We start from the raw sequence: 115,343 nt of genomic DNA, 5'->3' as shown, positions 1-115,343 counted from the left end.
CGAGAAGAACGTGGTGCTCGGCGGCCTGGCGATGGGCATGTCCCGCGACCAGGTACGCGAGCGTTACCAGGGCATCGTGGACTTCTCGGGCATCAACGAGAAGGGTGACTTCATCTCGCTGCCGATGCGGACGTACTCGTCCGGCATGGCGGCCAGGCTGCGGTTCTCCATCGCGGCGGCCAAGGACCACGACGTCCTGATGATCGACGAGGCGCTGGCCACCGGTGACCGCAAGTTCCAGAAGCGCTCCGAGGCCCGCATCCGGGAACTGCGCAAGGAAGCCGGCACGGTCTTCCTGGTCAGCCACAACAACAAGTCGATCAGGGACACCTGCGACCGGGTGCTGTGGCTGGAGAAGGGCGAACTCCTCATGGACGGCCCGACCGACGAAGTGATCAAGGCGTACGAGAAGGAGTCGGGCAAGTAGCCCGCAGCGTCGTCGAGGCCCCCGCGAGTACGGCTCGCGGGGGCCTGCTTCGTGAAGGATTGGTCAACTCGGCCGCGGCGGGGAACAGTTGGCGCCGATTCGATGTTGACTTGATCGTTGTCCGGGTGTTCGACACCCGGTCGGACGCCGGTGAGATCTACGGCGTAAGCTGTACGGGTACTGAACGGCACAAGTGGTATAAGTCGGGCAATGCTCACTTTTCGGGCGGTTCACGGCCCGGTCGGGCGCGTCGCGACCTGCGGCGTGTCCGAAATGGGATGTTTTAGCTTGGCGGTGTAGAACGGGAGACGTGACGGCAATGGCTACTGGATCGCTCCGGCTCCGAAGCGCGCCGGGCAGCCTTCGGTGAGCCGAGGAACGGCTGAGGCCCCCGGCCGGCCGACGGACGCACAGTCACGCACCGTCCTCGACCAGGCAGCCCACGAAAACTTCCCCGTGGCGCCGTTCTTCCTGCCCCGCGCCTGGCGCGGCGACCTGATGGCCGTCTACGGCTTCGCCCGGCTCGTCGACGACATCGGGGACGGCGACCTCGCACCCGGCGGCGGCGACGCGGTCCTGCTCGGCCTGGAACGCACACAGAGCGACGACCGCCTGGCGATGCTCGATGCCCTGGAAGCCGACCTGCACCGTGTCTTCAGCGACCGTGCCCCCGGCCCCCGGCACCCGCTCATGCGCCGCCTCGGCCCCACCGTCCGCCACTGTGCGCTCACGCCGGAACCCTTCGTCGGCCTGATCGAGGCCAACCGCCAGGACCAGCGGGTCTCCCGCTACGCCGGATACGCCGACCTCGCCGCGTACTGCGAACTGTCGGCCAACCCCGTCGGCCGGCTGGTCCTCGGCATCACCGGCACCACCAGCCCCGAGCGCATCCGGCGCTCGGACGAGATCTGCACCGCCCTGCAGATCGTCGAGCACCTTCAGGACGTGGCCGAGGACCTCGCCCGCGACCGCATCTACCTGCCCGCGGAGGACATGGCACAGTTCGGTGTCACCGAGGCGGATCTGGCCGCCCCGAGCGGCAGCGCGGCGGTGCGCGCGCTGATCGCTCACGAGGCGGCGCGCGCCGGTGACCTGCTCGACGCCGGTGCCCCGCTGGTGGGCAGCGTGCACGGCAGGCTCAGGCTGCTGCTCGCCGGCTTCGTCGGCGGCGGGCGCGCCGCACTGCGGGCCGTCGCCGCCGCCGATCACGACGTACTCCCCGGACCGCCCAAGCCGACCAAGCTCAGCCTGCTGCGCGAGGTGGGGGCGACATTGCGAAGAGAGGGGTGAGTCGGACCGTGGAGGCAACCGCACACACATCCGCGCCGGTGCTCGCTGCATACCGCTACTGCGAGGCCGTCACCGGGCACCAGGCCCGGAACTTCGCGTACGGCATCCGGCTGCTGCCCGCAGGCAAGCGGCAGGCCATGTCGGCGCTCTACGCCTTTTCCCGCCGGGTCGACGACATCGGGGACGGCGCCCTGGAGCCGGCCGACAAGCGGCGCCGCCTGGAGGAGACCCGGGCGGTGCTGGCCCGGGTGAAGGGTGGCGAGGTCGAGGAGGACGACACCGACCCGGTGGCCGTCGCGCTGAGCGATGCCGCCCGTCGCTTCCCGCTGCCCCTCGGCGGACTCGACGAGCTGATCGACGGCGTCCTCATGGACGTGGCGGGCGAGACGTACGAGACCTGGGACGAGCTGAAGGTCTACTGCCGCTGCGTCGCCGGGGCGATCGGCCGGCTCTCGCTGGGCGTGTTCGGCACCGTCCCCGGTGCGCGCGATGTCGCACGCGCCCCCGAGTACGCCGACACCCTCGGCCTCGCCCTCCAGCTGACCAACATCCTGCGCGACGTCCGCGAGGACGCCGGGAACGGCCGCGTCTACCTGCCGGCCGATGACCTCGCGAAGTTCGGCTGCTCGGCCGGATTCGACGGTCCCGTCCCGCCGCCGGGCGCCGACTTCGCAGGACTGGTCCACTTCGAGGTGGCCCGCGCCCGCGCGCTGTTCGCCGAGGGGTTCAGGCTGCTGCCGATGCTCGACCGGCGCAGCGGTGCCTGTGTGGCGGCGATGGCCGGTATCTACCACCGTCTGCTGGCGCGCATCGAGGCCGACCCGGAGGCCGTCCTGCGCGGCAGGGTGTCGCTGCCCGGCCGGGAGAAGGCGTTCGTCGCGGTGCGCGGGCTCTCCGGTCTCGACGCCCGCGCGATCGGCCGCCGCCGGCCGGCCGGGGGGCGTGGATGAGCCATCGGCCCGCTCCCGGAATTCACTCTTCCGTGTCGGCCCCACGGGCAACCCTCCCCGGGACGCCCGCGTCCTTGAGTGTCGTACGGGGGGAGAACTCATGACAGCGGGAGCGCAGCGGAACGGCCGCGGGCACTCTGCGGCGGCCGGCCGTCCCGAAGGGGCGAGCGCGGTCGTCGTCGGCGGCGGTCTGGCAGGTACCACCGCGGCGCTGGCGCTCGCCGACGCCGGGCTCCGGGTCACCCTCGTCGAGGGCAGGCCGCGGCTCGGCGGGCTGGTCTTCTCCTTCCGCCGCGGCTTCGGCGGCGGCGACCTGAGCGTCGACAACGGCCAGCACGTCTTCCTGCGCTGCTGCACCGCCTACAGCGGCTTCCTGGAGCGGCTCGGGGCCACCCACCTGGTGCCCCTTCAGGACCGCATGGACGTACCGGTCCTGGACGCCGACCGGATGCGGCTCGGGCGGCTGCGGCGCACCGCGCTGCCCGTGCCGCTGCACCTCGCCAAGAGCCTCGCCCTGTACCCGCACCTCTCGCCCGCCGAGCGGGCCGGCGTGGTGCGCGCCACCCTGGCGCTCAAGGGCCTTGACCCGGACGACCCCGCGCTGGACGCGGTGGACTTCGGCAGCTGGCTGCGCCGGTACGGCCAGTCGGCCCGTGCCGTCGAGGCGCTGTGGGACCTCGTCGGCGTCGCCACCCTCAACGCCACCGCGGGCGACGCCTCGCTGGGCCTGGCGGCCAAGGTCTTCAAGACCGGGCTCCTCTCCGACCCCGGCGCGGCCGACATCGGCTGGTCCCGGGTACCGCTCGGCGACGTCCACGACACCCTCGCCCGCACCGCCCTGGAGAAGGCCGGTGTGCGCCTCGCCCTGCGCACCCGGGCGAGCCGCGTCGCCCGTACGGACGACGGCTGGCAGGTCTCGGTCAGCAGCGGGCCGCACGACCGCGAGCAGCTGACCGCCGGCACCGTCGTGCTGGCCCTGCCGCAGCGCGAGACGCACGCCCTGCTCCCGGACGGCGCGCTGGACGACAAGGACCGGCTGCTCGGCATCGGCACCGCGCCGATCCTCAACGTCCACGTCGTCTACGACCGCAAGGTGCTGCACCGCCCCTTCTTCGCCGCGGTCGGCTCCCCGGTCCAGTGGGTCTTCGACCGCACCGACGCCTCCGGTATCGCCCGGCTTCCCGAGGGCGCGGGCTGCCAGTACCTCGCCCTCTCGCAGTCCGCCGCGCAGGAGGAGATCGAGCAGCCGGTCGCCAAGCTGCGCGCCCGCTACCTTCCGGAGCTGGAGCGGCTGCTGCCCGCCGCGCGCGGCGCCCGGATCCGCGACTTCTTCGTCACCCGCGAGCGCACCGCGACGTTCGCACCCGAACCGGGCGTCGGCAGGCTCCGCCCCGCCGCCCGTACCCGAACCGCCGGCCTGTACATGGCCGGTGCGTGGACCGCCACCGGGTGGCCCGCGACCATGGAAGGCGCCGTGCGCAGCGGAACCGTAGCCGCGCGCGAGGCGCTCACCGAACTCGGCTTCCCCCAGGGCCAGTTGCCCCAGGAGGCAGCATGACAACGAGCACCAGCGCTCGCACGAGCACGAGCATCGGAAACAGAGGAGAAACCGTGAACCCGGCTTCCCCAGCTATCGACACCGAGAGCGTCACCGCGCTGCTGGAGCGTGGAAGGACACTCGCCACTCCCGTGCTGCGTGCCGCCGTGGACCGGCTCGCTCCTCCCATGGACACCGTCGCCGCCTATCACTTCGGGTGGATCGACGCCGAGGGACGGCCCTCCGCGGCCGACGGCGGCAAGGCGATTCGGCCCGCCCTGGCCCTGCTGTCCGCCGAGGCGGCGGGAGCGGCGCCGGAGAAGGGCATTCCCGGCGCGGTGGCCGTCGAGCTGGTGCACAACTTCTCGCTGCTGCACGACGACCTCATGGACGGCGATGAGCAGCGCAGACACCGCGACACGGTGTGGAAGGTGCACGGCCCCGCCCAGGCCATCCTGGTCGGTGACGCGCTCTTCGCCCTCGCCAACGAGATCCTGCTGGAGCTGGGCACGGTCGAGGCCGGCCGCGCGACGCGCCGGCTCACCGTGGCCACCCGCAAGCTGATCGACGGCCAGGCCCAGGACATCTCCTACGAGCACCGCGAGCGGGTCACCGTCGCGGAGTGCCTGGAGATGGAGGGCAACAAGACCGGCGCCCTGCTCGCCTGCGCCGTCTCCATCGGTGCGGTGCTCGGCGGTGCCGACGACCGCACCGCAGACATCCTCGAAAAGTACGGCTACCACCTCGGCCTCGCCTTCCAGGCGGTCGACGACCTGCTCGGCATCTGGGGCGACCCGGAGGCCACCGGCAAGCAGACCTGGAGCGACCTGCGCCAGCGCAAGAAGTCGCTGCCGGTCGTCGCGGCTCTGGATGCCGGCGGTTCCGCTTCCGAGCGCCTCGCCGGCATTCTCGCGGCCGACGCGAAGAAGAGCGAGACCGAGATCGCCGACTTCACCGAGGAGGAGTTCGCCTCCCGCGCGGCCCTGATCGAGGAGGCCGGCGGTCGCGAGTGGACCTCCCAGGAGGCCCGCCGCCAGCACGCCACGGCCATCGCCGCGCTGGACGAGGTGGACATGCCGGAAAGGATCCGCGCGCAGCTCGTCGCGCTCGCGGACTTCGTCGTCGTACGAGAGAGATGATCACCATCGACACGAACTGATCGCAGTCGCCGGCCGGTGCCAGCCGGGCGCCGGTCGACGGAATCCCTGAGCACGCTTCACAGTTCACTGCAGAAGGGGAAGCCATGACAGCGACGACCGACGGAAGCACCGGGGCGCTGCCGCCCCGGGCCCCTTCGGCCAGCGATGCTACCGCTGAGACAACCGAAAACACCGCAGCACCAGCAGATGCGCGGCCCACCGCCCCGTCCGGTACGGCGGACGCCGCCCGGCGCGCGACGACCCGCGCCACCGCCCACCTCCTCGCCGCCCAGGACTCCGCGGGATGGTGGAAGGGCGACCTCGACACCAATGTGACGATGGACGCCGAGGACCTTTTACTCCGTCAGTTCCTGGGCATCCAGGACCCGGAACTCACCGAAGCCGCCGCCCGATTCATCCGCGGCGAGCAGCGCGATGACGGCACCTGGGCCACCTTCTACGGCGGCCCAGGCGAGATCTCCACCACCATCGAGGCGTACGTAGCGCTCCGGCTCGCCGGTGACGCCCCGGACGCGCCGCACATGGCCAGGGCCTCGGCCTGGGTGCGCGAGCGCGGCGGCGTCGCCGCGTCCCGTGTCTTCACCCGCATCTGGCTGGCCCTCTTCGGCTGGTGGAGGTGGGACGACCTCCCCGAACTCCCGCCGGAACTCATCTACTTCCCGAAGTGGTTCCCGCTCAACATCTACGACTTCGGCTGCTGGGCCCGGCAGACCATCGTGCCGCTGACCATCGTCTCGGCCAAGCGCCCGGTACGCCCCGCGCCGTTCGCCCTGGACGAGCTGCACGCCGATCCGCGCCGCCCCAATCCCCCGCAGCCGCTCGCGCCCGCGACCAGCTGGGACGGCATCTTCCAGCGGCTCGACAAAGGGCTGCACCTCTACCACAAGGTCGCGGTGCGCAAGCTGCGCGGCGCGGCGATGCGTTCGGCGGCCCGCTGGATCATCGAGCGCCAGGAGAACGACGGTTGCTGGGGCGGTATCCAGCCACCCGCCGTCTACTCCGTCATCGCCCTGCACCTCCTCGGGTACGACCTCGACCACCCGGTACTCCGCACCGGCCTCGCGTCGCTCGACCGGTTCGCGGTGTGGCGCGAGGACGGCGCCCGGATGATCGAGGCGTGTCAGTCCCCGGTCTGGGACACCTGCCTGGCCGCCATCGCACTTGCCGACGCCGGGCTTCCCGCCGATCACCCGCAGCTGGTCAAGGCCGCCGACTGGATGCTCGCCGAACAGATCGAGAGACCCGGCGACTGGATGGTCCGCAGGCCCCAACTCCCCTCCGGGGGCTGGGCGTTCGAGTTCGAGAACGACAACTACCCGGACATCGACGACACCGCCGAAGTGGTGCTCGCACTGCGCCGGATCAAGCACCCGGACCCGCAGCGGGTGGCCGCCGCCGTCGAGCGCGGGGTGCGCTGGAGCGCCGGGATGCAGTCGAAGAACGGAGCCTGGGGCGCCTTCGACGCCGACAACACCAGCCCGTTCCCCGACCGCCTGCCGTTCTGCGACTTCGGTGAGGTCATCGACCCGCCGTCCGCCGACGTCACCGCCCACGTGGTCGAGATGCTCGCCGACGTCGGCCGCACCGACGACCCGCGCACCCGCCGCGGCATCGACTGGCTGCTGGCCGAACAGGAGCCCGGCGGCGCCTGGTTCGGGCGCTGGGGCACCAACTACGTCTACGGCACCGGGTCGGTGCTGCCCGCGCTGGCCGCGGCCGGTGTCCCCGCCTCGCACCCCGCCGTCCGCCGCGCCGTCGGCTGGCTGGAGCGGGTGCAGAACGAGGACGGCGGCTGGGGCGAGGACCAGCGGTCCTACCAGGACAAGAGCTGGGCGGGACGCGGCGCTTCCACCGCCTCGCAGACCGGCTGGGCGCTGATGGCGCTGCTCGCGGCCGGCGAGCGGGAGAGCGAAGCCGTACGGCGCGGGGTGCGCTGGCTGGCCGACACCCAGCTCGACGACGGGTCCTGGGACGAGCCGTACTTCACCGGCACCGGCTTCCCGTGGGACTTCTCCATCAACTACCACCTCTACCGGCAGGTGTTCCCGCTGACGGCGCTGGGCCGTTACGTCAACGGCGGGCCGGCCGGCGCGGCGCTGGGGGACTGATGCCGAGACGGCCCCCGCCGGAGGGCGGACCCCCGCTGCTGGTCGCCTGCGCGCTCGGCATCGAGCGGTTCGCACTGCGCGGCGGCCGTGGCGGGGACCGCACCCCGGTGGTCACCTTGCGTACCGGCATGGGCCCCCAATCGGCCGAACGGGCGATGGCGAAGGCCCTGCGGCAGGGGGCCGTCACCGAGCACTCCCCGGTGATCGCCAGCGGATTCTGTGCCGGGCTCGCCCCCGGCATGCGGCCAGGGGACCTCGTCGTGGCCGACCGGACGCGCGATCACCGGCCGGGCGCACCCGAGGTGACCTGCCACGACAACGACATGCTGCGCCGGGCTCTGCGCGCCCGCGGGCTGACCGTGCACACCGGGCTGCTGTGCGGCAGCGACCACGTCGTGCGCGGCGCCGAGCGGGCCGAGCTGCATGCCGCGGGCGCCGTCGCCGTGGACATGGAGTCCGCGGCGACGCTCCGGGCGGCGGCCGGCTCGGGTGACGGCCCTGTCCGTCCGGTTGCGGCCGTCCGGGTGGTCGTGGACGCTCCAGAACATGAACTCGTACGCATTGCGACCGTGCGCGGAGGAATATCGGCCTTCCGCGTCCTGCGGTCCGTCCTTCCTGTTTTCTTCGAATGGCACCGTTCTTTGCTGCTCCCCAGGAGGTGAGCCAGATGGTTATGCCGCTCCGCCAGTCCATCAGGGTCGGGACCTATCTCTTTGAACAGAAGCTCAGGAAACGTGAGAAGTTTCCGCTGATCGTGGAACTGGAACCGCTCTTCGCCTGCAACCTCAAGTGCGAGGGCTGCGGGAAGATCCAGCATCCTGCGGGTGTGCTCAAGCAGCGCATGCCGGTCGCGCAGGCCGTCGGCGCGGTGCTGGAGTCCGGCGCCCCGATGGTCTCCATCGCGGGCGGCGAACCCCTGATGCACCCGCAGATCGACGAAATCGTGCGGCAGTTGGTGGCCAAGAAGAAATATGTCTTCCTGTGCACCAACGCGATGCTGATGCGCAAGAAGATGGAAAAGTTCACGCCCTCGCCGTACTTCGCTTTCGCGGTGCACATCGACGGCATGCGCGAACGGCACGACGAATCCGTCGCGAAGGAGGGGGTGTTCGACGAGGCGGTGGCCGCCATGAAGGAGGCCAAGCGGCGCGGATTCCGCGTCACGACGAACTCCACCTTCTTCAATACGGACACCCCGCAGACCATCATCGAGGTGCTCAATTACCTCAACGACGACCTGAAGGTCGACGAGATGATGCTGTCGCCCGCCTACGCCTACGAAAAGGCCCCCGACCAGGAGCACTTCCTGGGTGTCGAGCAGACCAGGGAGCTTTTCAAGAAGGCGTTCGCCGGGGGCAACCGCAGGCGCTGGCGGCTCAATCACAGCCCGCTCTTCCTCGACTTCCTGGAGGGCAAGGCGGACTTCCCGTGCACCGCCTGGGCGATCCCCAACTACTCGCTTTTCGGCTGGCAGCGGCCCTGCTACCTGATGAGCGACGGCTACGTCCCCACGTACCGGGAGCTGATCGAGGAGACCGACTGGGACAAGTACGGGCGCGGCAAGGACCCGCGGTGTGCCAACTGCATGGCGCACTGCGGATACGAGCCGACCGCCGTCCTGGCCACCATGGGTTCGCTGAAGGAATCCCTGCGCGCGGCGAAGGAGACCATCGCGGGGAACCGCGGCTGACGTAAGGGGCCGTGGAGGCCGTTTCCCACCCTCGCGGAAGGGTGGGAGACGGCCTTCTGGCGTCGCCACCAGCCGAACGAGCAAGTGGAGGGGACCGAGCATGACGATGCTGGAAAGCATCAGGGAACCGCGCGACCTCAAGGCGCTCGGCGCGGAACGCCTGGACGAACTCGCCGCGGAAGTACGGCAGTTCCTGGTTCCGGCCGTGGCCCGCACCGGCGGGCATCTGGGGCCGAACCTGGGCGTGGTCGAGCTGACCATCGCCCTGCACCGCGTCTTCGACTCACCTGCCGACCGGATCCTGTGGGACACCGGTCACCAGTCCTACGTCCATAAACTCCTCACCGGACGCCAGGACTTCTCCAAACTGCGCATCAAGGGCGGCCTGTCCGGCTACCCCTCGCGGGCCGAGTCCGCGCACGACGTCATCGAGAACAGCCACGCGTCGACGGTGCTGGGCTGGGCCGACGGCCTCGCCAAGGCGAACCAGGTGCGTGGCAAGGACGACCACGTCGTCGCGGTGATCGGCGACGGCGCGCTGACCGGCGGCATGGCCTGGGAGGCGCTGAACAACATCGCCGCCGCCAAGGACCGTCCGCTGATCATCGTCGTCAACGACAACGAGCGCTCCTACGCGCCGACGATAGGCGGCCTCGCCGACCACCTCGCCACTCTGCGCACCACCGACGGCTACGAGGCGTTCCTCTCCTGGGGCAAGGACATGATCCAGCGCACCCCGGTCGTCGGACGGCAGCTGTACGAGTCGCTGCACGGCGCGAAGAAGGGCTTCAAGGACGCCTTCGCGCCGCAGGGCATGTTCGAGGACCTCGGGCTGAAGTACGTCGGTCCGGTCGACGGGCACGACATCGCCGCCGTCGAGTCCGCGCTGCGCCGCGCGGCCGGATTCCACGGCCCGGTGCTGGTGCACTGCCTGACCGAGAAGGGCCGCGGCTACCGGCCCGCCCTGGAGCACGAGGCGGACCGCTTCCACACCATCGGCGCGATGGCCCTTCCCCCGGCCACCGCTGGGATGTGCCCCCCGGCCTTCGAGCCGGCCGCCCCGCCGGGACCGCCGTCCTGGACGTCCGTCTTCGGCGACGAGATGGTCAGGATCGGCGCCGAGCGGCCCGACGTCGTCGCGCTCACGGCGGCCATGCGCGATCCGGTCGGGCTCTCCCGGTTCGCCGAGGCGTACCCGGAGCGGATCTGGGACGTCGGCATCGCCGAGCAGCACGCCGCGGTCTGCGCCGCGGGGCTTGCCACCGGCGGTCTTCACCCGGTCTTCGCGGTCTACGCGACGTTCCTCAACCGGGCCTTCGACCAGGTCCTGATGGACGTGGCCCTGCACAGGTGCGGGGTCACCTTCGTGCTCGACCGGGCGGGAGTCACCGGCACCGACGGGGCCTCGCACAACGGCATGTGGGACATGTCGGTGCTCGGCGTGGTGCCGGGGCTGCGGATCGCCGCGCCGCGCGACGCCGAGCAACTGCGGGCCCAGCTGCGGGAGGCGCTGGACGTCGATGACGCGCCGACCGTCGTCCGCTATCCCAAGGAGACGGTGGGCGAGCCGATCGCCGCGGTGCGGCGGACCGGCGGCGTCGACGTCCTGTATGAGCAGGCCGGGCCCGATGTCCTGCTCGTCGCCGTCGGCGTGATGGCGCCCGTCTGTATCCGGGCCGCCGAACTCCTGGCGGACCGCGGCATCGGCGCCACCGTCGTCGACCCGCGCTGGGTCCGCCCGGTCGACGACGCGCTCGTCCAACTGGCCGCCGGACACGGCATGGTGGCCGTCGTCGAGGACAACGTCCGCAGCGGAGGAGTGGGTTCGGCCGTCGGGCAGGCGCTGCGGGACGCCGATGTGGACGTGCCGCTGCGGACCTTCGGCATCCCCGATGAGTTCCTGCCGCACGCCAAGCGCGGGGAGCTGCTGGCCGGCCTCGGCCTCACCCCCGCCGAGATCGCCGGCCGCATCGGCGCCGGCCTCGCCCGTAAGGAGAACCGTTCGTGACCGGATTCGACCTGGCCCGGCTGCTCGCCGAACGCGGCGGCGAGCGCTACGACCTGCACACCCGCCACCTCAACCACCAGCTCCCGCGGATGCTGCACACCATCGGCTTCGACAAGGTCTACGAGCGGGCCGAGGGCGCCTACTTCTGGGACGCGGACGGGCAGGACTATCTCGACATGCTCGCCGGCTTCGGCGTGATGGGCCTGGGGCGGCACCACCCGGTCGTACGGCAGGCGCTGCACGACGTGCTGGACGCCCAACTGCCCGACCTCACCCGCTTCGACTGCGCGCCGCTGCCCGGCCTGCTCGCCGAGCGGCTGCTGACCCACGCCCCCCACCTGGACCGGGTCTTCTTCGGCAACAGCGGCACCGAAGCCGTCGAGACCGCCCTGAAGTTCGCCCGCTACGCCACCGGCAGACCCCGCGTCCTGTACTGCACGCACGCCTTCCACGGCCTGACCACGGGCTCGCTCTCCGTCAACGGCGAGGACGGCTTCCGCGACGGCTTCGCGCCGCTGCTGCCGGACACCGCCATCGAGATGGGGGACATCGGGGCGCTGGAGCGGGAACTGCGGCGCGGCGATGTGGCGGCGCTGGTCGTCGAGCCGATCCAGGGCAAGGGGGTGCTGGCCGCGCCGCCCGGATTCCTGGGCGCCGCACAGGAGTTGCTGCACCGGCACAAGGCCCTGCTGATCGCCGACGAGGTGCAGACCGGCCTCGGCCGCACCGGCGACTTCTTCGCCTACCAGCACGAGCGCGGCGTCGAGCCGGACCTGGTCTGCGTCGCCAAGGCCCTCTCCGGCGGCTATGTGCCGGTCGGCGCCACCCTCGGCAAGGACTGGATCTTCAAGAAGGTCTACTCGTCCATGGACCGGGTGCTGGTGCACTCCGCCAGCTTCGGTGCCAACGCCCAGGCGATGGCGGCGGGGCTCGCCGTGCTGTCGGTCATGGAGGACGAGCAACTCGTCGCCAGCGCCCGGCACACCGGCGACCTGCTGCGGACCCGGCTCGCCGCTCTCACCGAGAAGTACGAGCTGCTGCACGACGTCCGCGGTCGCGGCCTGATGATCGGCATCGAGTTCGGGCGGCCCAAGTCGCTGGGCCTGCGCAGCCGTTGGACGATGTTGCAGGCGGCGCGCAAGGGCCTTTTCGCGCAGATGGTCGTGGTGCCGCTGCTCCAGCGCCACCGCATCCTGACCCAGGTGTCAGGTGACCATCTCGAAGTCATCAAACTGATCCCGCCGTTGACCATCGGCGAGCCCGAAGTGGACCGCTTCGTCGAGGCGTTCACGGCCGTCATGGACGACGCGCACGGCGGCGGCGGGCTGATGTGGGACTTCGGGCGGACGCTGGTGAAGCAGGCGGTCGCCCTTCGGTGACAGGGGGGCGGGTGATTCGGGGACGACGGTGGTGTCCCCTTATAGGCATATCCACTTGGGTGTGTCCTCCCGGCTACCGTGATCTTAGGGTGGCCGGATGCCCGGCGCTGCCCGCGTACCGGTTGGCATGTCGTGCGTCCGGACCGGTGGGCGCCGGGGCTGCCCGTTTCACGAACCCCCGTCATGAACGGAGAATTCCCATGCCCAACGAACTGCTCGACGCCTTCGACCTCGACGTGCGCGAGGTGGTCGCCGAGGCCGCGGAGCCCGCGAACAACCTCGTCACCGTCCACCCCTCCGGCTACTGGGGATCCGACTGCTGCACCGCCTGTATGGCTCCCGGCGCCCGGGGCTGCTGACACCGCGAAGGTGACACCGGCCGGCCCCGGGGCTTGTGACGGAGCGGTTGCGTCGCAGGCCCGGGGCCGGTCGGGGCGATGACGACGATGAGGAGTGGGCAGGCATGTCCGAGGCTTCAGGCGGAGCCCTGTTCCGGGATGCGGGCATCGCCATGGTGCGCGCACCGGTCCACCCGGTGGGCGCAGCCGCCGGCGTCCGCCCGGACACCGGACCGGGCGATGACGAGGCCGCCCGGCTGACCAGGACGCTCCGGGAGCTGGCGGACGAACCGCTGGTGCGGGAGGCGGTGGCGCTCTCCAGCCCGTCGCTGGCCGCGGTCCTGCACCGCGTTCTTTCAGGCTCGCAGCCCGTACCGCTACCCCAACTCAGGCGCTCCGTAAGGGCGTTGGCGTCCTACCGGCTGCGGATGAGCACCCGGGCCACGCCGTTCGGACTGATGGCAGGGGTGGCCCCGGCGCGCTTCGGCGGACAGGGCGAGGCGGCCAAGGTGCGGTGGGGCGGCGCTCACACCCGCGCGGTACGCCCGGACCGGGAATGGCTCACCGGACTCATCGCCTCCTGGGAGCGACGCCCCGGCGTGCTGCGGCACCTGCGGGTGACCGGCAACGCACTGTGCTCCGTACGCGGCGACCGGCTCGTGCTGCCGTACGTCCCGCAGTCCGTCCGGGAGGACCCGCCGGAAGCCGGTTCCGGCGACGCGGCACTGCGCTTGGTGCACGAGGTCAGCGTGCGGCACACCGTGGTCGTACAGGCGGTGCGGGAGCTGGCCCGCCGGCCGGTGCGCGGCGCGGAGCTGGCCGGGGCGCTGCTCGGACGGTTCCCGGGGGCCACCGACGAGGCGGTGGACCGGGTGCTGAGCGAACTGACCGGCAAGGAAATCCTGCTCACCGACGCCCGCCCGCCGCTGGAAGCCGCCGACCCGCTGCGGCACATCCAGCGGACCTGCGCCGACGTGCCCCGCGCCGACCTGCCCGAACTCGACGAACTCGACGCGATCGGCACGGCCCTGGAGACGTACGCCGCCGCCTCGGCCGAAGACGGCCCTGCCGCGCTGGCCGACGTCACCGCGCGCATGCGCAGGCTGTACGACCTGCCGAGGCCGCTCCAGGTCGATCTCGCACTGGATGCCGAGGCGCAGCTCCCTGCCGCCGTCGCCGACGAGGCCGCCCGCGCGGCCGGGCTGCTCTGGCGGATGGGGCCCCAGGACACGGAACCCGACCACCTGCGCGAGTACCGCGAAGCCTTCGTGGAGCGTTACGGCACCGACCGTCTCGTCCCGCTCACCGAACTGCTCGACCCGGACACCGGCCTCGCGGCGCCGGCCGGCTATCTCCGGCCGCCCAGCCCCCGGCGCGCCACGCCCGCCGATGCCGACAGGGAACGCGACCTGGCGCTGGCCGAGTTGGCGCAGCAGGCCCTCATGGACGGGTCGCGGGAAGTGGTGCTCGACGACACCCACCCGGTGGTGCGCCGCCTGTCCCGCACCGAAGGCCGCCCGCCGAAGTCCCTGGAGCTGAACGCGAGCCTGCTCGCCGACTCCTGCGCGGCGTTGGACGCGGGGGACTTCCGGCTGGTGACCGTCGGCGGATCCCAGCAGGCCGGGGCGCTGCTCGGCCGCTTCGGCTACCTCCTCGACGACGCGGCAGCCGCCGATCTGGCCGCCGTGGCGCGGGAGGCCGCCACCGGGGACGGCGGGGCGGTGCCCGCGCAGGTGGCCTTCCGCACCGGCAGGTCCCGGGACGGCAACGTGGCGCAGGTGCCGCCCTGGCTGCCGCACCTCCTCCCGGTGGGCTGCTTCGCCGACCCGGACGACCCCGGGGTGCTGGACCCGCGCCACCTCGCCGTCGGCGCCGACCACCACCGGATGTTCCTGGTGGACACCGTTTCGGGACGCCGTGTCGAGCCCACGGTCTTCCACGTGCTCAACCTGCGGGCGAACCTGCCGAACGCCGCCCGCTTCGTCTGCGACATCGCAGGAAGCGGCGTGCGCGCCTGGCGGACGTGGCACTGGGGACAGGCCGCGAGCGCGCTGCCGTACCTGCCACGGGTCCGTTACGGGCGCACCGTACTGGCCACGGCGCGCTGGCGACCCGCCGCCGAACTCCGGGACGGGAAGCTGCCGTTCGCCGACTGGCTGCTCGCCCTGCACCGCTGGCGGGAACGGTGGCGGGTGCCGAGCCGGGTCCGGGTGGCCGCCCACGACCGCGCCGTCCAGCTCGATCTGGACCTGCCGGGCCATCCCGAGATCCTCCGCCACGAACTGCTGCGCAACGAGGACACCGAGCTGCGGGAGGTGCCGGCCGAAGCCGCCGGACGCCCGGACGGCTGGCTCGGCGGAGCCGACGGGGCACACCACACCGAGGTGGTGATCCCGCTGCGGTCGGCCCGCCCGGCGGACCGGCCTGGCCCGTTGCCTTCCGTGGCCGTGCCCCGCGCCCCGGAGCGCACCGGGACCGACGTCCACCTCCCGGGCGGTGAGTGGCTGTACGCCGCGCTGTACGCCCCGGCCGAACGGCACGAGGAACTGCTGGCCGTCCACCTGCCTGCGCTGCTGAACGACCTGCCGACAGAGGTGGACCGCTGGTTCTTCCTGCGCTACCGGGACGCTCACGGGGCGCACCTGCGCCTCAGGTTCCACGCCCCGCCCGATGTGCTGTCCGGGCGGCTGCTGCCACAACTGCACACGGCCACCGGCGCGTTGCGCGGCGCCGGTCTGGTGGGCCGGGTGGTGTGGGACACCTATGAGCCGGAGCTGGCACGCTATGGCGGGCCGGAGGCCATCGCCGCGGCGGAGCGCGTCTTCCATGCCGACAGCGTCGCCGTCCTGGAACACCTCAGGCGCAGGTACCGGCGGCAGGACGACACCGCGCCGCCGCTGTCGGCCGCGGCCGGCTACGCGGATCTGGCCCGCGCCTTCCACCGCGGCCTGGACGGCACCGGGACGGCAGGCGGCGAAGGAGCGGCCTGGCTGCTGCGCGCGGTGCCCAAGGACGAGGAGCGGCAGCGGGCGTTCCGTGTGCGGCGGCGCGAAGCTCTCGCGCTGGTCGACCCGTACCGCGAAGGACCAGGACCCGCCGCCGACGAGGTGCTGCGCACCGTCTGGGCCCGTCGTGCGCAGGCGGTGGGCGCCTACGGACAGCTGGTGCGCGACCTCGGAGCCAGGTCCTGGTCGGAACCCGACCAGGTACTCCACTCGGTGCTGCACATGCACCACAACCGGCTCGTGGGCATCGACCGGGAGGCCGAGAACCTCGCGCTCGCGGTCGCCCGCGGGGCGGCGCAGGCCCACACCGACCGCAGGAGGCACGGCCGATGACCACCGATGTACGCGACGACGTGGTGCCGGCCGACCCGGCGGTGTTGCGGGAGCGCGCCGCCCAGGTGGTGGCCGGCGTGGCGGAGCGGCTGGCCGATCCGCGGCGGGTGGCGGCCACGGCGGACTTCTGGAACGTGCTGGGCCTCTCGGAGGGGTACCCCGGGGCGGCCCTGCTGTTCGCCGAACTCGCCCACCACGACCCGGCGCACCGCGCCACCGTCCACGCGCACCTGGCAGCCGCGGCCGGCGGTCTGCCCGGCTCCGACGGCGACGGGCTGTACGCCGGGGCGCCCTCGCTGGCGTTCGCCGCGCACACCGCCCGGCGGGCGCCTGACGACTACGCCGGCCTGCTGCGCAGCCTGGACGCCGGACTCGACCGGATCGTCCGCACCCGGCTGGCCGCGGAGCGGACACGACGGGCCGCACCGCAGGACGGGACGGCCTTCCACCACGACGTCGACCTGATCCGCGGCACCACCGGACTCACCAGGCTGCTGCTGGCGCGGCGGGCCGAACACCCCGAGCTGCTGCACGAGGCACTGGCGTCGCTGATCCGGCTCCTGGAGCCGTTGCCGCTGCAGGGCGGGCAGGTACCGGGCTGGTGGTCGCCCACCGGGCCGCAGATCGACAGCGAAGCGGACTTTCCCGGTGGCCGCGGCCATCTCAACTTCGGCGTCGCGCACGGCATCCCCGGCACCCTCGCCGTCCTGACGGCCGCGTACCAGGAGGGCGTACGGGTTCCCGGCCAGCACCGGGCGATGACGGAGATCGGCGACCTGCTGCTCACCTGGCGCACCGCCGACGGCGGCTGGCCGGGGTCGATGACCGTCCAGCGGTACGAGGACGGAGCGGCCCCGCTGCGCAGCCGCACCGCCTGGTGCTACGGCACTCCCGGGGTGGCCTGCGTACTCCACCGGGCCGGGGAGGCGCTGGACCGGGCCGACTGGCGGGAGGCCGCCGTGGCGGGCCTGGTCAGCGAGCTGGCGGCGCCGGTCAGGGTGCACGACAACAGCCTCTGCCACGGCTGGGGCGGCCTGCTGCACCTGACAGGTCTGCTCGGCCGGGCGTCCGGGGATCCCCGCCTGGCCGCCCACCGTGACCGGCTCGCCGCCCGGGTCCTGGCCGGCTACGACCCGGCGCTGCCGTTCGGCTTCCTCGCCGGCCGGAGCGAGGAGCCGAAGGAGTCGCCGGGCCACTTCGCCGGGTTCCTCATGGGCGCCGCAGGCGTCGCGCTGGCGCTGCACAGCTATGCGTCGGACGCCCCGTCGGCCAGTGGATGGGAGATGGCGCTGGCGCTGCGCTGACGGCGGGACCGGCGGCCGGGTCGGTACGGATCCGGGCGCCGGTCGTCCTTCCGGGTCAGTCGTCCAGCAGTTGGGCGCGCAGCCGCTCGCGGACCTCGGGGGTGAGGCGGAGGCCCTCGGTCAGGTACGTCTCCGTGGAGCCCCAGGTCTGGGTGATGGCGTCGAAGGCGGCCGTGAGGTAGTCGGTGTGCGCGCCGAAGAGCGGCGACAGCAGCTCCATGACCTCGGGGGACATGCCGACGGCCGAGTTGTCCGAGCGGCGGATCTTGTAACGCCTGCTGGGGTCGTTGGACTTGAGGTAGTCCTGCTCGATCGCGTCCCGTTCCACGCCGATGGCCAGCAGCGTCACGGCGATGGACAGGCCCGCGCGGTCCTTGCCCGCCGCGCAGTGCATCAGCGCGGGGACACTGTCGTCGGCGAGTGCGCGCAGCAGGCGGCTGTGGTCATCGGTGCGGGTGGTGATGATGTGGCGGTAGGACTTGGCCATGCGGGCCGCGGCCTTGCCGTCGCCCAGCACGCGCCGCAGCTCGTCCAGTTCGCCGTCCCGCACCATGGTCCAGAATTCCGCGCCGTCGGCGGGGTCGGTGAGCGGGATGTTCACGTTCCGTACGCCGGGGAGCGTGACGTCGGGGCCTTCCAGCTTGATGTCCGAGGCATTGCGGAAGTCGAAGACGGTGTGCAGGCCGAGCCCGGCGAGGAATGCGGTGTCGGTTTCGGTCGCGTGCGCGAGGTGGCCGCTGCGGAACAGGCGCCCCTGCCGTACCCGACGCCCGTCCACGGTCGGCAGCCCGCCCACGTCGCGGAAGTTGCGCACCTCCGTGAGCGGGAAATCGGCCGGTGGGACCTGCGGCGTCTGCGTCACGGGCGCTCCTCGGGATCGGCGGCCGACGCTGTTCGCCGGCGGGCGGGGCCACCTTCGACCCTACGACACCGGTGCCCTGGGCAATCAAGCCGTAGCGTGCGGTAATTCGATGATGATCCGGAGTCGATTGACGACTTTCGGTGACCGATCCGTATTCCGACTTGAAGAGAATTTGACCAGGTGGCATTAATCACCACCCGTCAACCCCTGGTTACGGTGGCGTAAGTCACTTCTCAAGGTGAAGTATGTCCTGACGTGGCAGACGATTCGAAAAACATCAGCAGCGGCGCCCTGCGCGCCATCGGGTCGTACGCAGCCGTCGGGGACAGCTTCACCGAGGGAGTCGGGGATCCCGGCCGTGACGGGGCGTACATCGGTTGGGCGGACCGGCTCGCGGTCCTCCTCTCGGACCAGCGTGCCGAGGGCGACTTTCGCTATGCGAATCTCGCCGTCCGCGGCCGGCTCCTGGACCAGATCATCGAGGAGCAGGTGCCCAGGGCCAAGGAGTTGGCCCCCGAGCTGGTGACGTTCTGTGCCGGCGGGAACGACATTCTGCGGCCGGGTTCCGACCCCGACGCGGTGGCCGAGCGGTACGAGGCGGCCGTGGCGGACCTGCGCGAGTCGGTCGGCGCGGTGCTGCTGTGCACCGGCTTCGACACCCGCGGCATCCCCGTCCTGAAGCACCTGCGCGGCAAGATCGCGACTTACACCGCGCACGTACGCGCCATCGCCGACCGGCACGACTGCCCGGTTCTCGACCTGTGGTCGCTGAAGTCGGTGCAGGACCGGCGGGCCTGGAGCGACGACCGGCTGCACCTGTCCGCCGACGGGCACACCCGGGTCGCGCTGCGCGCCGGGCAGGTGCTCGGGCTCCAGGTGCCGGCCGAGCCGGACCAGCCGTGGCCCCCGGAGGCGGAGCGGTCTGCCGCCGAGGCGCGGCGGGACAACATCCACTGGGCGCGCGAACACCTCGTGCCGTGGATCGGCCGCCGGCTGCGCGGCGAGTCCTCCGGTGATCACGTCGAGCCGAAGCGGCCAGACCTGCTTCCGCTGTGACCGGTGGGGGCCGCACTCCGTAGCCGCCCGCCCCTGCCGCGGCACCCGGGGCGGCCATCCGCCCGTGCCGCCGCGTGCACCGTCCGAGGTCCCGACTCCCGTCACCGGGGGCCGGGGCCTCAGTCGTCGGTGGCCGCGTAGGGCAGATCCGCCCACACCACGCGACCGCCGCCGGGATCGGGCCTGGTGCCCCAGTTTTCGGACAAGGCGCCGACGAGGAACAGCCCTCGGCCGCACTCCTTGTCCACGCTGCCCGGTTGTACCTGTGGGGCTGATATGCCCCCGCCGCCCTCGTCCGTGACGGCTATCCGGACGTGCGCGCCGAAGAGCGTCAGCTCGCAGCCGACCTTCTCGCTTGCGGTGTGCCGCAGTGCGTTGGTGAACAGCTCGGACATCACCAACTCCACGTCGTCACGCACGTGTTGGTCCGCGCCCCATTCCTGAAGCAGCGCGGTGACGCGTCTGCGCGCCTCGGGCACGGACGTGCGTCGCGCCGGCAAATGGAACGCGTCCTGGGGGTGCTCGGCGACGAAGCCGCCACAGCGCCCTAACGAAGGAGCGTTGTTGGAGGAAGCCACGTCGTAACTATGTGCGATGTTGGTCACCGATGGCAAGGATCATTCTGCAAATTACAGAATCGTAAGTGCAGCCTGTTCGACGTACTGACGGCATGACACACTGCTGACCAGTGAAGCTGGTTGGAGGGATCAGACGTGGCGGAAGCACGGTCGGCCGGGGCGCCGACCGTCCTGCGGGTGGTGCTGGGAAAGCGACTGCAGGACCTGCGCGAGAAGGCCGGACTGTCCTACGAACAGGCAGCCAAGGCCCTCGATGTCACCCACGCGACGATACGGCGCATGGAGAAGGCCGAGGTCGGCCTCAAGATCCCGTACGTGGAGAAGCTGCTGGCGACCTACGGCGTCCGTGACGACGACGAGATCGCCGGGTTCCTCTCCCTCGCGCGGGAGGCCAACCGCCCCGGCTGGTGGCACAACTTCCGCGACGTGCTGCCCGACTGGTTCAGCGCCTACGTCAGCCTCGAAAGCGAGGCGAACCTCATCCGGGCCTACCAGCCCGCCTACGTACCCGGCCTGTTGCAGACCGAGGACTACGCGCGGGCGGTGCTCAGGGCCGGCATGCCGCACGCGCCCGGTGCGGACATCGACCGGGCGGTGGCGCTGCGCAGGGAGCGGCAGTCGCTGCTCACCCGCGAGAACGCGCCGATGCTGTGGGTGGTCATGGACGAAACCGTGCTGCGCCGCCCCATCGGCGGCCCGAAGGTGATGCACGGCCAGATCAGCCGGCTGATGGAAGCCACCGCGCTGCCCAACGTCCGCCTTCAGATCATTCCGTTCGCCGCGGGCCCGCACCCCGCGATGTACGGACCGTTCCACATCTTCCGGTTCCCGATCCCCGAACTCCCCGACATCGCCTACACGGAGAGCCTCGTCGGGGCCGGGTATTTCGATCAGCGCAACGACGTCTCGCAGTTCCTGGAGGCCCTGGACCGGATGTGCGCGCAGGCCGCGCCGGCCCACACCACCGAGGCCATTCTGGGTGGCTTTCGCAAGGAGATCTGAACCATGGATCGCATAGGCATCTACAACGGCATGCCCGCCAAGGAACTGGGCAGCGACGGCTGGCACAAGCCCTGGAGCGGCGGCAACGGCGGCGAATGCGTCGAGGCCATGCGATTGGGGGACGGACGGGTCGCGCTGCGCCAGTCGACCGACCCGGACGGCCCCGCGCTGATCTACACCCACCGGGAGATCGTCAGCTTCATCGAGGGCGCGAAGGCCGGGGACGCCGACTTCCTGCTCTCCGCGGCGCCCGGCCGGCACAGCGAACAGAGGACGGTATGAGCGAACAGGACATCGCCGCCGGGCCGTTGAGCCCGCTGCTGCCCGAGGGCGCGGACCACGCGGGCTTCACGGCCGACGAGATCGACACCAGCAGGCCGCACCCGGCCCGGATGTACGACTACTACCTCGGCGGCCGGGACAACTACGAGGTCGACCGGCTCGCCGCTGACCGCGTCATCGAGGTCCACCCACAGGTCCGGCTCAGCGCCCGCGCCAACCGCGACTTCCTGCGGCGCGCGGTACGCGGCCTGGCAGCCGACGGCATCCGCCAGATCATCGACATCGGCACCGGCATCCCCACCTCGCCCAGCACCCACGAAGTGGCCCGCGGGACGGCCCCTGGCACCCGCGTCGTCTACGTCGACAACGACCCGATCGTCGCCACCCACGCCGAGGCCCGGCTGACCGGCACCCCGCACACCGGCTTCGTCCTGGGCGACGTCCGCGACCCCCGGGCGATCCTGGAGCACCCGACTGTCCGCGAGCTGATCGACTTCGACCGGCCCGTCGCGCTGCTGCTGCTCGCCGTGCTGCACTTCGTCCGGGACGACGAGGACCCGGCCGGCATCGTCGCCACCCTCGCCGACGCGCTCCCCGCCGGCAGCCATCTTGTCCTGTCGCACGCCACCGGCGAGCCCTACGAGGCGTTCCCCGGCGGACGCACGGACGTCCGGGCGCGCGACGGCGTCGTCAACGTCTACAAGACCGCCACCGCCACCCTCAACCTCCGCACCAAGGCCGAAGTCGAGCCGCTCTTCGGGCCTTTCACCCTCCTGGAGCCCGGTGTGGTGCGGGTGCCGCTGTGGCGTCCCGACGGCGCGCTCCCCAGCGCGGGGGAGCTGAACAACACCATCTTCTACGGCGCGGTGGGCCGGAAGGACTGACCGTCCGGGGCGGCTTCCGGGTGCGGCTCGCCGCCGTCCAGCGTCGCCCGCAAGGTGCCGGGGTCGGCCAGCGCCGCGTGGGTGCCGTGCGCGGTGCAGGCGTACGCGCCCGCCGCCGCGCCACGGCGCGCGCACTCGTCGAGGCTCAGCCCGGCCAGCCGGCCGTAGAGGAAGCCGCTGGCGAAGGCGTCGCCCGCGCCGTTGCTGTCGACGACGGGTCCTGGCGGCACGGCGGCCGGGACGTGCCGGGGCGAGCGGTCGTCGCGGGCGAGGAGATACGCGCCGCCGGCCCCGGCCGTGGCGACCACCGCCTCGGCGCGCCCGTCGTGCAGGATCTCCCGCATCACAGGACCGATCCGCTCGCCCGCCCCCGCCGTACTGAGGAACACCAGGTCGGAGCGGAGTGCGAACTCCCGGTGGTGGGTGGTCAGTCCGTCCCAGTCGTGCAGGTCGGTGGAGACGGGCAGCCCCAGCGCGGCGATGTCGTCGTAGAGGAAGCGGGCGAAGTGTGTGATGGACAGGTGGACGTGCCGGGCGCGCCGTAGCGCGGGCAGATAGTGCTCGGGCGGCATCCGGAGGTCGTCCGGGTCGCGGCTGTCGTAGAAGGAGGTGCGGCGTCCGTCCGGCGCCACCAGGTTGACCGCGCGGCGGGTGCCGTGCGGAGAGATCAGTGGCCGGAAGTCGACGCCGGCGCCGGCCAGTCGTTCGCGGACCAGCGCGCCCGGAGCGTCGTCGCCGATGAAGTCCACGAACCCGGTGCGCAGTCCGAGCGCGGCGCAGCCCAGGGCCACGCCGGTGCCGGTGTGGCCCGCCCATTCCCGGACCGGCGGCACCGCGTAGGAATCGGCGGCCGGCACCGGCAGCGCGCCGACCCGCACCAGGGTGTCCACCCCCGATCCGCCGATGACCAGGACGTCGTAGGGTTCGGTTCCCGTCTGAAGTGTCACCTGGTTCCTCCGAGGTTGCCCCGGCCTTCAGGCCGAGGAGGAATCGGCCCCCTGCGAAGCAGGTCAGAGGGAGAGGGGGCATCGCAGAGGTGGTTCGTCGTCAGGTCGCCCCGATGGTGAGGCAACCCGGAATGATCGAGAAATCTCAACTGTCATACCTCCTGGGTAGGTTGAGGTTCATGGATACGCAAGCGCAGAGGGGTGAGGGTGCCGGGCACGCCCGGTACACCTATCGCTTGCGTGTGTCGTCGTCGGCCCGTGCGGCGCTGGAGGCTGAGTGGGACCGGTGCCGGTGGGTGTGGAACGAGTGCGTGGCACGGTCGAAGAAGGCCCACGCCGAGGGGGAGGAGTGTGGTCCGGCGCGGTTGGATCGGATGCTGACGGAGGCTCGCGCCCGTACGGTGTGGCTGCGTGGAGGCAGTTCGGTTCCGCAGCAGCAGCTCATACGCGACTTCGGCAGGTCTCGTGCCAAGGCCCTGGGGGACATCAAGGCGAGGTTGCCGATGCGGCAGCGGGCCGGGATGCCCAGGTACAAGAAGAAGCGCGCAGCGTTGCCGACGCTGAATTACACGCGGCGTGGGTTTCGGCTGAAGGGTGGTCGTCTGCATCTGGCGGGCGGTGTCGCCGTAACCGTGGTGTGGTCGCGGGAGCTTCCGGGGCCCCCTTCGTCGGTACGCGTGTACCGGGACGGTATCGGCCACTGGTACGTGTCCTTCGTGGTAGCGGCGGCGGTCGAGGAGATGCCTGTCACGGGCCGGGATATCGGCATCGACTGGGGTGTGAGGGAGACCGCGACCACCACATCCGACGACCATGACCTGCCCCACGCGCAGCACGGGAAGAGCGCTGCGCAGAAGCTTGTCCGCTATCAGCGGATGATGGCCCGCCGGAAGCCCCGGTGCGGTCAAGCGGCCTCGAAGGGGTACCGGGAGGCGAAGCGGCAGGCCGCGAAGCTGCACAAGAAGGTGGCCCGGCAGCGGGAGGACGCGGGGCGTAAGTGGGCCAAGGCCGTTGTCCGTGACCATGACCGGCTCGCGGTTGAGGACTTCCGCCCGAAGTTCCTCGCCAAGACCAGCATGGCCCGCAAGGCAGCCGACGCGGCAATCGGCGCGACCAAGCAAGCGTTGATCCACATGGCGCGCAAGCACGGCCGTGAGCTGCACCTCATACATCCCGCGCACACCACGATGGACTGTGCACGGTGCGGAGCGAGAACCAAGCACGCACTACCTCTTTCGGAGCGATCGTACGCCTGTACCGCGTGCGGGGCTGTCTCGCCCAGGGACGAGAACTCCGCTCGCGTGATGCTGGTCCGGGCTGGTCTCCACCCGGCTGGTGCTGATCGTGCAAGACCTGCCGGGCCGCCGGTCCGCAGGCAGCGTGAGCCAGGAATCCCCCTCCTTCAGGAGGGGGAGGATTCAAAGGCGTCCTTGCGTCCCTTGCTGGTGAGGCGATGGGCGGACGGCAGGCATCCGCAGGCCGGAGTCTAGACGCAGGGCGTCCCCGAAAAGGGACGTCGGAGGTGCGCGGGACGACAGGGGAGCGACAGATGTCCGAGAAGACATGTTTCAACGGTCCGCCGGACGGCCCCGGTGCGCGCCGAAGTAACGGAGTTGGCGCAAACCATCGTTGACACGGCCGCGCGCGGCGCAGCATCGCCCCCGTCTACACCCCGCCCGGCCTGCGGGGACGCGGCTACGCAGGGGCGGTGACCGCGGCCCTGTCGCAGCGTGCGCGGGACGCCGGGGTGGACACCCTGCTGCTCTTCGCGGACCTCGCCAACCCCACCAGTAACGCCCTGTACCGGCGTCTCGGCTACCGGCCGGTCGATGACCACCTGGTGCTGGAGTTCGACGGGGCGGGGCCGGGGGCCGGCTGACCTCCGGGGTGCCGGATCCGGCCGTTCCGGAATGCCCGCGCGGCTCGCGCCGTTGAGGGCCCAGGGAGAGGGTGTGGATGTCCGGGCGTCTCGTCACCGGGAGACGGGGCCGCGGAATCCGGTGTACCGGAACCCGCCGCCCGCGCGGTCCGTTCACTTCGCGACCGCCCTGACACTGGAGGTGCCGTGACCGCTTTCCGACCCCGCCGCACACCACGGAGTGCGCTGCGCCCCGCGAGCTTCGGCGCCGAGCCCACCGGCGAGCGGCTGGCCAGGATGCGCAGGTCACCGCAGTTCGTGGACGGGGAGTTCCGCAACCCGACGCCGCCCCGCCGCAATCCGCCGGGGTCGGCGCTGCCGATGGCCCGTACGCAGTTCAGCCGCGATGGCCGGCTGCGCAGAGCCCCGGTCGGCCGGATTCCGGTGCACGGCCCGGCCGTCGGCAGCCGGGGCGGACCGCCGGACTCCGGTCTGCGGGTCACCTGGATGGGCCATTCCAGCGTGCTCGCCGAGATCGACGGTGCCCGGGTGCTCTTCGACCCCGTCTGGGGCGAGCGCTGCTCGCCGTTCACCTGGGTGGGGCCCAAGCGGATGCATCCCGTGCCGATCGGCCTCGCGGAGCTGGATCCGGTCGACGTCGTGGTGATCTCGCACGATCACTACGACCACCTCGACATGCCGACGGTCCGGGCCCTGACCGCCACCGGCGCGCACTTCGTCGTCCCGCTCGGCATCGGCGCCGACCTGGAGTTCTGGGGCGTGCCCGCCGAGCGGATCACCGAACTGGACTGGCACGAGGCCACCCGCGTCGGCGGTCTGACCCTTACCGCCACCCCCGCCCAGCACTTCTGCGGCCGGGGGCTGCGCGGCCCGCAGCACACCCTCTGGGCCTCCTGGGTCGTCAGCGGCCCCGTGCACCGCGTCTTCCACAGCGGGGACACCGGCTACTTCCCCGGGTTCGCGGAGATCGGCGAACGGCACGGCCCCTTCGACGTGACCATGATCCAGATCGGCGCCTACAGCGAGTTCTGGCCCAAGGACCGCCCCACGGGCAAGCCGCTTCCGGGCCTGTGGCCTGACATCCACATGCCGCCCGACCAGGGCGTGCGGGCGCACCTGGACCTCCAGGGTGGGCAGCCGGGCGGCCTGATGCTGCCGATCCACTGGGGCACCTTCCCACTCGCCCCGCACCCTTGGGCGGAGCCCGCCGAGTGGACCATGTACGCCGCCCACGCGGTCGGCGTGGCCACCGCGGCACCGCGTCCCGGCGAGCCGTTCGAGCCCGCTCAGGAGCAGGTCGTGGATCCGTGGTGGCGTGCGGTGGCGGTGCCGCCCGTGCACGGGTGGCCGAGCTGGCCGCCGGCGGCGACGACCCGGCACGGATACCCCACGCCGGTCGTCACCGAGCGCCCCGCCCTGACCGAGGACGGCCTCGTGGCCGAGGCGTGAGGCCGTCCCTGGCGGTTCATGCCGTCGGGCGGGTGCCGTCGACGGCGATGCGCCGGCCGTAGCGCGAGTGCGGGTAGTAGTCCCAGACCGCGTGGTGCTGGACGCACCGGTTGTCCCAGAACACCAGGGTGCCTGGCTGCCAGCGGACCCGGCAGTGCAGCAGGTGCGTGCGCGCGATGTGCGCGTACAGCATCTCCAGCACCGCGTCGCTCTCGCCGCGGGACAGCTGCACGATGTGCGAGGTGTAGGGGCCGTTGACGAAGAGGAGTTTGCGGCCGGTCTCGGGGTGGCGGACCACGACCGGGTGTTCGTTCCGCGGGATCTCGTAGCCGGCCGGCGGGGTCTGTCCCTTCCAGGGCAGCGCACCGTCGTGGACGGCGGTCAGGCCCTCAAGGAACGTCTTCATCGCCGGGGAGAGCATGTCGTAGGCGAGGTGCATGTTGGCGAACAGGGTGTCGCCGCCGCTGCCCGCCTCGGGGATGCGGGTGAGGTGGAGCATGGACCCGAGCGAGGGCTCGGCGTCCGCGGTGCCGTCGGCGTGCCACCCGTTGCCGGCGACGGCCCGCGAGTCCTTGTCGGCGCTGATCTCCAGGATGTACGGGTCGGAGCCGTCTACGGGGGCGGCGACGGGGTGCAGCGGGCCGAAGAGCGCGGCGAAACGCTTGTGGTCCTCGTCGGTCAGCTGCTGGTCGCGGAAGACCAGTACGTGATGTGCCAGGAAGGCCCGCTTGATGTCGGCGGTCTGTTCCGGGGTCAGTTCCTTGGTGAGGTCGAGGCCGGACACCTCCGCGCCCAGGACGGGGGTCAGCGGGTCGACGGTGAAGGACGTGCCGTCCTCCCTCGGGCGTGTGGTGAGGCGCTCGATGGCGTCGAGTGCGAACTGTTCCACGGTGGTTGTCTCCTTCGTGCGGGACGCGTGCGGTGGGGTGGTGGTCACAGGCCGTGGCCGTGGCCGGACGTGGTCAACTCCCGTCCGTGCGGGGCGTGTCCGCGTTGACGGCCTCGCTGACGTGCTTCACCTGGGGCTCCCGCACGATGTCGTAGTGGCCGGTCTCCAGGTGGTGCAGGCCCGACGGCCGGGGCAGCAGCGCCTCCCAGGCCGTGGCCTGAGCGTCGGGCGATCCCGGCGACGGCAGCCCAGGCGTGGGCAGTACGGCCAGCCACACCGTGCTCGCCGTGCGGCGCAGCCGCGGCAGCCGGTGGTCCGCCATGCTGTGCAGATTCGCGCGGCAGCACCGGGTGAGCCGGTCCGCGTACTGCCGTGCCTCGGCGCCGGGCGGGCCGCCGGTGTCCTGCCGGGCCAGTTCGTGGGCGAAGACCGTGCGGATCTGCTGCTCGTCGTAGCCGCCGAGTAGCGGGCCCGCGCCGGGCGGCGGCGGGTCGAGCAGGTAGACGTGGTCCACGGGCCGCGCGTCCGCCTCGGCGGTGGCCGCCATGGACAGGGCCACCCAGGCGCCGAACGACCAGCCGGCCAGGCGCCGTCGCCAGGTGCCGTGCGGGAAGCGGGCCTCCAGCGCCGCCTGGTAGCGCGCGGCGCGTTCGGCGAGGGTCCAGGAGGGCAGCCCGGGGTCGTGCAGCGCGGGGTCCGCGATCAGGCACACCGTCAGCCGGGGATCGAGGGCCGTGACCAGGGGCCGGTACGCCTGGATGTCGCCGCCCACGGGGTGCACCAGGCACAGCACGTCGCGGCCGGTGCCTTCCTGCCAGATCTCCAGCCGTACCGGATCGTCGTCCGGAGCCCCGGCGCGGGCCGCGGCACCGAGGTGTCCGCGTATCTCGTCGACGCTGACCCGGTGGCTGAACCGGGACAGTTCCAGCTCGATCCCGTACCGGTCGTGGATGTCCGTGATCAGTTCGAGGAACGCCAGGGAGTCGGCGCCCAGGTCGTACAGCGAGGCCGACGGGTCGAGGGAGTCCGTCCCCAGCAACCGGCACAGCAGGCCGGACAGTTCGTCGGCGGTCGGGACGGAGTGGTGAGCCGGGCTGTCGTGGGCCGGGCCCGAAGCCTCCGTGTCCGGAGCCGGGGCGGGTTCGGCCCGCTCGTAGAACGACCGGGCGTGGCCGAGGTCCGTGGTCGAGACCATCAGGTGCGGGAGTTGGCGCCGCAGCGCGTCCGCGAACACCCGCCGGCCCTCGTCGGTGGTCAGACCGACCGCCAGGTGGGCGCGGTGCCTGGTGTCGTGCGGCAGGGCGTTCCCGGCCATGCCCACGTCGCGCCAGATGTCCCAGTCGATGGCGATGCGGACGGTGTCGTCGGGCGGCCCTGGACGGTACTGGGCGAAACCGTCCAGGAGCCCGTTGGCGGCGGCGTAGTCGAACTGTCCGGTGCCGCCGTACCAGGCCGACATCGACGAGCAGTAGACGGCGTGGGCGGGGCGGTGCGTGGCGATGAGCTCTTCCATCAGCAGGGCACCGCGCAGCTTGGCGGCCGTCCCGTGCCGCATGGCGTCGGCGTCGCGCCGCACCAGCAGGGCACCGGAGGCGAGGCCGGCCGCGTGGACGATGCCGTCGATGGGCGGGCCGTTCCCGTCGATGCGGGCGCGTATCCGCTCGGGCGGCTCGGCGGCCAGGTCGGCCTCGATCAGCTCGACGCGGTCCGCCCAACGTGCCAGCGCTTGCGGCAGGTTGGCGCGCCTGGCCAGCAGGGCGACGCGGCAGTCCGTCGTCTCCAGCAGGTGCGCGGCGATGCTGCTGCCGATACCGCCGGTGCCGCCCAGCACGAGCCAGCAGCCCGCTTCGCCGCCGGACGGGCGGGGCCGCGGCGCGGGAGCCGTGACGGGCTGCGGTGTCGCGTGCCACCAGTATCCGGAGCGCAGCGCCAGCCGCCGGGGCAGCGCATCAGGGTCGTCTCCGGGCTCGCCGGCCGGCACGGACGCCAGTGCCGCGGCCCAGTCCGCGGGCCGTGAGGTCGGCAGGTCGAGCCAGTGCGCGGCCAGGCCGGTCTCCTGACGCGGTACGTCAACGGCCCCCGCGAGCAGGCCGAGTTCGGGACGCCCGACCGGGCCTTCGACCGGCTGGGCGCGGTGCGAAAGCCACCGGACGCGCGTCGCGGGTGCGGCTTCGGGGTTCTCGGCGAGTGCCCGCACCAGCGCGGCCGGGGTGTCGAGACACGCCCAGCGGGCCCGCGCGAGAGACGTGTCGCCGACCTCGCCCGTCACCGAGAGCGGCAGCGCGTGCAGCCAGTCGATACCGTCGGGCGCCGCCTCCCGCAGGGCGCGCAGCAGCAGGCCGAGCGAGGCGGCGTCGGCGGGATCGACGGTGTAGACGTCGTCGGCGCACCGGGCGAAGCCGTCGGCGGCGGTGACCTGGACCACCCGTCCGTACGCCGGTGCCAGGGCGTGCCAGTCGGTGGCATCGTCCTGGGTGGCGGTCATGACGGCCAGCGTCCGTGAACTCGCCTGATCCGTGACGGTGTTGGCCCGGCACAGCCGGGTCCAGGCGGGCTGGTGCAGCCAGCGGTCGCCGGGGAGCCTGTGTGCCTCGCCGGGCCCGTCCGGTGCGTGGGGCGCGGGCCGGGGGAAGTCGTGCTCGGACAGGTCGAAGGCGGGCGGCGGGAAGTCCCAGGGGGCCTGGGCGGGGCCGGCCGGCCACCGGACGGGGTGCCCTGCCGTCCAGGCGGCGGCCCGTTGTTCCGGGGTGAGGCCGGGACCGGTCGGCAGGCCGGGGCCTGGCGGCGCCTCGTCGTCGGGGGGTGCGGGGGTGCCGGTGGCGGTCCGCAGCCACGCGACGGCCGACGCGGCGTCGGGGCAGACGGCGGCGGCGCGCCACCGGTGCGCGGGACGGCCCGCCTGGAGGTGGCGCAGCACCTGTGCGTAACGCTCCGGGCGGATGCTCAAGTAGTCCGCGATGTGCGCCGCTTCGGCCCGCAGTCCCGCCTCGCTGCGGCTGGACAGGACGAGGCAGGGCACGGTGTCGAGGTCAGGCGCGGGGCGGTCCGGCGCGCCCTGTTCGAGGATCAGGTGGGCGTTGGTGCCGCCGATGCCGAAGCTGCTGACGGCCGCCACCCGCGGCCTGCCGGGCGGCCACGGAGCGGACCTGCCCGGTATGTGGAACGGCGCCGCGTCGTCGCCGATGTGCGGATTGAGGCGCCGGAAGCCGACGTTGGGTGGTATCCGGCCGTGGTGCACCGCGAGGACGGCCCGCACCAGCCCGACGACACCGGAGGCGGCGCCGAGGTGCCCGATCTGGCTCTTGACGGACGACAGCGCGCAGCGCCCGGACTCCGCAGGCCCGAACGCCTGGCGCAGGGCGCCCACTTCCACCGGGTCGCCCAGCCGGGTGCCCGTACCGTGCGCCTCCACATAGCCGATGTCGGCGCCGCTGCGTCCGCTGCGCTCCAGCGCGGTACGGATGACCTCGCGCTGCCCCGCGAGGGAGGGGGCGCTGTAACTCATCTTGTCGGCGCCGTCGTTGTTCAGGGCGGAGCCGGTGACGACGGCGTAGACGGTGTCCCCGTCGCGCCGGGCCTGCGAGAGCCGTTTCAGGACGACCACGCCGACGCCGCTGGCGCCGATGGTGCCGCCCGCGTCGTCGCTGAAGGGCCGGCAGTGGCCGTCGGGGGAGAAGACGTGCTGCGGCCGGTAGGTGTAGCCGTCGCGGAGCCGGGTGTCGACCAGGACTCCGCCGGCGAGCATGACGTCGGCGTCGCCCTGCCGCAGCAGCCCGGCGGCGATGTGGACGCCGGCCAGTGAACTGGTGCAGGCGGCCTGCACGGTGAGCGCCGGGCCGGTGAGTCCCAGATGGAACGCGGCCTTGGTGGCGAGGAAGTCCTTGTCGTGGTGGAGGGCGAGCTGGAAGGAGTCGGGCAGCGCCGCCGGGTCGCCCTCGCGCAGCATCGTCTGGAAGTACGTGTTCTCGCCGCACCCGGCGACGAGTCCGACGCGCCGTGGCGCCGGATCGGCGATACCGGCGTGCGCGAGCGCCTCGACGCAGCTCATCAGCAGGTGCCGTTGCTGGGGGTCCATCAGCCTGGCCTCCTGGCGGCTGATGCCGAAGTGGCCGGGGTCGAAGTCCAGCAGGCCGTCCATCTGGCTGCGGGCGCCCACCGTCCCGTCCGGGGCGTCGAAGTGCTCGATGCCCTCCGCGCCGGAGTCGATCAGGTCCCAGAAGGCGCCCAGGTCCCGGGCGCCGGGCAGCCGGACGGCCATGCCGATGACGGCGATCGGCTCGTTACCGGGGGCGGCGGGCGCGGGGACGGCCGCCGCCGCGTCGCCCGCGCGGGACCGGTCGTCGAGGAAGCGGCCCAGCGCCCGGATCGTCACGTGTGCGAACAGGTCGGGGATGGTGAAGTCCAGGCCGGGTTCGCCGACGCAGCGCAGGTGGAAGCGCATCAGGTCGAGGCTGGTGGCACCGGCGTCGAAGAAGCGCTGCTCGGGGGAGACGCGCCGGCCGGTGGCCGCGGTGAACAGCTCGGACAGGCGCGCCTCGTGCGCCGGGACGCCGGACACCCGCTCGGCGCCGACGGCGGTGCCCGGCTCCTCCGTGCTCGCCTCCAGCGCCGCCCTGCGGTCCAGCTTGCCGCTGGGGGTACGGGGCAGCGTGTGCAGGCGGCGGAAGCGGTGGACGCGCAGGTGGGCAGGGAGCAGCGCCGCGAGGTGGGCGCCGAGGTCAGGTGGCAGGGCCGCCCCGTCACGCCACTGGAGGCAGGCCACCAGCTGCCCGCCGTCGAGAACGACGACGGCCTGGACGACCCGGGGGTGGCGCAGCAACGCGGCCTCGATCTGGCCGGGTTCGACGCGCTGCCCGCTGATCTTGACCTGCTCGTCCTCGCGCCCCGCGTAGTGCAGCAGGCCCTGCCGGTCGAAGCGGGCGAGGTCACCGCTGCGGTAGTAGGTGCCGGCGTCCCCGGCGGCCGTGAACCGGTCCCGGTTGAGCGCGGCGTCACCGACGTAGCAGGGCGCGGCCATGGGGCCGCCGATGAGCAGGTGGCCCGTGCGGCCGGGCGGCAGGGGCTGTCCGGCGTCGTCGACCACCCGGAGGTGCGCGTGCGCCACCGGGCGGCCGATGGCGGGGCGGTCCGGCCAGCGTGCGGGGTCGCCGTCCAGGCACAGTCCGCTCACCACGTGCGTCTCGGTCGGCCCGTAGTGATTGCACAGCCGCGCGCCGGGCAGCCCGGCGAACCAGCGGCGGATCGCGTCGGTGCACACCAACTGCTCGCCCGCGGTGACCACTTCCCGCAGCCGCGACGGGTAGCGGCCCAGCCGCAGGCCGTGCTCGGCGAGCAGGTTCAGGGCCACGTACGGCAGGAAGACGCGTTCGACGGCGGCGGTCTCCAGCTGTTCCAGGAGGGCGGGCACGTCCTGGCGCAGGCCCGGCCGGATCAGATGCAGCAGACCGCCGCCGCACAGGGTGGTGAAGATTTCCTGGAAGGACACGTCGAAGGACAGCATCGCGAACTGCTGGGTGACGGCGGGCCCCTTGAGGCCGCCCTCTTCGGCCTGCCACGACAGCAGGTTGCACAGGGTCCGGTCGGGCACCTGGACACCCTTGGGCGTGCCCGTGGAGCCGGAGGTGAACAGGATGTACAGCGGTCGCAGGCCCTGGTGGGGCTCATGAGCCTGCGGGGCGGGCGGATCCTGCGGCAGGGCGACCGGGTGGCGCGGCAGATCCGCACCTGCGACGGCGTCGATGGCGGAATCCGCGCCAGGCGACAGCAGCACGCAGAGCGGTTCGACGCGCCCGAGCACCTGCCGCAGCAGCGCCGGCGGATAGGACGGGTCGAGCGGCACCGCGGTCACGTTGAGGCGGGCCAGCGCGAGCAGCGCCACCACGTGCTCGACGGACGGCGGCAGGTGCAGCGCCACACAGGCGGGCGCTTCAGCGGCCGGCAGCGGGTACCGGGTGCGCAGCTCGGCGGCCAACACCGCTGCCTGCGCGTCCAGTTCGCGGTAGCTGAGCGTGCGGTCGCCGCAGGTCACCGCGGGGGCGTGTGGGGTGCGCCGCACCTGGCGGGCGAAGCCGTCGGCCACGGTGGTGAAGGCGGGTGTGCCCGGCGTACCGCGGCCGGGGTCGGCGAGCGCACCCCGGTAGGGGGCCACGACGTCGGCGAGGGTGCCGCCACCGCCCGCGGCCAGCCGGTCGAGCCCCTGGACGAACAGGTCCGCGAGGGACTCGATGTCCGCGGGGCCGAAGTGGTCGTCGGCGTACTCCCACAGGCAGTCGATGCCGTCCTCGTGCTCGACCACGGACAGCGTCAGCGGGCACTTGGCCTCGGCCGGCTGCAGGAACTCCGGACGGCTCTCGCAGCCCGCCAGCGCCAGCGCCCCGAAGTCGGTGTTCTCCAGGACGAACAGGAAGTCGAAGGGCGCCCCTCCGGTGCGGGTGCCCCGGCCTTCCAGGACGTCGGCGAGCCCCACGTCCTGCCGGTCAAGCACCGTCTGCACACCGGCCGACAACTCCCGTACCTGAACGCCGAGTTCGGCTCCCGGGTCGAGGGTGACCGGCAGCAGCACGGTGTTGGCGAACATGCCGACGCTGGACTCGAAGTCGGGCAGCGGCCGTCCGGCGACCGGGGCGGCGATGACGGGACGGGTCTGCCCGGTGACGCCGTACAGGCTCCATGCGTACGCGCTGAGCAGCACGTGGAAGCGGGTCAGGCCCAGTTCGGCGGTCAGCCGGTCCAGGGCCGTGCGCCGCGCCGGGCCGAGCGAGGTGCGCACCAGGCGGGCCACAGGGTGCCCCGCGGTGTGCAGCGGCTCCAGGGCGGGGGAGGCGGGCGACAGTCCTTCGTAGTACGCCCGCAGCTCCTCGCGCTGGGTGCGGTAGGCGTCGTGCGTGTGCCAGCCGGCCTGCCAGAGTGCCAGGTCGAGCGGTGTGGGGGCGCCGCCGTCCGCCGCCGGTCCTGCTTCCGGCTCCGCACCGTCGCACAGGGCCGCGGTGTAGCCGGTGGACAGGTCGCGGAACAGGACGTTGAGCGACCAGCCGTCGACGGCGATGTGATGCAGGTACAGCAGCAGCGTCCCGCCGCCGTCCCGCGGCAGCAGGCCCGCTCTGAGCATCCGGGGATCGGCCAGGTCGAAGGGCGCGCCCGCCAGTTGACGGGCCGCCGCCTCCTCGTCCGCTCCGTCGGCGGACCCGAGCGGCTGCCACGGGTCGTACGGCTCGGCCACCCGCTGCACGAGCCCGCCGGCCGTGGCGGCGAACCCGGTGCGCAGCGCGGGATGGCGTGCGACCAGCTGCCGGAGTGCCCGGCGCAGCGCGGGGACGTCGAGGTCGCCGCTGACCCGGAAGGCGAGGGGCACGTCGTAGGCGCGGGAGTGCGGGGCGCGCTGCTGGAGCAGCCACAGGCGCTGCTGTTCGGCGGTGGCAGGTGCGCTGTCGCGACCGGCTTCGGGGGCGGGCAGCGGCGGGTGGACGCGGTCGCCCGCGGCGCGGCCCGCCGCGACGGCGGCGGCCAGCGCGGCGAGATCGGAGCCGAGCACCACCGACTGCGGCACGTCGCAGCCGTAGCGCCTGCGCACCTCGAAGCGGAGCCGCAGCGCCTTGATGGAGTCGCCGCCCAGCGGGATCCACCGGTCGTCGGGCCGCAGGTCCGTGGTGCCGAGCACGGCACCTGCGAGGTCGAACAGCTCGCGCTGCCAGGGCGTGGTGCCGGTGTCCGCGCCACCGGCGGGCCGCCACGGAGCGCCGCCCCCGGACAGCAGCGCGTCCCGGTCGACCTTGCCGTTGGCGGTGAGGGGGAGCGCGTCCACGACGAACAGGTGGTGCGGGCGCATGTAGGCGGGCAGCCCGGCGGCCAGATGACGGTCGCACTGCTCGAAGGACAGCTCGCCGTCCGGGACGAGATGGGCCAGGAGTTCCTGGGCGCCCGCGGTGTCGCGGCGGGCGCAGACGTACGCCTGCCGGATCGCCGGGTGGGACTCCAGGCACCGCTCGATCTCACCCGGCTCGATGCGGAAGCCGCGCACCTTGACCTGCCGGTCGACGCGGCCCACGTACGTGAGCAGGCCCGCACCGTCCCGGCGCACGAGGTCGCCGGTGCGGTACCAGCGGGTGCGTCCCGCGTCGTGCCACGGCAGCGTCACGAAGCGGCGGGCCGTCTCGTCGGGCAGGTTGCGGTACCCGGCTGCCAGCCCGTCCCCCGACAGGTAGAGTTCCGCGATTTCCCCGGTCCGCGCCTGCCGGGTGCCGTCCGCGACGAGGAGCGCGCCGGTGCCCGGCAGCGCCTCGCCCAGCGGGACGACGTCGGCGTCGAAGTCACGCGGGACGGGATGGCACAGCGCGAACGTGGTGGACTCGGTCGGCCCGTAGACGTTGAACAGCCGGGTCGCGGACCTGGCCGCGTTGTGCCGGTACCAGCGGCCGACCGCACGGGCGTTGAGCTGCTCGCCGCCGATCAGGACCTGCCCCACCGAGGAGAAGCAGTCGGGCACCTCGTGGGTCACCGCGTTGAACAGCGCGGACGTCACGAACAGGGTGTCGACGGCCTCCCGGCGCACCGCCGCGGCCAGCGCGTCAGGCGTCTGCACGTCCGCGTCGGACAGGATCACGCAGCAGCCGCCGGTCAGCAGCGGCACCCATATCTCGAAGGTCAGGGCGTCGAAGGCGGGGTTGGACAGGCAGGCGTAGCGGGCGCCGTCGGGCAGGTCGAGGTAGCCCTCGCGGGCCAGCCGCAGGACACCGGCGTCCGGCACCTCAACTCCCTTGGGGCGCCCGGTACTTCCCGAGGTGTAGAGGAGGAGGGCGGTCGGGGTGCGCGCGGACGGTTCCGCCGGCACAGCGTCCGGTTCGGGCGGGAGGCCGCTGGGCTCGTCGGCGGAGGCCAGCAGCGCCGAGGCCGCGATTCCGGTGACGGCAGGGGGCAGCGCCTCCTGTGGTGCCGTGTCCTCGTGCACCAGCACCGTGGCGCCCGCATCCCGCAGCATGTGCGCCCGCCGCTCGGGCGGGCTCTGCGCGTCCAGGGGCACCACCACGGCGCCGGCCCGCAGCACGCCGAGCAGCACGCAGACCAACTGCAGGGAACGCGGCAGGCACACCGCGACGGACTGGCCGGGGCTGACCCCGTGGCGGCGCAGGGCAGCGGCGACCGCCGCGCTCAGCCGGTCGAGCCCGGCACGGTCGGTCACCCGCCCGCCGTCCACGATCGCGGGGGTGTGCGGCGCGCGCCGCAGCCCGGCGACCACCGCGTCCGCCAGTCTTGCCGCGGCCGGGGGAGGGGGCGTCTCGGGGGAGTGGCCGGTCATCGTGCCTCCCGGACAAGGGCGGTGGCGTCCTGCGGCGCGGGACGGGGCCCGGGTGGTGGCGGCGCGCACCGCGCCAGTTCCCGCTCGATCACGGCGGCGATCAGCGGCGTCCCGGCGCTCTCCAGCATTTCCCAGTGGTCGCAGTCCACCGGCTCCACGTCGTAACCGCCGTCGGCCCGCTCGCGCCAGAACGTCCGCACGGCGTCGGTGAACGTCTCGTCCGCGCCGCCGCCGACCGCCTGCAACAGCACCAGCCGCGCCGCCGAACGGGCGGGGACGTGCACGCGCGCCGTCATGCGGTTGTGGTTGTAGACGCGGAAGTACTGCTCGATCTGCGCGTCGTCGATGCCGGGGTACATGCCGTTGAAACGGACCAGCTTGTCGCGGAACTCGGCCATGTCCACCGGCGTGACGGCGGCGCGCTCGGCCGGGTCGTCGGTGGCCTGTGTGTCGAGCAGGACCACGCTGACGCCGGTCCTGCCCGCGGCGGCCAGCCGGCGCCCCATCTCGTGCGCGACGAGACCGCCGTAGGAGAGGCCGGTCAGCACCAACGGGCCGTCGCCCAGCGGCTCGATGAGCCGCAGATACGCCTCCGCCATGGCCTCGACGCTCGGCAGGAACGATTCGCCGGGGTTGATGCCCGGTGACTGTATGCCGTACAGACCGACGCTGTCCGGCAGCGCCTTGGCCAGGGACAGGTAGCAGAAGGCGGTCCCGCCGGCCGGATGCACGCACACCACGCGACGGCCGTCCGAACCGGCCCGGAACGCGATGAGGTTGCTCGAAGGCCGCCCGGCCGCGCCCCGCCTGATGAGCCCGCCGAGATCCTCGATGGTCGGGTGGAGCATGATGTCGCGGACCGCGACCGCCTCGCCGAGACGCTCCCGCACCCCGTGCGCCATCTTGATCGCGGACAGCGACGTGCCGCCCAGATCGAAGAAGCTGTCGCGGATGCCGATGTCGTCGGTCAGCAGGATCTCCTGCCACATCTGATAGAGGCCCAGCTCTATGTGGTCGCGCGGACTCGCCGTGTTGACCTGGGTGCTCGCCGTGGCGCGCGCCCGCTCCAGCAGGGCCGCCCGGTCGAGCTTGCCGCTGCGGTTGAGCGGCAGGGACGCCACCTCCACGAAGCGGGCGGGGATCATGTAGTCGGGCAGCCGCTCCGCCAGAAGGGCGCGCCATTCGTGCGGCGGGCGCGGGGCCGCGTCGCCCCTGCCGACACCGGCCACCAGGCGCAGCCGGCCGTCCGCCGCGCGGTCCGCGAGCACCGCCGCCTCCCGGACCCCGTCGAGCGCCAGGATCGCCGCCTCGACCTCGCCAGGCTCGATGCGGAAGCCGCGCAGCTTCACCTGGTCGTCCGTGCGGCCCAGGTACTCGGCGTTGCCGTCGGGCAGCCGCCGGGCCAGGTCACCGGTGCGGTACAGCCGCCCGCCGGGGACGAACGGGTCGGCGACGAACCGTTCTCCCGTCAGATCGGGCCGGTGCAGATAGCCCTGCGCCAGGCTCGCGCCGCCGAGGTACACCTCACCCGCGACCCCGGCGGGCACCGGCAGGAGACGGTCGTCCAGCAGATACATCCGCGTGCCGGGCAGCGGCCTGCCGATCGGGCACTGCCGCTCCAGCGGCTGCGGGTCGTAGTAGGCGGTGCTGTAGAGCGTGGCCTCGGTGGGGCCGTAGCCGTAACAGACGCGCAGCCCCGGCAGCTGCTGCGTCATGCGGTACAGCGCCATCTCGGGCAGCGACTCCACGCCGGTCAGCAGCCGCCGCAGACTCAGCCCCGCCAGGCGCCGCGCGGGATCCTCGTCGATCCACTTGATGTACGCGGGCGGCAGGAACGCCTGCCCGATCCGGTGCTCCCGCATCCACCCCAGCAGCGCCTCGGGGTCGCCCCGCAGCTCGTCGGGGACCAGGTGCAGGACGCCGCCCGTGGTGAGCGGCAGCAGCAGCTCGTGCACGGACGCGTCGAAGCCGATGCCGGACCACGCCGACGACGCCTCACCCGGCTCTGCCCCCATCCGGGCCGACCAGGTGTCGAAGAGGTTCAGGACGCTCGCCTGCGTCACCGCGACGCCCTTGGGGCGGCCGGTCGACCCCGACGTGTAGATCACGTAGGCCGGCTGTGAGGCCGGTATGCGCACGCCGGGTGCGTCCTCGCGGGTGGCCTCCGCCTCGACCGCGCGCAGGGAACGCCACGGACCCGGCCGCGCGTCCGGGTCACCGAGGTCGCTGAGGACGAGCGCGGGCGCCGCGTCTTCGACCATCGCGTCCAGCCGGGCTGCGGGCTGCGCCGGATCGAGCGGGAGCCAGGCGGCACCCGCCTTCAGGACCCCGAGAATCCCCACCACCAGCTCCGCGGTACGCCCCGCGTGCACGCCGACCACCTGTCCTGGCCCGGCGCCGCGGGCCGCCAGCGCGTGCGCGACGCGGTTGGCCCGCCGGTCCAGCTCCGCGTAACTGTGCCGGACGCCGCCGCAGACCAGCGCCGGTGCGTCGGGCCGCAGCCGTACCCCGTCCTCGAAACGCCGCACCAGACCGTCCGGGGCACAGGGCGCGTCCGGTACGGCGTCCGGGCGTCCGGCGTCCCAGTCCGCCACCAGCCGCCTGGTCTCCTCGTCGGCCATCAGCGGGAGGTCCGCGACGCAGGTGCCTGGCCGCTCGGCCATGGCCGCCAGCAGGTGGTGCAGGTACCGGGCGTACCGCTCGACCGTCGCCCGGTCGAACAGGGCGGATGCGTAGTCGAGATGGCCGACGACTCGCCCGTCGGTCTCCGTCAGCGACAGCGCCAGGTCGAACTTGGCGGCTGCGCCGGGGATGTCGAGCGGCTCCACCTCGATGTCCGGCAGGGCGAGCATCCCCTGCTGGTCGGAGACCCAGGCGCACATGGTCTGGAACAGCGGGGTGTGCGCGGGGCTGCGCGGCGGGTTGACCAGTTCCACGATGCGTTCGAAGGGCAGGTCCTGATGGTCGAGCGCGCCGCGGACGACCCCGCGCACCCGCTTCAGCGCGTCCGCCGCCGTCGGCGTGCCGGACAGGTCGACGCGCAGCGGGAGGGAGTTGACGAAGAAGCCGATCAGCCCCTTCACGTCACCGTGGCCGCGGTTGGCCGTCGGGGTGCCCACCACGATGTCGTGCTGCCCGGTCAGCCGGGACAGCAGCACCGACCAGCCGGTGAGCGCGGCGACGAACAGCGTGCCGCCCGACCTGCGCGCCACCGACTTGAGCGCCGCGGTGAGTTCCTTGTCCAGGCTGAAGCCGACGCGACCGCCGCGGTGGTCCTGCTCGGGCGGGCGTGGACGGTCGGTGGGCAGCGCGAGGAGGGCGGGCGCGCCGGCGAGGTGCTGCTGCCAGTACGTGGCCTGCGCGGCGGACTCGTCGCCCGTGGCCTCGGCCCGCTGCGCGCGGGCGTAATCGGCGTACTGGTGCTCCGGCGCCGGCAGCGGATCGGGGGCACAGCTCACCGACGCCGCGTAGCAGAGCCCCAGTTCGCGGTAGAACACCTCCATCGACCAGCCGTCGAAGACGGAGTGGTGCATCGTCAGCAGCAGGACGTGCTGCCGCTCGCCCATGACCAGGAGACGGGCCCGGCCGAGCGGCCCCCGGTGCAGGTCGAAGGGGGTGGTCAGCTCCTCGCGCTGCCGGGCGGCCAGCCGCTCTCCGGCGTCGGCACGGCCCGTGAGGTCCTCCACCACCAGCGCGAAGCCGGTCCCGGGCGGATCGATGTGCTGGAGCACCTCGCCCCCGACCTCGGCGAGCCGGGTCCGCAGCGTCTCGTGCCTGCGGACCAGCGCGTCGAGCGTCTGCCCGAGCACCTGCCGGTCGAGCGGCCCGCGCAGCCGGAAGGCCATCGCCTCGTTGTACGCCGCTCCGGCGCCCGGCAGTTGGGACAGGAACCACATGCGCTGCTGCGGGAAGGACGAGGGCGCCACCGCCGCAGGTGGGGCGGGGTCGGCCGGGAGAAGGGCGGACGGGCGGGAGGGAACGGGGTGGGGGGTGTGCGGAGACGGCAAGGCGTGTTCTTCCCCTCTGCGGAGAATGGGACGTTCGCGCAGACATCCGGCTGTCGGGGCGCGCGAAGTCGGGAAGGGGGTGGGGTGTCGGGTGTGCGGGGATGAGGGAGGAGCGGCCCGCCCGGACGGCTCCGGGAACGCTGGTCGGCGGACCGTTCAGGTCACCTGACGCCGACGCCGGAGGGGGAGGTGCGCACGGTCATCTGCGGGCGCGCTCACGGCAGGAGCCGACAACGTTGCCAACGCAGGTCGTGGACGCCGGGGCGGAGTTGCACAGGGGTACCAGCTTCCTCGTGAGCCGCACGGCGGACGGACGGACTTCGCGCCGGACGGCAGGAGCGAAACGCTGGGGACGCCGGGCGCACGGCGATAATTGATCACGCGCCAATAGCCTGTCAATGGTCATCAGGGGAGGGGAGAACTGGTCTTCAGGGCGGCACTTTTGGCCCTTGACGCGGCGCCCGGGTGCGTGGGTACGCTATCGCCCCGCTTTCAACTACCTGCCTTCGAAGCCGAACATTCGCGGTGACCTGGCGGGTGGAGCGGCGCGGAACTCGGCCATGGGGGAGACGGGCCGGCGCGGCGGGTGCCCTGCCTGTTCCGTGGCGGAAACGCCTGCCGGACGCAGCTCCGGCGAGGGTGCGGCCGACGCCTCACGCGTGTCATGTGCCGTCGGCGGAGCCGAGGTTCCGACCGGATATCCCCTTGACTCCCCGAGGACGCCCTGCGCACCTCTCGCGGGACCGCGGCGGCGCGCGGGCGGCGGCCCCGGCTCCCGCGCATCTCCGTGCGAGTCGGCGGACGCCGGCGGGCGTCCTCGAACGTGGCTGAACTCCCTCCATCGGAACGCCAGTTCTCCTGGATTCGTACGGCTGTGCCCTCGGCGCCCTCCTAGGGAGGTGGCGTGGGGTAGCGAAACGCCCAAGGGGGTCTGAACCCCACCCCTGCAACAACTAGCGTGCGTGCTCCGTGAACTGCCAACGGCCGATCCGGAGGGCGCCGATGCCTACCGCAATCCCCCAGGGGCCCGAGACGTCCCAGGAGACTCAGAGGTCCACCGGGCCCCAGAGCTCCCCGGGGGCTGCTCCTGTACCGATGACCGCGCGGCGGCGGGAGCGTGAGGGCGGGCGGCACGGCCGGGCCTCATTCCCGGAATCGGCCGCCGACTCGGCGATACGGTCCAGGCTGGTACGGCTCACCCTCATCCCGTGCCTGCTCGTCACCGCCGTCTGCGTCACCGTCACCGCCTGCGTCGCCCGCGCGGGTGTCGCCCTCACCGGCAGTGAAGGGGCGGTGCTCGGCGGCGGCCTCGCGGTGACCGTCGTCATCGTGCTCACCGCCGTCGCCGTCGCCGGCTCCGAGGCCCGCGCCACCGCCGCCCGCTACGCCCGGCTGCGCCAGGTGTGCGCCCGCAGCCAGTCCGACCTCTACAACCTGCTCGACCGGGTACGGCAGGGCGAATGGCTCCAGCACCGCGACGTGGTTCCGGCCCCGCCGCCCGCGGGCGACACCCTCGACCTGCTCGCCCACGAGGTGGCGGCGGCCGGACGGGCCGCCGAGTCCGCCGTCGTCGACGCGGTCGCCATCGCCCGCAGCAACGCCAGCGGCAGCGAGCAGAAGGTCGAGGTCTTCGTGAACCTCGCCCGGCGCCTCCAGTCGCTGGTGCACCGCGAGATCGAGCTGCTGGACGATCTGGAGAACAAGGTCGAGGACCCGGACCTGCTCAAGGGCCTCTTCCAGGTCGACCACCTCGCCACCCGCACCCGCCGGCACGCGGAGAACCTCGCGGTGCTCGGCGGCGCCATCTCCCGCCGCCAGTGGAGCCGTCCGGTCACCATGACCGAGGTGCTGCGCTCGGCCATCGCCGAGGTCGAGCAGTACCCCAGGGTCAAGCTCGTCCCGCCGATCGAGGGCACCCTGCGCGGCCACGCCGTCGCCGACGTCATCCACCTCGTCGCCGAACTCGTCGAGAACGCCTCCGTCTACTCCGCCCCGCAGACCCACGTCCTGCTCCGCGCCCAGCTGGTCACCGCCGGCCTCGCCGTGGAGGTCGAGGACCGCGGTCTCGGCATGGAGCCGGACGAACAGGCGCGGATGAACGCCCTGCTCGCCGACCCCGAACACATCGACGTGGCCGAGCTGTTGAGCGACGGCAGGATCGGCCTGTTCGTGGTCTCCTCGCTCGCCAGGCGGCACGGCATCGTGGTCCGGCTCCAGGGCAACATCTACGGCGGCGTCCAGGCCGTCCTGGTCCTGCCGAAGTCGCTGCTCGGCCCGGAATCGCACACCGGCGGCGCGGTCGACCGGACCGCCGCCCGGCTCGACGAAGCGGCGGGGGAGCGCGGAGCACCGGCGGAGCGGACCGCCCGGCCGGTGCTGCCGCACCCCGCCCCCGCGGCGGACGGCCCGCTCGCCGCGCCCCGGCAGCCCCGGGAGGAGAGCCCGGACACCCACACTCCACACCCGGGACCTGGCGGACTGCCTCCGCTGCCGGTCCGCACCCCCGCCGCCGGGCACCGGGCCCCGGCGACCGACCCCACGGACGAGAGCGGCGACGGCGAAGGGAACCCGCACGCGGGCGCCGCCTATCCGGCCGACGGCACCGCCTACCCGCCCGCGGCGGAGCGGTCCGCAGACCCAGGCCCCGTCGCCCTGCCGACCGCATCGCACGACGACGACAGCAAGCCCCTCCTGCCGCACCGCCGCAAGCAGGAGCACCTCGTGCCCGAACTGCGCGGTGACCCGGTCCTGCCGGGCCCCACGGACCGCGCGGGCCCCGAACCTGAGCACGACCCCGGCCTGATGGCCGCATTCCGGCGCGGCATCAGCCTCGCCGACGACGCCTACGAAGCCGGCCACTCCGCCGGCGGCAACGACTTCAGTCCCACCCAGAGCGGCGTTTTCGGCGGCCTGGGCGGCAACGACCTGTTCTACGAACCCGACCACGAGGCCCCGTCGGCCCGCGCTCTAGGAGACGACCACAACCATGGTGAGTGATCTGCACACGCAGGCACATACGCAGCTGACGGGAGGTCAGCAGACCGATCTGTCCTGGCTGTTGACCGGTCTCGTACAGCGCGTGCCGCACGCCACCAGCGCGCTCCTGCTGTCCTCCGACGGGCTCGTCAAGGCGGCCCACGGCTTCGACCCGGACAGCGCCGACCACATGGCGGCCCTGGCCTCCGGCCTCTACTCGCTGGCCCGCAGCGCGGGGGTGCGCTTCGGGGACGGCGGTGACGTCCTCCAGGTCGTGGTCGAGCTGGAGTCCACCTTCCTGTTCGTCTCCACCGCGGGCTCCGGCGCCTGTCTGGCCGTACTGGCCGACCGGGACGCCGATGTGGCGGTCCTCGGCTACGAGATGGGGATGCTGGTCAAGAGCGTCCGGCCGTATCTGTCCACCCCGGCTCGCCAACAGGCGTCAGCGGGTGGTCGCTGACCATGGCGGTACGCCGCCGAAGACGGCAGGAGGGCCAGGAACCCGCATGGTACGACGACGAAGCAGGACGGCTGGTCCGCCCGTACACCGTCAGCAACGGGCGGACGCGGCCCACGGCGCACCTCGACCTGCTGACGATGGTGATGGCCACCGGACAGCGGTCGGCGGCCTGCGGGCCCGACCACGCCCAGGTGCTCGGGCTGTGCGGCGGTCCCGTGTCGGTGGCGGAGATCGCCGCCCACATAGGCCTTCCGGCCGCGGTCACCAAGGTGCTGCTCGCCGACCTCGTCGACTGCGGCGCGCTCACCGCGCGGGCCCCCGCGTCCGTGTCGGCAGGGCCCGCGTCCCGTACCGACCGCGACCTTCTTGAGGCGGTGCTGCATGGCCTTCGCAAACGACTGTGACCCCCTGACCACGGGCGATGCCCCGGCCGACTTTCCGATCGCGCTCAAGATCCTGGTGGCGGGCGGCTTCGGGGTGGGCAAGACCACCTTCGTCGGAGCGGTCAGCGAGATCGAACCGCTCAGCACGGAGGAGCTGCTCACCCAGATCAGCATCGGGCACGACGATCTGGCGGGTATCGAGGACAAGAGCACCACCACGGTCGCCATGGACTTCGGCCGGATCACCCTCAGCCCCGCGCACGTCCTCTACCTCTTCGGGACGCCGGGCCAGGAACGCTTCTGGTTCCTGTGGGACGAGCTGTCCAACGGCGCGCTCGGGGCGGTGGTCATCGCCGACACCCGCCGCCTCGACCAGTGCTTCGCCGCCGTGGACTTCTTCGAACGCCGCGGCATCCACTTCATCGTCGCCGTCAACGAGTTCGACGGTTCCCACCGCTACGGGCCGGACGAGGTGCGCGCCGCCATGGACCTCTCCCCTGACATTCCCGTGGTGCTCTGCGACGCCCGCCAGTTCAGCTCGGCGACGAATGTCCTGGTCGCCCTCGTTCAGCATCTGCTCACCCCCGTCCTCGCCGCCACCCCGGAGCTGCCATGAGCCATCTCGCCTCGCGCACCCCGTACGCCACTTACGACCCGACGCGTCATCTGCTGCTCACGCCGGAGGACGAGGAGGCGCCGGCGCGGGTAGCCCGGCTGCGGGCCCTGGGCATCGGGCAGTCGCCGCTGCCCGCCTTCGACGACTTCGCCCGCAAGCTGGCCAGGACCACCCGGGCCCCGTACTCCATGGTCAACTTCATCGACGAGCGGCAGCAGTACTTCGCCGGGCTCTACACCCCGTCGGACGACCAGGCCCCCATCGAGCTGGGTCCTGCCCCGGCGAGCGCGCAGCCGGGCCGGGTGATGGCCCGCGATCACGGCTACTGCCCGCATGTCGTCGTCCGCCGCAAGGCACTCGTCCTGGAGGACGTCTGCGACTACCCGCGCTTCGCGGGCAACCCCGTCGTCGACGAGATCGGCATCCGCTCCTACCTCGGTGCGCCGCTGATCGACCGTACCGGCATGGCGCTGGGCACGGTCTGCGTGGTGGATCTCGAACCGCGTCCCTGGGGGCGGGCGGGGCTGGAGACGATCAAGGCGATGGCCGCCGAACTCGTCGAGCAGATCCACCGGATGGAACAGCAGCAGAGCGGCTTGCTCTGAAGAGCTTGGTCTGACGTATACGGATGCCGGCGCCCGGCATGCGCATGGCCCGGCCCGCGGCGGGCCGGGCCACCGTGCTCAGCTCAGCGGCACGCAGGGGGACCGTTCGGCTTCCGGCGCGGCGCGCGGGGACGGGACGACGGGCGCCGCGCCGTCGTCCGGGCGCCCGTCGCCGCCGCGTTCCGCGGACTCCAGGCGCAGCAGGGGGGACAGCCGCTTCGACCACTCGCCCTTCCCCTGCCCCAGGGCCAGTTCGCCCAGCCGCAGCAGCTGGATGTCGGAGGTGCCGGCCGGTGCGAAGATGTGGTGCGCGTCGCGCAGGAAGCGTTCCACCGGCCGGTCGGTGAACAGCCCGCACGCGGCGTGGATCTCCATCGCGTCGCGCGCCGACTCCAGGCAGGACTCCACGTTCACCAGCTTGGCGTTCATCAGCTCCGCGTCGCACGGCTCGCCCTGGTCCAGCAGGTCCACCGCGTGGTAGGCGCAGAGCCTGGCGATCAGCAGCCGGGACTGGATGCGGCCCAGCTTGAGCTTGATGTTGTTCAGTTCGGCCAACGGCTGTCCGTAGCGCCGCCGTTCGGCGCAGAACCGCGTGGTCTCCTCCAGTACCGCCTGGTGGATGCCGAGCGATACGGCGGTCAGGTTGGGCCGTCCGTACAGCACGCTCGACGAGTACGCGACGGACAGCCCGTCGCCCTCGGCGCCCAGCATGTTCGCGGCCGGGACACGGCAGTTGTCGAAGAACAGCTCCCCGAAGCTGAAGCCGTGCAGCCCCATGGCGGGTTGCTGCCCGCCGACCCGGAAGCCCGGCCTGCCGGACTCCACGAGGAACGCCGACAGGCCCTTGGGGCCCTCGCCGGTGCGGACGATCACGCCGTGCAGATCGCCGACGTGGCTGTTGCCGACGTAGATCTTGCGGCCGTTGAGCACATAGTCGTCGCCGTCGCGTACGGCGCGGCTCGCCATGCCGAGGACGTGGCCGCCGGAGTCGGGTTCGGTGACGGCGATGGTCGGCAGGCAGGCGCCGGCGGCCACGGCGGGCAGCCAGGTGCGCTTCTGCTCCTCGCTGCCGAAGTGCACGATTTTGGCCACGCCGAGCTGGGATGCCTGGACCATGGCGCCCATCGCGCCGCTCACCCGGGACAGTTCCTCGATGATCACGGTTTTGGCCAGGTGTCCGGCGCCCATGCCGCCATAAGCCCGCTGAACGGTCACTCCTATCCAGCCCTGCCGGGCGATCAGCCGCGAAAGGTCACGGCAAACGGTGCGGCTCGCCTCCATCTCCGCAATGCGGGGGCGTACTTCGCGTTCTGCGAAGTCCCGCACCTGTTGCCGGAGTGATTCATGTCGCTGGTCGGTGAAATAGCGAGGCAAGACGAGCCCTCCTCCACGTACATTCCCGCGCTTTCTGCGTCCGCCTGGCGGCGGCACGGGTGGTGTCGTGCGCACCGTTTTTTCGCAACATAGTCCAGTGTTCACCGGGCGCAACACCCGTTGGCATACCTGCTTCATGACGCATAAAACATCAACTCCTTGCATTTATGCGCCGAGTTGAAGCATGAAACATAAGGCCGAATGACCGTTACGCGACAGGAAGGCTTGATTCCGGCACTGTCCGTGATCCTTCCGGGCCCCGGCGCGCCGTCCGCCGGGGCCCGTTGCCGGGTCAGCGGGCCGTGTCGCAGCAGGTCTCCCGCCGCTGTGAGTGGCCTACTTTCAGCCAGTTGACAGACGTGTCACCGGTACGCAGCGTTGCCATGCCCTGTGCGCCGGCGAATTCCGCCGGTGCGGGAAAAGATGCCACCAATTTTCGCTGCTCGAACAGTCGTCCACCGCGCAGAACCGCCGTGGTCCGCACCAGCGAAGCGAAATCGGTGAACGGATCACCGTCCACACATGTCATGTCACCGAGTTTGCCGACCTCCAGGGTGCCCAGGTCCCGTTCGGCGCCGAACACCTTGGCGGGCAGCGCCGTCGCGGTACGCAGCGCCGCCGCCGCACTCAGACCGCCGCGGTGCAGCGCCCGCAGGCACAGATGGAGGCCGAGACCCACCGGCGTCAGCGGCTGGTCCGTCCCCAGCGCCACCGCGCCGCCGCCGTCCAGCACCCGCCGGTAGACCTCCACTTCGACCGCGATGGCGGCGAGTTCGGCTGGTGTCGGCCGGTGCCCCGCGCCCTCCTGGACCACGGCGGTGTCCCACGGCGGCATCAGCCGCGTCACCCGTGCGTCCCCGGCGAGCGCCGGATCCTCGCCCAGCAGCGGCGTGGCGGAGAACGGAGTCGCGATCAGGTGGAAATCCGTGCCGGTGTAGATCTCCGCCACGTCCTGATAGGCGTGCCCGGAGGCACTGATGGCATGCCCGAACTCCAGCCGCTGCGTGGCTTGCAGATGGGTCGTCAGATCCTGGCCCATCTGAAGTCCCGGGGTGAGCAGATGACTTCCGGCGCGGGCGCCAAGCCGCCGGTGCGCGAAGCGCGCGGCCTCCTCCATCACCCAGCCGGGCGCCCGCACATACGTCTTGACGAAGTCCCAGTCCAGCGCCGCACCCCGCTCCAGCGAGCGGCGCAGCCCCGCCCGGGTCCGGTGCGCCCGCCCCATGCTGTACGCGACCCGGTCACCGTCCAGCAGCTCCCCGCAGGTCAGCAGGCGAGGACCGGCCAGCACCCCGGCGGCGATGGCCTCCCGCAGCCGGGCCTGCTCGTACGAGAAGCCGCCGCAGGACACCGTCGTCGTGATGCCGTACGCGAGTTGCAGCGCGGACTGCCGGCCGCCGTAGGTCGTCTGCCACGGGTGGGTGTGCGCGTCCCACAGGCCAGGCAGCACGGTCTGCTCCGACGCGTCCACCCGGCGGGCCGCGCCCCGGCCCGAGCGGTGGGCGCGGTGCGGGGTGAGGGCGGCGATCCGGCCCTCGCGCACCACCACGTCGACGTCCTCACGGACCTCTTCGCCGGTACCGTCCCAGAACCTGCCCGCGTGGACGACGGTGTCCCTGGCCCGTGCGGGACGGTGGTCGAGCGCCAGCGGAACGCTGCGCGCCGGGCCGCCGGACACACCGGTCAGCCGCAGCCTGCCGGCCGACAGGTACAGCAGCCTGCGGCTGTCGCCCGACCAGGAGGGGTGGTCGGCGCTCTCGTCGGTGAGTCGGCGCGGCGCGCCGTCCGGGCTGCCGTCGGCCGCCACCGGCAGCACCCACAGCGCGGACTCGGCGATCAGCGCCATCCAGCGGCCGTCGGGCGACCACACGGGTCCTGAGTCGTAGCGGTCGGAGAGCGAGACGTGGTCGGCGAGCGCGTGCAGCCGGTCCTTGCCGGTCCTGGTGTCGACGACCCGGATGAGGTTGTAGCCCTCACGGAAACGCTGGTTGAGCCGGTTGCGGTCGCAGTACGCCAGATATCTGCCGTCCGGTGACCAACTGGGTCTGCCGGGCAGCCCGCCGCCGCCCATCGGCTCCGCCGCCACCGTCTCCGTGCCGTCCGCCAGGGTCCGTACGACGAGATTGCCCGCCATGTCGAGCGCGGCCAGCCGCCGGCCGTCGGGCGACAGCGCCGGATGCACCCGCCCGCCGGCCGCCAGCACCGTCTCGTCGCCGGACGCCACCTCATGGCGGCGCACCGCGAACAGCCCGTCCCGGTCGTCCGCGTAGAGCAGCGCACGGCCGTCCCTGGACCAGCTCGGCGCGAGGACGTACCGCGTCGGGGACGCCCGCACGATGCGACGCGGCCGACCGCCGCCCGAAACCGGCGCCAGCCACAGCGAGTTGAGCGCCGCGAAGGCGATCTGACGGCCGTCGGGGGAGAGCGCGGGCAGATGCACGCCGCGCACCGGCCGCACCGCCGTCCGTTCGAAGCCGTAGTCCTTGACGCGGTAGCGCGGCCGGTCGAGCGGCAGCCGCGCGGTGAACGCCACGGTTTCGGCCCGCTCGGGAGCGTCGGCCCGCAGGATGCGGAACTGCCCGCCGACGGTCACCAGCAGCTCGTCCCCCGACACCCAGCGCGGCGGCACCGGCTCCACATCGCCGTCGACCGGAACCGCGGCGCCGTCCACCACCAGCGTGCAGGTGGCGCCGGGACCACTGGTGGTGCGCAGATACGCCAGCCGCCGGGACGGGGCGAGCGCAGGCGTCATGACCTGCGCAGCGGCCGTCTCGGTGTGCTCGGTGCGCACCGCGCCGCCGCCGTCGGCCGGGGCCGAGGCGACGGTGCGCGAGACCAGCGTGCCGTCGACCGGCCGCCCGCGGACGAAGACGATCCGGGAGCCGTCCGGCGTCCAGCAGGGGTCGAAGTCCTCCCAGGCGCCGTCCTGATGCGGCCCGTCCTGCCCGTCGAGCCCGGTCACCCGCGTCAGCCGCCCGGTCCGCAGGTCGAGCACCCAGATCCGGTACCCGCCGCCGGCCACCGGGTCGCCGCCCCGCTCCGATGCGAACGCGAGCCGGTGGCCGTCAGGTGACCAGGCGGGGCCGCGGTCGTCCCAGGGCCCTTCGGTGACCTGCCGCAGCTGCGAGCCGTCCGGGCGCAGCGTCCAGAGGTGGAAGGTGCCGCCGCGGTAGGCGCAGACGGCGATCCGGCGGCCGTCGGGCGAGTACACCGGGCGGGTGGGCTCCAGGTCGGCCGGGGTCAGGGCCTGCGCGGCGCCGCCCGCCCGCGGGATCGACCACAGGACGTTCTGGATCTCGGCGATCAGGTGGCCGCCGTCGGGCGAGAGGGATCCCGCGCCGTTCGTGGCGGCGGTGAAGCCGAGCGCCGCGCCCTCGGCGCCGGCCGGCTGCGCCGCCACCGGCCCGGCCGCGCCGGCCAGCCCGGCGGCGGCTGCCACCGTGGCGGTGCCCTGGAGGAACCTGCGGCGGCTGAGCGGCACCGGGCCCGGCGTGCCCGCGGGGCAGGCAGGGCCTGTAGCGACTGGGGTCTCGGATCGGTCTGTGGTGTCCAACGTTCCTCCTGTGGCAGGGGGTTGGGACGTGACGCCGACAAGAACCGGCCGATCCTGTCACGTCGTGTCAGCGACCGGTCAACCACCGCGACGGGGTGTCGTCCGGATTCCCGCCGCTCGCCGGAATCCGGATGACGGCCCGGCCTCTTGGCGCGCCGTGGTCCGGGAGGGAAGAGTGGGCGCCCAGCGGGTGCCGGCCAGGCCCGCCCGGCGCGCCGGCAGCCCGGGTCCTGGCGGCGACGGGCACTCCGCGCACGCGACCGAGGTCACGGCGGCCACCGCCCCGCAGTCAGGAGATGACGTCATGCAGGCCATGCAGCAGGACTTCCACCGGGCCCCCGACGGCGCCCGCATCGCCACCTACACCTGGCTCCCGGAGTCCGGCCATCCGCGGGCCCTGGTCCAGATCGCCCACGGCGCGGCCGAACACGCCCGCCGCTACGACCGGTTCGCCCGATTCCTGACCGCCCACGGCTATGGCGTCCTCGCCTCCGACCACCGCGGCCACGGTGCCACCGCCCCGTCCACCGGAGGCCGCGGCGTGGTCGGCGACGACGCCTGGCGGGCCATCGTCGGCGACCTCAAGCGCATCGGCGACCACACAGCCGCCGCCCATCCCGGCATCCCGCTGGTCCTGCTCGGCCACAGCCTGGGGTCGATGCTGGCCCGCGACTACGCCCAGGAGTACGGCGCCGACCTCGCGGGACTCATCCTGTCCGGCACCTTCCGCACCCTGCCAGGACTCGAAATCGACAGCGCGCTCGCGGAGCTGGACGCGGAGATCGCCGAGCACGGCCGCGCCGCGCTCTCCGACTTCATCCCGCGGGCCTTCAGCTCCTTCAACGACGCCTTCACCCACCGCACCGGCTACGAATGGCTCTCCCGCGACCGCAACGAGGTGGACCGGTACGCCGCCGACGAGGACTGCGGCTTCCCGTTCTGCACGGGCCTGGTGATCGACTGGGTACGCGCCGTCCGCAAGATCAACGACCCGGCCGACCTCGCCCGCATCCCGCGCGGCCTCCCGGTCCACATCGCGGTCGGCGCCGACGACCCCTGCAACCAGGGCCTGACCCTGGTGGGCGAGCTGCTGGAGGACTTCCGCTACCTCGGCACCCGCGACCTCACCTGGCGCGCCTACCCGGGCGCCCGGCACGAGATCCTCAACGAGACCAACCGCGACGAGGTCCACGCCGACCTGCTGGCCTGGCTCGACAAGCGCATCTGAACCACCGCGCCACCCGGCTGCGGGTCCGGCCCCGTGGGCCCACGCCGTACGCCCGACCCGCAGCCGGGGCCCGGACCTGCCGGATCGGGCCTGCCCCGCCGGTACGGGTACTCGCCCCGGCCCCGGTCCGGCCCTCGTCCGCCCGTCCCGTCCGGGATATGGCAACGCGCACCCTCTGACATGCGGTATTGTTCTCGTGCGCGGTCAGCCGGGGAAAAACCGGCGGACGGGCATCGGGACGTGGCGCAGCTTGGTAGCGCACTTGACTGGGGGTCAAGGGGTCGCAGGTTCAAATCCTGTCGTCCCGACAGATACTGTCGGAAGCCCGTCGGCTCGGGGAAACCTGAGGCGGCGGGCTTTTCCGTGCCCCCGCAACGACTGTGGACGGTGGCCGCCCGCCGTCGCAGCGGCGCCACCCCGCCCCTCCAGCCCTGACGGCTGCGGCTCCCCGCTCCTCAACTCTCTTTTCCGGACTGAGGAATTGATCACGAAGTGGCCCCCTTCAGCACCCGGGGAAGGGGGACGTGGGAGGTGCTCGACTTCGACGTCGTGCCGCCTCACTGCCGACGACGGGTCCACCGTCGCCGTCCGGCTGGGAGACCCGCCGTCTCCGCCTCCGGAGCCCTTCGCTGACCTCATGCGGGCGTACGTCCAGTCCTGCCAGCACTTGCCCTGCGTCAGCGGCAGAAGTTCACAGTGGCTCTTCCCCGGCCGCCGGCCCGGACAGGCGATGAATCCGGGCAGTCTCCCAGTCCACCTGCGGGAGATCGGCGTCCCGCCACAGCGCGGCAGGGCCCCCGCGATCCGCCAACTCGTCATCCAAGCCCCGGCCCCGTCATCGCGAAGACGCTCGGTTACCACGACAAGACAGCTACCCGCCTGGTCACTGAAGCCGATGGAACCTGGAGCCGATACGCCTCCGGCGGCCACACACGGTGACACCAGGCACGGCCTCAACGAGGAATACGCGACACCTCAACAGGCGAGCCCACCAGTCCCGAGGCCGGATCACTTGCGAAGTCGAGAACGGTACTCGCCAGGGGCCGTGCCTCGGGCACGTCTGAAGGCACGGCTGAAAGCGTGCGGAGAGCCGTATCCGACCGCGCCGGAGATCGACTCGACCGGCTCATCGGTATCGCGGAGCCGGACGGACGCCAGGTCGATGCGCCACTGCGTCACGTACGCGCCCGGCGTCTGTCCGAGGGCGGACCGGAAACGTCTGGACAGCGTCGCCCGGGAGACGCTCGTCGCAGCGGCCAGGGTCTCCGTGGTCCAGGGGTGTTCCGGTTGGGCGTGGACACACGCCATAGCGTCGCGCACGACCGGATCACGCATCGCTCCCAGCCATGAGCCGGACTGCTCCTGCGGGTGGCGGGCCAGCCAGGCGCGTACGAACTGGACGAGCAGAAGGTCGATGATGCTGTTGATGGCGGCGGTGGTGCCGATCTGCGGCTGTGCGAGCTCCGCAGCGAGAAGTCCGACGGCCCTTCTGAGCTGCGCGTTCTCCCGGGCTGTGACGTGCATCGGCCGAGCGAGGGAGGTAAGCACCGGTGTGCGCACCTCCGGGTCCTGCTCGTAGCGCAGCACGATCACTTCCGTCTGCACCGGCGCCGAGCCCAGCCGCAGGGCCCGGCCATCGCCAAAAGACCGGGCCGCCGCCTCACGGTCGCAGGAACCCATCGTCACGCCGGCGCCGCCGGCTATCCCGTGTGCGGTGCCCGGCGACACCAGGACGGCGTCTCCGGCCTGCACCTGAAGAGGTTTCTCGCCCGGGACGTGGAGCCACATGGTGCCGCGGGACACCACGTGCAGTGCCGCTCCTGGAGAGGAGTCCAGCCGCAGGCCCCAGGTTCCTCCGGCCTTCAGCATGACCCCGAGCGCCCCACGCGCACCCGAAACACGCAAGACCTCCGCCAGCACATCCATGGGTCCATTCTCGTCCACCACGGCGAACCGCCCACCGGCGGGCGAGGCGCATGTGTCCTCGTCCACAGCGTCAGGCCACGTCAAGAACGGCCTTTCCATGCACCTTCCGCGCGAACAGCGCCTGGACGGCGTCGTCCACGTCCTGCCAGTCGCCTCGCAGTCCGACCGGTGCCGAGAGCCTCCCGGCGGCCATGAGGCCCAGCAGGTCCGTCAGCTCCCCGCTGGTCGGCGTCATGTCGCCGTAGGTGGCGATACTGCGGGGTTCGCCGAAGCCGAACAAGGTCCCTGACGGGAACGTGGTTTCCTGCCCCGAGGAGTAACCGACCAGGTGGATGGTGCCGCCTTCGGCGAGGGAACTCCAGGCCTGGGCCACCAGTGGTCCGCCGACCGTGTCCAGGACGAGGTCGAACCGGTCCCCGGTCTCGGCCAAGGCGGTCAGGACCTTGTCGGCGCCGAGTTCACGGAGTCCGGCGGCCCGCTCCGGCGAACCGACGAGTGCCGTCACCCGGGCGCCCGCCAGCGCCGCCAGCTGGACGGCGAAGTGCCCCACGCCCCCGCTGGCGCCGGTGATCAGAACGTTGCGCGCCAGCAGGGAACGCTTGCGCAGCACCCGGAATGGGGTGACTCCGGCGATCCCCAGCGCGGCGGCGTCGGCCAGGTCCACGCCCTCGGGGACGGTGCCGAGCGAGGCGGGGCTGACCGCCACCCGCTCCGCCCACGCGTGGGGAGCCATTCCCACTGCGACGCGCGTACCTTCGGGCGGCCCCGAGCCGTCGGACGCGGCGCGCACCACGACGCCGGCCGCGTCGTGACCGTGCACAGCGCCGGCCGGCCACTGGTCCACGTAATTCAGCTCTCCGAAGTTGAGACCGATGTGCCGTATCTCCACCAACGTCTCACCGGCGGACGGTACGGGCTCATCGACATCGGCGAACCGGACGGGTCCGGCCTCACTGTGATCGACCACAAGGGCGCGCATAAGGGGTGTGTTTCCTTCTCTCGTGGGTGCGCCTGAACACTCGGCGCTGCAGCAGATCGAGTGCGCAATTGCCGCACTGCCGTCTCCTTGAAACCCTACGCAGGACCGGGACAGCGACCAGACCCGTGAGAATCAATCAGTTGACGATCTGTGTCAGTGAGTGGTGTGCATCGTGAAGTCGCAGTTCACGGGTCTGGTGTGCGCGCCGGGGATGCAGGAGCGGCAGTGGATTTCCGCTCGCCGGAGCGAGCTGGACGCCCTCGCGGAGCAGCTGGCCGAGCAGCTTCATGAAGTCCAGGTCGAGCGGCACGAACTGGCGGTCCCGGAGCGGGTGTTGAACCATCTGGCCGAGCAGGTCCAGGCCGGTGCCGAGGCTGTCGCTCCGGTAGCGGCGCGGGTGGCCGGGCGGGCGGTCCTGCTCATCCCGCACCGCCCCGACGCGGCCTCCACGGCCCCGAAACGATCACCCCGGAATCAAGGCGGTGGATCCGGGCTGAAACAAGATCACCGACTCTGCGGAACTCGGGGCGGCTCACCCGCCAGATGGAGGCACAGGACCTCTTGCCGCTCGCTGGAATTGATAACCGCGAGTTGCCAAGAGGTCCTGTTTTCACGCGCGTACAGATTTATGTGCGTTACTTACCTGCCAGGGCTTTGAAGAAGTTTCCTGTCGGTGAGCCCAGACCGGTGACCGTGTCATAGCCGGTGCCTGATACCAGACCCGAGTCGGCCGACTGTCCGAGAGTAAACAGCTGAGTGTACTTTTCTTGCGTTCGAGGGTTCACCATCTCCGCAGCGAGGGATTCCTTCTCGTGCGCCCCACTGGGGTGGTCGGTGACGTCACGGTAGGCCCCCGTCCCCTGCAGAGCGTAGAGAGCCGGATTCGCAAAACCCAGAGATTTTCCGCCTGCCGCTTGGACGGCCAGGGCCTCCATGCCGGCGATGAGGGGGGATGACAGACTTGTGCCTCCGTCGGATTGTTCGCGGTACTGGGGCTTTTGGCCGGTAGTGGACGGGTGTGACACGCCGACGCGGATGCCGGTATGGAAGTCGCCCACAGCAGCTATGTCGGGCATTGTCCGCATCGGCTTTTTGCCGTCCGGTGAGCTCAGCGCGGCAGGTACGACATTGCGCTGATAGGCAGGCTGGGGGAAGACGGTACTCACACCGCCGCCTGCACCAGCCGAGAAGGTTCCGGGCAAAGGCTGAGCCCAGGACTTACCGTCGTCGGCCAGTGTCGAAGCGTCACTCTCCCAACCGGTCTCCCACTCATACTCGTTCTTGGCCCCGATGGCCAGACTCGTCCCGCCGACAGCGGTGGTCCAGGGGCTGGAACTGGGATATTCCAGTTGCGGAGCCCCATGGGGGGAAGCGTTGCCGTCGTTGAAACCGCCGCCGTCGCCCGATGAGAAGTTCGTACTGATGCCTTCAACGGCGGCCTGCTGGAGGGACTGCTCGGTCGCCTTCACAATCGCCGGATCCACCGGGTCCTCACCCTGCCCACCGGGCAGCACGCCCTCCACGTAGGAGCTCGTCAGCACATCGGCGAGCCGGTGGTCGACGACGTCGGTCAGCGCGTCCAGCACCGCGTTACCGGTCACGTCGCCTGTCCCGACATCGAAGGTGACCGCGGCGTCCGGAGCGACGGCATGCACCGCTTCGAGATCCATCGCCCCTTCGTCGTCACCCACGATCTGAGGCGCGCCCGGCGGCAGGCGCAGTGTCAGCTGTCCCGGGGCGAAGGGCTGCTCACCGTGATGAGCGGCGTAGGTGTTGGCGTCCGCCAGAAGGGTGGGAGAGACCAGGGCGGCGAGGATCGCGACCTTGGTGCCCTTGCCGGTGAGCCCGGTCCCCTTGATGCCGTAGGCGCTGCGTATCTGCGCCGGCGTGTAGCCGCACGGCTCCCATGAGACGGTCCGCCCGTAAGCCTGCGGGAGGTTGGCCGCTGTTTTTTCCCCGTAGAACGACGAGCATTTACTGTCGGTTGTGGAAGGGGCGTTCTTGTGCACACTCATAGGATGTGCTAGCTGCCTCGTGTCCAGTCCGGTTATTCCGAAGACGTCGCCTGCGAGGGAGTGCGGAACGCTGACGGAACGGGCGGGCGCCCGCACTGTGCGTCCGTCGACGCGGTACTTGTCGATGCGGGTGCCGAAGGCTGCCTCAATCCGGCTTGTGTTTCCCCGCACAGAAATCGAGTGAGGTCCGCTGACCGTAGCTTTCAGGCCCGCGGCACGCGCCCACGTTGTGACCCGTTCCCACTGCACATGGCTGGTCCCATACCGGTCAAGAGCTTGCTGTGCGGTCAGGAAATGCCGGTAGGAGGGACTGTGCGGATCCGAAACCTCTTGAGCATGACGGGCCAGCCCTGCGGGATCCTGGCCGGCCAACAGTATGTTTACTTCAAGAGTCCCGCCCGGGTCCGCATGCCCGAGGTGCTCAGCCGACGTGGTCCACAGGGGCGTGTTTCCCACCAAGGCACGCTGAGTCATATCCGTTGCAGCGCCGGCTGTTCCTTCACCCGTCGCTGTCAGGGTCAGCCCGGCAACGGCAGCCAGCGCCAGCCATCTACTTGTCCGCAAAATGATGTCTCCATCCGGATGTCTCGATCCAAAGGGGGCAGCTCGTCGACCGTGCTGTTGACCGGTGCCGCGGCACGCTCCGACCGTAAGCCGCAAATGTCAGAAACGTGTCAAGAAGTTTTAGGGATATCGCCTCCGCCGCGACCGAGGTACACGACCGCCGCGATTGCGGAAGGATCGAGAGGGGTGGTCCACGTCATCCGCGACGACGCGCGGACCCGGGCCCCTGACCGGTGACTCGGCAGCAGCCCGAGCTGGGGCCGGCGCTTATTTGAGCACGGTGCATTGTGAAGACTGCACGTCAGTCGGCCTGGTGTGCGTAGGTGCCGGGAGGCTCGGGCAGGCCCGGGTCGGAAGGCCACCGACAAGATCACCCGTCAGCGGCGACTTCCTGGTTCGTCAGCACCAGCAGGGCCGTACCAGCGCGGTCGCCCACCTCGGATTCGTGCGGACTTTGCCGAGGACGCGCCAGTTCTTCAGATGGGCGAAGCTGTGCTCGACCGGCCAGATCGCCGGGCCGCTGGTCGCAGCGCAATACCGCCAGCACGATGCCGGCGATCTTCCCGGCGGGCAGCGCCCGCCACGGCGAGCGGATCTTCTTGCAGTGGCCGCGTATTACCTCGGCGAGGTAGTTCGAGGTGGCGCTCGACAGCGGCAGGCGGGCGGTGCAGGCAAGGCCGTCAGGGCCCTCGGTGCGACTGTTGTGTTTCTTCACGCCAAGCTCAACTGCCGCCGGGGGCACGCCGGTTATGCCCGGACGTGTCTCTTCCTCCTGCGCTGCTACGGGCGGGCGGTGAACTTTCCGTCGGGCCACTCGTGCAGCCGGCCGCAACGCGTCCGCCTCGCCCTGCGAGGGCATCGGGGGTCGGATCTCCGTCAGCGTCCCGCCGTCGCCTCCGCCTGGGGTGGGGTGGTGGTGTGGAGGCCGGCTGCCAGGTCGGTGCGGCGTTTTACGCGGAGTTTGCGGTAGACGCGGGTCAGGTGTTGTTCGACGGTGCTGACGGTGATGTAGAGGCGGGCCGCGATCTGGCGGTTGCTGTGGCCGCGGGCGGCGAGGTCGGCCACTCTGCGTTCGGCTTCGCTGAGGGTGGGGGCGGGGCGGCGTTCGGTGTTCGGCTGGGTGAGGCGGAGGGCGTGGGGGAAGGTCGTCTGGCGGGGGGTGCGGGGCGGCGGGGTGAGCCTGCCGGGGGTGTCGGGGATGGTGCACCGTTCGCTTGAGGGGGCGCCGGACGGGGCGCAGTGTGGGCGGGAATCTTCTTGCATCTTGCTCAACTCCTCGGTAGTGGCGGCAAGTTGTCGTGTGTCGCCGCATTCCTGGAATGCTGTCGCCGCCGCTTCGAGCAGGGGGGCGCGGCGGCCGGGTGCGGCGCAGGCGGCGAGTACGCGGAGGGCGGCGCCGCGGGCGCGGGCGTGCAGTGTGGTGCACAGGTCGAGCTGGGCCTGAGCCAGTTCGCGGGCCCGTTCCTGGTCGCCCAGCGTCAGGTACACGCGGGCGGCCTCGCTGCGCCAGGGCACCAGCGCGGGGATGTCCATCCTGTACTTCTGTGTCAGGCGGCCCGCGGTGAGGAATTCCTCAAGGGCCGCCGGTTCCTGACGCCTCACCAGGTAGTGGTGGCCGCGGGCCTGCATGTAGTGCAGGCCGATCGGCGTCTGGAACATTTCGTCCGGCACCGGCACCTGGAGGGCGCGGTGGGCGACATCGAGCTGACCCGAGGCGATGCCGGCCTGGATCAGCGTGGCCAGCGGCATGCCGATGCCCACGCCCCAGCTCTCGTGGGAGATGACGGAGAGCGAGGCGTGCGCCAGTCGCAGCGCGGCGGGCAGGTCGCCGCGGCGCAGCGCGACCTCCGCGCGCAGTCCCGTGAACAGGGCGCGCCAGGTCTGGGACGACAGCTCGCTCGCCTCGGTGGCCAGCCGCCCGCACGCCTCGTCGGCGGTCTCCAGGCGGTCCGAGAAGAGCAGCGTGATCAGGCAGGATGCCAGGACGGCGAAGGTGCGCTCGTTGAGCCTGTGGTGGCGTACCAGCCGCTCGGCCTCGTCCGCGAGCGCGGTGTCGGGGCCGCCGCCGCTCAGCCGGCTCAGCAGCAGGGCGCCCTGGACCTGCGGGCTCAGCGGACCGGCCGGCGGCTGCGTGGCGGCCGGGCCGCCGGGGAGATCGGCGAGCTGCCAGCCGCCGGCCGCCGCCGGGTAGCCGAGCCGCAGCCACATCTGGGACGCCTGCACCCGGGCGGCGGCGCCCGGGGCGTGGACCTCGGGCGCCGCGCTGATCTGCTGGAGGCCCGCGACCGCCGCATCGACGTCCCCGAACCACAGCGGCACGGTGACCGGAATCGAGGCGTGCGCGCCGGAGAGGGCGCCCGAGCGGGGCGCGGAGGCCGGTGAGGGCAGGCAGCGGACCGCCGCGCACGGGTCCGTCCGCCACTCGATGTCGAAGAGCGTCGCGGTGATCGAGTCCCGCAACTTCTCGGCAGCGGGCTCCAGTTCACGCGCGAGGACCAGGCAGTCGTGCGCGAGGTCCAGCATCCCGCCTCGGACGGCGGCCCTGGCCGCCTCGTCGAGGATCGCGACGGGCCAGTCGCCGGTCGGCACCGGCGCGGCGGCGAGCAGCTGCCGGGCGACGGTCAGGGGCGCGGCGCCGCACCGGTAGAGCACCTCGGCGACCCGGGCGCGCAGCGCGGCCCGCTTCTCCGGCGCCATGTTGTCGAGGACCGCCGCACGCGTCTTCGGGTGCCGGAGGCGGATGCCGGACAGCACTCCGGCGTCGTTGAGGGTGCCGATCGTCCGCATCAGGGTCTTGTTGTCGACGCCGGTCACCTGCGCCAGGACGCGGGTGGTGGCCGGGCCGTCGAGCAGGGCGATGTGCCGGGCGAGCGAGAGCGCGGCGAGGCCGCAGCGGTGCAGGCAGGAGAGGACCGCAGCGGCGTACCCGGAGTCCACGGCCGGATCGCAGGAGCCGGTGTCCGCCCGCTGGTTGTCGGCGATCAGGCCGTGCAGCTGGAGCGGATTGCCCGCCGTGATCTCGTAACAGGCGTCGGCCAGCCGCTGCGCGGCCGTCCGGCCCAGGTGCAGCTCCAGCAGGTCCTGCACGCCGGGCCTGGACAGTGGCCGCAGCCGCAGCCGGCGCGAGTGCGGCTCCAGCGGCAGCTCGGCCTGGAGTGCGGCGTCCGCCGATGGCCGGTCGGCGCATTCGCCGAGCACGACCAGAAGCGGCTTGGACCCCAGCCTGCGGACGACGGCCGCCAGGCACTGGAGGGACACCGCGTCGGCGTTCTGGAAGTCGTCGATGCCGATGACCACCGGACCGGGGATCTTGTCGATGACGTCGAGGAGCGGCAGGCACACCGTGTTGATGACCTGCGCGGACAGCGGCGCGGAGCCGTCCTGCGGCGCCGCGCCCGTCACGGAGTTGAGGATCTTGCCGTCCAGCAGGCGGGACGGGTCACCGCCGGCGGGCGGGGTGAGGCCGCCCGCGCTGCGGAAGAGCTGTGCCCACACACCGAACGGTACGAGGCGCTCGCTCCGCGACGCCGTGGCGCTGAGACAGGCGGCACCGGAGGCCGTGGCCTGCCGCGCGAAGGTGCGCAGCAGCTCCGTCTTGCCGCAGCCCGCCGGTCCCGAGACGATGGCGAAGCGGGCGGGGCCGATGTGACTGCCCCTCAAGAGTCGGTGCAGGGCGGTGAGTTGCTCGTCACGCTCGTGCAGCGGGTGAAAGCTCCCCGGTGCGGTCATCGGAACTCACTCGTTCGTTGCTGAATGCCGAAGTATTCCTTCACGTGTCTTCCTGGGCTTCATGGCGGCACACGCCTGCCGATGGCGCTGACGCTTCCGGATGAGGGTTCGGAATGTTCGGATCCGTGATAATCCGGGACTTGGAACGGTGCGGCTCACAAGGGGATTCCCAACTCGCGTGCACGGGCGATGGCTTCCACCCGATTGCGGACGTTCAGCTTCTGGAGCACGTTCTGCAGGTAGCTCTTGACCGTGTTGCGGGAGATGAACATCGCCTGCGCGATCTCCGGATTGCTCTGGCCCATGGCCACCCTGCGCAGCACCTCGTACTCGCGCGGGGTGACGAAGCCGTCCCCGGCGGGCGCAGCCGCCCGGCCGCCGGGCCCCGGCGCCCGCCGCTCCGGCTCGGCCGCGGCTGACGCCACCCGGTCGATGGCGATGCCCTGCCGGGTGATCGGCCCCGCCCAATCGGGATCGCAGGTCAGCAGGGTCACCCGGGTGAGTCCCAGCGCCGACAGCATCTCCGCGACGACCCGGCAGATCTGGTCCCGGTCGCTGCGCCGCGGCGCGCCCGCCGGGGGACACGCGGCCGACGCCGGCTGCCTGGCGCAGACGTCGAGCCCGCCGGTGACACCGAACCCGCGGTCGCTCTGGCGCAGGTAGAGAAGGATGCCGCCGGCGTCGTGCACCGCCCGCATCGTCTCCTGGAGCCGGGCCCCGCAGTCGCAGTGCAGCGACCCCAGGACCTCGCCGCTCAGGCACTCGGTGTGCACACCCACCAGCGGCACCCGTTCCCCGGCCCGCGCCGGGACCGCCCCGAAGCCGAGCGCCACGTGCTCGCCCCCGTACGACAGGCCGGTGAAGGTGAATGCGGTGCCCACCGCCTTGCTGCCGTCCTTCAGGCCCACCTGGAGATCCGCCGCGGCACGCACCCGCGGCACCGGCCGGCCCGCCGGGGCGCCGCGCGACCTGTCCACCGCGTCCCGCACCCCTCGCACCGGTCCGTCCAGTATCTGCTGCCGGGGCGCTGCTGTCCCCTCCGGGCTGACGAGAGTCATCGCCGTGCGCCCCCGATCGCACCGGAGCGGACCCGACGGGGTGCGCCGGCGGCGCCGAGCACGGCGTCGGCGAGGGCGCGCGGGGCACGGCCGCCGCTCGCGAGCGTGGGCGTGACGAGCACGTCGGGGACCAACGCCCGGATGGCATCCGCCTCTTGGGCGTCCGCCGGGTCCAGCACGAAGACATCGCACAGGTCGCGGATCATCTCAGCGGCGCCGGTGGCCGTCGGCTGCACGCCGCGGGATTCCATCAGCCGCTGCCTGCTGTCCGCCCGCCGCGCTTCGCCCGGATCGTCGAACGGCACCCCGCTGACGGTGGGCGTGACCGCGACCACCGGGCACCCGGCGTCCCGCAGCGCCTCGCGTATCCCGGGAACCGCCAGCACCGGGCCCAGGCTCGCCACCGGATTGCTCGGGCCCAGCACGATGAGATCCGCGGATTCCAGCGCCTCCAGGACACCGGGCGCCGGGCGGGCCGCGGGGATCCCCGCGTACGTCACCTCGTGCACCCGGGGCCCGGCGGCGTCCCGCACCAGGAACTCCTGGTAGCTGCGCCGCTCGCCGTCCGTGCACAACAGCTGGGTGGAAACCGGCTGTTCGGTGGCCGGCAGCACCCGGCAGCGCAGCCCCATGCCCGCCGCCAGCCGACGGGTCACCTCGGCCAGGCCCACGCCGTCCCGCAACCACGTCGTGCGCAGCAGATGGGTGGCCAGGTCGGTGTCACCGAGGTTGAACCACACATCGCCGCCGAGTCCGCGCAGCGCCTCCATGCACCGCCAGGTCTCGCCCTTGGTGCCCCAGCCGCGCTCCACGTCCTGCCGGCCGCTGAGCGCGTACAGCGTGGTGTCGAGATCCGGGCAGACGCGCACACCGTGCGCCCAGAGGTCGTCACCCGTGTTCACCACCAGCGTCAGCCCCGACGGGCCGTCCGCCGCGCCGTCATCCAGCGCGTCGTTCAGCGTGAGCCACAGGCGCGATGCGCCGATGCCGCCGCCGATACCCACAACGTTGACCATGTCACTCCGCCTCAGCGTGCTCGATCAGCGGTCGCCGGCAGCCGGCGACACACAAGGACGACAGTGCGTCGGCGCCGCGCACCCGCCGACGGGAGTGCACCACCGGATGCGCCCGCTCTCTCTCCGTGGCCGTCCGCCGTCCGCCCGGTGGCCGGCCGCTGCCGGTCGGGTGCGGCGGGCCTGCGCGGCGGGCGGTCACGGGACGCTTGCATGCCATGGGGGCATCCCTTCCGGGGGATTGGGGGGCGGATGGGCCGCCCGCCGAAGGGTGGTGACGGGGTATCAGTTGTGGCCGTGATAACCGGGAAACGGTTCCTCCGGACGGCCCTTCCGGTCGGGGGCGCCCCGCCTCACCCGGCCGACGTGTCCTGGCGGGCCCCCGCTGCTCCCGCTTGCGCCGCCTCGCCTGCGCCGGGGCCAGCACCGGCGCGACGGTCTCCCGCATGCCGTACAGCTGGAGCAGCGAGACATGGAAGCGCTTCTCGAACGACGCGATCTGTTCCTCGGACACCTTCTGCGTGGCGACCACCGCCCGCAGGTGGTGCGCGGTGTCGTCGCCGCCCTCCTCCCGCGCCAGCAGCATGCAGATCGGCGAGGGGAGCAGCCCGGCGACGGTGGCGCCCAGCGTCCGGGCCTGGGCCGGCCAGTGCGTGGCCGAAAAGCCGGGGGCGAGCGCTATCGACGCGCCGCTGACCAGGGACGACATCGACGCGTACTGCTGGGCGTTGCCCCGGAACAGCGGCAGGACGACCAACTGCCGGTCGTCCGGGCGCATCCGCAGCCGGGCGGCGACGGAACGCCCCGCACTCAGGTACGCGGCATGGGTGACGAGCACCTCCTCGTGCCGTCCGGGTTCCGCCGTCACGTGCAGCACGCCCAGGGTGTCGTGCGGCCCGGGGCCCGCGCCGTCCTCCTCCGGGGACCACGGGGCGTCGGACTGCGCGTCGCGCGCGGTGTGGAAGGCGTCGTCACCGTCCCCGCCGATGACGAACAGGTGCCGGCAGTCGTGCGCCTGGAGGCGGGCCCGCGCGGTGGTCTCCCGCAGGCTCGCGTGGGTGAAGGTGAGGTGGCAGCGGGAGCGCGCCAGGAGATAGGCGAGTTCGTCCGGTGTGTGCAGCGGGTCGCTGGGGACGATCACGGCGCCCAGCCGCGCGGCACCGAACCACAGGTCGTAGAACTCCGCGCAGTTGGTCGCGTGCACATTCAGCCGGTCGCCCGCCTGCAGGCCGAGCGAGCGCAGCAGTCGCGCCGTCCTGGTCGCCCGCGCGTCCATCTCGGCCCAGCTGATCCTCTGCTGCTCACCCGGCGCGGTCTCCACGACGAGGAACGTCTCCTCGCCTCGGAGGGCGGCGCCTTCGGCTAGTGCGGCAGCAACGGTGTCCGCGGATCTCGTACTCACGGTTGAACTCTCGTGCGGTCAGCTCACCTTCTCCGCAACGGTTCATCAAATATTGCTTAACTGCTCGCTCAAGGTGATCGCGTGGTGACGCGAAGAGGCGAACATGAGATGATCTCCACCCCGCGCAGTGCGGTTGATCGAAGCGGGGAGGGGCCTTGCCGACGGGCGACATACATGCTCACGTCCTGGTGGTGGACGACGACGAGGACGTAAGGACCTTGGCCAGATGGCAGTTGGAGTCCGAGGGCTTCCACGTCCTGACGGCGGCCGACGGCCAGGCGGCACTGGAAGCCGTCGGCACCGGACAGCCCGACGTGGTGCTGCTCGACCTCACCCTGCCCCTGGTCGCGGGGCTCGACGTCCTCACCCAGATCAGACGCAGGTCGGCCGACCTGCCCGTGATCGTGGTCTCCGGCAGGTCCGGCGAGACGGACCGCATCATCGGACTCGACCTCGGCGCCGATGACTACGTCGTCAAGCCGTTCTCGCCCGCCGAACTCGCCGCGCGGGTGCGGTCGGTACTGCGCCGCAGCAAGCGGACGGAGCCCACGCCGGCCGCCGCCCCCGCCGCGCCGCAGACCCCGCCCCACCCCCAGGAGGACCTGATGATCGACCGGGCGACCAGGACCGTCACGGTCCGGGGCGGCGCGGTGGAGCTGACCGCCCGCGAGTTCGACCTGCTGGCCTTCCTCGCCGCATCGCCGCGCCACGTCTACACCCGCGACCAACTGCTCGAACACGTCTGGCAGTCCTCCAGCGACTGGCAGGAGCCCGCCACCGTCACCCAGCACGTGCACCGGCTGCGGCGCAAGGTGGAACGAGATCCCGACCGGCCACGCTGGCTGCGCACGGTCCGCGGCGTCGGCTACCGATTCGAGCCCTGAGGTGGCCATGCTGCGCGAATTCGACCGGCGGGCATCCCTCGGAGTGGGGCCCGACGTACCCGCCGAGGCCATACCCCAACTCCTCGTCCACCACGCCCAGGTGCTGGAGATGATGGCGGAAGGGGCCGCGCTGCGCGCGGTGCTCGACGCCGTCACCGGAGCCCTGGAAGACCTGCTGCCCGGCACCAAGTGCTCGGTCCTGCTGCTCGACGAACGCTCCGGGCGGCTGCACCACGGCGCGGCCCCCAGCATGCCGGTGGAGTACGTCGAGCTGATCGACGGCATGGACACCGGGCCCTGCGCGGGCTCCTGCGGTACCGCCGCCTACACGGCCGTACCGGTCGTGGTGTCCGACATCCAGCAGAGCGCCCTGTGGGACGACTTCCGCCCGGCCGCAGCCATAGCCGGTGTGCGGGCCTGCTGGTCGACCCCCATCCCGGGCAAGGACGGCCAGGTCCTGGGGACCTTCGCGGTCTACCACGACATACCGCACACACCCACCGAGTACGAGCGTCATCTGGTCGACCGCTTCACCCACCTCGCCGCCGTCGCCATCGACCACGACCGGCTCTTCGGCAGCCTCGCGCAGAGCGAGGAACGGTTCCGCCGGGCGTTCGACGACAACGCCGCCGGCATGGCGCTGCTCGGCCTCGACGGGCGGGTGCTGCGAGTCAACCGCGCCCTGTGCACGCTGCTGCAGACCGACGCGTCCGGCCTGGTCGGCCGCTTCTTCCAGGACCTGGTGCAGGCCGAAGACCGGCCGAGCCTGGTGCACGGCGTCGCCGCCGAAGGTGGCGACACGCACCGGTTCGAGCTGCGCTTCAACCGCCTGCACGACGGGCCGATCGTCACCTCGACCACCTACTCAGGCGTCCGTGACGCGTACGGCAACATCGTGTCCTGGTGCGTCAACCTCGTCGACGAGACCGGCCGCAAGGCCGCGGAGGAGGAGCGCAGGGCACGCGCCGAGGCGGAGATCGCGCAGCGGCACGCGGAGGAGAACAGCAGGACCAAGTCCCAGTTCCTGACCGCCCTGGGGCACGAGATCCGCACCCCGCTGCACGCCGTCGTCGGCTTCGGCGAGCTGCTGCGGTCGGGCAGTCTCACCGTGGAGCGGCGCCAGGAGGCGCTGGAGCGGATGAGTTCGGCGGCCCATCACCTCGTGGCGCTGGTCGACGATCTCCGCGACGTGGCGGCCATCGAGGCCAGGGCGCTGCGGCTGCACACCGAACCGCTGCCCGTCGGGCCGCTGCTGACCGACGTGCATGGCCTGCTGGTGGCCGGGGCGCAGGAGGCGCAGGTGACGTTCGACGTCGTCAACGCCGACGACGCGCCCACCGCGGTCTGTGACGAACGGCGGCTGCGGCAGGTCCTGTTGAATCTGGCCACCAACGCCATCAAGTACAACCGGCCGGGCGGCCGGGTGGTGCTGAGCGCCGAGCACCGGGCGGACGGCCTGCTGGATCTGGTGGTCACGGACGACGGGCCCGGCATCCCCAAGCACCTCCAGCACCGGCTGTTCGTCCCCTTCGACCGGCTCGGCGCGGAACGCACCAAGAACCCGGGGTCGGGGCTCGGCCTGCACGTCACCAAGGGACTCGTCGACGGGATGGGCGGCCAACTCGCCATCGAGAGCGGGGCGACCGGCGGCGGCACCGTGGCCCGCGTCACGCTGCCGACAGCGGAGCCGGTGCCAGGGGCCGTACCGTCCGACGCCTGCGACGCCGCCTCCGACACCGGTTCCGGCAGCGCACCGCCTCCCGGAGACCGGGTCGAATAGCCGTACCCGCAGGGGCGTTTCACGACGTCCGGGCGCCAGGGGCCGTCCACGGAAGGGGATTTGCGCGTACACTTCGCGGCGGCAGCAGTGCGGCGCACCTCGTGTGCCCACTGGAGCGGGACGCCGGGGCCGACCCCGGTGCCCCGAGGGCCGGGCGGGCCCACTGCCGCATTCACCACAAGGGAACACCGGCGTCTGACCGTGTCATCAGGTCGCGCCGCGGCGGGTTCCCGTCATAACGGCGGGCCGGACCATGTCTCTTCCGGCGCCGCCGTAACGGTGCCCCACGGTCCGCACGGCCGCCGGCAACCGCCGGACTCCGGCCCCGGGCCGGGGCCTTCGCACGCGCGGACCCCACCACCTCACACGTCATCAGCACACGTCATCGGATATCAGGGAGCCGACCCGCCCCGGCGCATGGACCGGTACGGGCGCCGACCCGATCACAACGAAGGGGGAGCGGCATTGGCTCGCCACCTGTTGATCGTGGACCCGGACGGGGTCGACGGACATCGCACCATCGCAGAAGCCATCCAGGCGGCCCGCAGCGGCACCGTGATCAGCGTGCGGGCCGGCCGGTACGAGGAGAACCTCGTGGTGACCAAAATGGTCACCCTGGTGGCCCATGAGGCCGGGGCTGTCGTCGACATCGCGCCGCGCACCGGCAGCGCCGTCCAGGTCCTGGCCGAGGCGGTCAAGCTCTCCGGGCTGCGGCTGCGCAGCGAGGACACCGAACTGCCGGTGATCGACGTGCCGCGCGGCCAGGCAGCCATCGACGACTGCGAGATCACCGGCGCCGCCTGGACGGCGCTGCTCTCCCGCGAGGAGGGCTCCCTGGCCATGCGCAACTGCCACGTCGTCAACCAGGCGGGCGCCGGGATCGTGGACATCTCGCGCGCGCCCAGCATCATCGAGAACTGCCTCTTCGAACGCCTCGGCAGCTCCGGCGTGGTGATCGGCGAGGAGGCCGCACCCGTGGTGCGCGGCTGCACGGTACGGGACGCCCGGGGCAACGGCGTGCTGGCCAACGGGCGGGCACGGGGCAGCGTCGAGGACTGCGTCATCTCGATGACCGGTAAACCCGCCGTCGCCATCGAACAGGACAGCGCCACCCGCATCGCGCAGTGCCGGCTGCGGGACACGGTCATCGGACTGCACATCAGCTCCTCCTCACAGGTCACGGTCGAGGACTGCACGGTGAGCGAGACCTCCAGCCACGGCGTGACGCTCACCGGCGACACCAACCCCGTGCTCCGCGGGCTGACCGTCGAACGCAGCGACGGACACGGCATCGTCGTCGCGGGGCACGCACGCGGCACCTTCACCGACTGCACGGTCGATGACGCATCGGGCTCCGGCGTGGTGACCGAGGAATCCGCCGCTCCGCACCTCACCGGGCTCCAGGTGCGCGGCTGCGCGGCGGATGGCATCCTGCTCTCCGGCGACGGCGCGCCCCGCGTGGACCGCGCAGAGGTGACCGGCGCGAAGGGCACCGGAATCCTCATCGACGGGGGAGCGGAACCGGTACTGCGCCGGGTGAAGGTCACCGAACCCGCCGGGCACGCCGTCGAGGTACGCGGCACCGGGCGCAGCCAGTTGGAGGACTGCGAGCTGACCGGAGCCGGCCAGTGCGGGGTGTACGTCGCCGAAGGCGCCGGGCCCACCCTCCAGGCCACCACGGTGCGGGCCGCGAAACGTGCCGGGGTCCAGGCGGGCCCGCGTGGCACCGTGACGCTGCTCGACTGCGAGATCGCCGGATCCGGGGCCGACGGCGTCGCCCTGGACGAGGACGCGGAGCTGACCGCGGTCCGCACCTGGGTGCACGACGGCAAGGCGAACGGCGTGCTGGTGGGCCAGAAGGCGCGGGGTGCGCTCAACGGCTGCCGGCTCACCCAGAACGCCGGCGACGGGGTCAGGGTCGAGACGGCCAAGCGGGTACGGGTGACCGGCTGCACGGCCACCGACAACGAGGGCGCCGGCGTGCGGCAGACCTCGCCGGACGGTGAGACCAGCGTCGAGAACCTGACCAGCAGCGGCAACACCGACCCCGACGTCTGGGGGGAGAGCGTGGCGGCGGGCGGCGCCGCCGACACCCACGGGCCGCTGGCCAGGCTCGACGAACTGGTCGGGCTGCAGGCGGTCAAGGAGCAGGTCAACATGCTCGTCAACCTCAACCGGCTGGCGCGCCGCCGCCGCGAGGCCGGGCTGCCGGTGCCGACCAACGCCCGCCACGTGGTCTTCGCGGGCCCGCCAGGCACCGGAAAGACCACCGTCGCCCGGCTCTACGGCTCCATCCTCGCCTCGCTGGGTGTGCTGCGCTCGGGCCACCTGGTGGAGGTGTCCCGCGCCGACCTGGTCGCGAAGATCGTCGGCGGTACGGCCATCAAGACCACCGAGGTCTTCGAAAAGGCCCTGGGCGGCGTGCTGTTCATCGACGAGGCGTACACCCTCACCTCCCAGGAGGGCAGCGGGGCGAACTTCGGCCAGGAGGCCGTCGACACCCTCGTCAAGCTGATGGAGGACCACCGTGACGACGTCGTCGTCATCGCGGCCGGATACACCTCCCAGATGAGCAACTTCCTGGAGTCCAACCCCGGCCTCGGCTCCCGCTTCAGCCGGACCATCGAGTTCGAGAACTACAGCGTCCCCGAGCTGGTCACCATCGTGCAGCGGCAGTGCGAAGCCCACCGCTACACCCTGGCGGATGAGACCGAGAAGGCGCTCGGAGTGCACTTCGAGCGGATGCACAAGGACGAGTCGTTCGGCAACGCGCGGGCGGCCCGCAAGGTGTTCGAGGAGATGGTCGACCGGCAGGCGTTCCGGCTGGCGGCGATGGCCGAGGTGTCCAAGGACGACCTGACGACCTTCGTCCCGTCCGACGTCGGCAAGCAGGCGGCGGCAGCGGTCGGCGCGGGTACCGCGCAGCACGACGACGGGGCGCTGGACGAGGTGCTGGGGCGGCTGCGCGCCATGACCGGCCTGGACGCGGTCAAGAACGAGGTCGAGGACCTGGTCAACCTGCTCGGCACGGCCCGCAGGCGGCAGGCCGCCGGGCTGCCCGCCACCTCCGTTGGACACCACCTGATCTTCGCCGGGCCGCCCGGCACAGGAAAGACCACGGTCGCCCGGCTGTACGGCGAAATCCTCGGCACCCTGGGCGTGTTGCCGCGCGGTCAGCTCGTCGAGGTGGCCCGCGCCGACCTGGTGGGCCGGTACGTCGGCCACACCGCGCAGCTCACCAAGGACGTCTTCGCGCGGGCCCGCGGCGGGGTGCTCTTCATCGACGAGGCGTACACCCTCACCCCGGCCGGCGGCTCCTCGTCCGACTTCGGGCAGGAGGCGGTGGACACCCTGGTCAAGCTGATGGAGGACCACCGTGGTGACGTCGCCGTCGTCGCGGCCGGCTACTCGCTGGAGATGGAGCGCTTCCTGGCCTCCAACCCGGGCCTGGCGTCCCGCTTTTCGCGCACCGTGCACTTCGAGGACTACACCACCGAGGAACTGCTCTCGATCGTGCTCGGCACCTGCGCGCGGGACGGCTACGAGTGCGTCCCGGCGACCGTGGACGGGCTGCGCAGGCACTTCGCATCGGTGCAGCGCGGCGACGACTTCGGCAACGCGCGCTATGCCCGCAAGGTCATGGAGGCGATGGTCACCCGGCAGGCGGGCCGTCTCAGCCGGCTGCCCGACGCGGGACTCGACGATCTGCGCAGGCTGCTGCCCGAGGACCTGGAGGCGGCCAACCTGTGAGGGCGGCGGCCCGCTGACCCGGCGGGCGGCGAATTACCCGCGATATCACACCCACTTGTATGTGGTGGACGCGGCCCGCACCTGCGTGAATGGAGTGTCCGCAGCGGGCCGCGCCGTCGTTCTCCGGAGGCCGTGCGCCGCGCGGTGCCCGGTGTCAGGGACGGCGGAGCGGTCGTGCCATCCCCGGGACGTCGGACGGTGTGAGTCGATGGGTGACGACGGAAGTAGGGGAACACCGCTGGTGGACGGTCACAACTGCCGTGAGAGCACTGCCGGGTTCACCGGCCATCGGCTTCCCGGGGTGCGGCGGGTCCTGGGGACGGCCGCCGCTCTCGGGCTGCTGGCGGTGAGCGCCACGGCCGCGGCCCCGGCCGCGCAAGCGGACGGCGCTCAGGGCGGCGGCACCACCCTGCCGCCCATTCCCCGGGTGCTGGAGGGGAAAGCCTGCACCAAGCCGTCCGCCAAGAAGGCGTCCGAACCACCGTGGCAGCAGGCGGTGTTGAACCCCGCGCTGGCCTGGGACCTCACCGAGGGCGACGGCGCGACCGTCGCCGTCGTGGACACCGGCGTGGACGCCACCGGGTCGCCCGCGCTGGCCGGGCGGGTCACGGCAGGACCCGACGTGGTCGCCGGCGGTTCGGCCGGCACCGACTGCGTCGGCCACGGCACCTTCGTCGCCGGGCTGATCGCCGCCGCGAAACCGGCCGACGTCGGCTTCGCCGGAGTCGCCCCCGGGACGCACATCCTGGCCGTACGCGCCACCGAACACGACGGCACCACATCGGCCGACCACATCGCCGCCGGGATCGAAGCCGCCGTCAAGGGCGGCGCGAAGGTGGTCGACGTGCCGGTGGCGCTGGCGTCGGGCAGCGCGGCGCTGAGCGCCGCGGTGAAGGCGGCACAGGCCAAGGACGTGCTGGTCATCGCCCCTGCCTACGGGGAGCAGCAGGAGAGCGGCAAGGCGGCGCCCTTCGCCTACCCCGCGCAGCTGCCCGGCGTGGTGGCCGTCGCCTCGCTCGCGCCGCCCGACGGGCTGCCCGACCAGCAGGTGCCGCCGGCCACCGCGCCGGATCTGGCGGCGCCCGGCCAGAACGTGCTGAGCATCGGGCCGCGTGGCGCAGGGCACTTCACCGGCAGCGGCGCCGACCTGGCCTCCGGCTTCGTCGCCGGCACCGCGGCCCTGGTCCGCTCGTACCGGCCGGACCTGACGGCGCCTCAGGTGCTGTCCCGGCTGGAGCGGACCGCGTACCACTACCAGGGCGCGGGGGCGGGACCGCTGGTCGGCTGGGGGACCGTGGACCCGGGGTCGGCGGTCACCGCCAACCTGAGCACGTCGGTGCACGCCGGAGACACGGGCGCGGCCGAGGCGCTGCGGCTGCCCGCACCGGAATCCGGGGCCGCCGGGCACCGGGCCTGGATCATCGCCGGAGCGTCCGCGGTGCTGCTGGCGCTGATGGCGCTCGCCGCCGCGGTCATCCCGCGCGGGCAGCGGCGCGGCTGGCGGCCCGGCAGGCTCGCGGCCGACGGCGGCGGGCCGTCGTCCGGCGGCCCGGCGGGCGGCACGGCCTCCGGCGCCTGAGGCCCCGCCGCTCGTACGGAGGCCGAAGGCCCCGTCCCCCGCCCGCTCCGCGTCTGGAGGAGGCCACCTCACGCCGAGGTGGCCTCCTTTTTCGTGCCCCGCGCCCCTCGCGCGGCCCGAACACGCCGTGCCCGGCCGCCGGTTTTGGCCATCCCGGCCGCTCCCAGGCGCATTTCCCTTCCCCGTTCGAGCGTATTTCGAGCCCGTTCTTTCGCCCGCCGATTCAGGGCATCGCTTTTTTGCCACCACCCAAACCCTCCACCTGGGGGTGGTGCGCGAAGGCTTTTATCTCCCGCTGCTTCCCTGCCGGTTGCAAGAAAAGGGAATAGCTGTTCCTCGTACGCGAGAGAACCCCTTTAAATGTGCAAGAGCAAAGCCCCGCACGGGGTGCCTGAACGGCAGCCGTGCGGGGCTTCGGTGCTCGCCGTGCCCGCCCGCTACGGGGCGGTGGGGGCGTGGTGCATGCCCGTCTGCACCTGGGTCGTGCCCCGGCGCGTGATGTACAGGCCGCGTCCCGTGGTCATGGTCCGCGGCTTGACGCCGGGCAGGAACATGCCTTCCGACGGCGGGCAGGACAGCATCAGCGCGGGGGTGTTGGCCTCAAGGAGCTGACGCAGCAGCGGGTCGCTGATGCCGCGGGACGCGCCGTTGGCGCTGCGCGCCACGATCACGTGCAGACCCAGCTCGTTGCCCTGGGGCAGGAACTCCATCAGCGGCGCGAACGGGCTGGGCCCTGACATGCCGCCGCCGCCGACCATCTCGAAGTCGTCGACGACGAGGAACAGCTGCGGACCGGTCCACCAGTCGCGCTTGCCCAGCCGCTCCGGCGTGATGTCGGGCCCCGGCACCCGGTCGCGCATCGCCCGCGCCACGCCCTCGACCATCTGCCGCAGCTTGTCCGTCGAGACCGCGTAGCCGAGCCTGGACTCCTCCGGCACGCTGGCGCCCAGCGTGCGGCGGAAGTCCACCAGCATGACCCGTCCCTCGTCCGGCGTGTAGCGGCCTGCCACCGCCCGGCAGATCAGGGACAGCAGGTTGGTCTTGCCGGTCTCCGCGTCGCCGATGACGATCAGGTGCGGGCTCGACTCGAAGTCGTGCCACAGCGGTTCGAGACGCTGGTCCTCCAGGCCGAGCGGCACCCGCAGATCGCCGTCGGGAGCGGGCAGCGTGGCCGCGTCCAGCTGCGCCGGCAGCATCCGCACCGGCGGTGCGGGCGGCCCGTCCCAGGCAGCCGCCACCTGGTTCACCATGGCGGTGACGCCCTCGGCGAGCGAGGCGACCTGCGCGTCGCCGTCCAGCCGCGGCAGGGCGGTCAGGAAGTGCAGCCGCTCCTCGGTCATGCCGCGCCCGGGGATCTTCGGCACGGTGTCCGCCGCCCGCATGTTGATCACCGAGTCGATGGGGTCGCCCATCCGCAGCTCGAAGCGGGTGCCGAGCTGGTCCCGCAGCGCGCTGCCGATCTCGCCCCACCGGGTCGACGCGATGATCAGGTGCACGCCGAAGCTCAGCCCGCGCGAGGAGATGAGGTTGAAGGTCGGCACCAGGTCCATGAAGTCCTGCCGCACGGTGCCCCAGCCGTCCACGACCAGGAACACGTCGCCGTACCGCTCGTCGGCCAGCTCACCGGCCGCGCGCCGCCGCCTGAAGTCGTCCATCGACTCGATGCCGAGCTCGGCGAACTGCCGCTCGCGGCGCGCGATGACGCCGGTGATCTCGGCCAGCGTCCGCACCACACGCTCCGGGTCGAGGCGCCCGGTGACGCCGCCGACGTGCGGCAGCCCGGCCAGGCCCGACAGCGAGCCGCCACCGAAGTCCAGGCAGTAGAACTGCACCTCGCGCGGGGTGTGCGTCAGGGCGAGCGAACTCATCAGGGCGCGCACCAGGTTGCTCTTGCCGCTCTGCGGGCCGCCCGCGATGCCGACGTGGCCGCCGGCCCCCGACAGGTCGGCCATCAGCGGGTCGCGCCGCTGGTCGAAGGGCCGGTCGACGATGCCGACCGGCACGGCGAGCCGGCCGCCCTGCTGCGGCTCTGCGGGCGCCAGGCCCCGTCCGGCGGCCGGTGCCAGCGGCGGCAGCAGCGCGTCCAGGGTGGGCGCGAGGTCGAGCGGCGGCAGCCACACCTGGTGCGCGGGGGCCGTGGGCCGCTCCCGCAGCCGGTCCACGGCGACGTCCAGCAGGTTCGGCGCGGACTCGTCGGCCTCGTCGGGCAGCGGCTCCGGCGCGGCCTGCGGCAGTTGCCGCTGCGCCACCCACGCGGTGCTGAACGGCACCACCTGGCCCGCCACCACCGCCTGCTGCGTGCTGCGCCGGGCCGGACGGTAGGGCCCGGACACGTACGCGGCCTTGAAGCGGGTCAGCGTCCCCACGTCGTTCTTGAGCAGGCCGCTGCCCGGCTGGGACGGCAGGTTGTACGCGTCGGGCACGCCGAGCACGCCGCGGCTCTCCATCGCGGAGAACGTCCGCAGACCGATGCGGTACGACAGGTGCGACTCCAGCTGGTGCATCCGGCCCTCGTCCAGCCGCTGCGAGGCGAGCAGCAGATGCACGCCCAGGCTGCGGCCCAGCCGGCCGATCATCACGAACAGCTCCATGAAGTCACGGTGCGCGGCGAGCAGTTCGCTGAACTCGTCGACGACCACGAACAGCGTCGGCAGCGGCGCGAGGTCGGCGCCGCCCTCGCGCGCCTTCTCGTACTCCAGGGCGGATGCGTAGTTGCCGGCCCGCCGCAGCAGTTCCTGCCGGCGGATCATCTCGCCGTGCAGCGCGTCCTTCATCCGCTCGACCAGCGCCGTCTCGTCCGCCAGGTTGGTGATCACCGCGGAGGTGTGCGGGAGTTCGTCGAGGCCGAGGAAGGTCGCGCCGCCCTTGAAGTCGACGAGGATGAAGTTCAGCGTCTCGGACGAGTGGGTCAGGGCCAGCGCGAGCACCAGGGTGCGCAGCAGCTCGGACTTGCCCGAGCCGGTCGCCCCGATGAGCATGCCGTGCGGTCCCATGCCGCCCTGCGCCGACTCCTTGATGTCCAGCTCGACCGGTGTGCCGTCCGCCGACAGGCCGATCGGCACCCGCAGCCGTTCGCTGCGGGAGCGGGTCTGCATCCGGTCCATGGCCGCGGTGCGCAGATCGGCGATGCCCAGCAGTCCCGCCAGGTCCATGTCCTCCTGGAGCGGCTGGTCGGTCTGGGTGCGCGCGCCAGGACGGTAGGACGCGACGGTGGCGGCCAGCGCCCGCGCCGCGGCGGCGCCCAGCGCCTCGGGCCTGCCGATCGCGGTCTCGGTTTCCTTGCCGCTGCGGTCCGTGCCGATCATGTGCAGCTCGTCGGCGTCGATCCGCAGTCTGAGCACCTGGCGCGAGTGCTGCCAGCCCAGGATGCCGCGCACGTCGAGCACCACGGCGTTGGCGTAGCCGGCGCCCGCCACCCGGGCGCCCTGCGGCACGTTCGCGGTGTCCAGCACGATCACGGTGTACGGCTCGTCCCGGCTCGGCTCCCGGTCGGCGTCGAACTTGGGCCGCTGAGCGAACTCCTCACCGAGCAGCGCCTCCAGCTCCGAGACGCTGTCGATGACCAGCCTGGCCGGACCCGCTCCGTCGGTCTCCGCCGCGTGGTGCGCGTGCGGCAGCCACTTCGTCCACTCCCACTCGGCCCGCGCCTCGCCGTCCGCGACGATCACGATGTCCAGCTCGCGGGGCGCGTGCAGCACCGCAAGCTGGGCGAGGAGCGCGCGTACCGCGGCGCGGGAGGCCGTCTCGTCGCCGCGCAGCACGATCCGGGCGTAGGTCCGCAGCCGGACGGCGACCGGCTGGTCGGCGACCGTGCCGTACGCGCGGATGAAGCGGCGCAGGGCGTGCGCGCACAGCGGTTCGAGGTCCTCGACCGGCTTGGTCGACAGCGGGGAGAGGGTGAGGGCCAGCTGCTGGGAGCCGCGGGCGATCCGTACCTCGGCGAAGTCCTCGTGCGTCAGCCGGCGTTCCCACAGCCGGCTGGTGCGGGCCAGCGACCACAGGGCGGGCGGCTCGGGGTGCTGCCAGGACAGGGCCTGCCGCTGCTGGGTGATCACCTTGCGGACCCGGCGCCGGGTGGTGGTCAAGTAGCGCAGGTAGTCACGGCGTTCGCCGCGCAGCTTGCGCTTGCGGTCCTGGGCGCTGCGCATGAACTGGGTGACCAGCATGCCGATGGCGGAGATCGCCATCATGCCGATCGCGACGTAGGTGAGGGCGCCGCCGCTGCCTCCCGGCTTCAGGAAGATCAGCACCATGCCCATCGAGCTGAGCGCCATGGGCAGGTAGGTGATCACGCCGGACATGGCGCTCTGCGACTCGGGCAGGGCCGGCGGTTCCTGAAGGCTCAGCTCGCCCTGCGGCAGTTGTGGCCCCGGCCTGCGTGGGGGGCGGCGGAATGTGACGGTGCTCAAGACGGACCTTCCTTCGGGAGGCGGCCTCTCCCGCTGCGCGGCCGGCCGGTGCAGGCCGGCACCAGGGGAGTGGGAGCGAGAAACAATTCGCAACCGCGATGATGCAAATGCTAGCGGTTAAGGGAAGATTGCAGTGCGGTGACCGGATGGCTTGAGGTACACCTTCAACTCTCGGGAGTACGCTCTGCGATCGAATTACTGATAAGCAGTCACGATAGTGTTCTCCTCAATCCGCGTCGACCCGGAGGCTTTTCCGGGACGAAGAGAGCGAGCCGCCGTGAGCGACACCACCGTCGGCCTGTGCCGACTCACCGTCCGATCCCCCGAAAGGTCCTTCGACATCGGCGTGCCCGTCGACGTCCCGGTCGCCGACCTGCTGCCGGTCCTCGTCGACTACGCGGGAGAAGACCTCCACGAACAGGGCCTGGAACAGGGCGGTTGGGCCGTACAGCGCCTGGGGCAGCCGCCGCTCGACGACGAAGGCACCCCGCGCACACTGGAGTTGCGCGACGGCGAGACCCTCTACCTACGCCCCCGCCACGAAACGCTGCCCGAAGTCGCCTACGACGACCTCGTGGACGGCGTGGGCGAGGCCCTGCGCAAGCGGCCCGACTCCTGGCGGCCCGAACTCACCCGCCGCCTGCTCCTCGGCTTCGCGGCCACCGCCCTGACCGTCGGCCTGATCGTCCTGGCCCTGCCGGGGCCCACCGTGCTGCGAGCCGTCATCAGCGCGGGACTCGCCCTGCTGCTGGTCGGCTGCTCGGGCGCGGCGTCCCGCGCCGTCGGCGACGCGTCGGGCGGCGCGGTGCTCGGCATCATGGCCGTGCCCTACATGGCGCTCGCCGGAGCCCTGGTGCCCACCGGCGGCGACACCGAAGTACTGCTCGGCGCCCGGCTGTTGGCGGCCGGTGCCACCGGCGCCGGCGCCTCCGTGCTGGCGCTCGCCGCGGTCGCCGCCTGCGCCCCGCTGTTCTTCGGCGCGCTGACCGTCAGCCTCTTCGTCGCCGTGGGCGGTGGCGGCGTGGTCGCCGGACTCCCGGTCAGCCACGCCGCCGGCATCGTCGTCCTGTGCGTGCTCGTCTGCGGCGGTCTGGTCCCAGGACTCGGCTTCCGGATGTCGGGCCTGCGGCTGCCCGTCCTGCCCTCCAACGCCGACCAGCTCCAGGAAGGCATCACCCCGCACCCCGCCGACCGGATCGCCTCCCGCGCGGTGCTCGCCGACAGCTACATGACCGGCCTCTACGCCGCACTCGGACTGGTCGCCGCCGCCTGCCTCACCGCCCTGCTCACCGCACCCGGCGCGGACGGCTGGCCGCCCCTGGTGTGTGCCTGCGTGCTGAGCCTGCTCCTGCTGCTGCACTCCCGGCACTTCGGCAGCCTGTGGCAGCGCCTGTCCATGGTGCTGCCCGGCGCCTACGGACTCGCCCTCGCCGCCACCCTGAGCGCGACCGGAATCTCCCTGCCCGCACGGCTGGGACTGACCGCGGGGCTGCTCGCGGCTGCCGCCGTGGCCGCCATCGCCGCCTGGACCGTCCCCGGCCGCCGCCTGGTGCCGTACTGGGGCCGCATCGGCGACCTGCTGCACACCACGGCCGCCGTCGTCCTCGTCCCGCTGACGATCCTCGTCGCCGGCATCTACCAGCAACTGCGCGCCATCAAGGGCTGATCCGTCCTCCCGGACAGCCGCCGGCCGTGCGTCACGGCCGAGGAAGGGGAATTCCATGCAATCCAGGCGGGACCAGGTACAGGCCCACCTGTTCGTGATGAGCCGGCTGTCGGCAGGCATGCTGCGCGTCGAACCCGACGCCCCCGACGCGCCCAGCGCCCGCACCAAGCGCGGCCTGATCGGCGGGACGTTCCTCGCGGTGCTCGTCGCCGTCGGCGTGACGCTCTACGGAGTGGTCTCACCCGGCGGCGCCACCTCGTGGCAGACCCCGGGCACGCTCGTCCTGGTCGACGACTCCACCAGCCGCTACCTCTTCGCAGGCGACGCCCTGCACCCGGTGCTCAACGAGGCGTCGGCCAAGCTCATCGCCGGCAGCCGGATGACGGTGCAGAGCGTCAGCGCCGCCTCGCTCGGGGGCACGCCGCACGGCGCGCCGGTCGGCATCGTCGGCGCGCCGGACTCGGTGCCCGCGCCCGACGCGCTGGACACCGGAGCCTGGCTGGCCTGCGCGGGTCACCTCACCAACTCCTACGGCAAGAAGCGGGACGTGCTGAGCATCGCCGTCGGCAGCACCGAGGTCGGCGAGGCCATCGACGACAAGTCCGGCACCCTCGTCAGCTCGCCGTCCGGCGGCGTGCAGCTGCTCTGGCACGGCATGCGGCACCGCATCGACACCGGCCACGGCGCGCACTCCGCACTCGGCTGGGCCAACGCCACACCCCTCCAGGTCAAGGACGACTTCCTCAACACCCTGACCGCGGGCACCGACGTCGCCGCACCCGGGGTGCCGGACCGCGGCAACGAAGGACCGTCGCTGGCCGGTGCGCCCTCCCGCGTCGGCCAGCTGTTCACCGCCACCGGCGGCCAGCGCTACGTGCTGCGCAAGGAGGGCCTCGTCCCGCTGACGCCGCTCCTCTTCGACCTGCTGCGCGGTGACCCGCGCACCCAGAAGGAGGCGTACGACGGCGCCGCCGTACAGGTGCGCACCATCGGGCCCGCCGACCTGGAGGCCCACCAGGCGTCGTCCGACCTGGGCAACGCCCTCGCCGAAGGGCTGCCGGCGACGGCGCCGCGGCTGGTCACCGCCAACGACAAGCAGGACGTGTGCACCAAGGTCACCCCGGGCACCGGCGCGGGCAAGGGCCCGTCGACCGGCATCGTCGTCCTGGACGCGAAGGACGTGCCGGCCGGCGCCCCCAACACGCAGCCCGGCATCCAGGCGGGCTGTCTGGCGTCCGACCGGGTCTGGGTGCGTCCGGGCCGCGGCGCGCTGGTCCGTGCCCTCTCGTCGGCGGGCGCCGGCGCGTCCGACTACCTCGTCACCGACTCCGGCGCGGCCTACCCGATGACCCAGGCCGCGTCCAAACAGCTGGGGTACGACACCGCGCAACCGGCCACGCTCCCCGCGCAGTTGGTGCAGCTGCTGCCCACCGGGCCGAGCCTGGACCCGGCGAAGCTCGCCAAGGGCGGCGTCGTCCCGGCGGCGCCCGCCTCGTCCGCGGGCTGCGCGCACAACGGCTCCGGCTCATGAACGGGCGGCGCCGCGCAATCCCTTCCCGAAGGTCAGCCTTTGGTATGACTACACGGGTCGCGGCCTTCTCTACCCTGGTAATGATGAAGCCTCCCGAAGCTGGTTCTCTCGTGAACTCGGCGTCGTGGCAGCCGGATTACCGGCGTGAATCCCGCCGCAGCGCGGGCGAAACGGCCGGTAGGGTCGGCGACTCCGTGACAACGACACCGGACCGACGTATTCGGGAGCGGTGCATCCGGACAACGTGAACCCTCCGTGAACAGTACCGCCCACTGTTCGCGCACGTTCCCGGATGGCATCGCACAGCGGTGTACGGGATGACCGGCACCGCCCGCAGAAAACGAAAGGCGAGGAAAGTCAGGAGCGTGTCCGCCGCACGTCTCCCCGGCCATCCCGCCTCCCTCCCCGAAAGGAATTCTTTATGTCTCAGCTGAACAAGCAGGAACAGGACATCAAGAACGCTCTGGTCCTCCTGGAAGGCCAGATGCAGTCCATGCGTACGGCCGGGCAGAAGGTGGAGGACACCGTCCAGCAGGCGGCCCAGCACTTCCACTCCACCGCCAGCACCACGTTCCAGCAGAAGATGCAGCAGTGGATCGAGACCTACAACCAGGCGTCGACCCAGGTGAACAACCTGCACGCCAGCCTGGAAGCCGCCAACCAGACGCTGAACGCCGGTGACTCACAGGCGCAGGACCACGCGGCGGGCTGGTCGGGCGACATCGACAGCATCCAGAGCGTGATGTCCGGCGGCGGCAAGTCCTAGTCCCGAATTCCCGTGCCTGTTGACGGACCCGGCTTCAGGCACCCCGACCACAACAGGTGGGCGCACGCCCGGGACGGGCCGCCCGACATGCACAAGGAGCAGTCATGGCAGATTTCACTCTTCAAATCCAAGAAGCGCAGAACGACGTCAATGTGCTGAACCAGGCCAATACCGAAATGACGAAGGCGCTGGAGGACATGGTCCAGCAGCTGACGCCGCTTCTTGCGAATACTCAGGGCCGTACGAAGGACGCCTGGCAGGAAGTCCAGAGCAAGGTGGACACCCAGGTCGCCCAGTTGAACAGCTCCCACAAGCAGGGCGTGCAGGCACTGGACAGCATGATCAACGCGATGATCGAGGCCGATAACAAGGGTCAGAGCCACTTCTGAGCAGCGGAATTTCCCGCGTGGACGGAGAGGCCGACTCGTGAGCGACGAAGACAAGAATTCCGGCGGCACCGGCAAAGTCAAGGTGACCGAGGGATACCTCGAAGACTTTGCCCAGCACCGGATCAACGATTTCATCCAGGGACTGCGGGACAACGACGACTACCGCAATCTGGACGGTTTCGCCGGTGGCCCTGCGGGGCCCGGCGGATACGCGAAGCTGCTGGCCGGCAGCAAGGACTTTCCCGCGGGTCAGGCACTTCAGCAGCGCTACGCCAAGTTCTGCCAGAGCCTGAAGCACGAACTCGACGGGTTCGCCCAGTCCATGACCGACCTGTCGAACGATCTGATGACGGTCAATCAGATCCTGGACAAGGGTGAGCAGGACACCGAGCTGACCGCGTCGCAGATGATGCAGGACCTCCAGGACATCCTGAACGGGTTCGGCGGTGGCGGTGGCGGCGGTGCCGGCAAGACCCCGCCACCCCAGGGCGCGGCCTGACGGCCCTGAGAAGGAACAACCGACCACACACCGGAGCCCTTTCGGACCGTCGCACGCGGCTGCCCGAAGGACGGAATCCGGCAGGAGAGGGACCACGGTGAACCGGTACGGGCCGAAGGGACGGGCGCGCGCGTGAACTGGGGAGAGGCGATGAAAGCCTTCGCCGCCACCGGCCAGAAGGTGACGGACAGCTCGGCGATCGGCAGTGACGGCGGGCCGAGCTGGTTCACGTCGTTCGACGCGGGCACGCTCCCCGGCGGCGACCACAACCTGGACTCCGTGTACGACGTGTGGTGGTCGTTCAACTACACCACCCAGGGCGACGGGACCGGCGCCGGACTCCCCAACCAGTACGTCCTGGGCGTCACCATGGACTGGGCCGGGATGGACGCCTCGGACGGCCCGCTCGGCCAGTTCGTGCACCAGCCCGACCAGATCCTCGTCCCCGTCTTCAACTCCCTCAAGGGCAACGACGCCGCCAGCCTGGGGAGTTTCGACACCGCGGTGATCACCGCCCGGGGTCTGGAGCGCCGGATCCAGGGCGCCAAGGACATCATCGAGAGCTGGGCCAGGGAGATCAACGAGGACGACTCGAACTGGCAGGGCAGCTCGGCCGGCGTCTTCCGCGCGGTGCTGCACGGCATGGCCAACGAACTCGACCGCCTGCGGGTCGAGATGACCAACCCGCGTGACTTCGCCGCGGACATCGACCACGCCAGGACACAGCTGCACGACACCCTCGCCAGGCTGTACGACGCGCACACCGCCTGGCGGGGCGACCGGATGGCCTGGCCGGTCAACGCCACGCACGACGCGCTCCAGGAAGCGATGCAGGGCGCCCACATCGAGTTCCCCGACCAGGTCAACCCCAAGGTCACCTCGTCCTTCGGGGATCCGAACACGCAGGAGTTCTGGGACCGGGTCCAGTCACGGGCCAAGGCGCTGTGGCTGGCGAACGTCAACACCCGGCTCGACCAGCCGGCCGGTCAGCACATGCAGGCGCTCAACTCCGCCATCGGCAGTGCCACTTCGGCGATCCCCGAGCAGATCAAGCCGATGCAGCTGAAGATGCCGGGCGGGCAGACGCCTCCCGGGGCGTCGGCCACCAACCCGTTCGGCAGCCAGACCAACCCGTTCGGTACGAAGCCGCCCGGCACCTCGGGAACGGACCAGCAGAACCAGCAGAACCAGCAGAACCAGCAGAACCAGCAGCTGCCGCCCGGTGCGCAGGACCTTCTCAAGCACAACACCGACGGCCCGAACGCGGCCGGCCTCGACCCGTCGAAGGGGACGGGCGGGGACGGCACGGCACCGCCGGGAGAAGGCACGTCGGGAGCGGACGGCCTCGGGGGCGGCAAGGGCGAGGACCTCAAGGCGCCGCTGTCGGCGAAGCTGGACGGCCCGCCGACCAGCGGTGTCGACACCCAGCACGCGGGCGGCGACGGTGACAAGGACCAGCACGCGCCGCCGCCCGGCATGATGCCGCCGATGCCGCCCAGGATCCAGCCGCCGATGACCGGCACCAGCGGAAACAAGTCGTTCGGCGGGCCCCCTGGCACGGGCACCCTCGGCAGCAACCCCTCCGCGAAGCTCATCGGTCCTGACGGCAAGCCGCTCACCGACGGGCATGGCAAGGCGCTCGACGTGCCGCCCGGCTCGAAGGTCAACTCCAACGGAACCGTCACCCGCCCCGACGGCACGCTCGCCACGGACCGCAACGGCCACCAGATCACCGTGCCGCGCGGCACCAAGCTCAGCCACGTGACGGAGCCGCCGAACGACGGATCGCTGTGGCGCGAGCGGAAGTTCGCCAACAACCTCCAGACGCCTCCCGGAGTGAAGCCGCCGGGGGCGCACGGTGACATGGAGCACCCGCCGGCGATACCCCGCGGACTCAAGACCGTCAGCGGCCCGGCGGGCATGGGCGGCGGGTCGGGCGAAGGCGGCGGCATCGGGCGCAACTCGGCGCTCAACGAGGCGACACCGCCCCGGACCGGCATGAGCCCCAAGGCACTCAGATCCGGCGGTTCCATCCCGCCCGAGGAGATGCCTCCCGGCGGCAGGCTCGCCCGGGGCGCGGCGCAGGAGGCCACCGCCATGGGGCGGGCCACCTCGTCCGGCAGCCCCATGGTGCCGCCGATGGGCGGTGGCGGCGCGGGCGCCGGTGCGGGCGGCGGCCAGGGCGGCGAGCGGCAGCGCCAGACCTGGGTCGACGAGGAGGAAGAGGTGTGGGGCACCGACGAGGGCAGCACACCGGGCGTGATCGGCCGATGAACGCACGGACAGTGGCAGACGAACGGAAGGGCAGGCGATGAGCCCCGGATTCCAGGACCAGGTCGACCAGATGATGGGCCGGCTGGCCGAGCACCGCAATCAGCTGATGGAGACGCAGCAGAGGCTGGCGAAGGAGACCGTCAAGGTCACCTCCAAGGACCGGGCGATCACCGTCGTGATGGGCACCCAGTCCGATGTGCGGGAGATCCGGTTCAACGGCGACCACTACCGCACCATGGCCCCCGCCGAGCTGGGCCGGGCGCTGGTGCAGCTGCTGGAGCGGGCGCGCGCCGATGTGCACGAGAAGGTGAACCGCGCGGTCGCGCCGTTCACGGGATTCAGCGACGAGGTGCGCGAATCGATGCTCGGCGGCACGGAACAGCTCAAGGCGATGAACGAGGCGAGGAAGCTGTGGCCGCAACAGGGGCCGGGGGGCACCGCTTTCGGACGCCGTGGCGACGACGAGGACGAGACCGATGGCTGAAGAGATCAGGACGACCGAAGACCTCCACCGGCTGTTCGCGGAATACCCGAAACTCGCCACGCAGATCAGCACCCTGGGCCTGGACGTGGAGGACATCAAGCGGCTGAATCTCCAGGGCGCAGGCGACAACGACGAAGTGGCCGAGCAGTACAAGTCGATCGCCAATCCGGGGACCGAAGCCCTGGAGCGGATCGTCAAGATGATGAGCGATGTCACCGATTCCACCGGACAGGCCGGCGGCGACGTCATGAAAATCTTCCGGGCGGCCGACGAGGACAACCAGAGGATCGCCGAATCCTGGAATCACATGCAGGAGGCGGAGAAGAAGGCCCAGGAAAAGTCGCAGCATTAGCAGGAGAGCTGTGAATCCTGCACCAGGGGGGTGTCCGCGCCGGCGGGCATCCCCTGGCGCCGTCCCTTCCGTCTCCGCCTCATCCCCTGTCCACCAGCACCTTTCGCCGTGCACTCCGTCATGCGGGCCCGTCGCCCGTAGTTCAGAAAGGGGTCGGCCGTGGCCCTCATGCCCTCCCAGGATGTCATCAACGTTCTCAACGCGCTGGGCATGAAATGGCCGCAGGCCAATGAGGACACCCTCCGGGACGCGGAGGCCGCCTACCGGAAGACCGTGGGCGACTTCCGGCAGGCCGAGGAATACTTCCTCGAAGTCGCCAAGGGAATCAGCGAGAACTTCACCGGGCAGACCGCCGACTCCTTCCTCGATCTGGTGAACTACCTGGTTTCCGGGGACCAGCCGATTCTGGACGGCGCGGCGAAGCAGTGCGAACACCTCGCCGACAACGCCAAGAACACGGCTACCGACGTGGAACACACGAAGTGGTCGATCATCGGTCAGGCCGTCGCCATGGTCGCGATGCAGGCGGCCATGGCGTTCTTCAGCTTCTTCTTCGGCCCCGGCGTCATGCTCGGCATGAGTTTCGAATTCGCGTTGATCCGCGAATTCATCATGAGCCTGATCACGTCGCTGCTGAAATCCATCGCGATGCAGGCCGTCATCGGCGCGGGTGTCGGATTCGTCGTGGACGCCGCCATCCAGGGAATCCAGATCGGGCAGGGCCACCGCGACGGTATCGACACGAAGCTCCTGGGCCAGGCCACGGCCGCCGGTGCCATCGGCGGCGCCATCGCCGCCCCCTTCGACCTCGTCGGCGTCGGCATCGGCAAGTGGCTCGGCAACGCCATCGGCACCGGCGTGAAGGGCGCACTCGGCAAGGAGTTCGGGAACCTCTTCGCCGGCGGCAGCGCCAAGAGCTTCGGGAAGGACGTGGCGGGCGCGGGCTCGAAGGCGGCGAGCGGCCTGGAGAAGACCGCGCCTGGCCCGCTGTCCCAGCTCACCCACGCCGAACAGCAGGCATTCGGCAAGGACTTCGGCAGCCTCGTCAGCAACACCCAGGCGCAGCTGTCCAAGGGCTTCGGCAAGGGAATCGAGGGCGGCAAGGGCACCATCGCGCACGCCTTCACCGAGAAGACCGGCGACCTGTTCAAGAAGCACCTGGGCGGCAAGGCGCTGACCGAGTCCGAGGCCAAGCAGCTCGGCGGCGACTGGGGCCGCGCCGTCGTCAAGGACTGGGCCGCGGACGCCGAGCGCAACACCGTCAAGGAATCCCTGCAGAACGTCCTCAAGCCGTACGAGAAGCAACTCGGCGCGGACGGCGCGAAGTTGTTCGCGCACGACGTCCCGGACGCCATGCACGCCGCGCTCCGCGACCAGCTCGAAGGCAACCTCCGCTACCGCCTGGCGGGCACGGCCGCAGGCACCCTCACCGACGGCGCCAACAACGCCCTGTCGGACGCCGTCGTCAACTACGCCTTCACAGGCAAGTTCGAGACGACGGGCGGCGCTTTCGCCGGCGGCATGGTCATGGGCGCGGCAGGACGCGGCATCGGCGAATACGCCATGCCGCCGGTGACGCAGCACGTGATCCACCCGTCGATGGCGGCCGTGGGCAGCGGCCTGAAGGCGTTCAAGGACCAGGTGTTCGGCCCGTCGACGGCGAACGACTCCGCGTCGATGCTGACCGAGCCGTCCGCCACCCCGCCGACGGTCGCCACCACGAGCACCACGGATCAGACCTCACTCTCCGGCACGGCCTACGACGGCGGCTCCGACGGCTCGGACACCCCGCACGACGGCGCGTCCGGGACGAGCACCTCGCACGACGGCGCGTCCGGCAGCGCGGCCCGGCACACCGTCTCCACCGAATCCGACGGCCCCGCGACGACATCGGGCCACGAACCGACTGCGGCGACATCGGGCCACGAACCGGCCGCGGCGACCGCCCACGAAGGACCGGTGCAGCCGCCCGCCCCGCAGCGCACATCCACCGAGCAGCTGGGCGACGACGGCCCCGCCCCGTACGCCACCGGGCCCGGCACGCCGGTGCGGCAGGACGGGCCGACGCAGCAGATCCCGGCCACCGCGACCGGCACGGGCGCCGCGGCACCCACGGGCGGCAAGACCGGCGGGCCCCCGAACCCGCCGTCCGCGCCGGGCGGCACCCACGAGGCCACGCAGAGCCGGGCCGGTGGCGCACGGCCGACGGGCCAGGAAGGCCCGGTGCCGCCGCCGAAGCCGCGCGAGATCGTCACCAGCAGCACCCAGAAGTCGCCCGCGCCGGACACGAACCACCAGGAGCCGTCCACCGACACCGCCACGGCGGACTCCGGGCAGGGCGCCCCGCACCAGGCCACGCCGCCCCCCGCGCCGCACGCGACGGAGAGCGCAACCCCCACGACGCCACCGGGGCCCGCCCCCGAGCCGCCCCACCCCACCACCCCCACCCCGGACAACCTGCACACCACCGACACGTCATCCGGCACCGCCACCCCGCACGCGCCCACGCCGACGCCGACGCCCGAAGCCACGCACCACACCGCACTCCCGAACCCGTCCGAGCTGGTCGACCGCATGATCCGGGTCCGCGAGGCACGGCACACCGCGGACGGCGAGAGCAGCGGACAGCAGGGGACCGACGGGGCGGGCGCCACTCACCTGCCGACGGACGACACCGAAGCGCCGTTGCGCCCGCTGACCGAGCGGGAGCGGCAGGAGTGGATCGAGGAGCAGGTGCTGGCCGCCCGACGGCCGCTGCCGCAGCCCGAGTCCGAGCCGGTGTTCGACGAGGCGGCGGTCCGTGCGCAGAGCGCGGAGTTCCTGGCGGCCCTGCACGCGGATCTGACGGGCTCGTTCGGCATGCCGCCGGGCGCGCAGCAGCACGCGTCCGACGCGCCCCACTGGTCGCAGGCCGAAGACCGGCAGGCGCGCGCCGACCGGTGGCGCGACGAGCAGGCCAGGATGGCCGGCTGGCGGGACGCCGAACTGTCCCAGGCCGAACGGGACGCGGCCCGGGAGAAGTTCTTCGACGATGTCTTCGACCAGTGGGCCGGGGACCGGCTGGGACACACGGAGCCCACGGGCGGGGACGGCACCGCAGCCCAGGGCGGGCACCGCCCGTCGCCGTCCGACCAGCAGCTGACGACTGGACGCGGGCGGCCGGGCCCCCGCCCCGCCACCGACGACGACCTGCGCTCCCGGGTACTCCAGCGCCTGTACGACCGGGAGTTGGAGCGGAGCAGGAACCAGCTCACCACCGACGGACACGACCCGCTCGCCACCCCGGAAGCGCTGCGCGCGCACCTGGACCGCCAGTGGGTCATCGAGCACGGCCTGGAACACGTCGGCCGGTGGGCCGATGCGGCCTTCGACAACTGGCGCGGCGGCCTCGCGCCCGAGGTGCGGGCGCAGCTCGACGAGGTGGAGCCCACGGCGGGGCCGCGGCCGGCCGACGGCGCGGAAGGCCAGGAGCAGCCGCAGCGCCCCCGGGGCGAACGGGCGCTGGCCGAGGCCCAGTACGCCTTCGAGCACCGTGCCCGCGCCGTCATGGAAGAGATGCTCGGCGCCGGACTGCTGCGCACCGACCCGCAGCGGCTGATCACCGCCCTTGACGCGATGAGCGACGGCGCCTTCACCTCCGCCGCGGTCGGCGAGCAGCTCGGGCGGCAGGCCGCCGGTGTGCTCAAGGCGCTCAACTCCGCTCTCCCGGAGCTGCACCGGGCGTTCGGCGACGCGGTCCAGGACGTCACCCACCGCCGGCAGGCCCAGCAGCTGTTCGAGAGCGCGGCGGACAGCGCTGCCGTCCGCCGTACCGAGACGCCGGACGAGGAACGGCCCAAGGACGCGCTCGTCCCCCAGGAGAAGCAGGAATCGGCGCTGTCCGAAGGGGGCAGGGAGCGGCTGCGGCGCCAGTGGCTGGAGACGTACGACCAGGACCGCCTGGAGATCTACGGGCCTCCCGGTACCGGGCAGCGGCCCACCGGCGAAGGGGCGGTGGACAGCGCCTGGCAGGAGCGGCGAAGGGCCCGCCAGGAGGAGCTGCCCGGCCTGCTGGAACTCCAGGTGGCCAAGGAGTCGGCCGCGAAGGAAGCCGTCGAGGCGGTCAAGGAGGCGGCGTCCGGGACGTGGCAGCGGGCGCTGGACGACCTCGGCGATGACTTCAAGAACGAGTTCTCGCTGGGCGGGCAGACGGCAGGCCACGCCGCGCAGCGGACCGCGGCCGTCAAGCTCGGCGGGGAACTGCACCAGAAGCTGGACGCGTGGGCCAAGAGCGAGCACCGCGACCCCGCGGAGGCGCAGCGTCTCCTCGAGTCGTACACGAAGCCGGAGGCGGCGCGGCGACGGGTCGCGCTCGCGGTGGCGCGGACCGTGGCGGAGGACCGGGCCCGCCAGGAGGCGACCGAACTGGCCGAGCGGGAAGCGGAGTTCCTGCCCCGTGACGCGAAGGACCGGTTCGTCACCGAGCACGTGGACCGGGTGACGGCCCAGTTCGACGCCCTCTTCCCCTTCGACACCGTCTTCGGGAAGCCGGGGGAGGAGGCGCCAGGTCCTGATGCCTCGGTGGCGGGGGAGGAGGCGCCAGGTCCCGACGCTCCGGTGGCGGAGGAGAAGGCGCCTGGTACGGACACATCGGAGCCGGAGAAGACGCCATCGCCGTCGGACACCAACGCCGACATCGACACCGCCACTGACACGGAAACCGCCACCGACACCGCCCCGCCCACCGTCGACGGACCGGCCCGCTGGCGGGACGGCAGGGAGAGCCTGAGCGCGGAGCTGTCGGACCGGCTGCTGTTCGAGATCAGTGCCACGGACGGGCTGGGCACCTGGGCCCGCGGCTTCCACGGTGCCGCGGCCGGTCACGACATCGCCCGGCACGAGCTGACCCGCATCGGATCCCGCACCCGCGAGGAGTGGTTCACCACCTTCCAGGAGATGTGGGGCCCCGAAGACCTCGACGCCGCGCGCTGGCTCCGGCACGAGAGCGAACACCGGGGCCGCTTCGAGCGCGACACCACCGAGCAGGATGGCGCGGGCGCCCTCGTGACCAGCCAGGACAACGCGACGCAGCCGGTGGACGACGGCGCCCCCTCCACCTCCGCGCACGATGACACCGCCCGGCACGAGGACGCCGAGCGCAGTGAGCTGGTGCGGCGGCTGCAGGCCCTGCGCCGGGACGAGCCGGCCGGCGGGGTCGACCCGTACGACCCGGAGTCCATCCGGCAGTTGCAGGAGATGTATCCGGGCGAGAAGCTGCTGACCCCCGAGGAGCGGGTGCGCAAGTACACGTCCGACGACGACGGGCAGGGCACGCCGTCGGGCCCGGTGACGGTGACCCCGCAGCGCTCCGCGCCGGACCGCACGGGCCGGGAAGACGCGCAGAGCACGCACTCCGACCGCTCCGAATCCGACGATCTGTCGGGCCCCACCCCCACGCCGGTCACCGCCCCGCACACCCGCGGCAACTGGGAGACCCTGCGCACCCAACTCGCCTACGGAAAACCGTGGGTGGGGGCGAAGGACACGGTTCAGGCGATCGAGGCGACGCTGAAGTCGCTGGGCCAGGAAGGCGACGGAGCGGCCTCCTTCGTCATCGGCACCAACGGCAAGGACACCTCCGTACGGCTGCACGCGGTCCGTCACGGGGACGAGGTCATCTGGCTGGACCTGGACAGCCGGAAGCTGCTGAGGGTGGTCGAGCACGAGGGGCGGACCGGCTGGCGGGACGCGGCCGACGACCAGCCGATGCCGGTGCCGGTCGATGACATGCTCTTCACTTCGATCGATCTGCGACCCGACGGGCACGTCGTCCGCCTCTCCGAAGGACTGCGCAGGCTGAGCGAGCAGGAAGGGGGCGAGGACGCGGGCAGGTTCCCGCACCTGATGCCCGACCCGTTCGCCGTGCGGCACGCGCTCCGGAAGATGGGCAAGGCCGACTTCCAGCTCGTGTCCGATGGCAAGGAGCTGATGGGCCCGAGCGGCGAGTCGTACCAGCTCGGTGCTCCCGCACCCGGAAGCAGTGGTTTCGCCAAGGCGCTGAGCGAAGCGCTGACGGGTGTGCTGCCCAAGCAGTACGCCTCCCCGGAAGGCGTCCGGCGGGTGCGCTCGCTGGCCGAGCTGATCGCCCGAGAGGCGACCACCGCCACGCTCGATGAGGTCGAGCTGCCTCAGCGGGCGGTCAGCGACGAGGAACTGGCCGCGATCGGCATCGTCCTCGACGCGAAGGCCCGCAGCAGCTTCGACGCCGTCGGCCGGCTCCCCGGCGCACTCGACGCCGCGCAGCGCCGTGCCCTGGCCCGCCACCAACTGCGCTCGGGCACCGCGTGGGACGGGACGCTGGCGAAGGCCGCGGCCAAGGCGGCGGCCGAGAAGCTGCACCTGAACGTGACCCTCGTCAAGGAGGACGGCAGCCACGAGAGCGTGGGCGGGGCCTGGGGCACCGAGGTCACGGTCCGGCAGACCGACGACGGCTTCCAGGGCGCATCGACCGAGCCGTGGCGGCGTATCCAGCGCCTGATCCAGCGGATGGAGGGCGAACGCGCCCGGCTGTACAAGGAGCAGGGCAGGCCCGCGCCGGAGCCGCTGGGCGGCACGTGGTACCCCAGCCTTCCGCAGGCCGCGAGCACCGCCGCGGCGAGCACCGGATCCGGCACGGACGTCACTCCCGCCACGGCCGACCGGCCGCGGGCGCTGACCCCCGACGAGCTGAACGTCTGGTTCGACCACGTCACCTCCGAGCGCGAGTTCGCCGCGTACGTCCACACGCAGGAGCTGTCGGGCCTGCGGGTGGACTCCGAGGAGAAGTGGCGGGCGGCGCAGGTCGAGCACCACGAGAAGCTGCTGCGCGAGCTTCAGCGCGAGGTGGTGTTCGCCCCCCGCGACGAGGACGGCAAACTGCCCGAATCGGTGGCCGACGACAAGCTGACGCTCGAGCGGCAGTACCTCGAAGCCGATCGGCCGGTCCGCTTCGATCCCACGTCAACCGACTTCGGCATCCTCTACAAAAAGGGCGCCAAGGACACCTTCGATGACGAGAGCAGCCTGGAGCGGCACGCATCGGCGGTCGGCGGCACCAAGATCACGCTGCGGGAGGCGGAGACGGTCGCGCGGCAGCTCGCCAACAGCGTGACGGACATTGATTCACGGGACCGCGAGCGCCTGCGGAACGCCCTCGTCAAGCTGATGGAGCACCGCCCGCACGCGCTGCTGGCGCACCCGGACGAGGCGTCGGGCAACAAGCCCACCTCGCTGGGCCACGGCACGTTCCTGAGCTACACGACCTCCGTGGGCGAGACCAGGCTGCTTGCCGTCAGCGCCCTCAACCACGGTGCGTACAGCCGCTATGCGGACCCGGAGAAGGTCAAGGTCAAGGGCGGGCAGCGGAGCAGCGAGAAGAGCGCCACGTCGTACTCCCAGTCCGCCAGCCACCAGATCGGCGTGAACTCCGGGTTCGCGCCCGGCACCGGTACGTCCGGCATGTTCAGCGCCTCCGTCACCGGCGGCCTGAACCAGGCGTCGCACAGCACCGTGCACTCCTCCACCTCGACGGACACCCGTGGTGTGGGCTCGGAGGGCGACTCGCACACCTACGTCAACGATGTGCTCTACGAGGCCAGGACGTATGAGCTGGACAGCCGGGGCAAGCGGGTGCCCACCGCGTCCCGGCCGGTGTACATCCCCGTCGGCAGCGGCTTCGAGTGGCGGGTGCCGGACGCCATGACGGCGAAGCAGCCCAAGGCCCCCGCAGGGCTGCCCGACAGCTTCGTCATGCCGGTCGGCACCTACCCCGACCTGGTGTCGCCCGACCACCTCGTCATCTCGCAGGACTTCTTGGACTGGGCCCTGCAAGTCGCCGTCCAGCACGGCCAGATGACGCCTGACATGCCGGCGATGCAGGCCATCCTCAGCGGATTCGCCACCCACGCCATGCACGAGAAGCTGATCCCGACCATCCGGGGCGACGTGCAGGCACTGCAAGCCGTCGGGGAGAACGGCAAGGTCATCGGCGTGTTCCGCTACAGCGTCGAGATCGACCGCAGCAAGCCGGCGGAGCTGGTCGGGACGATCCTGCACGGTGAGAGCGACAACAAGGTCCAGAAGAACACCGCGGTCGGCAACGACCGCAGCCGGGCGGTCGCCAGCAACCTCTCGGTGACCGTCACCGCGGGACCTGCGGAGAACTCCGTCGTCCGCGCCCAGGCGGGCTTCACGGGCCAGGTGGGTACCGGCCGCACCGACACGCTGACGGTCTCCGACAAGGGGCAGGTGCAGTACGGCCTGTCGGACAAGTCGGCGCAGGGGCTCTACAAGCAGGCTCTGAAGATCAACGTCGAGTTCGTGCCCGGCTACGAAGCCTCCGGATTCGGGCCGCCCGACGAACTGGTCGCGCACCAGGACACCCTCGTCCGGAGCTTCCCCGCCTCGGCGCTCCTGCGCACTCCCAAGGACTCCGCGCGGGCCTGGGCGGGCTGGGACGACAACCGGCTGATCAACCAGCGCGACGCGTCGGCGCTGTCGGGCTCGCGCGGCCAGGACAGCCCGAACGGGCCGCAGGTGCCGGAGTTCACCGAGCCGCCGCGGCCGGCGGAACTGGCGCGCGACGCCCAGCTGTTGCTGAACTCGATGCACTACACGCGCATCAGCGCCGCGGTGGTCGCCTCCCAGGCGCCGTCCCGCAAGCCCAGGCCCCACCTGCGGCGGCGTGCCGTGTCGTCGCTGATCAAGGCGACCGGTCTCGGCAAGGCGTCCCAGGCCCGTAATGGGCGGCACGACCGGATGCTGAAGAGGTCGAAGACCGCCCCGGCACTGACCACCCACACGCCCTCGCCGCCCGCCACCACCACGTCCCTGCGGGAGACCGACGGCACCTCCCGGACCTCGACCCCGCCGAACACGCCCGTCACACCCGTCACGCCCGCCACCCCCGGCGCGCCGCTCGTGGAGACCACGGACTCGCACGTCCGCTCCACCGGCGACACGCCGCAGGACCCGGCCGCCCAGCCGCAGGACCCGGCCGCCCAGCCGCAGGACCCGGCCACCCAGCCGTCGGCGCCGGAGGAGACCCGCCCGCTCGCCCACCAGCTCCTCGACCAGACCGAGCAGGCACTGGCGCACCACAAGAACCGCAAGGTGCGGCAACTGGTCTCCACCAAGGCGACCACCGTGCGCAGCATGCGGCACCACCTGCCGTACGCGGTCGAGAAGGCCCTGTACCGGGCGCGGAAGAAAGCCGGCTTCACGGCGGAGCCCCCGGCGTACCCGACCCCCAAGGCCGGGCAGCGCAGGGGCCTGCGCAACCGGAACAAGTTCCGGGCACTGCACGGGGCGACGGCGCTGGAGACGCAGGGCCCCAAGCTCCTGCGCGGGAAGTTCGACAGCATCGGTGACCTGACCGCCGAGGCATCGGGCTCGACGGTGGTGCTCCGGCGCTCCGGATGGCTGCGCCGTCACACCGCCGCCCTGACCATGTCCATGGAACTCTCCCGCCTCACCTACGAGGGCCTGCGGCCCGACACCACCACCGCGGGCAGCCTGTCCGGTGCCCGCAACATCTCCACCAGCACCGAGGGGCAGCTCAACTGGCAGGCGGGAGCCGGCGTCGACGTGGGGTTCAAGCCCGTCGCCGCCTCCAACCTCGCGATGGGCGGCGCCACCGTCACGTACGGCGAGAACCATGCCCGCAAGTCCGAGGCCGGCGTGGAGACCGGCACCGAATACGCCCTGGGGCCGGGCAAGGGCGTCCACGCCTACGTGGCCGAAGGCGTGTTGTCGCTGGAGGGAAAGCACCACGCCGAACCGCGCTACCTGTTGAGGCTCGCCGCCGGGGAGATGTTCAACATCGACCCCAGCAAGATCGAACTGAGTGGGAACCCGGACGGCAACCTGATCGCCAAGGTCAAGGTCCACATCTTCCACCCCACCGCGCTGATGCCGGCGAACCTCCGGCTGCCGCGCCGCAGCCCCACGCTTCCCGATGCACCCCGGAACGAGGCGGAGGACACCGGCGGCACCGCGCTGTGGACGCCGCAGCAAGGCGTCACACAGCTGACGCCGCAGGAGGCCGAGGCCCTGGCCACGGGCCCGCGGGTCCGCCACGACCGGGACGACGCCTTCCACTCCCACGTCCGCATCGGGCACGGTCCTTACGTCGCCGCCGTGGCGAAGGACGTGCTCGGGCAGCTCTCGGAGCACCTGAAGCAGAAGCTCGCCATCCGGGGCACCCAGGCACACACCGATCTGATGGCCCTCACCGAGCAGTTGGAGGCGCAGTTCGACGCCGCGGTGCACGGCGGGCGCACCCTTGACCTGCTGCACTACCGCGACCGTGCGTTCCGCTTCGAGGCACGGCTGCGTCTCGAAGCACGGCCCCGTGGCCCGAAGGTCCGCGACATCGTCGACAGCAACCTCGAAGCCAAGCACGCCGTCTCCAGCGCCCTCAGCGTCGGCACCGGGACCTCGCTGACCCGCACCGTCAACGCCCAGGCGCAGCTGACGTTCGGCACCGCCTTCAACGCCGGGGTGCCGGGGAAGGTCCAGGAGTCCCAGGGCTGGGGCGTCGTGTGGACCCTGTTCAACCGCGGCACCACGCACACCACATCCCACTCGCTCTCCATCGGCACGACCTTCACCGAAACCCGGTCCGGCCGGATGGCGAGGGTGGACTTCGACGAGACCACCTGGACCGTGACCGGCGGGGTGAAGTCGCTGCGCTGGTTCGCCCCGGAACGCACCGGGTTCGGCGGCGCCACGGTGCCCGGTGACAAGACGACGGTCTACTCCCTGGACGACGCCCGCAGGCTGGGCTGGGTGACCAACGGCCTGGACGAACTGCCCCAGAACGCCCGGTGGTTGCCGCCGAAGGACCTGCCCTCGTTCGTCTCCGTACGGGGCGCGCTCGACGCCGGACCCGCACTGCGGGCCTTCGCCGGGCAACTGGGCTCCAAGGCGGGCAAGGTGCTGCCCGACAGCAGCATGGGCCCCGCGGGAACGCTGCGCGTCGAACTCGACACGCTGCTGACACCGGACTCCCTCAACAGCGGCCTGCACTACCAACTCGTACGCGAGGGTGTCCCGCTCAGCTCCGGCGTGTGGCTGCGACTGGTGCCAGGCCCCCTCACCCAGCGGCACACCCAGCACAACGTCTCGGTCGACGAGGACCGTTCGGTCTCCTTCACACGGTCCCGTGCGGTCGCCGTGGCCGAGACCCACAGCCTCGGCGTGACCAGCACACAGACCGCGCTCACCCAGCCGAACACCGAGGAGGGCAAGCCGCCCGGCAATGTCGTGGGCGTCGGCGTGCCGCTGACCGCGACCGGTACCGCCACCACCACCCGTACCCTCACCGTCACCGAAGCGGTCAGCACCACCCGCACGCTGTCGATCGGCGGCGGCTTCGTCGACTTCGGCGCCGACTACCAGATCGAGCTGACCCACACCGACGAGGACGGCCACGTCACCCAGGCGCGCGCGAACGCCGGTTCGCTGATCCAGATGCATCCGGAGCTGCTGCTGACGCCGGTCCGTGAGGAGGCCACCGCCGCGACGTCGGACGCGTCCGCCGCCAAGCCGGATGTGTCCGTCATCAAGTCGGATGCGCCTGCCACCAAGGCGACGACGTCCACCACTGAAGCGACGACGTCCACCGAGGCGACGACCTCCGGCCCGCCCGCGACCGAGCCCGTCCCCGTCCCCGCCCCGGCCCCCGCCCCGCAGATCATCGAACCCGTATCCCCGAACACCTGGCAGGCCAGGAACAGCGCGCTGACGGGCGCACTGGCCCACCAGGACGTGGTGTTCCTCGACGCCCAGGGCGCGAACCACCTGCTGGCGAACGCCACCGCGGCACTGGACGCCGCCGCGGGCCGGGCCACCACCCTGTCCCGGCCCTCCAAGGGGAAGGACGCCGACTCGTCCGTCTCCACCGAGCGCACCGCCGTCGGCGGCGGCAGCCTGACCCGGCCCCGCACCACGGCGGCACGCCAACTCGCCCAGCAGAACAGCTCGCAGGTACTGCGCGCGATGCTGTCGCAGGCGTTCGGCGCGCACGGCTGGCAGCAGCCCACGCTGGAGGACAGCTCGGCGCTCGGGTCCGCCCGCGGCAACATCACCGTCCACGCGCGGGCGAAGACCGCCCGGCCCAAGATCCTCGGCGTCTTCGACGAGGTCACCCTCACCAGCGACCAGCGGATCACCGACACCACCCAGCACGCCGAGGGACTCACCGCCAGCTCCAGCCTCACCGGCGGCGCCTACCCCACCCACACCGTGCAGCCCACCACCGGCAACATGACCAGCCGCGGCACGGCGCCGGTCACCCAGGGCGGCGACGTCGCCACCACCCAGAGCGCCGTCAGCAATTCGGTCAACTCGGCGGTGTCGCCCAAGGCGGAGCGCCGCCTCCTGGTCGAGGTGCCGCTGGACTTCCTCGTCGACGCCACCGTCACCAAGCACGGCCTGAAGTCGGCGTCCGACACCATCGGCAAGGCACTCGGCAGCGCCACGACAACCCTCAGGCGCGGCGGCACGCCCGTCACCGACGCCGCCACCGCCGAACTGCTCGGCCACGTCGTCGAGTCCGCCAAGGGCTCGGCCACCGCCGCCTTCTCCTCGGACAAGGTGGTGGCGCTGGTGCCCGAGCGGGTCCTGCGCGAGGCGGGCCTGCTCGACGACGACAACTTCCCCGAGTCCGTGGGGAAGGCGTACGACCAGGTCAAGGACCTGCGGGAGAAGGTCAAGGACACACAAGAGCTGTACGTGGGCGCCGAAAAGCGCGTCGAACGGTGCTACGAGGAGCTGTACGAGGTCATCCGCGAGGCTGCCCAGGCGCGCCGGGCGCAGCAGCAGACGTCCACCGGGAGCGCGTCCCACGAGAACGCGCCCACCCCGCCGCGCTCGGCCGAAGAGCTGGACAAGAGCGGCCGGTCCGCCGGAAGCCGCCTGTTCGAGTACACGGTCGAGTGGGCCGGCCTGCGCGCCGAGATCGAGCGCCTCAAGAAGGGAATGGACAAGGCCCTCCGCAGCGCGGACGAACAGCGGGACTGGCACCTGGACAACGCGGGCCGCACCGACGCCCAGGGCAAGCCCGAGCCGTACACCTGGGACGAGGAGGAAGACACCACCCGCAGGCCGCTGGCGACCCCGGCCACCGATGACGACGCGGAGAGCCCGGCTCCTCTCCCCGCCCCGTACGAGGACCCGTCGGTACACGAGTTGGTGTCGCAGGCCGAGTCCTACGGCGGCATCTGGACGGGCGGCGCCGTCCCGCCCGCCCACGCCGAACTGCGCGAGAAGATCATGGTCTGGGTGCTGGACCAGGAACTGCGCAAGAAGCGGCAGGAACTGCGCGAGGCACAGGGCGACGCCGCCCGCGACGGACAGTCCGCCACCGACCATCAGGCCGCCCAGCGCCTCTCCGTGCTGCGCCGCGCCGAGATCGCCTTTCGCCGGCAGGCCCACGCCCGCGCCCAGGAGGCCGCGCAGCGCATCCACGACGCCATCGCCGCGAAGCTGGCCGCAGCCGACGCGGCCACCGGCCGGGGAGACACGGACGCCGAGCTGCTGGCCGAGGCGGCCGAACGGCTCCGCAAGGGCGTCCCGGTGGAGACCACCGACGACCTGGCCGGCCGGATCGCGGAGCAGCAGGCCAAGTTCAACGCGGCGCGGAAGGCATTCGAGGAGCAGCCCGAGGGCTCCGAAGCCAGGACCAAGGCCGCGCAGGAGGCCACCGAGCAGCTGACGGCGCTCCAAAAGCTGCACCGTACCGCCCAACTCGAAGCGTCCGAAGCCGAGTTCGCAGAGAGCCTGAAGCCTTCATCGTTCCCCGAGCCGCCCCTGGTCAAGGACCGCGGCGATGACGAGCGCCGGGCCGCCGAAGAACTGGCCGTCCTCGACAAGCCCGTGCAGTTCACGGCGGGCGAGACCGAGGGCAAGGACGAGCGCCCCACCACCTACACGCACGACGACGGCACCGTCTACGACGTCCTGGACCCGCACGACACCGCGAACCCGGACAGCACCAAGGGCGAGGGGCTGCCGCTCGCCCTGAACGCCGCGCTGACCAAGCTCGCCGACAGGGGCGTGACGCTTCCCGTGGCGCCGCACCGCGGCACACCCGCCGAGATCGCGCAGCGTGTCCGGCAGGCGATGGCCGACCGCCTGCGGCAGGACGGCGAGGACCCCGACTCCTGGCTCAACGCCGCCAACGACACCGGCAACACCTGGCTCCAGCCGGAACCCGGCAGGGACCGCTTCACCCAGGCGGACCTCGACGAGGCCGGCATCACCCTGGACCCCAAGCACCAGCTCGAGTTCCACCAGGACGGCACCCTCCACACCAACGTCCGGCTGCCGCACACCGCGCGGCTCAAACTCATCGCCCTCCAGATGGAACGCCCGGCCAGCTCCCCGCTGCGCCACGGCACCATGGAGGACCGCGAGGACGCCGACCTCTACCTCGCGCCCCTGTACTTCGCCCGCGCCTACGGAGTCGAGGTCCACGTCGTACGCCCCGACGCCGGCGTCGAGGTCTTCCACCCCGCCGGACCTGACGGGGAACGCGATCTGACGCTCCCCAAGGTCACCGTGGTCCTGGAGGAGGACACGGTCAAGGCCCTCATTCCGCGTGGCGGCGGATCGTCCGCCCCGACGACGGACGCGATGGACCAGCAGTCCCACTCCTCGCCCTCTTTGACGGCACCGGTCGGCACCCCGCCGCAGCAGTCCGTCACGGTGGGCCCGCCCCACCCCGCAGGGCCCCCGTCCTTGGGAACCGAGTTGCCGGTCCCCGGGGACGGCTGGTGCCAGATCTCGTCACTCATCGTGAATGCGCCCCAACACATCAGGCAGCAGCTCGACTTGACGCAGCACCACGAGGTGGATGCGCTGCTGAGCGACCCGGCAGCGGTGCGCCGCGCCGCGCAGGCGACGGCCGGCGGCAACCGGACCGCGGGCGCCGTCTTCTCCCAGGCCGTTCGCCTCGCCCACCAGCACGTCCTGGACTTCCTCACCGGGGACGTCACGACCATGCCCGAGCGGTTGGCGTCCCGGCCGAGCGCCCGGATGCACCGGACCACACACACGTCCTCCGAAGGCCGGGAGCAACTTCTCCAGGAACTGGGCGAACGCATCCGCAGCACCGAGGAACTGCACCGCCTCAGGAGGGACTGGCTCCCCGTCTACGAGCGCCGGCTCCGCATCCAGTCCGAGGAGTTGCTCCGCGGCCCGGCCTCGTCCGAGCAGGACCTCGAACAGACCCTGCGAGCGTTTGCGGAGAGCGACTTCCCCGAGGTCGACCTGAACGGCAGCGTGCACGAACAGCTTGCCGCGATGGACACCGAAGTCCTCGAACCGTTCAGGCAGTACGCCTGGGAGTACGCCTCCGGCTGGACCACCACAGAGTTCCAAGGGCTGCTCGACACCGCCAAGGGCTGGCAGCACACCTATGCCCAGGAGCACTACGGCGAGCAGCTCACCCCGCTGCTGGCCGAGGCGTTCGGCGTCAGCATCTACGTCAGCCGGCCGGACGGCCACATGTCGGAGGCGCCGCTGGGCCTGCCCGGCGGCCCGCCCGTCATCTTCCGCTACAACGGCATCAACCACTACAACGGCGACACCGGAGACGGCAGTCAAAGCGGTGCCGTCGGGTCAGCGCCGACGACGACCGAGCCCGCACCGACCGTCGTCGAGAACGTCACGCAGCCGAAGGAACCGGCCTCGCCGAAGGACGCCCCGCTCTCGGCGGGCGACGAGATCTTCGCGCTCCTCTCCGGGAAGAAGGAGACGCCCGAAGCCGATGAGACGTCCCCAGGGGAGGAGTCCGTCCAGAGCCCGGGTGACGAGCCCGCCCGCACATCCGATGACGACGAGGCCGAGAAGCGGCTGTCCGCGCTCTCGCGCAGGTCGGTGTCGGACGACGACCTCCAGGCCGACGACTCGCCGCTGGGACGGCTGGCACGCAGCTACCGGGAGCAGGCCCGCAACCTCCGGGAGGAGGAGAAGGACCAGGAACAACTGGCGAACCATGCGTCCGAAGGGCCCCCCTTCTTCCCCGACGAGCAGTCCGGCCACTCCGACGACGTCAACGCCGCACCGTCGGACCCCACTCCGGTGCACGCGCCCCAGGAAGCTGTTACGACGGGGTTGATCACCCACCAGGAAACGCACACCGTGTCGTTCGCCGAAGGCTCGAAGGAGATCGGCAGCCCCGAACAGCGCGCCGCCATCGACCACTTGGCAGAGTTTCTGATCCTGCAGGCCCTGGAGAGCCGCCGGGCCGGTACGCCACTTCCCGAGGTCGAGGTCACCGGTTTCGGCAACGGCTCCAGGCGGCCTTTCGTGAACTCCGCCGACCAGGCCGCGCGCACCGGCCGGATGCGGGCCGCCAACGTCACCCACGCCCTGCGGCGACGGCTGGCGGCGAAGCTCGACTCGCTGAACGAGGGCGAGGGCTCACATCTCACGGTGGACGACTTCTCCATCTCCCAGCTTGAGCCGTCCGAGATGGCTCGCAGTATCGGCACCTCCGAGTTGCGGCGCCGCGTCGACATCACCGTTCGCCGGACCTCTGTGACGCCGGAGACGCCGCGTCCGGAGCCTGCCGGCGATGATCACAGCGCGACCGTCACCGCGCTGAACAGCCCCGCCGGCCCCGACAACCAGCCCGCGCAGGACGAGAACCAGGCCGGTCACGAGGTCACTCCGCCTTCGGAGCCGTCGCCTTCGGAGCAGCCTTCCACGAGCCAGGGCGCGCAGGACCCCTTCCTTGACGAGGACCTGCGGCTCCAGACGGTGAAGACGCGGAAGACGCCGGCCCGCGACATCCGTATCGGTGACTTGAACCACCTGCCGATCACCGCCAGCGGCACCGGTGACCGGATCGGGCGGTCCTTCCTGACCAGCGAGCGCATGAAGGCTGACCTACCGCTGCACAACCTTGATCTGAAGAAGCCGTACTTCGCCCATTACGAGATGCCGAGCGATGCGCCCCGTGGTCACCGTGCGGGGTCCGGCCACGTTCCGGAGGACGGGCTGGAGGAGGTGTCCTGGGACGTCGACCGGCCCACATACCTGGCGATGCTGCACGGGGGTGCCGGCCGGGTGCAGATCGCGGTGACGGAGGAGGGCACGGAGTCCAAGCTCTGGCTGCGGGGCGAGTCGTTCGGCAAGGTGCTCATGCGCCGCCCGAGCCTGCAGCACCTGCGGGAGACCGCCGGGGACCGGGGCCAGATCATCCTGAGCATGTGTGACGCGGGTAACGCCGACAAGTTCGGCCGGATCGTCGCCCAACAGGTGGCGAACGAGACCGGATTGACGGTGTGGGCGCCCACCAGCCAGGTCGGCGTGTCCGTGGGGGAGGGGGACTACACGTTCTACATCGCCTATGAGGCAGGTGGTGAGCGCGGCAAGTGGCTGAAGTTCACCCCGCAGCCCGTGAGCGATGCCGCTGCCGGGTCCTCACAGGTGCAGGCTCCCGGCGCGGGCGCTTCCCGCCCCGCTGCGGGTCCGCGCCTGGACGAGACGGTGCCCCAAGGCGCTGCCAACCGGGCCACGGCCGAGCGGGGAGCCGAGGGCCCGGAGGCCGAGCACCCGGAGTACGCGGATCACCGGCAGGCGTTCCAGACCCTGTCCGACCGGCTGGGCGCGGTGGGCGAGGGCGGCGACCCGCAGGAGTGGGCAAAGTTCGTGTCCGGCTGGACGGCCCGTGAGATGCAGCTGTCGGCGCAGTTGGACGACGTGAGCCTGGCCGAGAGTGTGCGGGACGACGAGACGTCGCTGGTCTGGCAGGGTTCGACGGAGCCTGGCCGGGAGCTTGTCCGGCGCACCCGTGGCCTGGCGGTGTGGGCACGGGGCCGGGTCGAGGCGCTCGCCCGTCAGGTCGGGACTCTCCCGGAGGGCCTGAACGCCCTGGGCATGGACCCGTCGGAGGTCGTGAAGGCGATGGGCGGGCTGATCAACTGGATCGACCAGCGCGTATCCGATCTGGAAGAGGGACTCGGCGCACCCGCACAGCCAACCCGGGAAGCGCAGCAAACACAGGAAGTACCGGAAGTACCGGAAGTACCGGAAGTACCGGAAGTACCGGAAGTACCGGAAGTGCCGGTAGTGCCGGAAGTACCGGAAGCGCAGGAACCGCACGGGCAGGTCTTCGCGGATTCGCCGGACGAGCCCGGTGAGCATTCCGGGGACGAGGCGTCGGTGGTCTCTAGCCCCTCCACCCCCCAGGACGACCCGCCCTCCTACAAGGCGGCCCTGCACCAGGCCGCCGCGTCCGCGCCGCCGGCCGAGCACACCGGCGTCGGGCCGGAGCCCGGCCCCCTGCCCGGCTACCAGGAGCCGCGCGCCTACTCCGCGCAGGAAGTCGCGCGCTGGGCCAGGACGACGGGCCTGACCCGCGACCGCTTCCGGGAACTGGCCCGCTACGCGTGGTTCGATCCGGAGCAACTGAGCCAACTGCGCGCCGACGTGGGCGTGCGGCAGATGGCGCACCTCGCCGATCTGAGCGAGTCCATCGGGCGGATGCCGACCGACATCCCGCAGCTGGCCCGTGACCTGGGCATGCACAGCGTCAAGGACCTGTACCGCATCGCCCGGGGCCTGGGCGCCGACCCCCGTCATCTCGCCCAGGTCTTCCCGCATTCGTTGCGCGCGGTGAACGCGGAGGACCCGCTGCGGACCGCCGGGCACTTCCTGACCATGGTCCAGCGGCAGCTCGGCCGGTACGGCGCCACCCTCAGGGGCGGGCGGAACTCCGATGCCGCGTGGCTCATCGAGCTGGCGGGCCGCGAGTCGATGCCCTGGCCGGACGGCGACTCCACCGTCCCCGTCTCCGACAGCCGGATCCACCACGGGACGATGCGTTCCTTCCTGCACTACGTCGCCGGAGCGGACCGCCTGCGCCGGTCCGAAGAGGTCGTGGCGCACTTGCGGGACATGCATCCCAGCAGGCTGGACGAACTGCTCCTCAACTACCGGGACCGGGGGCTGCGCCAGGAACCGCCCACGTACGAGGAGGCGTCGGGCCCGCACACGGAGGCGTCCGGCGACCCGGAACGCCGGCTGCTGACCGACTGGGAGATCGCCGACCTCGCCGTCCGGTGGGACGTCGGGCTCCACACGCTCACCACCCTGCGACGGCAGGCATGGTTCGACGCACGGCGGCTCGACCGGCTCGGGGTCGAACTCGGCGTGGGCGAGATGCACAACCTGGTCACCATGACCCGGCTCATCGGGCGGATGCCGACCGACATCACGGCGCTCGCCACCCGCCTCGGCATGCCCGCCCCCAAGGACCTGTACCGGGCGGCGCGGGACCTGCACGCCGATCCGCAGGACCTCGCCTTCCTCTTCCCCGGCCAACTGGGCGCGCTGCGCTCCGGCTCCGGCCATCCGTGGCAGCGCCCGCACCGGGACTTCGTACGCTTCGCCGAGCGCGAGCTGTCCCGCATCGGCGCGTCCGAACCGGCCGTCAGGCGCTGGCTGCTGAGCTTGGCCCGTACGGAGTCCATGCACTGGGACGGCTCCGCGCGGGCGGGCGACAACCCCGAGACGCTGCAAGGCTTCGTCCGGTTCGTCGGTGGCCCGGACGGGCTGCGCGCGCTGTACCGGCGCCGGGACATCGCGCTGACGCAGCGGCTCACCGAATGGCGGGCCTGGTCGCCCCACTACGAGAGCGACACCCCGCCGCCGTCCTACGAGGACGCGGTGCCCCAAGGGCAGGACACCCAGGCGAACACCCCGCAGGGCACCGGCACCGACACCGCCCCGCACGAGATGACGTTCTTCAGCGACGAGGATTCCGAGCCGGACACCACGGGCCCAGGCCGCGACGGGCCGGGCGGGCTGACGCCGCTGAGCGAGCACAGTGAGGACGGCGACGGGGACCGGGACAGCACCGTCAGCCGCTTCAGCTGGGATGACGGCCGGTACGGGACAGGGCGATCCGAGTGGGTTCAGGACACCACCGAAGGCGCCCCGATCCAGGAGGTCTTCTGGAACCTCGCCGATGAACTGGGTATCCCGGCCGTCGTGGCGGACCTGATCGACGAATGGGAGGATCTGCCGGCGTCGGTGGACGTCCGCGACCTGCTGACGGCCGCGAGCGAGTGGCGGCTCGACAGCCACGGAGTGCGCGTCGTCCTCGAATACGCGACGGAGTGGGGGCGGCTGCCGGACGCCGTCACCGACCTGGCAGGGACGCTGGGTGTCCATCTCCTCGACGTCATCGAGACGGCGAACCTGCTCCGGGCACCGACGGAGCATCTGGTGCCGCTCGCGGGCGAGTTGACGTGGGCCGGCGAGCTGCGGCCCGACGAGCGGTCCGCCGTGCCCGCGCACGCGCTGCGCAGCCGGCTGGCGCTGATCGGTTTCGAGCCACGAGACCTCGCCTGGTTCACGGGCGCAGGGGATCTGCGCCTGGCCGACCTGGACGCGTTCCGCCGCCACCTGGAAGCCCGGGGCTCATCGCTCGCGGAGCTGCGGGAGGCCCCGGCGGACGAGGCCGGGCGGCAGGTGGCGCAGTGGGCGCGGGACCGGGCGGCGAACCCCGGGGGTACCGGCGTCCAGCAGCAGTTGGCGGAGACCGTGTTCGGCGGTCGCGGGCCGGCCGCCACCGCACAGGCCGCAGCGGACGTGCTGGACATCGACATCCTGGACCTCAGGCAGCTCTTCCAGGGCGACCTGGCCATGCTGCACGCCGACCGTGTGCGGTCGGGCGCCAACTGGACACCGACGGACGCCTGGACAGCCAACATGCAGCGGTCCATCGAGCGGCTACGGCTCCAGGGGCCCGCCGACCGCGCCGCCTTCGCCTACCTCACCGAGCGGCTGCCTGCGCTGTTCGCCGCGCCCGCACACCAGGTCGCAGGGGCCGGAGCCCAGCGCCTCGGCACCCCCACCTACCGCGCGGCGGAGAGCTTCCTGCGGGCGTTCGTACCCTCGGACCACACGCTGGACGGCGACACCTCCTGGAGCCCCCCGCAACCGCCGTCGCTCGCCACCCTGCGCGACGACCCGGTCTGGGCCGTCCTCTACCACACCGCCTTCAGGACTCTCGGTGGGCACCCGCAGCTGCGCACGATCGCCCACCTCGGTGAACTGGCCGACTCCCTCTTCCTGATGGTGCGGCGCCATACACCGGACGATGTCTGGGCGCAGCTGGCGGCACGGGGCACACACGGCCGGTGGGAATACACCCGCGACTGGCTGGCCAGCCACAACCTCGCCCGGGGGGTGGAGACGTGGGCCGCCGTCTACGAGATGCCGGCCCAGGAAGCCGACCCGGGTGCCGACGTGGTCCTGGACCCCGAGGTCCGCGCCGACCTGGACGGCGCCCGCCTGCCCTCCTACGAGGAGCGCGATCCGGACGACGGCACCCAGCCGCTGCCGCCGTCCGAAGAGCCGGAGCAGCACGTGGCCGGTTCCGGGCCCGCCGATGACGAGCCCGCGGAAGCGGACCGGTTGTCCCTCGTCGAGGAAGGCGAAGAGCCCCCGCCCTACCCGGCTCCTGCCACACCGGCCCCGGAGCCGGTGCGCCGGTGGGCGTCCCGCACCTGGGACGTACCGGAATCCCGGCTGCGCACCTTCACCGCCGACGACATCGGGCGGCTGGAGGACCTGCGCACGGGCCTCGGCCGCGGCGTCCAGCGGATGCGCAACCTGCTGGACGTGGTCCAGGGGATGCCCGAGGTGCCGTCCCTGACCGACATGCGGGCCGCGGCGGCCCGCCTGGGCCTGACCGACCCCAAAAACCTCTACCGGGTGCTCAAGCAGCACCCGATGTCCCTGGAAACCTTGCGCACACTCGGGGAGCGGCACGACCTGACCGCGGTCTTCCAGCCGCTCAACAGGGCGTCGGCGCTGCTGCGCACCTCCGCCGCCGCCCGGGTGGCGACCCAACTCGCCACGCTGCACGCCGCGTTGCCCGACACTCCGACGCCGCCCCCGGCCGGCCTCCACGACGTTCCCCCCATCGCCGCATCCGATGCCGCCGCCCACGTCGAACCCGGGCCGAGCCAGGACGACGTGACGCCGCAGCACGTGCCGGATGAGCACGTACCGGACGAGCACGTACCGCACGAGCGCGTACCGGACGAAAACGCCCCGGACGAGCCCGTGCAGACCACTGACGGCGAACAGCAGGTGACCGACGCGCCGGCGCATGACGTCGCCCCGCCGGCCTGGTCCGAGTCCCTGATCCACTGGTCCCTCCGGCCCGAGCCGGAGACGCCGGAGGCGATGGCCCGGCACGAACAGGACGCCAGGGAACACTTCCTGACGACGTTCGGGCTGCCTGACGACGAGCACAGCATCCGCACCGTGGAGCACGCCGCATCCCTGGTGGGGGCCGGCACCCCCGTCGAACGCGCGTGGCTGTACCGGTTCCTGGCCGACCCCGCCATGGCCGGTCCGACGCCGCAGACGCAGGTGTGGCAGAACAGGTGGTACGCGCCATCGCAGGTCATCTGGGCCCTGATCTGGGCCGCGTCCAACGAGCGTCCCCATAGGACCAGGTGGCCGAGCCCGGGTGTGCAGGAGCTGCGCAGGCACGACTTCGCGGGCGCGCTGGAGAGGTTCGACGACCTCCTGTCGGAATTCGGCAGGGGCGGTGCCCTCGTTCAGCACTGGCACCCGGTCCACCAGGGAGCCATCGGCGTCCTCAACGGCTTCCAGGGTGCTGCCGCATACGCGGGCGAGCTGGCCGAGAGTGCCGCGCTCTGGGAGTTCAGGTCGGCCTTCGGCGTGCCGGGAAGCCGGCCGATCGAGGGCCTGCTCAGGGACTCCGTCGCGTTCGTCGGAGCGCTGAACGCGGGCAGCCGCGCCCGGCTCTACCGGCTGGCCATCGACGCGGCGTTCCCCGACCCCGCCCGGCTGCCCGCGCACGTCGTGGCGCAGGGGCGGATCCTCCCCGGGAACCTCCTGCGGCTCATCCGCTGGGCCGACCGGGCCGAGGGCGACGCACTCCCCGGCGGCACCACCGTGGCCACACTGCACGAAATGGAGCTGAGTGAGGCCCTGCAGACTCTCCACGGGCTGGCCGCGGACTATGAGCTCCAGCATGAACCTCCCCTGCGGGACACGTCGAACGAGCCGCTGGGCGAGCAGCTCGTGCTGCACGGCATCGGCGCGTGGGCCCTGGGGCGGCTGGCTTTGGACAGTGCGGAGTACGAGCGTTTGGGGGACGCCGGCGTCACCGTGCCCCAGGCGATCGGCTACCTCCGCGAGCTGAACGCGTCCCAGCCGGGCGGCTACCAGGCGGGCATCTACGACCTGCGGGACCTGCTCGACGTCAGCCAGGTGCTGGGACGCTTCCCGGACCAGGAGATCTTGCGCATGGCGCACGAGACGGCGGTGCCGCCATCGCTCGGCCCGATCCTGTACCGGCAGAGCGCCAACTTCGGGCTCACATCGAGAGAGTTCTCGCTGATGCGGGTGTTCCGCGCTCCGTACCTGGAGAGGGTGCGGCGCGGCGAGAGCCCTCAGGACGGCGGCGAGGTCGAGGCGCTGCTCGCGGGCAGCGGCGCCGATTGGGAGAGGCTGACCCGAGCCCTGCGTGATTCGTCGGACGACGAGGAGCAGCAGGCCCTTCTCATGACGGTCCGGCAGCGGGAACTGACCCACCTTCAGGGACTCCTGCGCACCTTGCACACCGCCCGCGTGAGCGGCGTCGAGCTGCCGGATCTGGGCGCGTACCTGAGCCGGCGCCCGCAGGTGTCCTGGCTGACCGGGGGGAGTCCCTACGCGGAGCTGAGCCAGGACCAACGACGCCGGCTGTGGCGCTTCCACTTCGGCGGGCGGCTGGCTCCCGAACTGGTCAGCGCCTGGCGCGCCGGGCAACTGGGTCTCGACGTGGCGGAATTCGCGTCACTGGACGCGCAGCCGTGGTTCGACATGGCCGAGCTGATGGAGATGGCGCGCGGCCGGGACACGGACTCGGGCGACGGGAGGCAACCGGCCCTCGACCACTACATGAGCACCGAACTGGCCCCGGCACAGCTCGCGGTACTCGCCGCGGAGATCCAGGGGATGCCGTACGAACTCCGCGAGGTGGCCCGCCGGGTCGGGATGGACCCGCGAACACTGCTGCGCAGCGTCACGGAGGGCGGGGGCGTGGACGCCCGGCGTGAGCTGGCGCGAGAGTACCTGCGGTGGCCCGATGTCAACGAGGACGCGGGGATCGACGCGCAGGAGGCCGCACGCCGCCGCGAGCTGACCAACACGACCTTGGACCAGTTGAGTTGGGCGCTGTTCGTGGGTGGACCGCACGCCGCCGTCCGGGCGGCGGCCAGGCTGTCGCAGCGCGCACGCGAGGCGGAGGCCGAGCGTCTGGGTGCACAGGACTCCGACCACACCTGGCTCGGTACGGAGCGGCAGGCGGCCGTCCGGAACACCGGGACGGCGTCGGGCCGGGATTCCGCCCGGGACGCCTCCCCCGGTGCTGTCCCGCACCCGGACCCGGACCCGGACACGCAATCCGATGCGGGATCCGCCACCGAAGGCCCGCTGCGGCTCCGGGGCGGCGCCGCCCCGGATGAGGGCGCATGGTGGAACGAGGACGACTTCGACTCCTACTCCGAGACCGACGACGTCGACGTCCACTCCGAGGCCGACGGTCTCGCCCCCGTCGAGCAGGCGGGCCCTCCGCACGACGACGCGACGAGTGAGCCGCACACCGTCGAAGAACTGGCCGACCGGATCGGAGTCGACGCCGAAGACATCGATGGCATCGAGGACGTCGGAGAACTGGTCCTGTTCACCCACACGGACGGGAACGTGGCGGCGCTCGGGTTCCTCGATCCGCAGCGGCTCGGCGACCTGGTGCGGGACTTCGGCGGGGCGGGCGCGGCGGCACGGGTCTCGTCGCACCTGACGCGCCACGGCCTGCCGTCCGTCGGCGACCTCACCTGGTTCCGCGACCTGTCGGCGCGTGCGACGGGCCCGCAGGCCACCGCTTTCACCCGCTTCGCGGCTTCGGTGCGTGAGGTCAGGGAGGTGCTGAGCGGTCGACCGGTGCCGGATCACGAGGTGTTCCGCGACATCTTGACGGGGTGGCGCAGGGCCATGGACGGGCAGCGTGCGCTGCCGGACACCGTGGACGTCGCCGGGCTGCTGGCGTTCGCACATGAGCAGCGGCTCGACAGGAACCAGACGGCATCCCTGGTCCGGCACGTCGCCGAGGCAGGGCAGCTGTCCGTGGCCTTGACCGGCCTGGTCACGGACTGGCGGGTGCGCCCGTCGGACGTCATCGAGCTGGCGGAAGCCCTGGACATCACGCCGGAGCAACTGGCCGTACTGCCGGGCGAGTTGTCCTGGCTCGGCGATGCCGACGCGCACCAACGCGTCGAGCTCGGCGCGTACCGGCTGCGCGACCGGCTGGCACAGGTGGGCCTCGAACCGCACGATCTCGGCCCGTTCGCCGACCGTGGAGAGCGGCTGGAGCTGAACGACCTGGTGGACTCCGGTGCCCGGGTGCCGGCCGGCGTCGACGCAGAGTTCCACACGACCGTGCAGGCGGCATCGAGGGCCATCGGCGTGGACGCACGGGACCTGAACCGCCTCTTCGCCCGCGAGATGCGGGAACTGCACCGGGGACGCCGCGAGATCAACGCGCTCCAGGACAGTGACTGGGCGCCCCCGGGCCGGTGGACCGACGCGATGAACGTGCGGCTGAGGGCACTCGGGCTGCGGGGGACCGCCGACTGGGTGGCGCTGTCCCGGCTGGCTGACCGGTTCGGGCCGCTGACGCAGCCCACCTGGGGAACCGGGGACGAGGCCCCTGGCGGCGCCCCTGACCAGACGTCACGGAGCGGCGCACAAGCAGAGCTGGGCGCCGTCCGCTACCTGCGGACCGATCAGTTCCTGCGCCCGTTCGGCACGTCGGTGCGCGAGCTGATGCACGCATCGCCCGCCACCGTCGACCGCTACGACGCGATCTTCCGCGCACTGGAACCCAGGCCCGCACTCCGCACCGACTTCCGCGCCCTGGAGAACCTGCGCCCCCTGCTGCTGGACCGGACACGGGACGGCGCCATGACGCCGCAGCGCGCCCACGACGCGGTGACCGCCTGGCTGAACGAGTGGCCGACGACACCACCGCAGACCCCGGCGGCCCCGGCCACCGACACGGCCCCGACAGGCCGGACCCCTCTGACCGACGACGACCTGCCCACCTACGACGACGCCACCTCCCAGCCGGAGAACAGCGGCACCCCGCCCGCGTACGAGGCGTCGCGCCGCGCGGCGGACGAGGCACTGCACCTGCGGGCGGCGGAGATCCAGCGCACCCACCGGACCCTGATGGACGGCCGCACCCCCGAGGAGACCCTCCGCCTCGACACTCTGTACACCCGGCTCGGCGTCCAGCGGATGCAGCACCTGGTGCACCTCGCCCGGGTCACCGGAGAGGTACCGACCTATGAGGCGTACGAGCAGCAGGCGCGCGCGCTGGGGGTGACGCCCAAGAACCTCTACCGGGTGCTCAAGCAGTTCCCGGTACGGCTGGACGTGCTGCCCCTGCTCGCCGAGCCGCAGGAGCTTGCGGACATCTTCCGGCCGCTCACCGGCCCGCAGCCGCTGCGGCCCGGCGGGAGGGTGACCCAAGTCGTCGACGCGTTGCGGCAGTTGAACAGCGACGCCCCGGCCCGCCCCGGCATCCACTGGTCGCTCCAGCCCCAGCTGCTGGCCGACGAGACGGCGGCGCTCCAGCACTTCCGATCCGTGTTCGGCCTGGACGAAGGCTCGCAGTTCGAGGCCCTGCTGCAGGACACGGCCCCGCTGCTGGGTGCCCGTACGCCGCAGGACCGGGCGTGGCTGTACCGCGTCGCGTCGGACCGCGCGTTCACCGGGCCCGGCGACCTGTCGGCACGCGAGTGGACCGGCCGCTGGCTGGCGCCCTTGCACGTCTTCGCGCTGATGCACAGGACCGCTCACAGCTCCATCGGCCACGGGTTCGCCGAGCTGCGCGAGATGGACTTCCTCGGCGTGCTGGACGCGCTCGACGGCGTGGCGCTCGAATTCGAGCTGGGGGAGCGGACGGACGGCCGGCCGACGCCCGTCCAGGAGTTCTACCCGGTGGGCCGGGGTGGCGCCGGGGTGCTGCCTGCCCTGCAGCAGTGGGTTGCCGCCGCGATGGGTTTCGCGGGTGTCGAGCAGTACGTGGACATGGCGTCCCGGGGCGTCACGCTCGCACGGGCGGACGCTTTCGCCCAGGACATCGGTGCGGGCGCCGACGCGGCGCAGCAGATCTACGACCTCGCCGTCAGGGAGGGCCGGCTGCCCGAGCGGGAAATCCGCGCCGTGGCGGACGCGTTGGACCTGCCCACGGCGCTCGGTCCGACGCTCTACGATCTTGCCGCCCTGCTGGACCTGGCCGAGGACCGCTACCACCTGCTCGGCGGCCTGCGTACCGATCTGCTGGAGCACCTGGAGGCCGGGGAGGCGGCAACCGGGTGGCAGGAGTACGGCCTGGAGCCCCAACTGGAGGACATCGGGGCCGACATGAACGCGCTTTTGCTCGGTCGGCCGGGTGAGCTGGCCTACGTGCAGGCGGTGCTCGCCACGCTGTACCGCCTCCGCCTCGACATCGGCGAACTGCCGGATTTGGGCGCGTACCTGACGAAGCCATCCGGCGTCGGCGAGCAGCTGGGCCTGCCCCCCTACCGCGACGGCACCCCCGGCGAGCACCGCCGCCTGTGGCAGTACCTCAGCGGCGCCGGTAACACGGCGCAGAACCTGATCCGCGCCTGGCGTTCGGAGCAACTGGGTGTGAGCGAGGGCCGGTTCACCAAGCTGGCCGCACAGCCGTGGTTCGACGGTCCGGCCCTGACGGGCCTCGCCCGCACGCTGGGCCTGACGGGCGGCGCGGCGTCACGCCTGGCAGACCTGGCCGAGACCCTGCAGATGGTGCCCCGTGGCCTCGTTGGCATGGCGACGGGTGCCAACGGGGTGTCGGCGGAGAAGGTCGCCGAGCTGCTGGCCGACGGCGCCGAGGAGCGGGTCGGCAGGGCGTCGGCGGTGCTGCGCTGGCCGCCCGTGATCGGCACCGATGAGGAGTCGGCGACCGCACGGCAGCGCCGGGAGACGACCAGGGACGTGCTGAACGAGGTGGAGTCCGCGCTGTTCAGGTCGGGCCCTGACATGGCGGAGCAGGTCGCAGCCCGGCTGTCCGAAGAGGAGCGGGCACGGGAGCTGGCCGCGCTGCCGGAGGACCGGCGGGCGCACGTCAGGCCGTGGATCGGCACGGAGGAACAGCGGTTGAGCCGCAGGGTGGGCGGAGGCCCGATGCGGGGCTGGCGCCACACCACGCCCCGGCCGTCGAACGAGTCCGGCCTGCCCGCGGCTTCGGGTTCGGGCAGTACGTCGGAAGCGGGCCCGTCGGGTGCGCGTCCGGGCTCCGGCCCGCATGACGACACCGTGGCGCACGAGGCCGGGCAGGCGTCGCCCTCCGGGCCCGCGCCGGTGCGGCCGGAGGAACTGACGCCTCCGCAGCTCGTCGACGCCGTCCGGAGCTACCTGGTGCGATGGAACAAGAGCGCCATGGGCACGGTGTCGGCCGCACGGCTGGAGGAAGGCTGGGCCTACCTGGCCGAGCTGGACGGAGCCGTGCGGACCGCAACCGCACCTGACGGCTCCGAGGGCCTGCGGGCCCAGTTGCTGGAGGTTCTGGGCAACGCCGAAGCGGTACGGCTGGGCACCCGGTCCTCGCTGCCGAAGGCCGGCAGTGACCGGCAGGCGTGGAGTGCCTGGGCCCGTTGGCTGGAGAAGCGGCTCTCCCGGCTGGAGTCGGAACTGGAGGGCGGCGGTATGACGGACGCCCAGGTGCGCGAGGCCCGCGGCTATCGGCGCGACCTGTGGCGGCCGGAGACCGGAACCCACCTCTTTGAGGTGGCCGAGGAGACCCGGAGGCTGAACCGGATGCTGGCGCGGTTCGCCGATGACGCGGAGCGGCGGGCACCCGGCAATACCCCGAAGCGTCGGACGCCCAAGAAGGCCCCGAAGGGCCGGAGGCCCAACGAGTTCGTGGTGCGCTGGATGCCCGACGAGGCCCTGTCGTACCGGGCATCCGATGAGGCTCCGGTAGGCCGGGTGCCCGACGCGGCGGTGCCCTGGCGGCCCTATGACCCCGCGGCGGCAGAGGCGTCCCGCACCGCCGCGGCGGGTCGGCCGCTCCATGCCGTCCCTGACCTTCTGGCTGCCATGGGGGAGGTCCACGGCATGGCACACCCGCTGGTCAAGGCGGCGAGCAGCCTTCTGGCCGAGCAGCGGCCCCCGGGCCGCGGACAGCCCCTGTCAGCGGAGCGACGCGTGATGTACGCGAGGGATCTCCTGCGATGGTGGAAGCAGGCGAGGAGAGACCTCGGGGAACTGCGTGGCTCCCCGGATGAGCAGAAGCAGCGCTACCTCGCGCACCTGGAAGAGGCAGCGGCAGCGGGGCGCACTGGCACCAGCGGGCCCGCGTCGTCCACAGGGGTTCCGCGCTCTGAGTCGATCGCGGGGATCCGGGCCTTCCGCAACCACCTCACCGGTGTCGACGTCCCGGTGCCGCAGCGTCTGAAGAACACGCTGGATGAGCGGTACCACGACGACCCCCTGGCCCGCGTGGTACCCGACTGGGTTTCCGAGCTGGAGGAGCGGCTCGACGCCAGGGGACCGAAGACATTCGTACTGGCTTTCCTCCGCTGGGAGGAGTATCTGCACCAGCGCCGCCGCCACCCGCTGACCGAGACGGTCCCGCCGACCGAAGACGAGGAATACGACCGCTACTTGCAGGGCTTCCGCCCCGCGCTGTCGCCCGAACGCCGCTGGGAGCTGCGGCGCAAGGCCGCCGAGTTCATGACCTTCGCACACTCCCGCCCGGAGCGGGGCGGAGCGGACCGGCAGTCTCCGGGCGCTCCGCCGGCGCCGGCGCCGGGGCCGGACACCGGGGACGGCGGCATGCCGATGGGGCCGGTGGATCTGGGGTTTGTGGATCTGCCGGGTGGTTCCGGTGCTGAGGGTGCGGGGTTGCCGGGTGGTTCGGATGATCCGTGGGGCGGGTTCTTCGACGACCTGGTGGAGCCGGGCACCCTCGGGGGCGGCGCCGTGCCGATGGACCTGGGGCAACAGGCCGGCGGCCCCGGCGCCGATGCGGGCGGCGTGTTGCCGTACAGCCACGCCGAATTGACCTTGCAACAACTCCTGCCACCGGAATTCGCCGAGATGGCGGGGACGTCGGCCGGCCTGGGCGAAGCCGTGACGCGGTGGCTGGGCGATCCCGCGGCGCGTGCCGAGGTGAGGGGCCGGCTGGACGGTCAGGATCCGCTGGGCTTCGCCGTGCTGGCGCTCCTTGAGGGCACGCTGAGCGCCATGCCCGTGCACATCGGCCGCTCGTTCCTGTGGGCCGACGAGGACACGTTTGGCGGCTACGGGGCCGGCTCCCTGGTCTCCTTGGGACACGTGCTGCCGGTATCCCG

56 protein-coding genes, 1 tRNA gene and 2 pseudogenes (2 of these 59 cut by a window edge) are annotated in these 115,343 nt (G+C 72.0%); 40 read left to right on the top strand and 19 right to left on the bottom strand.

Annotation, left to right across the window (positions count from 1 at the left end):
* The 13 genes from ACGFNI_RS08065 to ACGFNI_RS08005 all read left to right on the top strand — a co-directional run.
* A protein-coding gene (locus ACGFNI_RS08065) for an ABC transporter ATP-binding protein (protein ID WP_393681704.1) crosses the window boundary here: on the top strand, positions 1-427 show its 3' portion. Its footprint begins 377 nt before the window's first position; 427 of the gene's 804 nt are visible here — the last part of the coding sequence; the start codon falls outside the window, past its left edge; its stop codon occupies positions 425-427.
* 366 nt (positions 428-793) lie between these two features.
* The gene (gene hpnC / locus ACGFNI_RS08060) at positions 794-1,717 is read left to right on the top strand and encodes a squalene synthase HpnC (protein ID WP_393681702.1); all 924 of its coding nucleotides are present in this window, start codon (positions 794-796) and stop codon (positions 1,715-1,717) included.
* Positions 1,714-2,667, top strand: a complete 954-nt coding sequence (hpnD, locus tag ACGFNI_RS08055; protein ID WP_393681700.1) for a presqualene diphosphate synthase HpnD — start codon at positions 1,714-1,716, stop codon at positions 2,665-2,667. The genes hpnC and hpnD overlap by 4 nt, the downstream gene beginning before the upstream one ends.
* A 100-nt stretch (positions 2,668-2,767) precedes the next feature.
* Positions 2,768-4,225: a hydroxysqualene dehydroxylase HpnE gene (hpnE, locus tag ACGFNI_RS08050; RefSeq protein WP_393681699.1), complete on the top strand. Its 1,458-nt coding sequence runs from the start codon at positions 2,768-2,770 to the stop codon at positions 4,223-4,225.
* Between the two features lie 53 nt (positions 4,226-4,278).
* Positions 4,279-5,343 (top strand): polyprenyl synthetase family protein, encoded by a 1,065-nt coding sequence (locus ACGFNI_RS08045; RefSeq protein ID WP_393681697.1) that lies wholly within the window; start codon positions 4,279-4,281, stop codon positions 5,341-5,343.
* 104 nt (positions 5,344-5,447) lie between these two features.
* On the top strand, positions 5,448-7,472 hold the full coding sequence (gene shc / locus ACGFNI_RS08040) for a squalene--hopene cyclase (RefSeq protein ID WP_393681695.1): 2,025 nt from the start codon (positions 5,448-5,450) through the stop codon (positions 7,470-7,472).
* Positions 7,472-8,134 carry a 1-hydroxy-2-methyl-2-butenyl 4-diphosphate reductase gene (locus ACGFNI_RS08035; protein WP_393681694.1) on the top strand — a complete coding sequence of 221 codons (663 nt, stop codon included), beginning with the start codon at positions 7,472-7,474 and terminating at the stop codon, positions 8,132-8,134. Before shc ends, ACGFNI_RS08035 begins: the two co-directional genes overlap by 1 nt.
* A gap of 5 nt (positions 8,135-8,139) precedes the next feature.
* Positions 8,140-9,162 (top strand): adenosyl-hopene transferase HpnH, encoded by a 1,023-nt coding sequence (hpnH, locus tag ACGFNI_RS08030; RefSeq protein WP_393681693.1) that lies wholly within the window; start codon positions 8,140-8,142, stop codon positions 9,160-9,162.
* Positions 9,163-9,262: 100 nt separating this feature from the next.
* Positions 9,263-11,170 (top strand): 1-deoxy-D-xylulose-5-phosphate synthase, encoded by a 1,908-nt coding sequence (dxs, locus tag ACGFNI_RS08025; protein ID WP_393681692.1) that lies wholly within the window; start codon positions 9,263-9,265, stop codon positions 11,168-11,170.
* A complete protein-coding gene (locus ACGFNI_RS08020) occupies positions 11,167-12,549 on the top strand; it encodes an aspartate aminotransferase family protein (protein WP_393681691.1) in 1,383 nt (460 codons plus the stop codon). Before dxs ends, ACGFNI_RS08020 begins: the two co-directional genes overlap by 4 nt.
* A 200-nt stretch (positions 12,550-12,749) precedes the next feature.
* The gene (locus ACGFNI_RS08015; RefSeq protein ID WP_393681690.1) at positions 12,750-12,908 is read left to right on the top strand and encodes a hypothetical protein; all 159 of its coding nucleotides are present in this window, start codon (positions 12,750-12,752) and stop codon (positions 12,906-12,908) included.
* Positions 12,909-13,012: 104 nt separating this feature from the next.
* Positions 13,013-16,225 (top strand): lantibiotic dehydratase, encoded by a 3,213-nt coding sequence (locus ACGFNI_RS08010; protein ID WP_393681688.1) that lies wholly within the window; start codon positions 13,013-13,015, stop codon positions 16,223-16,225.
* Complete coding sequence (locus tag ACGFNI_RS08005) at positions 16,222-17,529, top strand: lanthionine synthetase C family protein (RefSeq protein WP_393681687.1); 1,308 nt, start codon at positions 16,222-16,224, stop codon at positions 17,527-17,529. The genes ACGFNI_RS08010 and ACGFNI_RS08005 overlap by 4 nt, the downstream gene beginning before the upstream one ends.
* Before the next feature lie 55 nt (positions 17,530-17,584).
* On the opposite strand, the gene ACGFNI_RS08000 is transcribed toward ACGFNI_RS08005, so the two are convergent.
* Positions 17,585-18,391 (bottom strand): tyrosine-protein phosphatase, encoded by an 807-nt coding sequence (locus ACGFNI_RS08000; RefSeq protein ID WP_393681685.1) that lies wholly within the window; start codon positions 18,389-18,391, stop codon positions 17,585-17,587.
* A 255-nt stretch (positions 18,392-18,646) separates the two neighbouring features.
* Here ACGFNI_RS08000 and ACGFNI_RS07995 point away from each other — a divergent pair, with 255 nt between their 5' ends.
* Positions 18,647-19,447 (top strand): SGNH/GDSL hydrolase family protein, encoded by an 801-nt coding sequence (locus tag ACGFNI_RS07995; protein ID WP_393681684.1) that lies wholly within the window; start codon positions 18,647-18,649, stop codon positions 19,445-19,447.
* Positions 19,448-19,566: 119 nt separating this feature from the next.
* Here the strand turns inward: ACGFNI_RS07995 and ACGFNI_RS07990 are convergent, their stop codons facing one another.
* Positions 19,567-20,052, bottom strand: coding sequence for an ATP-binding protein (locus ACGFNI_RS07990; protein WP_393681682.1), 486 nt, complete (start codon positions 20,050-20,052; stop codon positions 19,567-19,569).
* 108 nt (positions 20,053-20,160) lie between these two features.
* On the opposite strand from ACGFNI_RS07990, the gene ACGFNI_RS07985 reads away from it, so the two are divergent.
* Genes ACGFNI_RS07985 through ACGFNI_RS07975 form a run of 3 tightly spaced genes read left to right on the top strand, consistent with a single transcriptional unit; the run spans position 20,161 to position 22,193 of the window.
* The gene (locus ACGFNI_RS07985) at positions 20,161-21,027 is read left to right on the top strand and encodes a helix-turn-helix domain-containing protein (RefSeq protein WP_393681681.1); all 867 of its coding nucleotides are present in this window, start codon (positions 20,161-20,163) and stop codon (positions 21,025-21,027) included.
* A 3-nt stretch (positions 21,028-21,030) separates the two neighbouring features.
* On the top strand, positions 21,031-21,309 hold the full coding sequence (locus ACGFNI_RS07980) for a DUF397 domain-containing protein (protein WP_393681679.1): 279 nt from the start codon (positions 21,031-21,033) through the stop codon (positions 21,307-21,309).
* On the top strand, positions 21,306-22,193 hold the full coding sequence (locus ACGFNI_RS07975) for an SAM-dependent methyltransferase (protein ID WP_393681677.1): 888 nt from the start codon (positions 21,306-21,308) through the stop codon (positions 22,191-22,193). Before ACGFNI_RS07980 ends, ACGFNI_RS07975 begins: the two co-directional genes overlap by 4 nt.
* Here the strand turns inward: ACGFNI_RS07975 and ACGFNI_RS07970 are convergent.
* A complete protein-coding gene (locus tag ACGFNI_RS07970) occupies positions 22,166-23,140 on the bottom strand; it encodes a carbohydrate kinase family protein (RefSeq protein ID WP_393681675.1) in 975 nt (324 codons plus the stop codon). The two genes, ACGFNI_RS07975 and ACGFNI_RS07970, sit on opposite strands and share 28 nt — an antisense overlap.
* A gap of 179 nt (positions 23,141-23,319) precedes the next feature.
* Between ACGFNI_RS07970 and ACGFNI_RS07965 the strand changes: the two genes are divergently transcribed.
* The 3 genes and pseudogenes from ACGFNI_RS07965 (at position 23,320) to ACGFNI_RS07955 (ending at position 26,468) form a co-directional block, all read left to right on the top strand.
* Positions 23,320-24,630: an RNA-guided endonuclease InsQ/TnpB family protein gene (locus tag ACGFNI_RS07965; RefSeq protein ID WP_393681674.1), complete on the top strand. Its 1,311-nt coding sequence runs from the start codon at positions 23,320-23,322 to the stop codon at positions 24,628-24,630.
* A 164-nt stretch (positions 24,631-24,794) separates the two neighbouring features.
* Positions 24,795-25,019 (top strand): annotated as a pseudogene (locus ACGFNI_RS07960) (GNAT family N-acetyltransferase); the annotation flags it as partial.
* A gap of 186 nt (positions 25,020-25,205) precedes the next feature.
* On the top strand, positions 25,206-26,468 hold the full coding sequence (locus ACGFNI_RS07955; protein WP_393681672.1) for an MBL fold metallo-hydrolase: 1,263 nt from the start codon (positions 25,206-25,208) through the stop codon (positions 26,466-26,468).
* 16 nt (positions 26,469-26,484) lie between these two features.
* Here the strand turns inward: ACGFNI_RS07955 and ACGFNI_RS07950 are convergent, their stop codons facing one another.
* The 3 genes from ACGFNI_RS07950 to ACGFNI_RS07940 form a co-directional block, all read right to left on the bottom strand.
* Positions 26,485-27,357, bottom strand: coding sequence for a TauD/TfdA dioxygenase family protein (locus tag ACGFNI_RS07950; protein WP_393681671.1), 873 nt, complete (start codon positions 27,355-27,357; stop codon positions 26,485-26,487).
* 73 nt (positions 27,358-27,430) lie between these two features.
* Positions 27,431-36,649 (bottom strand): amino acid adenylation domain-containing protein, encoded by a 9,219-nt coding sequence (locus tag ACGFNI_RS07945; protein ID WP_393681669.1) that lies wholly within the window; start codon positions 36,647-36,649, stop codon positions 27,431-27,433.
* The gene (locus ACGFNI_RS07940; protein ID WP_393682176.1) at positions 36,646-40,545 is read right to left on the bottom strand and encodes an amino acid adenylation domain-containing protein; all 3,900 of its coding nucleotides are present in this window, start codon (positions 40,543-40,545) and stop codon (positions 36,646-36,648) included. Before ACGFNI_RS07940 ends, ACGFNI_RS07945 begins: the two co-directional genes overlap by 4 nt.
* A 1,206-nt stretch (positions 40,546-41,751) precedes the next feature.
* Here ACGFNI_RS07940 and ACGFNI_RS07935 point away from each other — a divergent pair.
* Genes ACGFNI_RS07935 through ACGFNI_RS07915 form a run of 5 tightly spaced genes read left to right on the top strand, consistent with a single transcriptional unit; the run spans position 41,752 to position 45,696 of the window.
* Positions 41,752-43,653: an ATP-binding protein gene (locus ACGFNI_RS07935; protein WP_393681667.1), complete on the top strand. Its 1,902-nt coding sequence runs from the start codon at positions 41,752-41,754 to the stop codon at positions 43,651-43,653.
* Positions 43,643-44,092: a roadblock/LC7 domain-containing protein gene (locus ACGFNI_RS07930; protein ID WP_393681665.1), complete on the top strand. Its 450-nt coding sequence runs from the start codon at positions 43,643-43,645 to the stop codon at positions 44,090-44,092. Before ACGFNI_RS07935 ends, ACGFNI_RS07930 begins: the two co-directional genes overlap by 11 nt.
* Positions 44,093-44,094: 2 nt before the next feature.
* Entirely contained in the window at positions 44,095-44,496 is a 402-nt protein-coding gene (locus tag ACGFNI_RS07925) for a DUF742 domain-containing protein (RefSeq protein WP_393681664.1), read from the top strand.
* Positions 44,474-45,091, top strand: coding sequence for an ATP/GTP-binding protein (locus ACGFNI_RS07920; RefSeq protein ID WP_393681662.1), 618 nt, complete (start codon positions 44,474-44,476; stop codon positions 45,089-45,091). The genes ACGFNI_RS07925 and ACGFNI_RS07920 overlap by 23 nt, the downstream gene beginning before the upstream one ends.
* Positions 45,088-45,696, top strand: a complete 609-nt coding sequence (locus ACGFNI_RS07915; RefSeq protein WP_393681661.1) for a GAF domain-containing protein — start codon at positions 45,088-45,090, stop codon at positions 45,694-45,696. Before ACGFNI_RS07920 ends, ACGFNI_RS07915 begins: the two co-directional genes overlap by 4 nt.
* 78 nt (positions 45,697-45,774) lie before the next feature.
* Here the strand turns inward: ACGFNI_RS07915 and ACGFNI_RS07910 are convergent, their stop codons facing one another.
* Entirely contained in the window at positions 45,775-47,070 is a 1,296-nt protein-coding gene (locus ACGFNI_RS07910) for an acyl-CoA dehydrogenase family protein (protein ID WP_393681659.1), read from the bottom strand.
* Positions 47,071-47,362: 292 nt separating this feature from the next.
* Positions 47,363-50,623 (bottom strand): amidohydrolase family protein, encoded by a 3,261-nt coding sequence (locus tag ACGFNI_RS07905; protein ID WP_393681657.1) that lies wholly within the window; start codon positions 50,621-50,623, stop codon positions 47,363-47,365.
* Between the two features lie 304 nt (positions 50,624-50,927).
* On the opposite strand from ACGFNI_RS07905, the gene ACGFNI_RS07900 reads away from it, so the two are divergent.
* On the top strand, positions 50,928-51,851 hold the full coding sequence (locus tag ACGFNI_RS07900) for an alpha/beta fold hydrolase (protein WP_393682174.1): 924 nt from the start codon (positions 50,928-50,930) through the stop codon (positions 51,849-51,851).
* Between the two features lie 234 nt (positions 51,852-52,085).
* Positions 52,086-52,159 (top strand) — tRNA-Pro (locus tag ACGFNI_RS07895).
* 700 nt (positions 52,160-52,859) lie between these two features.
* Here ACGFNI_RS07895 and ACGFNI_RS07890 read toward each other — a convergent pair.
* The 10 genes and pseudogenes from ACGFNI_RS07890 to ACGFNI_RS07845 form a co-directional block, all read right to left on the bottom strand.
* Positions 52,860-53,777 (bottom strand): cupin domain-containing protein, encoded by a 918-nt coding sequence (locus tag ACGFNI_RS07890; RefSeq protein ID WP_393681655.1) that lies wholly within the window; start codon positions 53,775-53,777, stop codon positions 52,860-52,862.
* Positions 53,778-53,847: 70 nt separating this feature from the next.
* Positions 53,848-54,756, bottom strand: coding sequence for a zinc-binding dehydrogenase (locus ACGFNI_RS07885; RefSeq protein ID WP_393681654.1), 909 nt, complete (start codon positions 54,754-54,756; stop codon positions 53,848-53,850).
* A 136-nt stretch (positions 54,757-54,892) separates the two neighbouring features.
* Positions 54,893-55,186 (bottom strand): hypothetical protein, encoded by a 294-nt coding sequence (locus ACGFNI_RS07880; RefSeq protein WP_393681652.1) that lies wholly within the window; start codon positions 55,184-55,186, stop codon positions 54,893-54,895.
* 205 nt (positions 55,187-55,391) lie between these two features.
* Entirely contained in the window at positions 55,392-56,765 is a 1,374-nt protein-coding gene (locus tag ACGFNI_RS07875) for a S8 family serine peptidase (RefSeq protein ID WP_393682172.1), read from the bottom strand.
* Between the two features lie 36 nt (positions 56,766-56,801).
* A pseudogene (locus ACGFNI_RS07870) lies at positions 56,802-57,245 on the bottom strand (protease pro-enzyme activation domain-containing protein); the annotation flags it as partial.
* 460 nt (positions 57,246-57,705) lie between these two features.
* Entirely contained in the window at positions 57,706-58,050 is a 345-nt protein-coding gene (locus ACGFNI_RS07865; RefSeq protein WP_393681650.1) for a hypothetical protein, read from the bottom strand.
* 161 nt (positions 58,051-58,211) lie between these two features.
* Complete coding sequence (locus ACGFNI_RS07860; RefSeq protein ID WP_393681649.1) at positions 58,212-61,064, bottom strand: AAA family ATPase; 2,853 nt, start codon at positions 61,062-61,064, stop codon at positions 58,212-58,214.
* A gap of 155 nt (positions 61,065-61,219) precedes the next feature.
* On the bottom strand, positions 61,220-62,122 hold the full coding sequence (locus ACGFNI_RS07855; RefSeq protein WP_393681647.1) for a LuxR C-terminal-related transcriptional regulator: 903 nt from the start codon (positions 62,120-62,122) through the stop codon (positions 61,220-61,222).
* Entirely contained in the window at positions 62,119-63,138 is a 1,020-nt protein-coding gene (cofD, locus tag ACGFNI_RS07850) for a 2-phospho-L-lactate transferase (RefSeq protein WP_393681646.1), read from the bottom strand. Before cofD ends, ACGFNI_RS07855 begins: the two co-directional genes overlap by 4 nt.
* A gap of 1 nt (position 63,139) precedes the next feature.
* A complete protein-coding gene (locus ACGFNI_RS07845) occupies positions 63,140-64,537 on the bottom strand; it encodes an AMP-binding protein (protein ID WP_393681645.1) in 1,398 nt (465 codons plus the stop codon).
* Positions 64,538-64,692: 155 nt separating this feature from the next.
* Between ACGFNI_RS07845 and ACGFNI_RS07840 the strand changes: the two genes are divergently transcribed.
* From ACGFNI_RS07840 to ACGFNI_RS07825, 4 genes are all read left to right on the top strand, one after another.
* A complete protein-coding gene (locus tag ACGFNI_RS07840) occupies positions 64,693-65,421 on the top strand; it encodes a response regulator transcription factor (RefSeq protein WP_393681643.1) in 729 nt (242 codons plus the stop codon).
* Positions 65,422-65,428: 7 nt separating this feature from the next.
* A complete protein-coding gene (locus ACGFNI_RS07835) occupies positions 65,429-67,201 on the top strand; it encodes an ATP-binding protein (protein WP_393681641.1) in 1,773 nt (590 codons plus the stop codon).
* 465 nt (positions 67,202-67,666) lie between these two features.
* A complete protein-coding gene (locus tag ACGFNI_RS07830; RefSeq protein WP_393681639.1) occupies positions 67,667-70,951 on the top strand; it encodes a right-handed parallel beta-helix repeat-containing protein in 3,285 nt (1,094 codons plus the stop codon).
* A gap of 208 nt (positions 70,952-71,159) precedes the next feature.
* Complete coding sequence (locus tag ACGFNI_RS07825; RefSeq protein WP_393681637.1) at positions 71,160-72,530, top strand: S8 family serine peptidase; 1,371 nt, start codon at positions 71,160-71,162, stop codon at positions 72,528-72,530.
* Positions 72,531-72,967: 437 nt separating this feature from the next.
* Here ACGFNI_RS07825 and eccCa read toward each other — a convergent pair whose 3' ends face one another.
* Entirely contained in the window at positions 72,968-76,939 is a 3,972-nt protein-coding gene (eccCa, locus tag ACGFNI_RS07820; protein WP_393681635.1) for a type VII secretion protein EccCa, read from the bottom strand.
* 277 nt (positions 76,940-77,216) lie between these two features.
* Between eccCa and eccD the strand changes: the two genes are divergently transcribed.
* The 9 genes from eccD to ACGFNI_RS07775 all read left to right on the top strand — a co-directional run.
* Positions 77,217-78,605, top strand: coding sequence for a type VII secretion integral membrane protein EccD (gene eccD, locus ACGFNI_RS07815; protein WP_393681634.1), 1,389 nt, complete (start codon positions 77,217-77,219; stop codon positions 78,603-78,605).
* Positions 78,606-78,660: 55 nt separating this feature from the next.
* The gene (eccB, locus tag ACGFNI_RS07810) at positions 78,661-80,136 is read left to right on the top strand and encodes a type VII secretion protein EccB (protein ID WP_393681633.1); all 1,476 of its coding nucleotides are present in this window, start codon (positions 78,661-78,663) and stop codon (positions 80,134-80,136) included.
* Between the two features lie 421 nt (positions 80,137-80,557).
* Positions 80,558-80,902 (top strand): hypothetical protein, encoded by a 345-nt coding sequence (locus ACGFNI_RS07805; RefSeq protein WP_393681632.1) that lies wholly within the window; start codon positions 80,558-80,560, stop codon positions 80,900-80,902.
* Positions 80,903-81,006: 104 nt separating this feature from the next.
* The gene (locus tag ACGFNI_RS07800; protein WP_393681630.1) at positions 81,007-81,291 is read left to right on the top strand and encodes a hypothetical protein; all 285 of its coding nucleotides are present in this window, start codon (positions 81,007-81,009) and stop codon (positions 81,289-81,291) included.
* A 37-nt stretch (positions 81,292-81,328) separates the two neighbouring features.
* Positions 81,329-81,790, top strand: coding sequence for a hypothetical protein (locus ACGFNI_RS07795; protein WP_393681628.1), 462 nt, complete (start codon positions 81,329-81,331; stop codon positions 81,788-81,790).
* A gap of 132 nt (positions 81,791-81,922) precedes the next feature.
* Entirely contained in the window at positions 81,923-84,064 is a 2,142-nt protein-coding gene (locus ACGFNI_RS07790; protein WP_393681626.1) for a hypothetical protein, read from the top strand.
* A 37-nt stretch (positions 84,065-84,101) separates the two neighbouring features.
* A complete protein-coding gene (locus ACGFNI_RS07785; RefSeq protein ID WP_393681624.1) occupies positions 84,102-84,548 on the top strand; it encodes a YbaB/EbfC family nucleoid-associated protein in 447 nt (148 codons plus the stop codon).
* Complete coding sequence (locus tag ACGFNI_RS07780) at positions 84,541-84,900, top strand: hypothetical protein (RefSeq protein ID WP_393681622.1); 360 nt, start codon at positions 84,541-84,543, stop codon at positions 84,898-84,900. The genes ACGFNI_RS07785 and ACGFNI_RS07780 overlap by 8 nt, the downstream gene beginning before the upstream one ends.
* Before the next feature lie 159 nt (positions 84,901-85,059).
* Positions 85,060-115,343, top strand: the 5' portion of a protein-coding gene (locus tag ACGFNI_RS07775; RefSeq protein WP_393681620.1) for a hypothetical protein. It continues 15,043 nt past the right edge of the window; only the first 30,284 of its 45,327 coding nucleotides appear in the window; it begins with the start codon at positions 85,060-85,062; the stop codon falls past the right edge of the window.

The organism is Streptomyces sp. NPDC048644 (assembly GCF_043199105.1).
Taxonomy (GTDB): Bacteria; Actinomycetota; Actinomycetes; order Streptomycetales; family Streptomycetaceae; genus Streptomyces.
Note: the sequence above shows the minus strand (reverse complement) of the source record. Positions and strands in the feature narration are given on the sequence as shown.

Excerpts from the sequence above, each read along its gene's own strand:
- ACGFNI_RS07860 (WP_393681649.1), bottom strand. The coding sequence starts at position 61,064 with ATGACCGCACCGGGGAGCTTTCACCCGCTGCACGAGCGTGACGAGCAA.
- ACGFNI_RS07835 (WP_393681641.1), top strand. The coding sequence starts at position 65,429 with ATGCTGCGCGAATTCGACCGGCGGGCATCCCTCGGAGTGGGGCCCGAC.
- eccB (WP_393681633.1), top strand. The coding sequence starts at position 78,661 with ATGCAATCCAGGCGGGACCAGGTACAGGCCCACCTGTTCGTGATGAGC.
- ACGFNI_RS07785 (WP_393681624.1), top strand. The coding sequence starts at position 84,102 with ATGAGCCCCGGATTCCAGGACCAGGTCGACCAGATGATGGGCCGGCTG.
- ACGFNI_RS08005 (WP_393681687.1), top strand. The coding sequence starts at position 16,222 with ATGACCACCGATGTACGCGACGACGTGGTGCCGGCCGACCCGGCGGTG.
- hpnE (WP_393681699.1), top strand. The coding sequence starts at position 2,768 with ATGACAGCGGGAGCGCAGCGGAACGGCCGCGGGCACTCTGCGGCGGCC.
- ACGFNI_RS07935 (WP_393681667.1), top strand. The coding sequence starts at position 41,752 with ATGACCGCGCGGCGGCGGGAGCGTGAGGGCGGGCGGCACGGCCGGGCC.
- ACGFNI_RS07780 (WP_393681622.1), top strand. The coding sequence starts at position 84,541 with ATGGCTGAAGAGATCAGGACGACCGAAGACCTCCACCGGCTGTTCGCG.
- cofD (WP_393681646.1), bottom strand. The coding sequence starts at position 63,138 with ATGGTCAACGTTGTGGGTATCGGCGGCGGCATCGGCGCATCGCGCCTG.
- ACGFNI_RS07800 (WP_393681630.1), top strand. The coding sequence starts at position 81,007 with ATGGCAGATTTCACTCTTCAAATCCAAGAAGCGCAGAACGACGTCAAT.
- ACGFNI_RS07825 (WP_393681637.1), top strand. The coding sequence starts at position 71,160 with ATGGGTGACGACGGAAGTAGGGGAACACCGCTGGTGGACGGTCACAAC.
- ACGFNI_RS07855 (WP_393681647.1), bottom strand. The coding sequence starts at position 62,122 with ATGACTCTCGTCAGCCCGGAGGGGACAGCAGCGCCCCGGCAGCAGATA.
- ACGFNI_RS07945 (WP_393681669.1), bottom strand. The coding sequence starts at position 36,649 with ATGACCGGCCACTCCCCCGAGACGCCCCCTCCCCCGGCCGCGGCAAGA.
- ACGFNI_RS07930 (WP_393681665.1), top strand. The coding sequence starts at position 43,643 with ATGGTGAGTGATCTGCACACGCAGGCACATACGCAGCTGACGGGAGGT.
- ACGFNI_RS07980 (WP_393681679.1), top strand. The coding sequence starts at position 21,031 with ATGGATCGCATAGGCATCTACAACGGCATGCCCGCCAAGGAACTGGGC.
- ACGFNI_RS08015 (WP_393681690.1), top strand. The coding sequence starts at position 12,750 with ATGCCCAACGAACTGCTCGACGCCTTCGACCTCGACGTGCGCGAGGTG.
- ACGFNI_RS08035 (WP_393681694.1), top strand. The coding sequence starts at position 7,472 with ATGCCGAGACGGCCCCCGCCGGAGGGCGGACCCCCGCTGCTGGTCGCC.
- ACGFNI_RS07925 (WP_393681664.1), top strand. The coding sequence starts at position 44,095 with ATGGCGGTACGCCGCCGAAGACGGCAGGAGGGCCAGGAACCCGCATGG.
- ACGFNI_RS07890 (WP_393681655.1), bottom strand. The coding sequence starts at position 53,777 with ATGGATGTGCTGGCGGAGGTCTTGCGTGTTTCGGGTGCGCGTGGGGCG.
- ACGFNI_RS07805 (WP_393681632.1), top strand. The coding sequence starts at position 80,558 with ATGTCTCAGCTGAACAAGCAGGAACAGGACATCAAGAACGCTCTGGTC.
- ACGFNI_RS07940 (WP_393682176.1), bottom strand. The coding sequence starts at position 40,545 with ATGTGGTTCCTGTCCCAACTGCCGGGCGCCGGAGCGGCGTACAACGAG.
- ACGFNI_RS08010 (WP_393681688.1), top strand. The coding sequence starts at position 13,013 with ATGTCCGAGGCTTCAGGCGGAGCCCTGTTCCGGGATGCGGGCATCGCC.
- ACGFNI_RS07965 (WP_393681674.1), top strand. The coding sequence starts at position 23,320 with ATGGATACGCAAGCGCAGAGGGGTGAGGGTGCCGGGCACGCCCGGTAC.
- ACGFNI_RS07920 (WP_393681662.1), top strand. The coding sequence starts at position 44,474 with ATGGCCTTCGCAAACGACTGTGACCCCCTGACCACGGGCGATGCCCCG.
- shc (WP_393681695.1), top strand. The coding sequence starts at position 5,448 with ATGACAGCGACGACCGACGGAAGCACCGGGGCGCTGCCGCCCCGGGCC.
- ACGFNI_RS07900 (WP_393682174.1), top strand. The coding sequence starts at position 50,928 with ATGCAGGCCATGCAGCAGGACTTCCACCGGGCCCCCGACGGCGCCCGC.
- ACGFNI_RS07975 (WP_393681677.1), top strand. The coding sequence starts at position 21,306 with ATGAGCGAACAGGACATCGCCGCCGGGCCGTTGAGCCCGCTGCTGCCC.
- hpnH (WP_393681693.1), top strand. The coding sequence starts at position 8,140 with ATGGTTATGCCGCTCCGCCAGTCCATCAGGGTCGGGACCTATCTCTTT.
- dxs (WP_393681692.1), top strand. The coding sequence starts at position 9,263 with ATGACGATGCTGGAAAGCATCAGGGAACCGCGCGACCTCAAGGCGCTC.
- ACGFNI_RS07915 (WP_393681661.1), top strand. The coding sequence starts at position 45,088 with ATGAGCCATCTCGCCTCGCGCACCCCGTACGCCACTTACGACCCGACG.
- ACGFNI_RS07885 (WP_393681654.1), bottom strand. The coding sequence starts at position 54,756 with ATGCGCGCCCTTGTGGTCGATCACAGTGAGGCCGGACCCGTCCGGTTC.